General features: G+C 59.0%; 92 protein-coding genes and 2 tRNA genes (1 of these 94 cut by a window edge). 69 read left to right on the top strand and 25 right to left on the bottom strand.

What is annotated here, in order from left to right:
* Nucleotides 1–111 precede the first annotated feature (111 nt).
* Nucleotides 112–1,230 (top strand): tyrosine-type recombinase/integrase, encoded by a 1,119-nt coding sequence (locus HNQ65_RS18340; RefSeq protein WP_184341642.1) that lies wholly within the window; start codon nt 112–114, stop codon nt 1,228–1,230.
* Here the strand turns inward: HNQ65_RS18340 and HNQ65_RS18335 are convergent.
* Nucleotides 1,220–1,516 (bottom strand): helix-turn-helix domain-containing protein, encoded by a 297-nt coding sequence (locus HNQ65_RS18335; RefSeq protein WP_184341640.1) that lies wholly within the window; start codon nt 1,514–1,516, stop codon nt 1,220–1,222. The two genes, HNQ65_RS18340 and HNQ65_RS18335, sit on opposite strands and share 11 nt — an antisense overlap.
* A 93-nt stretch (nt 1,517–1,609) precedes the next feature.
* Here HNQ65_RS18335 and HNQ65_RS18330 point away from each other — a divergent pair, with 93 nt between their 5' ends.
* From HNQ65_RS18330 to HNQ65_RS18320, 3 genes are all read left to right on the top strand, one after another.
* The gene (locus HNQ65_RS18330) at nt 1,610–2,167 is read left to right on the top strand and encodes an RNA polymerase sigma factor (protein ID WP_184341638.1); all 558 of its coding nucleotides are present in this window, start codon (nt 1,610–1,612) and stop codon (nt 2,165–2,167) included.
* A 2-nt stretch (nt 2,168–2,169) separates the two neighbouring features.
* A complete protein-coding gene (locus tag HNQ65_RS18325; RefSeq protein WP_184341636.1) occupies nt 2,170–2,394 on the top strand; it encodes a hypothetical protein in 225 nt (74 codons plus the stop codon).
* Nucleotides 2,395–2,497: 103 nt separating this feature from the next.
* Nucleotides 2,498–3,547 carry a Fic family protein gene (locus HNQ65_RS18320; RefSeq protein WP_184341634.1) on the top strand — a complete coding sequence of 350 codons (1,050 nt, stop codon included), beginning with the start codon at nt 2,498–2,500 and terminating at the stop codon, nt 3,545–3,547.
* Between the two features lie 359 nt (nt 3,548–3,906).
* Here HNQ65_RS18320 and HNQ65_RS18315 read toward each other — a convergent pair whose 3' ends face one another.
* The 5 genes from HNQ65_RS18315 to mobQ all read right to left on the bottom strand — a co-directional run bounded on the left by HNQ65_RS18315 (nt 3,907) and on the right by mobQ (nt 7,439).
* Nucleotides 3,907–5,109 carry a tyrosine-type recombinase/integrase gene (locus tag HNQ65_RS18315; protein ID WP_184341632.1) on the bottom strand — a complete coding sequence of 401 codons (1,203 nt, stop codon included), beginning with the start codon at nt 5,107–5,109 and terminating at the stop codon, nt 3,907–3,909.
* 373 nt (nt 5,110–5,482) lie between these two features.
* Nucleotides 5,483–5,689, bottom strand: coding sequence for an AlpA family phage regulatory protein (locus HNQ65_RS27015; protein WP_184341800.1), 207 nt, complete (start codon nt 5,687–5,689; stop codon nt 5,483–5,485).
* A gap of 55 nt (nt 5,690–5,744) precedes the next feature.
* Complete coding sequence (locus HNQ65_RS18305; protein WP_184341630.1) at nt 5,745–6,182, bottom strand: hypothetical protein; 438 nt, start codon at nt 6,180–6,182, stop codon at nt 5,745–5,747.
* A 1-nt stretch (nt 6,183) separates the two neighbouring features.
* Nucleotides 6,184–6,531, bottom strand: coding sequence for a hypothetical protein (locus tag HNQ65_RS18300; RefSeq protein ID WP_184341628.1), 348 nt, complete (start codon nt 6,529–6,531; stop codon nt 6,184–6,186).
* Nucleotides 6,532–6,533: 2 nt separating this feature from the next.
* Complete coding sequence (mobQ, locus tag HNQ65_RS18295) at nt 6,534–7,439, bottom strand: MobQ family relaxase (protein ID WP_184341626.1); 906 nt, start codon at nt 7,437–7,439, stop codon at nt 6,534–6,536.
* Nucleotides 7,440–8,005: 566 nt separating this feature from the next.
* Here mobQ and HNQ65_RS18290 point away from each other — a divergent pair.
* From HNQ65_RS18290 to HNQ65_RS27005, 18 genes are all read left to right on the top strand, one after another.
* Nucleotides 8,006–9,481: a type IV secretory system conjugative DNA transfer family protein gene (locus HNQ65_RS18290; RefSeq protein WP_184341624.1), complete on the top strand. Its 1,476-nt coding sequence runs from the start codon at nt 8,006–8,008 to the stop codon at nt 9,479–9,481.
* A 55-nt stretch (nt 9,482–9,536) separates the two neighbouring features.
* The gene (locus HNQ65_RS18285) at nt 9,537–10,160 is read left to right on the top strand and encodes a hypothetical protein (RefSeq protein ID WP_184341622.1); all 624 of its coding nucleotides are present in this window, start codon (nt 9,537–9,539) and stop codon (nt 10,158–10,160) included.
* Nucleotides 10,161–10,171: 11 nt separating this feature from the next.
* Complete coding sequence (locus tag HNQ65_RS18280) at nt 10,172–10,696, top strand: hypothetical protein (RefSeq protein ID WP_184341620.1); 525 nt, start codon at nt 10,172–10,174, stop codon at nt 10,694–10,696.
* Nucleotides 10,693–11,406: a hypothetical protein gene (locus HNQ65_RS18275; RefSeq protein WP_184341618.1), complete on the top strand. Its 714-nt coding sequence runs from the start codon at nt 10,693–10,695 to the stop codon at nt 11,404–11,406. The genes HNQ65_RS18280 and HNQ65_RS18275 overlap by 4 nt, the downstream gene beginning before the upstream one ends.
* 132 nt (nt 11,407–11,538) lie before the next feature.
* Complete coding sequence (locus HNQ65_RS18270; RefSeq protein ID WP_184341616.1) at nt 11,539–14,610, top strand: BPTD_3080 family restriction endonuclease; 3,072 nt, start codon at nt 11,539–11,541, stop codon at nt 14,608–14,610.
* 1 nt (nt 14,611) lies between these two features.
* Complete coding sequence (locus HNQ65_RS18265; protein WP_184341614.1) at nt 14,612–17,395, top strand: site-specific DNA-methyltransferase; 2,784 nt, start codon at nt 14,612–14,614, stop codon at nt 17,393–17,395.
* Nucleotides 17,396–17,437: 42 nt separating this feature from the next.
* Nucleotides 17,438–18,403, top strand: a complete 966-nt coding sequence (locus HNQ65_RS18260) for an ABC-three component system protein (protein WP_184341596.1) — start codon at nt 17,438–17,440, stop codon at nt 18,401–18,403.
* Nucleotides 18,387–18,638: an ABC-three component system middle component 8 gene (locus HNQ65_RS27010; RefSeq protein WP_184341594.1), complete on the top strand. Its 252-nt coding sequence runs from the start codon at nt 18,387–18,389 to the stop codon at nt 18,636–18,638. Before HNQ65_RS18260 ends, HNQ65_RS27010 begins: the two co-directional genes overlap by 17 nt.
* Entirely contained in the window at nt 18,625–20,421 is a 1,797-nt protein-coding gene (locus tag HNQ65_RS18250) for a DUF2326 domain-containing protein (protein ID WP_184341592.1), read from the top strand. The genes HNQ65_RS27010 and HNQ65_RS18250 overlap by 14 nt, the downstream gene beginning before the upstream one ends.
* Nucleotides 20,378–22,528, top strand: coding sequence for a 3'-5' exonuclease (locus tag HNQ65_RS18245; protein WP_184341590.1), 2,151 nt, complete (start codon nt 20,378–20,380; stop codon nt 22,526–22,528). Before HNQ65_RS18250 ends, HNQ65_RS18245 begins: the two co-directional genes overlap by 44 nt.
* Before the next feature lie 50 nt (nt 22,529–22,578).
* Nucleotides 22,579–23,607 carry a PIN domain-containing protein gene (locus HNQ65_RS18240; RefSeq protein ID WP_184341588.1) on the top strand — a complete coding sequence of 343 codons (1,029 nt, stop codon included), beginning with the start codon at nt 22,579–22,581 and terminating at the stop codon, nt 23,605–23,607.
* A gap of 315 nt (nt 23,608–23,922) precedes the next feature.
* Entirely contained in the window at nt 23,923–24,285 is a 363-nt protein-coding gene (locus tag HNQ65_RS18235; protein ID WP_184341586.1) for a DUF6876 family protein, read from the top strand.
* A gap of 518 nt (nt 24,286–24,803) precedes the next feature.
* On the top strand, nt 24,804–24,938 hold the full coding sequence (locus tag HNQ65_RS26850) for a hypothetical protein (protein WP_281382121.1): 135 nt from the start codon (nt 24,804–24,806) through the stop codon (nt 24,936–24,938).
* A gap of 4 nt (nt 24,939–24,942) precedes the next feature.
* The gene (locus HNQ65_RS18230; RefSeq protein WP_184341584.1) at nt 24,943–25,206 is read left to right on the top strand and encodes a hypothetical protein; all 264 of its coding nucleotides are present in this window, start codon (nt 24,943–24,945) and stop codon (nt 25,204–25,206) included.
* A 662-nt stretch (nt 25,207–25,868) separates the two neighbouring features.
* Nucleotides 25,869–26,768, top strand: a complete 900-nt coding sequence (locus HNQ65_RS18225) for an ArdC family protein (RefSeq protein WP_184341582.1) — start codon at nt 25,869–25,871, stop codon at nt 26,766–26,768.
* A gap of 171 nt (nt 26,769–26,939) precedes the next feature.
* Entirely contained in the window at nt 26,940–27,869 is a 930-nt protein-coding gene (locus HNQ65_RS18220) for a hypothetical protein (protein WP_184341581.1), read from the top strand.
* A 98-nt stretch (nt 27,870–27,967) separates the two neighbouring features.
* Nucleotides 27,968–28,039 (top strand) — tRNA-Val (locus HNQ65_RS18215).
* Between the two features lie 232 nt (nt 28,040–28,271).
* Nucleotides 28,272–30,158 carry an MbnP family protein gene (locus tag HNQ65_RS27005; RefSeq protein WP_343076570.1) on the top strand — a complete coding sequence of 629 codons (1,887 nt, stop codon included), beginning with the start codon at nt 28,272–28,274 and terminating at the stop codon, nt 30,156–30,158.
* 52 nt (nt 30,159–30,210) lie between these two features.
* On the opposite strand, the gene HNQ65_RS18205 is transcribed toward HNQ65_RS27005, so the two are convergent.
* Both HNQ65_RS18205 and HNQ65_RS18200 read right to left on the bottom strand, forming a co-directional pair.
* On the bottom strand, nt 30,211–31,260 hold the full coding sequence (locus tag HNQ65_RS18205) for a sugar phosphate isomerase/epimerase family protein (RefSeq protein WP_184341577.1): 1,050 nt from the start codon (nt 31,258–31,260) through the stop codon (nt 30,211–30,213).
* A 58-nt stretch (nt 31,261–31,318) separates the two neighbouring features.
* Nucleotides 31,319–31,942 carry a hypothetical protein gene (locus tag HNQ65_RS18200; RefSeq protein ID WP_184341575.1) on the bottom strand — a complete coding sequence of 208 codons (624 nt, stop codon included), beginning with the start codon at nt 31,940–31,942 and terminating at the stop codon, nt 31,319–31,321.
* A gap of 606 nt (nt 31,943–32,548) precedes the next feature.
* On the opposite strand from HNQ65_RS18200, the gene rsmH reads away from it, so the two are divergent.
* The 13 genes from rsmH (at nt 32,549) to HNQ65_RS18135 (ending at nt 48,779) form a co-directional block, all read left to right on the top strand.
* On the top strand, nt 32,549–33,544 hold the full coding sequence (gene rsmH, locus HNQ65_RS18195; RefSeq protein ID WP_408004806.1) for a 16S rRNA (cytosine(1402)-N(4))-methyltransferase RsmH: 996 nt from the start codon (nt 32,549–32,551) through the stop codon (nt 33,542–33,544).
* Nucleotides 33,541–33,930 (top strand): hypothetical protein, encoded by a 390-nt coding sequence (locus tag HNQ65_RS18190; RefSeq protein ID WP_184341573.1) that lies wholly within the window; start codon nt 33,541–33,543, stop codon nt 33,928–33,930. Before rsmH ends, HNQ65_RS18190 begins: the two co-directional genes overlap by 4 nt.
* 59 nt (nt 33,931–33,989) lie before the next feature.
* Nucleotides 33,990–35,792 carry a peptidoglycan D,D-transpeptidase FtsI family protein gene (locus HNQ65_RS18185; protein WP_184341571.1) on the top strand — a complete coding sequence of 601 codons (1,803 nt, stop codon included), beginning with the start codon at nt 33,990–33,992 and terminating at the stop codon, nt 35,790–35,792.
* Nucleotides 35,789–37,366 (top strand): UDP-N-acetylmuramoyl-L-alanyl-D-glutamate--2,6-diaminopimelate ligase, encoded by a 1,578-nt coding sequence (locus HNQ65_RS18180; RefSeq protein WP_184341569.1) that lies wholly within the window; start codon nt 35,789–35,791, stop codon nt 37,364–37,366. The genes HNQ65_RS18185 and HNQ65_RS18180 overlap by 4 nt, the downstream gene beginning before the upstream one ends.
* The gene (locus HNQ65_RS18175) at nt 37,363–38,721 is read left to right on the top strand and encodes a UDP-N-acetylmuramoyl-tripeptide--D-alanyl-D-alanine ligase (protein WP_184341567.1); all 1,359 of its coding nucleotides are present in this window, start codon (nt 37,363–37,365) and stop codon (nt 38,719–38,721) included. Before HNQ65_RS18180 ends, HNQ65_RS18175 begins: the two co-directional genes overlap by 4 nt.
* On the top strand, nt 38,718–39,863 hold the full coding sequence (gene mraY, locus HNQ65_RS18170; RefSeq protein WP_184341565.1) for a phospho-N-acetylmuramoyl-pentapeptide-transferase: 1,146 nt from the start codon (nt 38,718–38,720) through the stop codon (nt 39,861–39,863). The genes HNQ65_RS18175 and mraY overlap by 4 nt, the downstream gene beginning before the upstream one ends.
* Nucleotides 39,864–39,868: 5 nt before the next feature.
* Nucleotides 39,869–41,173, top strand: coding sequence for a UDP-N-acetylmuramoyl-L-alanine--D-glutamate ligase (murD, locus tag HNQ65_RS18165; protein ID WP_184341563.1), 1,305 nt, complete (start codon nt 39,869–39,871; stop codon nt 41,171–41,173).
* Nucleotides 41,174–41,223: 50 nt separating this feature from the next.
* Entirely contained in the window at nt 41,224–42,390 is a 1,167-nt protein-coding gene (locus HNQ65_RS18160; RefSeq protein WP_184341561.1) for a LysM peptidoglycan-binding domain-containing protein, read from the top strand.
* A 24-nt stretch (nt 42,391–42,414) separates the two neighbouring features.
* Complete coding sequence (locus HNQ65_RS18155; protein WP_184341559.1) at nt 42,415–43,575, top strand: FtsW/RodA/SpoVE family cell cycle protein; 1,161 nt, start codon at nt 42,415–42,417, stop codon at nt 43,573–43,575.
* Between the two features lie 14 nt (nt 43,576–43,589).
* The gene (gene murG, locus HNQ65_RS18150; protein ID WP_184341557.1) at nt 43,590–44,705 is read left to right on the top strand and encodes an undecaprenyldiphospho-muramoylpentapeptide beta-N-acetylglucosaminyltransferase; all 1,116 of its coding nucleotides are present in this window, start codon (nt 43,590–43,592) and stop codon (nt 44,703–44,705) included.
* Between the two features lie 116 nt (nt 44,706–44,821).
* Entirely contained in the window at nt 44,822–45,940 is a 1,119-nt protein-coding gene (locus tag HNQ65_RS18145; protein ID WP_184341555.1) for an aldo/keto reductase, read from the top strand.
* 48 nt (nt 45,941–45,988) lie between these two features.
* Entirely contained in the window at nt 45,989–47,593 is a 1,605-nt protein-coding gene (gene nadB / locus HNQ65_RS18140) for an L-aspartate oxidase (protein ID WP_184341553.1), read from the top strand.
* A 214-nt stretch (nt 47,594–47,807) separates the two neighbouring features.
* Entirely contained in the window at nt 47,808–48,779 is a 972-nt protein-coding gene (locus HNQ65_RS18135; protein ID WP_184341551.1) for a hypothetical protein, read from the top strand.
* 5 nt (nt 48,780–48,784) lie between these two features.
* Here the strand turns inward: HNQ65_RS18135 and HNQ65_RS18130 are convergent, their stop codons facing one another.
* Together HNQ65_RS18130 and HNQ65_RS18125 are read right to left on the bottom strand one after the other, a co-directional pair.
* Nucleotides 48,785–50,518, bottom strand: a complete 1,734-nt coding sequence (locus HNQ65_RS18130; protein WP_221306213.1) for an Hsp70 family protein — start codon at nt 50,516–50,518, stop codon at nt 48,785–48,787.
* The gene (locus HNQ65_RS18125; RefSeq protein WP_184341548.1) at nt 50,490–51,398 is read right to left on the bottom strand and encodes a hypothetical protein; all 909 of its coding nucleotides are present in this window, start codon (nt 51,396–51,398) and stop codon (nt 50,490–50,492) included. The genes HNQ65_RS18130 and HNQ65_RS18125 overlap by 29 nt, the downstream gene beginning before the upstream one ends.
* A gap of 9 nt (nt 51,399–51,407) precedes the next feature.
* Here HNQ65_RS18125 and trpD point away from each other — a divergent pair, with 9 nt between their 5' ends.
* The 5 genes from trpD (at nt 51,408) to HNQ65_RS18100 (ending at nt 56,220) form a co-directional block, all read left to right on the top strand.
* Nucleotides 51,408–52,445, top strand: coding sequence for an anthranilate phosphoribosyltransferase (gene trpD, locus HNQ65_RS18120; RefSeq protein ID WP_184341546.1), 1,038 nt, complete (start codon nt 51,408–51,410; stop codon nt 52,443–52,445).
* 67 nt (nt 52,446–52,512) lie between these two features.
* Nucleotides 52,513–53,403 (top strand): hypothetical protein, encoded by an 891-nt coding sequence (locus tag HNQ65_RS18115; RefSeq protein ID WP_184341544.1) that lies wholly within the window; start codon nt 52,513–52,515, stop codon nt 53,401–53,403.
* 100 nt (nt 53,404–53,503) lie between these two features.
* Entirely contained in the window at nt 53,504–54,973 is a 1,470-nt protein-coding gene (gatB, locus tag HNQ65_RS18110) for an Asp-tRNA(Asn)/Glu-tRNA(Gln) amidotransferase subunit GatB (protein WP_184341542.1), read from the top strand.
* 88 nt (nt 54,974–55,061) lie between these two features.
* Entirely contained in the window at nt 55,062–55,214 is a 153-nt protein-coding gene (locus HNQ65_RS18105) for a small basic protein (RefSeq protein ID WP_184341540.1), read from the top strand.
* 10 nt (nt 55,215–55,224) lie between these two features.
* Nucleotides 55,225–56,220, top strand: coding sequence for a pseudouridine synthase (locus HNQ65_RS18100; RefSeq protein ID WP_184341538.1), 996 nt, complete (start codon nt 55,225–55,227; stop codon nt 56,218–56,220).
* Here the strand turns inward: HNQ65_RS18100 and HNQ65_RS18095 are convergent.
* A complete protein-coding gene (locus tag HNQ65_RS18095; protein WP_184341536.1) occupies nt 56,102–57,004 on the bottom strand; it encodes a diacylglycerol/lipid kinase family protein in 903 nt (300 codons plus the stop codon). The genes HNQ65_RS18100 and HNQ65_RS18095 overlap by 119 nt on opposite strands.
* A gap of 121 nt (nt 57,005–57,125) precedes the next feature.
* Between HNQ65_RS18095 and HNQ65_RS18090 the strand changes: the two genes are divergently transcribed.
* Complete coding sequence (locus HNQ65_RS18090) at nt 57,126–58,862, top strand: molybdopterin-dependent oxidoreductase (protein WP_184341534.1); 1,737 nt, start codon at nt 57,126–57,128, stop codon at nt 58,860–58,862.
* Nucleotides 58,863–59,000: 138 nt separating this feature from the next.
* Nucleotides 59,001–61,337 carry a U32 family peptidase gene (locus tag HNQ65_RS18085; protein ID WP_246438372.1) on the top strand — a complete coding sequence of 779 codons (2,337 nt, stop codon included), beginning with the start codon at nt 59,001–59,003 and terminating at the stop codon, nt 61,335–61,337.
* 26 nt (nt 61,338–61,363) lie between these two features.
* Here HNQ65_RS18085 and HNQ65_RS18080 read toward each other — a convergent pair whose 3' ends face one another.
* The 3 genes from HNQ65_RS18080 to HNQ65_RS18070 all read right to left on the bottom strand — a co-directional run bounded on the left by HNQ65_RS18080 (nt 61,364) and on the right by HNQ65_RS18070 (nt 62,503).
* Nucleotides 61,364–61,654 (bottom strand): hypothetical protein, encoded by a 291-nt coding sequence (locus tag HNQ65_RS18080; protein ID WP_184341531.1) that lies wholly within the window; start codon nt 61,652–61,654, stop codon nt 61,364–61,366.
* 73 nt (nt 61,655–61,727) lie between these two features.
* Nucleotides 61,728–62,315, bottom strand: coding sequence for a Maf family protein (locus HNQ65_RS18075; protein ID WP_184341529.1), 588 nt, complete (start codon nt 62,313–62,315; stop codon nt 61,728–61,730).
* A 2-nt stretch (nt 62,316–62,317) separates the two neighbouring features.
* Nucleotides 62,318–62,503, bottom strand: a complete 186-nt coding sequence (locus HNQ65_RS18070; protein WP_184341527.1) for a DUF903 domain-containing protein — start codon at nt 62,501–62,503, stop codon at nt 62,318–62,320.
* Nucleotides 62,504–62,697: 194 nt separating this feature from the next.
* On the opposite strand from HNQ65_RS18070, the gene mtnP reads away from it, so the two are divergent.
* Nucleotides 62,698–63,570 carry an S-methyl-5'-thioadenosine phosphorylase gene (gene mtnP, locus HNQ65_RS18065; RefSeq protein ID WP_184341525.1) on the top strand — a complete coding sequence of 291 codons (873 nt, stop codon included), beginning with the start codon at nt 62,698–62,700 and terminating at the stop codon, nt 63,568–63,570.
* Nucleotides 63,571–63,579: 9 nt separating this feature from the next.
* On the opposite strand, the gene HNQ65_RS18060 is transcribed toward mtnP, so the two are convergent.
* The 5 genes from HNQ65_RS18060 to HNQ65_RS18040 all read right to left on the bottom strand — a co-directional run bounded on the left by HNQ65_RS18060 (nt 63,580) and on the right by HNQ65_RS18040 (nt 74,452).
* Nucleotides 63,580–64,422: a transglutaminase-like domain-containing protein gene (locus HNQ65_RS18060; RefSeq protein WP_184341523.1), complete on the bottom strand. Its 843-nt coding sequence runs from the start codon at nt 64,420–64,422 to the stop codon at nt 63,580–63,582.
* Nucleotides 64,423–64,531: 109 nt separating this feature from the next.
* The gene (locus HNQ65_RS18055; protein WP_184341521.1) at nt 64,532–65,092 is read right to left on the bottom strand and encodes a hypothetical protein; all 561 of its coding nucleotides are present in this window, start codon (nt 65,090–65,092) and stop codon (nt 64,532–64,534) included.
* 29 nt (nt 65,093–65,121) lie between these two features.
* Nucleotides 65,122–66,303 carry a formate-dependent phosphoribosylglycinamide formyltransferase gene (gene purT / locus HNQ65_RS18050; RefSeq protein ID WP_184341519.1) on the bottom strand — a complete coding sequence of 394 codons (1,182 nt, stop codon included), beginning with the start codon at nt 66,301–66,303 and terminating at the stop codon, nt 65,122–65,124.
* Nucleotides 66,304–68,722: 2,419 nt separating this feature from the next.
* Nucleotides 68,723–69,385 (bottom strand): hypothetical protein, encoded by a 663-nt coding sequence (locus tag HNQ65_RS18045; protein ID WP_184341517.1) that lies wholly within the window; start codon nt 69,383–69,385, stop codon nt 68,723–68,725.
* Between the two features lie 33 nt (nt 69,386–69,418).
* A complete protein-coding gene (locus HNQ65_RS18040; RefSeq protein WP_184341515.1) occupies nt 69,419–74,452 on the bottom strand; it encodes a DEAD/DEAH box helicase in 5,034 nt (1,677 codons plus the stop codon).
* Nucleotides 74,453–75,332: 880 nt separating this feature from the next.
* Here HNQ65_RS18040 and HNQ65_RS26840 point away from each other — a divergent pair.
* The 13 genes from HNQ65_RS26840 to HNQ65_RS17975 all read left to right on the top strand — a co-directional run bounded on the left by HNQ65_RS26840 (nt 75,333) and on the right by HNQ65_RS17975 (nt 91,729).
* On the top strand, nt 75,333–76,082 hold the full coding sequence (locus HNQ65_RS26840) for a double zinc ribbon domain-containing protein (RefSeq protein WP_184341513.1): 750 nt from the start codon (nt 75,333–75,335) through the stop codon (nt 76,080–76,082).
* 158 nt (nt 76,083–76,240) lie between these two features.
* Nucleotides 76,241–77,077, top strand: coding sequence for an acetyl-CoA carboxylase, carboxyltransferase subunit beta (gene accD / locus HNQ65_RS18030; protein WP_184341511.1), 837 nt, complete (start codon nt 76,241–76,243; stop codon nt 77,075–77,077).
* 736 nt (nt 77,078–77,813) lie between these two features.
* On the top strand, nt 77,814–78,443 hold the full coding sequence (locus HNQ65_RS18025) for a hypothetical protein (RefSeq protein ID WP_184341509.1): 630 nt from the start codon (nt 77,814–77,816) through the stop codon (nt 78,441–78,443).
* A gap of 222 nt (nt 78,444–78,665) precedes the next feature.
* Nucleotides 78,666–81,434, top strand: coding sequence for a 2-oxoglutarate dehydrogenase E1 component (locus tag HNQ65_RS18020; RefSeq protein WP_184341507.1), 2,769 nt, complete (start codon nt 78,666–78,668; stop codon nt 81,432–81,434).
* A 39-nt stretch (nt 81,435–81,473) separates the two neighbouring features.
* Nucleotides 81,474–82,577 (top strand): dihydrolipoyllysine-residue succinyltransferase, encoded by a 1,104-nt coding sequence (gene sucB, locus HNQ65_RS18015; protein ID WP_184341506.1) that lies wholly within the window; start codon nt 81,474–81,476, stop codon nt 82,575–82,577.
* A 1,201-nt stretch (nt 82,578–83,778) separates the two neighbouring features.
* On the top strand, nt 83,779–84,675 hold the full coding sequence (locus HNQ65_RS18010; RefSeq protein WP_184341504.1) for a DUF502 domain-containing protein: 897 nt from the start codon (nt 83,779–83,781) through the stop codon (nt 84,673–84,675).
* Nucleotides 84,676–84,730: 55 nt separating this feature from the next.
* Nucleotides 84,731–85,168: an 8-oxo-dGTP diphosphatase gene (locus HNQ65_RS18005; protein WP_246438370.1), complete on the top strand. Its 438-nt coding sequence runs from the start codon at nt 84,731–84,733 to the stop codon at nt 85,166–85,168.
* A 45-nt stretch (nt 85,169–85,213) separates the two neighbouring features.
* Nucleotides 85,214–86,650, top strand: a complete 1,437-nt coding sequence (locus HNQ65_RS18000; protein WP_184341500.1) for a sulfatase family protein — start codon at nt 85,214–85,216, stop codon at nt 86,648–86,650.
* A gap of 234 nt (nt 86,651–86,884) precedes the next feature.
* Nucleotides 86,885–86,955, top strand: a tRNA-Gly gene (locus HNQ65_RS17995).
* A gap of 43 nt (nt 86,956–86,998) precedes the next feature.
* A complete protein-coding gene (locus HNQ65_RS17990) occupies nt 86,999–87,571 on the top strand; it encodes a hypothetical protein (protein ID WP_184341498.1) in 573 nt (190 codons plus the stop codon).
* A 59-nt stretch (nt 87,572–87,630) separates the two neighbouring features.
* Nucleotides 87,631–88,833, top strand: a complete 1,203-nt coding sequence (locus tag HNQ65_RS17985; protein ID WP_184341496.1) for an outer membrane beta-barrel protein — start codon at nt 87,631–87,633, stop codon at nt 88,831–88,833.
* Nucleotides 88,834–88,947: 114 nt separating this feature from the next.
* Nucleotides 88,948–91,143, top strand: coding sequence for a GumC family protein (locus HNQ65_RS17980; protein WP_184341494.1), 2,196 nt, complete (start codon nt 88,948–88,950; stop codon nt 91,141–91,143).
* Between the two features lie 19 nt (nt 91,144–91,162).
* Entirely contained in the window at nt 91,163–91,729 is a 567-nt protein-coding gene (locus tag HNQ65_RS17975; protein ID WP_184341492.1) for a polysaccharide biosynthesis/export family protein, read from the top strand.
* A gap of 159 nt (nt 91,730–91,888) precedes the next feature.
* Here HNQ65_RS17975 and HNQ65_RS17970 read toward each other — a convergent pair whose 3' ends face one another.
* Both HNQ65_RS17970 and ilvD (HNQ65_RS17965) read right to left on the bottom strand, forming a co-directional pair.
* Nucleotides 91,889–92,671 carry a hypothetical protein gene (locus HNQ65_RS17970; protein ID WP_184341490.1) on the bottom strand — a complete coding sequence of 261 codons (783 nt, stop codon included), beginning with the start codon at nt 92,669–92,671 and terminating at the stop codon, nt 91,889–91,891.
* Between the two features lie 18 nt (nt 92,672–92,689).
* Entirely contained in the window at nt 92,690–94,408 is a 1,719-nt protein-coding gene (gene ilvD / locus HNQ65_RS17965) for a dihydroxy-acid dehydratase (RefSeq protein ID WP_184341488.1), read from the bottom strand.
* Between the two features lie 140 nt (nt 94,409–94,548).
* Between ilvD (HNQ65_RS17965) and HNQ65_RS17960 the strand changes: the two genes are divergently transcribed.
* The 3 genes from HNQ65_RS17960 to HNQ65_RS17950 all read left to right on the top strand — a co-directional run bounded on the left by HNQ65_RS17960 (nt 94,549) and on the right by HNQ65_RS17950 (nt 97,791).
* Nucleotides 94,549–95,310, top strand: a complete 762-nt coding sequence (locus tag HNQ65_RS17960) for a c-type cytochrome (protein ID WP_184341486.1) — start codon at nt 94,549–94,551, stop codon at nt 95,308–95,310.
* A gap of 117 nt (nt 95,311–95,427) precedes the next feature.
* Nucleotides 95,428–96,867 (top strand): UTP--glucose-1-phosphate uridylyltransferase, encoded by a 1,440-nt coding sequence (locus tag HNQ65_RS17955; protein WP_184341484.1) that lies wholly within the window; start codon nt 95,428–95,430, stop codon nt 96,865–96,867.
* A gap of 48 nt (nt 96,868–96,915) precedes the next feature.
* Nucleotides 96,916–97,791 (top strand): leucine-rich repeat domain-containing protein, encoded by an 876-nt coding sequence (locus HNQ65_RS17950; RefSeq protein ID WP_184341482.1) that lies wholly within the window; start codon nt 96,916–96,918, stop codon nt 97,789–97,791.
* A gap of 578 nt (nt 97,792–98,369) precedes the next feature.
* Here HNQ65_RS17950 and HNQ65_RS17945 read toward each other — a convergent pair.
* The gene (locus HNQ65_RS17945; protein ID WP_184341480.1) at nt 98,370–99,236 is read right to left on the bottom strand and encodes a right-handed parallel beta-helix repeat-containing protein; all 867 of its coding nucleotides are present in this window, start codon (nt 99,234–99,236) and stop codon (nt 98,370–98,372) included.
* A gap of 14 nt (nt 99,237–99,250) precedes the next feature.
* A complete protein-coding gene (locus HNQ65_RS17940) occupies nt 99,251–100,615 on the bottom strand; it encodes a Gfo/Idh/MocA family protein (protein WP_184341478.1) in 1,365 nt (454 codons plus the stop codon).
* A 95-nt stretch (nt 100,616–100,710) separates the two neighbouring features.
* Between HNQ65_RS17940 and HNQ65_RS17935 the strand changes: the two genes are divergently transcribed.
* From HNQ65_RS17935 to HNQ65_RS17920, 4 genes are all read left to right on the top strand, one after another.
* Entirely contained in the window at nt 100,711–101,844 is a 1,134-nt protein-coding gene (locus HNQ65_RS17935; RefSeq protein WP_184341475.1) for an AAA family ATPase, read from the top strand.
* A gap of 121 nt (nt 101,845–101,965) precedes the next feature.
* Nucleotides 101,966–102,571: a peroxiredoxin gene (locus HNQ65_RS17930; RefSeq protein WP_184341473.1), complete on the top strand. Its 606-nt coding sequence runs from the start codon at nt 101,966–101,968 to the stop codon at nt 102,569–102,571.
* Nucleotides 102,572–102,680: 109 nt separating this feature from the next.
* Nucleotides 102,681–104,114, top strand: coding sequence for a PhoPQ-activated protein PqaA family protein (locus HNQ65_RS17925; protein ID WP_184341471.1), 1,434 nt, complete (start codon nt 102,681–102,683; stop codon nt 104,112–104,114).
* 12 nt (nt 104,115–104,126) lie between these two features.
* Nucleotides 104,127–105,038 (top strand): sugar phosphate isomerase/epimerase family protein, encoded by a 912-nt coding sequence (locus HNQ65_RS17920; protein ID WP_184341469.1) that lies wholly within the window; start codon nt 104,127–104,129, stop codon nt 105,036–105,038.
* A 79-nt stretch (nt 105,039–105,117) separates the two neighbouring features.
* Here HNQ65_RS17920 and HNQ65_RS17915 read toward each other — a convergent pair whose 3' ends face one another.
* Nucleotides 105,118–105,876 carry a UTRA domain-containing protein gene (locus HNQ65_RS17915; protein ID WP_184341467.1) on the bottom strand — a complete coding sequence of 253 codons (759 nt, stop codon included), beginning with the start codon at nt 105,874–105,876 and terminating at the stop codon, nt 105,118–105,120.
* A 79-nt stretch (nt 105,877–105,955) separates the two neighbouring features.
* Between HNQ65_RS17915 and deoC the strand changes: the two genes are divergently transcribed.
* The 6 genes from deoC to pdxA all read left to right on the top strand — a co-directional run bounded on the left by deoC (nt 105,956) and on the right by pdxA (nt 113,829).
* Nucleotides 105,956–106,738 (top strand): deoxyribose-phosphate aldolase, encoded by a 783-nt coding sequence (gene deoC / locus HNQ65_RS17910; protein ID WP_184341465.1) that lies wholly within the window; start codon nt 105,956–105,958, stop codon nt 106,736–106,738.
* An 89-nt stretch (nt 106,739–106,827) separates the two neighbouring features.
* The gene (locus HNQ65_RS17905; protein WP_184341463.1) at nt 106,828–109,791 is read left to right on the top strand and encodes a PSD1 and planctomycete cytochrome C domain-containing protein; all 2,964 of its coding nucleotides are present in this window, start codon (nt 106,828–106,830) and stop codon (nt 109,789–109,791) included.
* Entirely contained in the window at nt 109,788–111,200 is a 1,413-nt protein-coding gene (locus HNQ65_RS17900; protein WP_184341461.1) for a DUF1501 domain-containing protein, read from the top strand. Before HNQ65_RS17905 ends, HNQ65_RS17900 begins: the two co-directional genes overlap by 4 nt.
* A complete protein-coding gene (locus HNQ65_RS17895) occupies nt 111,200–111,643 on the top strand; it encodes a hypothetical protein (protein ID WP_184341459.1) in 444 nt (147 codons plus the stop codon). The genes HNQ65_RS17900 and HNQ65_RS17895 overlap by 1 nt, the downstream gene beginning before the upstream one ends.
* Nucleotides 111,644–111,975: 332 nt before the next feature.
* Nucleotides 111,976–112,815, top strand: coding sequence for an alpha/beta hydrolase (locus tag HNQ65_RS17890; protein WP_184341457.1), 840 nt, complete (start codon nt 111,976–111,978; stop codon nt 112,813–112,815).
* Between the two features lie 18 nt (nt 112,816–112,833).
* Nucleotides 112,834–113,829 (top strand): 4-hydroxythreonine-4-phosphate dehydrogenase PdxA, encoded by a 996-nt coding sequence (pdxA, locus tag HNQ65_RS17885; RefSeq protein WP_184341455.1) that lies wholly within the window; start codon nt 112,834–112,836, stop codon nt 113,827–113,829.
* A gap of 120 nt (nt 113,830–113,949) precedes the next feature.
* Here the strand turns inward: pdxA and ilvD (HNQ65_RS17880) are convergent, their stop codons facing one another.
* A protein-coding gene (gene ilvD / locus HNQ65_RS17880) for a dihydroxy-acid dehydratase (protein WP_184341453.1) crosses the window boundary here: on the bottom strand, nt 113,950–115,343 show its 3' portion. The gene runs 283 nt beyond the window's last position; only the last 1,394 of its 1,677 coding nucleotides appear in the window; its start codon lies off the right edge, out of view; the stop codon is at nt 113,950–113,952.

Here is a 115,343-nt window from a genome sequence, read left to right as displayed (position 1 = left end):
ACATAGCGGAATGAGGCGCTAAAATCCTCAAATTACCAAGGGAAACGCAAGAATCAGGGTTAAGCGGAAAATAAATGTTGCCCCCGTTTGTTACCCCGATTAACTTCCGGCATGAAATCGAAGGATTCTGTTGCCCCCAAGACCACCCTCCAAAGCCTCTCGAAAATCCCCGGCTTTCCCGGTCTTTACCGCCACGAAAACGGCAGCTACTACGGCAAGAAGAAGATACGGGGCGTCAAGAAAGTGGTCGCACTGACCACGCCGGAAGGGCAGAACATCTCAGATCGCAAGTGGGCGGAAAAGGCATTCAAGGCATGGGTTGAAAAGCTGGAGAACCCGCCACCCGCCAACGCGCAAATGCCGTTCGGCGATTTGCTCCAGAAGCTCAAAGACTCGCTCAAGGGAAAGAGCGAGGCAACGCAGGACAAAATGGATTGGGTCCGGCGTGGCTTCGAGATGGACTACCCGGAGTTTCTGAAAAAGCCGATTGAATCAATCAAGCCGTCCGACATTTCGGACTTCTTGGGAAGGCGTTCCAAAAAGCTCGGAGCACTCGCTTACAACGACATGAGCCGCATCGTGAAGAACGCCTTCGAGCTGGCTTTGCACGACGGCGATATTTCGGAAACCCCGTATGACAAGGTTCCCAAATCCATCCGCCGCAAGAAGGCGAACCGCGCTCCTGCGCAGGTTCCCACCGTCGAGCAGTGCCAGGAGATTTGTGACCATGTTCGCAGCCGCCCGTTTTCCGACACGGCGGAACGCTCGGCGGACATGCTGGAATTCATGCACAAGGCCGCTCTTGGAACAGCAGAGTGCATTTATGCAGACTGGCAGAAAGTGAACTGGCAGGGCGGCTACATCGAGGTGAAGCGCCAGAAGACCGGCGCTTATTTCCGTGTCCCGATCTACGACCACTTGAAGCCCTTTCTCCTCGATTTGCACGAGCGGCAGGGCAAGCCAGCCTCAGGGCCGCTCTTCTCGATCCTGTCGCCCAAGCAAGCGCTTTACAACGCCTGCACGCGCCTTGGATTCCCCGCCTACTCGCCGATTGATTTCCGCAAGGCTCGCATCACATGGTTTCTCCGCAAAGGGGTAGCAGCGGAGGCAATCGCCAAATGGCAGGGGCACCGCGATAATGGCGTTCTGATTCGCCGCACCTATTCATGGGTCATCTCAGACTCAGACAATGCCTATGAGCAGGAACAGCTCTCAAAACTCAAAGCGTAGCCTTTGCCAAGGCTTCAACGTCTTCCCTTGGAATCCGCACCAGCGCCGTCAGTGGACTGCGGCGCAAAAGTTTGCGCTCAATGAACCTGCTCACCGTCTTTTGAGACACGCCAAGAATCTCGGCGCTTTCTTTGAGCGAAAGGCATTTTCTGACAGACGGCCTCGCGGCTTTTCTGAGGGTCGCTATTTCGGCTTCCAGCGTGCTCACGCGCTGGACCAAACCGGGCAGCGCAGCAATGGCTTGAGCCAGAATCAGAGGGTCTTGAGTGGAGGCGAGCATTTCCATTTGCCGTTCAGTCCGGTCCCAGCCCCGAATCCGAACAGACGTTTTCAAAAACATTTGCGCGGTGAAATCGCGGCTTCTAGCCTGCAATGAACAATGGATGACCTGCTAAAACTTGTCCGCACCTACCGGCTGACAACTGGACTGGCCGAGCGGCTCCGACTCGCGGAAGACATCTTCCGCCAGATCGAGCCGGACTTGCGGTTTTTCGTCTTCAAAGCGCTTTACTCATCTTCTGCTGATGACGTGCTTCAGGAAGTTTTGAAGGCCGTTGCCATGTCGCTTGGCAAGTTCAACGGCGACAGCAAAAGCGAGTTTTGGGCGTGGTGCTATCGTATTGCCCGCAACAAGATTGCCGATCAACAGCGACGCGAAGCGAACGACCGGATGCAGCCGATGTCACACCATGAACTCGCAGAGCTGATTGAAGCGTCTGCGCAGGATGCGCCCCTGTCGCATCAAGACAGGCATGATCTTGATTATGCAATGAAGCTGCTCACCCGCTCCAAACCCGAATGCTACGAATACCTTTGGAAGCACTTCGTTTTCGGACTGGCTTACGCCGAAATTGCCGAACAGCAGAACCTCAGCTACGATAACGTCAGAATGCGAATTGGACGCTGCTTGGAAGAAGCTAAATCACTTGTTGCCTGACCATGCCACAGCCACCCACAGAAGCAGAACTCGCGCTCGAAAAGCTGGGCCAGCGGCTCCGCGCCGGATTTGCAAAGCAACATCCCGCACAGAGCCTTGATACCGTGCGCGAGGCAGTCAGGGAGCAATACGAGCAGGAGCAGGACGCCGCACGCCAGAGCAAGCCAAAGGCCGACGTGGCAAAAGGCCAGGAGCGCCAGCCGCCCGAACCGGAAGCAGACCGCTAAACGGAAAATCAATCGCTTACGGGCGGATATGGGTGTTTGTGGGTGCTCTTTTGGATGGACTTTTGGGTGTTTATGGGTGTATATTCGGGTGTAGGAGGTTCCCATGCTGAAAACCGATGCCATTCAGATCACGCCCGAATTGCTGGCGCTGATTGCCGAAATTGACGAGTTCAAAGGCGCTTGGCGTGCCCTTGGCACGCTTGCCCCTGAACGCTTGAAGGCACTGCGCCACGTTGCGACCATTGAGAGCATCGGTTCTTCCACTCGCATTGAGGGCAGCAAACTCACCGACCGTGAGGTCGAGCGGCTGCTTGCCAATCTGGAAATCAAGAAGTTCGACACTCGCGACGAGCAGGAAGTCGCTGGCTATGCCGAGGTCATGGAAACCATCTTCCATGCTTGGCAAGACATCCCCATCACCGAGAACCACATCAAGCAGCTTCACCGCGACCTTCTGCGCTACAGCGAGAAGGACGAGCGGCATCGCGGCGAATACAAAACGCTTTCCAACAGCGTCGCCGCCTTCGATGAGAACGGCAAGCAGATCGGCATTGTGTTCGAGACAGCCACGCCGTTCGATACACCGCGCCTCATGGCCGAGCTTGTCGCTTGGCTGAACGAGGCTCGCGAGTTGAAGCGCACGCACCCGCTGCTGGTTGTTGCTGTCTTTGTCGTGGTGTTCTTGGAAATCCATCCCTTCCAAGATGGCAATGGCCGCTTGAGCCGCATTCTGACCACCCTGCTACTGTTACAGGCTGGCTACGCCTATGTGCCTTACAGTTCGCTGGAGAGCGTCATTGAGAACAGCAAAGAGGGCTACTATCTCGGTCTTCGCCAGACACAGGGAACCATCCGCACCGACGCGCCCAACTGGCAGCCTTGGCTGCTGTTCTTTCTGCGTGCTTTGCAGCAGCAGAAACGCCGCTTGGCAACGAAGGTTGAGCGCGAAAAGATTGTCATGGCCGCCCTGCCAGAACTGGCCGTGCAGATCATCGACCATGCAAGGCAGCATGGCCGCGTGACAATGGGCGACATCATCAAGGTGACTGGAGCAAGCCGGAACACGCTCAAGGAGCATTTCCGGCACTTGCTGGAGCAAGGCCATTTGGTCAAGCACGGGGCAGGCAAGGGCACATGGTATGCCCTACCGTGACAAGAGCGCCCAGCACGCAGCCGAGTGCCCGCAACACTAGCGTTTGCGGCGCTTGGTGCTGACTACTGCAACGCATGAAGCAATCAGTTGAGCTATTGAACTGATGAGAAGTGCGAGTTCGCCGATGGTCATGTTGTCCTCCTTGCTGCTGCCCGCCTTGATTGGCGTGACGCGAGCGAGGCCAAAAGCCAGGTTAAGCGAGGGAGCGGGAAAGGCCGCGCAGCGCCAACGGGGCGAAACTGCACAAGCACAGCGCGGAAGTGAACAGCCTTGAACGCACTCGTGTCTGGCTAATCATTCTCGCAGTCACCACCACAAAAGGCGGGGCGAGGGGGGCATCATCCAAGCGACGAAACCGCTCACTTTTTCGGTTTCTTGGGCGATTTATTCTTGGCTGCTTCGTCCAAGTAGTCAGCCCACCATTGCATCATTTTCCGGCGCTCCGGCAAGTATTGGGCGTGATTGTAAGCAGCGCGAACCTTGTTCCGCTCGCAGTGGGCGAGCTGGCGTTCGATCAAGTCGGGCTGAAAGCCGTTTTCATTGAGAATCGTGCTGGCCGTCGCTCTGAAGCCGTGACCTGTGGTCCGGCTGTGATAGCCCATCCGGTAGAGGGCATAGAGCATCGTGTTCTCAGACATGAAGGTCTTGGGGTTGTTCTGATTGGGGAAGACGTGCTCCCGGTGTCCCGTTAGCTTTTGTAGTTCCTTCAGGACCGCGATTGCCTGCCGCGAGAGCGGCACAATATGCGGGTCTTTCATTTTCATGCGCTCCGCTGGAATACGCCAATCAGCATTTTCAAAGCTGATTTCCTTCCAAAGAGCACCGCGCAGCTCAGTGGTGCGAACGAAGGTAAGTAGTAGAAAACGGAGGGCCAGCGTGGTTTGCGGCTCGCCTTGGTAGGCGGCCAGCTTTTCCAAATACTCCGGCAGTTGGTTGGCATCCAAGTAGGCATGATGCTTCCTGACCGGTGCCTTGAGCGCTCCGCGCAAGTCTGTCACCGGGTTGCGCTCTGCCCGCCCCGTGGTCACGGCGTAGCGGAAGACTTGTGCGCATGTCTGCATCATGCGTTGAGCCATATCCAAAGCCCCGGCCTTCTCGATGACTCGAAGGGCGTCCAAAACATCAAGCGAGGTGATGTCGGCGATAGGCTTCTTGCCAAACTTCGGGAAGAGATGTGTTTCGAGGCGATTGATTACATCGCGGGCATAGCGGGGGTTCCACTCATGAAGATGCTGTTCGTGATACTCACGGGCCACAGACTCGAAATCGCTCTCCACTTTGGAGCGGAGGCGCTGCTTGGCTTCCTTCTTCTTTTCGCCGGGATCTATGCCAGCAGACAAGGCTTTCCGCGCCTTGTAGTGCAGTTCCCTGACCTCGGCGAGGCTCACTTCAGGGTAAGAACCGAGCGCGAGGAGCTTTTCCTTACCCCCAAACCGATACTTGTATCGCCACCATTTGCTGCCGTTCGGCTGGACGAGCAGGAACAACCCGCCGCCATCTGACAGTTTGAAAGGCTTGCTCTGCGGCTTAGCACTGCGAATCGCAGTGTTTGTGAGAGGCATGGGGGTAACTCCTGCACAAGTGGGGGTAACTGCATAAAATGTTACCCCCATTCGCACGCGAATGTCAACGATTCGGTGCGAACGCCAGCGAACCATGCGCTGCGTCTGAGTGGCTGTTTTGCTCGATTTTTCGGACGTTAACGGCCCCTGCCGTTTGAAGAGATGGTCGGGGAGATAGGATTCACATCATCGCGCCAACCACTTGTTAAACTTGTTCAATTAACGATGTGGAAAACTCGTTTACCCCTATATTTACCCCCGTTTGATTGAAGCTGTGTCGCAGGATTCTTATCAATCCTGCGCGGGGAAAAACGAGCTGAAAAAATTTGTAACAGAATTCACAAAAAAGGGCAATCGAAACACCAGCCACTCATCAATGCCGTGTAGCGGATTGTTCCGAGAGTGCCTTTATCAGCTCGTGAATGTCTTCCGCTCTCCATGCGGTGCAGCGTTCCGTCAACTTGATTGGCTTGGGGAAACGCCCCGACTTCACGCCCTCCCACCAGCACGTCTTGCCGATGGGAATCACGTTTAACACCTGAGAGAGCCGGACAAAGCCGGTTTCAGGAATGCCGTTCATCATAACCTACCTCTTTCTTTACCTCATAAGCCTCATTTCAAAACACGCTTCAAGCCTAGTGAACCGTCTTCTTGCCTCTCTCGCTGTCGGCAATGGACGGCCCGCTCTCCTGAACGATCACCTCGATTGACTCAATAAACGGAGCCTTGTCGTCTTTGGGCATTTGCCACCTGTCAGGGTCGAACTCCTGAATGAAATCGGCAGTGCCCATTTCCAAAGCCATCACCACGCTCTGGAGATTCTTTCCCCTGACAAGCACCATCAGGAAGGTGAACACCAAGACAAAGTTGGTCCCATAGGGGCCGTCGTAAACAATGTCGAGCAGGTAGGCATAGCCCGGCGAGCGCGTCGGGTCGTTTGCCCGCCTGATCTTGAGGCGGTCCACTTTGTCTTTGGCGTCGAAAGCCACGTACTCGTCGGAACCTTTTGGGGGCGGCGTGTCCGCCGTCGTTCCGGGTGGCTTTTTGCGAAACTGTGCAAGAGGGTCGTTCATTTCATTCCCTTTCGTGTTCTCGGCTCTGCTTCTCTTGAGCCTTTACATATTTGCGCAGCGCGTCGTCTCTTTGCGCGTCGCGGTCCATTTCTCGAATCCTTGCCGAATAAACGGCCACCCCGCCGGTGAGCTTTACCCAGCCAACCTGGGCGACGGTTTCCACGTTGGAAACAGCGTCCATCGCCAGTCGCTTCACGCCTTTTGCAAAGCTCTGAGGTGAGGAGGGGGCGGCAGCCGGAGCCTTGACCCTTGTTGCGGAGGTGCCGCAGAACAGGCGCATGTGCGCCTGTGTCTCTGAATGCGTGATTGCATCCATTGAGCGCCGTTTCAGAGGATTGAGTGTTGCCATAATTAAAAATCAAGTTCTGGCCCTTTCGTGTCATCGCGGCCCTTCCGGGCGTCAACAAACTTCCTCCAGGTGTTCTTGGCAACTTCGGCGGCCTGCGCTTTGACCCGCCCCAGGAACATCACCGAACGCTCCCACCACGAATGACCAGCGCCATTTTGGGCCACTTCACCGTGCCCCTTGAGGGCCTTCATCATCGGGAGAACCTCATTGAGGACTTTAACGCGGCGAACCTCCTGAAAGCGTTTCGGGTCGTCTTCGACTCCCCGGCGCTTTAAGGCGGTGGCGGACACGCCAATTTTTGGCTGGGGCAGCCGGTCGATTCCCCGGTCTTTTAGTGACCGATGATCCACCCGCTCTTCACGTCCGGCTTGTTCAAGCGCGGCGTTCACCGCCTCCGCCCAGGAGGCCCGCTGTTTGACCAGAAGGCCAACGTCATTCCATTCCGTCGCCTTCTTCCGGCTGAACTCCTCGCCCTCCAATTTGCGCATGGTGCATAGAATATGGACGTGCGGATTTTTGCCGGACTTGGGATGATGAAGTGACAATTCGGCAATCATCCCGGAGTTCACCAAATGAGTTTTGGCCCAATCCACTGCCGTCTGAAATTGGGCCTGAGTGGGCAGTTCCGGCGGAACTGACAGGATAAATTCGCGGGCAAGCTGGGCGTCTTTGCGCTTCTCTCCAGCTTCTACCGCGTTCCACAACTTACCGGAATCTTGCGCCCAGGCGGGAGCATCTTCGGGCGCGAGAATCGCGTGAGAGACCACCCCCTTGCTCCGCCGAGCATAGTCAAAAATCTTCTCTTTAATCTCGTCGCGGAGCTTCGTTCCTGCGCGGTAAGCGGCGGCAGCTACGACTGACCGGCCACGCTTTTCGCGGCTAAAAATCTTCGCTTCGAGTCGGAACATTGCCATACGCCTCTCCAGTCGTCCGACCGACTCTCTTCCGAACATTATACCATAGTGCGTTGCCTTTTGTCTCGGAGAATGAGGCTGGCTGCGGGGTTGCGCGATTTGAGGCAGCCCAGCCCTCTTTCGTCACTGCGACCGCCACCCTTGGCCGGTGCGCAGTCATCATAATAATGGCCGCGAGCGGTCAGCGAGCACCACAGCCCGTTACGGAGCGAGCCGACAGGCGAGCGGAGGAATGGCGAGGTTATATGTTGCAAGCAACATTCCTCGCCAAGGGGGCTTCAAAGCCGCCCCCTGGACCCCGCTTGGGTGAGCGGTTTTACCGCTCGGCAAGGGCGCTCTGCCCTTGCAACCCGACCAAAGGAGCGTCTCCCTTGGAACCCTTTTTGGCGGGCGTTCGTTGCGCCCGCTGAGGGCGTTCCGCCCTTCAAATCCCTGACCCAAAGGGTGCCCCCTTGGAACCCGCTTCATGGGGACTGACCACCCCCTGAAACCCCCGCTCGCCGCCTATGTCCGCGATTTACCTTGCCGCCAAAAAATGCCGCTGCTAAATCCATCCCCGCATGTGGCCCGGCGGAAAGAAGTTGCCCGAATTTCACCCTCAAACACTCCTTCGCGATTGGGGTGACGGAGATGGCTTCCGCATCTCCGACGCGCTGACTGGCGTCTGCGTTTTCGGTGCAACCGGCAGTGGCAAGACCAGCGGCCCTGCAAAGCATCTGGCCTATGGCTACCTCGCCGCCGGCTTCGGCGGACTCGTGCTCTGCGCGAAGAAGGAAGAACGTCGCCAATGGGAGCAGTGGGCGACTGAGACAAAGCGTCACAAGGATCTCGTCATCGTGGACGGCGCGGGAACCAGCCGCTTCAACTTCCTCGAATGGGAAGCCAGCCGTCCAGAAGAGGGGGGAGGGCTGACCATCAACATCGTCTCCATCCTCGACGAGATTGCTGGTGCCATCGCCTCATCAGGTGCCACCGAGGGCGGCCAGGGGGACAACAAGTTTTGGGACGATGCCCTGCACCACCTGAACACCAATCTGGTCGATTTGCCGCTGTTCGCGAACCTGCAAGTTTCGCTCCCGCTGATGCGGTCGATTGTGACGACCGCACCCCAAAATTTGGCACAGCTAGACGACCCAGAATGGCAGCAAAGCAGCACTTGCGCGGCCATCATTAAAGAGGCTGACCGCGAGACGAGCAAAGCCCGTCCCGAAGTCCGGGCGGACTTCGAGGAGTGCCGGAACTACTGGATGAAGGAATACCCCCAGCTTTCCGAGAAGACCCGCAGCGTCATCAACCTGTCGTTCTCGATGCTCGCCCGTCCGCTTGTGACGCGCCCCCTCCGGCAGCTCTTCTCCTCCGACACCAACATCAAGCCGGAGGACACGTTCGGCGGGAAGATCATCATCGTGGACTTGCCGGTTCAGGAATACCGGCTCGCTGGACGCATCGCCAACCTCGCTTGGAAATACTGCTTCCAAGTCGCCGTGCTTCGGCGCACACCGCCGCCGAAACGGGACAGCTTCTTGCGCCCCGTCTTCCTTTGGGCCGACGAGGCGCAGAACTTCGTCACGAAGTTCGATGCCGAATATCAGGCAGTCGCCAGATCGGCAGGGGGCTGCACGGTTTTCCTGACGCAAAACCGTGAAAGCTACCGGCGTGTTCTTGGGAACACTGATGCCGTCGATTCCCTGCTGGGGAATCTTCAGGCCAAGTTTTTCTGCCAAAATAGCGGGGAGACAAACGAGTGGGCTTCCAAGCTGTTTGGTGAACGCTGGATGACTATCACCTCCACCAACGCGGGCCAATCAAGAAACGAAGGGGGCAGGCAGATCATGGACGGCGGCAGCCACAGTGCCGGAGTCAGCCGCTCCGAGCAGCGGCGCTCCTACGTTGAGCCGTCGTTCTTCACGATGCTCAAGCGGGGCGGCTCCCTCCACGACAACCAGGTCGAGGCCATCGTTTACAACGGGGGCCGTCTTTTCAAGCAGGGTAAGGAATCACTGCCCTACCGAATGCTAACCTTCAACCAGAGCTGAAATGCACCGCCGCCGATTCTCAGACTGGTTGAGGGGTGAAAACTCCAAATGGCTCATGCGCTACCCCGCCATGACCGTGATGGTGTTCCTGCGGCGGGACATCGGCTACCGCCTCTTGACGCCGTTGCCCATGATAATCATGACCGGAATCTTGACGCTCGTTGCCGCCATCATTCCGCCCGACAAACCCGGCGCTCATCCCGAATGGCTTTTCTGGTTCGCCATGCTTTCGCTTTTCCTCTCCAGTTGTCAGCGCACCAAACGCTGGCGGGAATTCAAGAAGGGTGTCTTGCAGCACACCTATTACATCGGGACTTCGCCCTTTGACTACCGGTGGCTGCCGCAGTTCTGCCGCCGCTTCCGCCGAATGGCTCGCTTTGCCGATCCATTCTTTTGCATCTTCGCGGGACTTGTGCTCCTGCCAGAATCCACCGCGCTTGGATTTTGGCTAATGATCGCAGGGGCGGCCCTGCGCATTTTTGAAGACCTGGTGTTCCAGAAGGAACTCAATCGGGACTTCGACATCCTGGATAGCGTCATCACATCTGAGGTCCACAGCAATACGGTCGAAACCTTCGACGATTCTGCGCCGCATACTCCACAGCCATCTTCAAACGCCATCCCTACCGGGCTGGCACCGGACATCGAGGCCAACATCAAGAAACGTCGTTCCAACTGAATCCGCCCTATATGAATCACCAACAGATCCAAATGCTCATGTCGGCTCTGCAAACAGCCGCCTCCGTCGCAAACCGGAAGGTGGACGTGGAGCAGGGGCGCGTCCGATTGGCCGCGCTGGAGCTTCAACTCCAACACCGCGAGCAGACGCTTGGCGCTGTGCTCTCTCACGAAAGGCATGTTCTGAGCCTCAAGGCGGATTTGATAAGAGACATGATGCGGGCCTTGATCGACAAGCGGATCGACGCGGTTCAGCAAGGCTTTCTCGAAACGTTGTCCATTTTTGCGGAGCAGTGCCGCCACTACATGGCACAGCAAGACAAGTATATCGACGCTGAAATCAAAGCCACTGACCCGCTGGAGCGTGCGAACATCCGTTCGCGCCTGTCCGACATCGACCTTCATCTCACGCAGATTCGCGCTGACTGCGCGGAACTCTACCGTGAGATGACCAAAGTCCTGCTGCTGATCGGCGGCAACATGCCGCCGGTTGTGCAGGCAGATCACAAAGCCTTAGCCCTCCCTAAACCAACATGAGCGCCGACGAACTGTTCGATTGTGAAGAAGGAGCCAAACGACCAAGAATCTTTTGGTTCCTTGTTTTTGCCGTATTGTGGGCTTCATGGATCATTCCTGAAGCCAATGCTGCCTATGAGAAGGCTTCCGCCGAGTTGCAGGCGAGTAATGCCATCATGCGTTGGTGGAACAGCAATGAACCCGGCAAGGCGAGAATATGGGTCTATATTTGGGGCTTTGCAGGGCTTGGCATTGTGTTCGTCGTGGCGCACTTCGTTGCATTGCTGCACGCCTCAGTGGTCAAGAGCATGGCGGAGAAAGTCAGCGACTTCAAAAGTCAGCGGGACCAAAAGCATTTTGAAGCCAAGATGCAGCACTTGGAGAACGAGAACCAGAAGCAGACGAAGCTCTCCAAGTCTGCTCAATCCAAAAAGGAGCTGGTGATGCGCCTCGGCAACATCGACCAGTTCATTCGTGTGCTGGCGCATGAATCTGATTCCAGCAAGCGGACGGTTGCTTTACAGGCGGCACAGGCAGAATTGACCACAATAAACGCCAAGCTCGCTTCCGAGGAAATCGTCGCCGAGGCGGTGCTTGCCCCAGAGGTGCAGGAGCACGCTAAAGAAACCTCAGCGGACTTGAGCAAATTGGGCTTTGCCGAAGACCGCTTGAATCGCGATCTTCAGCGGACTTTTAAGCTCAAGGACAATCAGCCAACCCAAGCGGCTTGACTCGGATTTCCAAAAAATCCTATATTAAACGGGCGATGACAATTAAGAGAGGAAAACTGATGCGCCGAGGTGAGGATGCATTGACGTTTTTCACCAACCCGACGAATACAGCCCGACGCCCAGGAACCGCCCATGTCCAACCCCTTTTTCGAGCATCCGATTCTCAATTCGCCCTACGAGAGGCCCCAGCAGCACTGGGAACTCGATGAATCTGGACAGCCGACGCAAAAAATTGTCCCGCAGAGACGACGGGCGGATTTCATCACTCCGATTCCCAAGCCCAAGAAGCGGAAGCGCGTCGCCTCCCAGCAGGACTTTGTTTTCGATGAAGGGAAGGGGTTGTCCACAAAGCAGCAGCAATACGACGCCACATCCATCATCAATCAGGTCCGCCAGCATGTTGACGCATGGCGGGCGCTTCCAGAACCCAGCCTTTGGCAGGTGACGCCAGAGACGGCGCGGCTGCTTCAACACTGGCGGCACCACAATTTCAGCGGTGTTCGCCCCTTTTTCTGCCAGGTCGAGGCCGTTGAGGTCGCAATCTGGCTTACGGAGGTTGCTCCGAACTCAAAAAGCGGCAAGGCCATTCTCGAACACCTCGCGGCAGCAAACAAGGATGCCAACCCCGAACTGATGCGCCTTGCGCTCAAACTCGCCACAGGTGCAGGCAAAACAACAGTGATGGCAATGCTCATTGCTTGGCAGACCATCAATGCAGCACGGCGACCGACCAGCAAGACCTTCAGCCGCGGCTTCCTGATTTGTGCTCCCGGACTCACCATCAAAGACCGCTTGCGCGTCCTTCAGCCCAACGACCCGGACAGCTATTACGCCAGCCGAGAACTGGTGCCCGGTGATATGCTCGAAGACGTGAACCGCGCCAAGATCGTCATCACGAACTATCACGCCTTCAAGCTGCGCGAGCGCATCGAGATTTCAGCCGGAGGCCGCTCCTTGCTCAAGGGCAAGAACGGTGAAGACCTGAACACTTTGGAAACAGAAGGGCAGATGCTCCAGCGCGTCATGCCTGACTTGATGGGATTGAAGAATATCGTCGTCCTGAATGATGAAGCCCATCACTGCTACCGTGAGAAGCCCAAGGAGGAAGATGACGAGGAGTTGAAGGGCGACGAGAAAAAGGAAGCTGAGAAAAACAGCGAAGCAGCCCGCCTCTGGATTTCCGGCCTTGAGGCCGTAAACCGTAAACTCGGCATCTCTCGCGTGTTCGATTTGTCCGCTACGCCATTCTTCCTGAGTGGTTCCGGTTACGCAGAGGGCACCTTGTTTCCTTGGACGATGAGCGACTTCTCGCTCATGGATGCCATTGAGTGCGGCATTGTGAAGCTGCCCCGCGTGCCAGTGGCCGAGAACATCCCAGGCGATGAAATGCCCATGTTCAGAAATCTCTGGGAGAACATTCGGAAGGACATGCCAAAGAAGGGCCGTGGCACCTCTGAGGAGCTTGATCCTCTCAAACTGCCCACACGTCTGCAAACAGCCCTTCAAGCTCTCTACGGCCACTATGAGAAGACTTTCCACCTTTGGGAAGAAAAGGGCATCAAAGTCCCGCCCTGCTTCATCATTGTTTGCCAGAACACCGCCATTTCAAAACTCGTTTACGATTTTGTCAGCGGCTTCCACCGCACCAACGAAGACGGGACAACGACGCTCGAAAACGGGCGGCTCGCGCTCTTCCGCAATTTTGACGAGACAACAGGAAATGCGCTGCCACGTCCCAACACGTTGCTCATCGACAGCGAACAGCTAGAGGCAGGCGATGCGCTCGATACCAATTTCCGCAGCATGGCTGCGGATGAAATTGACCGCTTCCGCCGGGAAATCACAGAGCGCACAGGCGACCAGCGCAAAGCCGAGAGCATCACCGACCAGGAATTGCTTCGCGAAGTGATGAACACCGTAGGCAAGCACGGCCAGCTTGGCGGCTCGGTTCGCTGTGTTGTTTCCGTGTCCATGCTCACGGAAGGCTGGGACGCGAACACCGTCACTCACGTTCTCGGCATTCGAGCGTTTGGAACGCAGCTTCTTTGCGAGCAGGTTATCGGACGAGCCTTGCGCCGTCAGTCTTATGATCTGAACGAGGAGGGGCTTTTCAACGTCGAGTATGCAGATGTCTTCGGCATTCCCTTCGACTTCACAGCGAAGCCTGTCATTTCAACGCCGCAGCCGCCGCGCCAGACCATTCAGGTCAAGGCCGTTCGCCCTGAGCGTGACGCCCTCGAAATTCGTTTCCCTCGTGTGGAAGGCTATCGCGTAGAACTTCCAGAGGAGCGGCTCACGGCTGAATTCACAGAAGACTCAATTCTTGAACTCAGCCCCGATATTGTCGGCCCATCCATCACCAAGAATGCGGGCATCATCGGCGAATCCGCCGACATGAGCCTCAAGCACCTTGGCGACATGCGCCCGTCCACGCTGCTTTTCCACGTCACGCAACGCCTGCTCTACACCAAATGGCGTGACCCAGGGGAGGAACCGAAACTCCACCTGTTCGGCCAGCTCAAGCGCATCTCAAAGCAGTGGCTGGACACCTGCCTTGTCTGCAAGGGCGAAACCTACCCCGGACTCCTCATGTATCAGGAGTTGGCAGACATGGCGTGCAACCGTATCACTGCCGGAATCACGAGGGCCTTCGTCGGCGAGCGACCCATTAAGGCTTTGCTCGATCCCTACAACCCCGAAGGCTCCACCAAGCACGTTCGTTTCAATACATCGAAAACAGACCTTTGGGAGACCAGTTCATCTCACTGTCACATCAACTGGATTGTCCTCGACAGCGATTGGGAAGCCGAGTTCTGCCGCGTGGCAGAGGCACACCCAAAGGTGCGTGCCTATGTGAAGAACCACAACCTCGGTCTCGAAGTGCCGTATCGCTTTGGTTCCACGATGAGGAAATACCTGCCCGACTTCATCGTGCTCATTGATGACGGGCACGGCCCCGACGACCTGCTTCGCCTCGTTGTCGAAATCAAAGGCTACCGTCGCGAAGACGCCAAGGAGAAGAAAAGCACGATGGAAACCTATTGGGTTCCCGGCGTGAATCACCTCCAGACCTTCGGAAGATGGACGTTTGCCGAGTTCACCGAGGTTTTCCAGATCGAGTCCGACTTTGCAGCCAAGGTTGCAGATAACTTTAACAAGATGGTCGATTCCGCCACCGGCGCGGCTACGACCGAAGGAAATTAACATGGCGAAGAAACCGACCACAGCAAAGACCGTCGAAACGCTAACGCACGAAGAGGCGAAGCGGAAGAACATTCCGACTGCCGAGTTCCAATCCGTGCTCCATGCCGAGCAGCAGAACCCCAAGCAGATTCGCTATCCGCGCAACACCGACCTCGACCCTCAGCTTGTCTGGCGTGGGAAGGACGAGCAGGATTGGAGTGACCTCGTGGTTCATGCGCCACCGCTCTACATTCAGGAGAAGGTTCATCCGAAGGCATTAATTGATGACCTGCTTCGTGAAACCAAGGAGCGCCAGCATGATGAAGGGCTGCTAACGCCTGACCTGTTTGCCGACTTCAACGGCATCCCCAAGGGGGCGGACAAGACCGAGTTCTATGCCCACGACCAGAACTGGAGCAATCGCATGATTCTCGGCGATTCCTTGCAGGTCATGGCAAGCCTTGCAGAGCGCGAGGGCCTGCGTGGGCGTGTGCAGTGCATCTACTTCGACCCACCCTACGGCATCAAGTTCAACAGCAACTTCCAGTGGTCCACGACCAGCCGCGATGTGAAAGACGGCAAAGCCGACCACATCACCCGCGAGCCAGAACAGGTCAAAGCCTTCCGCGACACCTGGCGTGACGGTATCCACAGCTACCTCACCTACCTGCGTGACCGGCTTACTGTCGCTCGCGACCTACTCACTGACTCCGGCTCTATTTTTGTGCAGATTGGCGATGAAAATGTCCATCGCGTGCGCGCAGTAATGGATGAAGTTTTTGGAGATACTAATTTCATTAGTCTAATCACGACCAAGAAAAGCGGTGGAATGGGACAAGCCCACATCGACAACATATCGGACTATATCGTTTGGTATGCAAAAGATGCAGCAGTCGCAAAATATCGGCCCGCATACTTTGAAAAGGATCTCCGTGAGGGAGCTGGTGCTAGGTATCGTTCGGTGCAGGCAATGGACGGAACAATTCGTCCGCTCAAAGCAAGCGAGGCAAGCGGCGAACAGGCTTTGGCGGAAGGAGAAAGAGTTTTTCTGGCTGGTCCTTTAACTTCTGAAACTGCGAGCGAATCCACTCTCTTTGAGTTCAGCCTCAACGGGCACAAGCTGAGGCCACGAAAAGGCGGCTGGAAAACAGGTGCCGCCGGTATGGAGAGGCTCTTGAAGTCAAACCGACTCCTGAAAACCAAGGAGTTCGTGAATTATAAAATCTTCTTCAACGACTTCGCCGCAGTGGCCATTCCGAATCTGTGGGAAGACACGATGGGCACCGCAGAACAGAATAAGGTTTACGTCGTTCAGACAACCTCGAAGGTCATTCAACGCTGTCTCTTGATGACTACGGACCCAGGCGACCTCGTGCTCGACCCGACCTGCGGTTCGGGCACTACCGCTGCTGTCGCTGAGCAATGGGGCCGCCGCTGGATCACAATTGACACCTCTCGCGTTGCACTCGCTTTGGCTCGTGCCCGCATCATGGGCGCACGTTACCCGTATTATTTGCTGGCTGACTCCCGTGAAGGCCAACTCAAGGAAGCGGAAATCACCCGCTCCGCGCCAAGTTCACAGCCCGTGCATGGAAATATCCGCCAAGGCTTTGTCTATGAGCGTGTCCCTCACATCACCCTCAAGTCTATTGCCAACAATGCAGAGATAGATGTGATATGGGAGAAGTGGCAAGCGAAGCTGGAACCATTGCGCGAATCGTTGAATGACTCGCTCAAGAAGACCTGGCAGGAGTGGGAAATCCCACGCGAGGCCGACGCTAAGTGGTCGGATGCTGCAAAAAAAATGCACTCTGACTGGTGGCAGGGACGGATTGCACGGCAGAAAGAAATCGACGCCTCTATTTCGGCAAAAGGCGACTATGAGTATCTTTACGACAAGCCTTTCGACGACAAGAAGAAGGTTCGCGTGGCCGGTCCCTTCACAGTGGAAAGTCTCTCGCCGCATCGAGTCCTGGGCGTTGATGAAGACGATGAGTTGATTGACACGCTCAAAGAGGGTGAGGCCGAGTATGGAGCCAAGCAGACCTTCCCGCAGATGGTTCTAGAAAACCTCAAGGCCGCAGGCGTGCAGCAGGCACACAAGGAAGACAAGATTGTCTTCACCGCTCTTACACCTTGGCCCGGTGAACTGGTTTGCGGCGAAGGACGCTACATGGAGGGCGACACGGAGAAACGCGCCGCCATTTTCATCGGCCCGGAATTCGGAACCGTGCAGCGCCAAGACCTCGTGCTTGCAGCTCGTGAAGCAGGGGACGCTGACTTTGATGTCCTGATCGCCTGCGCCTTCAACTTCGAGGCACACACGACCGAGTTCAATAAGCTGGGAAGAATCCCCGTGCTGAAGGCCCGCATGAACGCAGACCTTCACATGTCCGACGACCTCAAGAACACCGGCAAGGGCAACCTGTTCGTCATCTTCGGTGAACCTGACATCACCATCCTGCCAGAGAAAGACGGCAGAATCCGCGTGAAAGTGAACGGCGTTGACGTGTTCCACCCCAACACCGGCGAGGTTCGCAGCGATGGCGCGGACGGCATCGCCTGCTGGTTTATTGATACCGACTACAACGAAGAGAGCTTCTTCGTGCGCCATGCCTATTTCCTCGGTGCCAACGACCCCTACAATTCACTCAAGACCACGCTGAAAGCGGAGATTGATGCTGATGCGTGGGCCACGCTGAACAGCGACACCTCGCGCCCCTTCGACAAGCCGAAGAAGGGCCGCATCGCAGTCAAAGTCATCAATCACCTTGGCGACGAAGTGATGAAAGTTTTTCGTGTTTAACGTTTACAATCCGCTGTCAAACGACCCAGAGACGAACACCTGATGAAATACGCATACGAAGATTTGAGCGATAAGCAATTTGAGGACCTCGTGGTTTTCTTATGCCAAAAGTTGCTCGGAATTTCGGTGCAAGGATTCGCAGAGGGGCCAGACGGTGGACGAGACGCCAAATTTGTGGGAACCGCTGAACTGCATCCGAGCAAGGCTGCACCTTGGGTCGGCACCACCATCATTCAGGCAAAGCATACGAATGGCTACAATCGCCGTTTTTCGGAATCAGATTTCTTCAATGCGGAAAGCAACCAGAACGTGATTGGTGAAGAGATCGGTCGGATTAAGACGCTTCGAGACGGCAAGCAACTGGACCACTACATGCTTTTTGCAAACCGTCGTCTTGGCGGCAACACAGAGAGCGTCATTCGTGCTCACATTTCAAAAGAGTGCGGCATTCCAGAGGCATCCATCTATTTGTGCGATATTGAGCAACTGGAGAAATGGCTGAAACTTTTTCCAGAAGCAGCAAAACTGGCGAGCCTCGACCCAATCGACTCCCCCCTCATAGTGAGTCCAGATGATTTGGCCGAAGTTGTTCAGGCTATTGCTCTTCAGAGAGAGGAATTGAGCAAGATTTTGGACGATCCACCAGCGCCGCGAATTTCATACGACAAGAAGAACGCGCTGAACAACATGACCCCAGAATATGCGGAGGCGCAGCGCAAAAGGTATCTCAAGGAGACGGCACAGATCAGAACATTCTTGGCGGCCCCTGAGAACGACAAGCTACTTCAAATGTATGAATCTGTGGTCGATGAGTTCCAGTTGAAAATCATCGCAAAACGCAAGGATTATCAAACTTTTGACGAAGTGATGGAATATCTTGTGGACTTACTCTTTGGCAGAGATGCGGTCTTGAGACAGCATGGGCACAAGCGATTGACGCGGGTGGTGCTGTTCTATATGTATTGGAACTGTGACATTGGGGAGGTCGGCGATGCTGAGACCAAGTAAACATTCCCATCCAGATCGCACGGTGATTAACGTCGCACTTCTGATGCTCGTTCATCTCAAGGCTCGTCGGGTCGAGGAGTATGAAAAACTGCGCTCATTCGCAAAGAAAAGCGTAGCTGGAGGGGATGTCTTGTTTCTCCCTGCGCTGAATTTTCTCTTTTTAATGGGACGCATTAACTACCTTCCAAAAACTGACGCAATAGAATTTACGGGACCTTCAAATGAAGCTGTCTAAACTTTACACAAACAAGCCCGATAGCTTCACGCCCGTGAATTTCGTTTCAGGCTTGAACGTGGTTATGGCTGAGATTCGTTTGCCAGAAAATCGAAACAAAGATACGCACAATCTTGGCAAAACCACCTTGGGGCGTCTGCTTGATTTCTGCTTTTTATCAGGACGTGATCCGAAGTTTTTTTTGTTCAAACACGAAGAGATTTTCAAGGATTTTGTCTTCTATCTGGAGATTGAATTGGAGGCGGGATCGTTTGTCACGGTTCGGAGAGGGGTCGAAGCGGCGTCGCAGATTAGCTTCAAGCGACACTCGGCAAGCGACCAAGACTTCTCTGAGTTACCTGATTCAAGTTGGGATCACTGCAATGTTCCCTTTGATCGCTCCAAGGAACTACTCGACGGGCTTCTCGATTGGCGAACGCTTAAACCTTGGGCATTTCGCAAAATCCTTGGATACCTTCTCCGTTCCCAGGATGATTTCCGTGAAGTATTTCATCTGCGAAAATTCGCCTCCCGACATTCTCAATGGAAACCTTTCCTTGCTCACATTTTGGGCTTTGACGGAGAACTGTTAGAGCAGCACTACCAGAAAGAGGAGGAGCTTTCAAAAAAGGAGAGTGACGCCGACGTAATTAAAAAAGAATTGGGGGGGTCTGCTGAGGACATCAGCAAGATTGAAGGGATACTGCTTCTGAAAAAGCAGGAGGCCGAAAAGAAGACTGCGCTTTTGACTGCTTTTGACTTTCGCTCACAAGACAAAGAAAAGACCAAACAATTGGTTAACGATTTCGATGCCACTATCGCTGATTTGAATTCGCAGCGATATTCATTGAATCAGAATAAGAAGAAGATTGTCGCATCTCTGGAGGAGGAGCAAGTCTTGTTCAGTCCTGAAGAAGCCAAGCGCTTGTTTGAAGAAGCAGGCATATTGTTTCAAGGACAGATAAAAAAAGACTTTCAGCAGCTTATTGAATTCAACAAGGCTATAACCGAAGAGCGTGGCGTTTACTTGCGTGAAGAACTCACCGAAATTGAGGGTGCCCTAAAGCAAATAAACGCCGAATTAACATCCCTCGGCAAGAAGCGATCCGATGCACTTTCGTTTCTGAGCACCACCGATGTATTCGATAAATACAAGCGCGTGTCTGACGAGCTGGTGACGCTGAGAGCTGACATTACTTCGCTGGAACGTCAGAAGGATTCACTTCATAGGTTGCAGGAACTCCGCACAGAGATTCGCGCTCTCAAAGAAGCGAAAACTCAACTCCAAGCAAAGATCGAAGAGGATACCAACAAGCAGAATGCAGATGAAAAGAGCCTCTTCTCACTCATTCGCTTATACTTCAGTGAGATTGTCGAGGATGTAATAAACAGAAAGGCTTTGCTTAGCGTTGCATTGAACCAGGCTGGGCATTTGGAATTCCAAGCCGAAATTCTTGATGAATCTGGCAATTCGACTAGCGCTGACTTGGGGCACACTTACCGTAAACTGCTTTGCGTGGCTTTCGATTTGGCAATCTTGCGTGCCCATGTTGCTGAAAAGTTCCCCGGCTTTGTTTACCACGATGGCGTGTTTGAATCGCTGGATGATCGCAAGAAGGAAAACTTGCTCACAGTGCTCCGCAAATATGCCGACCTAAACGTCCAGCCAGTTATTACGTTGATCGACTCTGACTTGCCTGCGCGTGCCGCTGAAGATGGCGCTGTTTTCAGCCAGAACGAAATCATCCTAACATTACACGATGAGAGCGATCAAGGTCGCCTCTTCAAAATACCATCCTGGTGAAGAGGACACTCTCTTGAAAAGCACTGGCACAGAATTCCGCATTGCAGACACATTTACCGACAGCCTTGCTCGTCTCACCGGCGACGAGCAGAAGGCCGTGAAGACGACGGCGTTCGACTTGCAGATCAACCCGGCTAATCCCGGCATGAGCTTCCACAAGCTCGACAAGGCGAGGGACAAGAATTTCTGGTCGGTGCGCGTTAATCGCGACATCCGCCTGATTGTCCACAAGAGCGACGCCAACTTGCTCTTGTGTTACGTTGACCACCACGACAAAGCGTATGATTGGGCGGAACGGCGCAAGCTGGAGACGCACCCCAAGACCGGTGCTGCTCAGTTGGTGGAAATCCGCGAGACGGTTCACGAGATTTTCGTCCCTACCTACGTCCAGCAAGAACTGCCAGAGCCTAAGCCCCGCAAAAGGCAGCTCTTCGCGCAATGCTCGGATGATGAACTGCTGTCCTACGGCGTGCCCAGCGAATGGCTCGCAGATGTTCGCCAAGCGGACGAGGACACATTGCTGCTCTTGTCCGACCGTTTGCCCACGGAGGCAGCAGAGGCATTGCTGGAACTCGCCACAGGTGGGAAACCTCGCATTCCGCAGACCGCTCCTGTCACGGCAAATCCGTTCGAGCATCCAGACGCACAGCGCCGTTTCCGCGTGATGTCCAACGTCGAAGAGTTGGAAAGGGCGCTCGAATTCCCTTGGGACAAGTGGTCTGTCTTCCTTCACCCCGACCAGCGGCATTCAGTCGAGCGCAATTACAGCGGCCCAGCCCGTGTGTCTGGTTCTGCCGGAACAGGCAAAACCATCGTTGCCGTTCATCGCGCCGTGTTTCTGGCTCGCAACAATCCCAACGCCAGGGTGCTGCTCACGACGTTCTCGCACATCTTGGCGAACTCGCTTCGCTCAAAGCTGCGCAGGCTTATCAGCAACGAGCCTCGCCTTGCGGAGCGGCTAGAAGTCCACTCCATCGAGGCGATTGGCAGCCGCCTTTACAAAGCGCACTTCGGAACGGCAAACATTGCCTCGCGCTCGGATATTCTGAAAATCATCGCCGAAGCGTCCAAAGCCGTTGCCGGCCACAAGTTCAGCAGCCAGTTCCTTTTATCCGAATGGGAGCAGATCGTTGACGCATGGCAGCTCAACACATGGGAGTCTTATCGGGATGTTGTCCGGCTTGGCCGCAAGACACGTTTGCCGGAAGCGCAACGGGCGCTTCTCTGGCAAATCTTCGAGAATGTCCGTTCCCAGCTTGCTGCCCGCAAGCTGGTCACTGTCTCAGAGATGTTTACGAAACTGGCAGCAGCCATTCACAAAGACAAGAACCCACCCTTTGACTTTGCCGTAGTGGACGAGGCCCAGGACATCGGCATCGCACATCTGCGGTTTCTTGCAGCCATCGGAGCTAAACGCCCCGATGCTCTTTTCTTCGCTGGCGATCTTGGGCAGCGGATTTTCCAGCAGCCTTTTTCGTGGCTCGCTCTTGGCGTGGATATTCGAGGACGCTCTCGCAACCTGCGAATCAACTACAGAACCTCGCATCAAATCCGCACCCAGGCCGACCGCTTGCTTGGTCCTGAGATTAGCGACGTGGACGGGAACAAGGAGCAAAGGGATGAAACGGTGTCAGTTTTCAACGGTCCACCGCCTGACATCCGCATCCTGAAGACCGAAGAAGAGGAAATAGTGGCTGTTGCCGATTGGCTCACCGCTCGCAAGGACGAGGGGATTGCCCCTCACGAATTCGGCATTTTCGTTCGCTCCGAGGCCCAATTGGAACGTGCCCGCGAGGCGGTTCAAAAAGCAGGAATTCCCTTCAAGACGCTTGATGAACAAGTGGAGACAACCAGCGGCTTTGCGTCCATTTGCACCATGCACCTTGCCAAAGGGCTTGAGTTCCGGGCAGTGGCCGTCATGGCCTGCGACGATGAGGTTCTGCCGTTGCAGGAACGCATCGAGTCCATTTCCGATGACGCCGACCTTGAAGAGGTTTACAACACAGAGCGGCACCTTCTTTACGTCGCCTGCACCCGCGCTCGCGACCAGCTTTTAATTACGGGCATATCGCCTGCGTCAGAGTTTATTGAAGATCTCCGCACCTGACATTCGGACGCTCTCGCAACTGGTGTCCACTCCACATTAAGGAAGTTCATATGTTCAAACTGCTAATTGATACCTGTGTCTGGCTTGACATGGCAAAGGACCACCAGCAGCAGGCTACTATTGGCGTTTTGGAGGAGCTGGTCCGGCAAAAGCAGGTTACACTGATTGTGCCGACCATCGTTCGTGATGAATTCACCCGTAATAAGGCTCGCATTGTGGAGGACAGCCAGCGTAGCCTGTCAAGCACCCTCAAGAGAGCTAAGCAAGCAGTTGAGCTACTTGGTGGCGGCAAAACGAAGCGAATCGTTTTAGAACAGCTCAGCGACCTCGATTTCAGGCTGCCCAGCATGGGGGAAAGCGCCATTGAGTCGATTGGACGCTTAGAGAAGCTATTTGATGCTGCCGAGATGGTGGGAGTGTCAGACGCCGTGAAGCTGCGAGCTGCCGAACGGGCGCTTGCCAAAAAGGCTCCATTTCACACACAACGCAACAGCATGGCGGATGCGATGCTGATGGAGATATACGGGGACATGCTTTCCGCTGCCAATAGGGGCTTGCGTTTTGCCTTCGTGACACACAACACCAAAGACTTCAGCCATCCCAACGCTGACCATCGATTGCCACACCCCGACTTCTCCAACTACTTCAGCAAAATTAAATCCTTATACTTCATCAAGCTCACCGAGGCGTTGAAACGTGTGCAACCTGTGATGGTGTCAGATTTGATGATGGAGCACGAGTGGACCGAAGAGCCAAGGCAATTGAGCGAAATCCTTGATTCTATTGAAGAGCTAATCGACAAGGTTTGGTATAATCGTCACCAAATTCGCAGAGAGAAGATTGAATGTGGCTTGATTAAAATTGTCGCCAAAGAAGCCTACCCGGCTAGAGACCCACGGGAGACAACTATTCAGCGAGACATATGGGAGGGCGCGAAGAAATCTGCGCGGAAAGTTGAGAAGAAATATGGCTTGGAAAATCTCGGGCCTTGGGATGACTTTGAGTGGGGAATGATTAACGGAAAGCTCTCTGCACTTCGATGGGCGCTAGGTGACGAATGGGACATGCTCGATACATAACTCATTCGGGAAAAGCCTTTCCCTCGCGCCTACTGCGTGGGGCGCTACCCATTACGGGAGGTGTCCCGTAACGCCCTCAGTGGCTCTCTGCGTCGGTCCGTTGACGCTCTGGTTCGGCTCCGTGCTTTCTGTGCGGCTCCTTGTTTTTGCCCTTGCGGCCTGGGGCGCGGTTTTGGCTGGGGCCGTCTGGCCGTCAACCCCGTGCCCGCTCCATTCGCTGCGCTCCCGTGTTCGGGGCATGACCGCCAGCCTCATGACCCCAGCTCCTTGAACCGCTGTCCCGCAATGGGGCAATCAATAAACAAGGAGCCAAACATGACACAGAAAACACTCAGCAAAGCCGATCTTCGCCAATTCACCGGAACCGACCAGTGGTATCGCCACGGCCTCGCACGCAACGTGCTTTACACCGATGGTGTTCAGCATGTCGCAGAGGCAGGCGGTGCCTACTGGCTGGTTGATGAGATCGCTTTCGCTCAATCCATCCCAGCCGTCACCGCCGAAGAGTTCCAGACGTGGCGTCTGAAGGTCAATGCTGACCACGCCGCCACACTGGCCTGCGACGATGGCAATGGCCGAATCGTCTTCTCCAAGGAAATCGAATTCACCGATTTCCCACTGGATGAAATCTCTCTCTACTTCACGAACAACGTGATGATGTTGCCGAGCGAGTATTAGCTCGGCATACCCCCGCCCGGTATCCACCGGGCGGGGGTTCTTGTTTTCAAATCCCTGCGTTTAGTGGGAAAAGCCTTTCCCTCGCGCCTACTGCGTGCGGCGCTACCCATTCCAACGGGAAGTGTCCCGTAACGCCCTCGGCTCCGCGCCACCCGCCGCGAGCAAGCCCACCGCTGGACGGGCCTGCGGCTTTACCGTTCCAACGGCCAGCTTGCTTCCCATGCCTCCCGAAGTGGTTGCCCGGCAGCTTCTCTCTCCGCTGCGCTTCAAGCTCACTGCCCAGCACGTTCAAATGCAACAGCATGTGCGTCTCCTCTGCCGACGCCTGCGCAATCGTGCCTGTTTATGGCATCGCTAAAGTCCCCGTCAGTCCGTTCAAGCGGACAATAGGTTCCCCCTGAAGGTCTCCCCCAATTCTCCGCTGTGATCGGTTCACTCCGTCCCGCCTCATGGGGCCTTTCTGGCTAGGCCATCAGGCCGCGATAGGCGCAGCCTCAACACTGAAAAGGAGACGAATCATGCAATTGACTCAACTAGAACTGGAACTGCTGCATGTGCTCGAATGGGCATTGAACGACCCAGACGTAGAGATACTTGGGCAAGAGTGGCTGGAGGCTGCCGAAGCTCTCAAAACTAAAGCGAAGGGAGAGTAGGCCCATGACGTTCATTCAGCTCGATTACGGCGTATGGTTCGACCAGTTCAAGCCCATCACCAAACCCGGCACTGACCACATTGCCTTCGATACGCATGACGATTGGGAATTCCTCAAGACGCAGGCCCCCAATAAAATCTGGACGCTGGTTGACTGCCCTGATTCTGGCGATGCAGTTATCGTTAACGGCTGCCGATTTGTGAATCGTCTCGAATACTACGTTACGGAGGTGGCGCACATTCCTGATGATGAATACAACGTGGAGTGAGAGAGGGCGGGAAAAGCCTTTCCCTCGCGCCTACTGCGTGCGGCGCTACCCATTCTAACGGGAGGTGTCCCGTAACGCCCTCAGCTCCGCACCACCCGCCGCGAGCAAGCCCACCTTTTGGCCGAAGCCTTGCGGCGTGACTGCGCCCGCTTTCCCTCCTTCGTCACTCGCGGCGCATCCGTCCCCAAGGCCAGCTTGCTCCCCGTCCACCGATCAGGCAGCAAGGCGGGTATTGGCCGCTGCGCTTTCCCAATCCCGCCATGCTGCGCAGGTGGTTTTATCCTGCCGCCTGGCACCATTCACGAAACGCCGCTTTTCGTCGGCATGGGCCGACCCGCGTCTTCTTCATGAACCCTGCCAGTTCCACCCTTTAAGCGCACCAAGGCGTCCTCAGCTTCGCTCCGTTTCACTGCGACTGCGCTGAAACCGCCTCCGTGCCAGCAAAGTCCACGCTAGGCCGCGTGAAGTAACGCCGCCCTCATAATCAGGCGGCTCTGATGCCTCCAGACGTTCGGTCCGTCAAGGGCATCCAAAGGCTGTCCCTAAAGGGCACCCTCCTTTGGAGCCTCCCTGTGACTGCCCGCCCGTTCCTCCGGCTTTTGGCACTCATGTTTTGCGCGCGCGTGAGTGCTTTTCGCAAAACCGAAACAGGAGAAATCATCATGAAATCAGACATCTACACACAGGTTACAGACCGCATCATCGACCAACTACAAGCCGGGGTCATCCCGTGGAAATCGCCATACTTTTCAAAGGTTGGGTTTCCTCGCAACTTTGCCACCGGCAGAGCTTATCAGGGGATTAACGTCTTTCTTTTGGGCAGCCTTCGTTGCACGTCCCCGTTTTTCCTGACCTTCATTCAGGCAAAGGAGCTTGGCGGACACGTCCGCAAGGGAGAGAAAGGTTCGCTTGTGGTGAAGTATGGCACCTACAACAAGCAGGACGAGGGCAGCCATGCCGAGGAAGGCGAGGGCGAGACACGCCGCTTTTTGAGGGCTTACACCGTGTTTCATGCTTCGCAGATTGAGGGCATCGAGTTCCCCACGCCTGAGAACCTGCCGGAGCTTTCCCTTTCCGATAAGACCGACCGCGCCCGCGCCATCGTGGCAGCCATGCCGAGCGCCCCAGCCATCCGCGAGGGGGCAGCGGTTCCTTGCTACCGTCCCGCAACCGATAGCGTCCACATGCCAGAGGGGCGATTTTTTGAAGGCGAGGAGGCGTATTATTCCACGCTTTTTCATGAGCTGGCCCACAGCACCGGCCATGCTTCACGCCTTGCCCGCAAGACCTTGCTGGAGAATCGCGGCATCAGCGCCGACGGCGACACCGCTCGCAAGACCTACGCCGAGGAAGAGCTTGTAGCAGAAATGGCCGCTTCGTTCCTGAATGCCCATGCTGGCATCATTGAGGACGAACTCACCAACTCCGCCGCCTACCTGCAAGGCTGGATTAACGCCCTGCAAAGCAAGGACGCTAAAGGCTGGATCATCCGCGCCGCATCGCAGGCGCAGAAAGCCGCCAACTACATCTTGAACCTTGCGCAGGAGGACGCCCGCCCATGAATGCGTTCGTCAAAATGACCGGCCCCCACAAGGGGGCCGCAACCGTGAACGGAAGGCAGCGCCCCGCGTGGCGTGTCGCCGTCATCTCGACACAAGACCGCCAGCCGCGCACAACGGTTTATCATTGCCTCAGCTACCGCCGCGCCGTTTCGCTCTCGTGCCGGATGGCCAATGACCGAAAGCTGCACCTGCACATGGAAGCACTGCCCCGATAGGGGCAGCGGATTTTCCCGGCAGACGCGCCGCTCGCTTGCTCGCTCTGCGGAATACTTTTTGGATTTGCCCGCCCACACCACCCCGACGGGCCGCAAGAGCGGCCCAGGGGATGCAAAATGCATCCCAATCAATGGCTTGCGCCAGTGTAATGCAAAATTAACGCGGGTGCGCTATGCTGGATGTTCTGCCAGTGGGCTAAATGATGAAGAGGGGGGTAAAATGGGTGACGGGAAATTCGACCTCACTGCATACGACAAACATGCGGTGGTAAGCGCAGTCAATCAGGCAGGCGCTCTGAGTGCAGAGTATCAGTCGGCTTCTGGGGCACGAAGCGTGCTTGCCGACGCGTTAGACTCTGTGGTGGGGATGCTCCAGAGACACCTTTTGAGAGAGGAGTCCGCTCCCACTGCTCTGAAAGCGGGAGCCATTCACCTAGCCGGTCTTGATACCCCAGAAGGGCGAAAGAAGTTTTTGACGGAGCGCGTGGGAGTAAACGCTGAAACTGGAGACGATTTCCGCATCGTCAGCCTGACCAACGAGCACGGCCAGACAATGCTTTTCAAAGGGCGCATGGATGGCAATGGCAAATTGACGCTCACCGAGAGCGTTCCCGTTCCTGACAACATGCAAACCCCGGAAGGGATCGGGCAGTTCCTTGAGTCTTCATTCAAACCACTGCCCAAACCGATTGAAGTGAAGGTGCAAAGCACCACTCAAAGGCCAGATGGCGAAACCAAACTTGAGCTAAACGACGATGAAAAAAAGAAGCTGCAAACCCAAGCAGCTTTCGCGGCGCTGGTTGAACAAGCCAAAGGCGTTGAGATCGTGTCGAACACACGTCTTCCGAGCAAAGCAGAAGGGGCGGGGTTGAGTTTGCCAAGCTAGGCTGGCAAATTCCACCACGTCACGCCACTTCGCGATCTTCCGAATTATGCTCTTGCCATGACTGCGAACGTGCCGCAGTTTTGCGCGGCTCAAAACAAGCGGCGTTAGCTCAGTGGTAGAGCGGCTGCTTTACACGCAGTTGGTCGGGAGTTCGAATCTCTCACGCCGCACTCCGCTGGAAAAAGTGCGGAGTTCTGTTACCCCCAATGTTGCCCCCGACGACAGAAAACCTGTCTTTTTGAGCCTTCCGCCAAAAGACACTTTCCCTAGTGAAATGGGCATTTGTCCAATCCTGTCCACCCCAGGGAAACGGCCTCGCAAGAAGTGTAAACGAGCCGCTCTACCACTGAGCTATCCACGCGTGGTCCTGATGCCGGTTTTTATAAGCGTGGCCCTGCTGGCATGCAAGCAGGAGGAGAAAAGACTTTGGGCGCTGCGGGTCGGCGAAGCGGCCGTGGGTTCCAGGAAGGAGACAAAATCATGCGCGCGCGTTTGCCACGCATCTCTCCGCCGGTATTTTGCCGCATGAGGCTACGCCTGCCCGTGCATGTCCTAGTGTTTCTGCTTCTTGTCTTTGGCTTGAGGCAGCCGGCTTTAGCGGCGTCGCAGCTCACGGTACGCATTGAGCCGCGCTGGGAAGGGAAGCCGCTCGTGCTTGATGCAGCCGGTTTAAAAAATGCGACTGGAGAAGTAATCTCTGTGTCTCGCATCGCAATGCTGCTTTCGCATGCAGAGCTGCAGCGGGAGGATGGCGGATGGATCGGCGCGAAGAACTGGGTGGCAACGGTGGATGTAGGAAGGCAGAAGCTGTCTTTCGTGCTCGATGGCATCCCCCCTGCGGTGTACCGCGCACTGAGGTTTGACTTGGGGCTGGATGACGCGGCCGACCACCAAGATGCCGCCTCGTGGCCTGCGGGTCACCCGTTGAACCCGGAGGTCAATCAACTGCACTGGAGCTGGCGTGGGCAGTACATCTTTCTCGCCATTGAGGGGCGCTATCGCCAGCCAGATGAAAAGCTCGGTGGCTACTCCTATCATCTGGCCGGGCAGAAATGCCGCGCCACGGTGGAGGTGCCGCTGGCAATGGACCTGCGCAATGACCAGCTGCTCACGCTCAGCCTGCATGCGGACCGCTTCTTCTCCGGAGCGCATGCCATCGAGATCAGCAAGGCCGACTCCACGCACTCCGGCGAAGATGGCGGTCTGGCGGAACGCATCGCGGACAATGCCGTACGCGCCTTCGGCATCGTGCGTCTGGAGCCTGATCTCTCGCCGAAACAAAGACCTGCAGCGGATGCCAGTTGGAAGCCCCCGTTGATCGCCGCCAAGATACCGCCTCATTTCCCGGCGGTGAATTTTCCGGCGGACAATCCGCTCACCGTGGCAGGTGTCAGCCTCGGCGACCGCTTGTTTCACGATGTGCGGCTTTCCATCAACAACACCCAGTCCTGCGCCAGCTGCCACGATACCAAGGCTGCATTCAGCGATCCACGCCGCTTCAGTCTCGGTGCGGAGGGCCAGTTAGGGAAGCGCAATGCCATGCCGCTTTTCAATCTCGCGTGGAAATCCTCCTTCTTCTGGGATGGTCGCGCCCCAACTCTGAGAGATCAGACCCTCCGTCCTATTCAGGACCCCGCAGAAATGCACGAGACACTCGACCACGTGCTGACAAAGATCGATGATCTCAAGCCAATGTTCCAGCGGGCATTTGGCAGCGATGAAATCACGCCAGACCGCATGGCACGCGCCATGGAGCAGTACTTGCTCACCCTTATCTCCGCAGACTCAAAAATGGATCGCATGGTCTCCGGCAAAGCTACACTCACAGAGCAGGAAAAGCACGGTTTCACCCTCTTCTTTACCGAGAGCGATCCAGGTCATGGAATCAAGGGCGGCGACTGCTTTCACTGCCACGGCGGTGCTCAGTTCAGCAACAGCCAGTTTCTCAACAACGGCCTCGATGACGATGCGGGCATACAGGACGAAGGCCTGGCTCAAGTGAGTGGCAAGCCAACGGACCGCGGCCGCTTCATGGTGCCCAGTTTGCGTAATGTGGCGCGCACCGCACCCTACATGCATGATGGCCGCTTCTCCACACTGGAGGAGGTCATTGAGCATTACGATCACGGTGTGAGAGCAAGCTCAACGCTGGACCCCAATCTGGCCAAACACCTGCGCAACCAAGGCCTCGGCCTCACGGTCGAGGACAAGGCCGCTCTCGTGGCGTTTCTCAAAACGCTCACGGATGAATCCTTCGGTGTAGAATGGAATGAGCCCGCCTCGAAATAGGAGCCACTGTGCTCGCTAGATCAGGCGGATATTCTTCCTCAGAAGAAACGATCTACGCATTAGCACGCAGCCAGGCAAAGCTGCGCTCGGCTTCGCCCTTCTGGTAGGCGATCTCAGCATCCTTTTTACTGGGACCTTCGGGAGCTTTGAAGCTGTCGATCTTGTGGCCGCGCTTGGCCATGTCCAGCCAGGCTTTAAACATCGGCGTGTCGCGGTGGTTGGGGAAGATCTTCCAGAACTCGTCTTTCTTCCACGCGAAGGGCCGGGCAAATCCCGAGATCGTTTCCACCTGCAGCGGCACGCCTGGAGCCAGTTCTGCAAAGCGTTTGGCATAGGCTTTGAAATCCACGATGCCATCACCCACGGCGGTCCACTGCACCACCGCTCCATTTTCATCTTCCCACAGCATGCTGTCACGCACGCTGCTGCAGATCGTGAGAGGCCCGAGCACTTCGAGATGCATCAGTGGTTCCTCCAAAGCCCAGACCGCGTTGCCGGGGTCGATGTTGGCTCCCACATAGCCTTTTCCTGCTGCCTCGATCAGCGCCTTCAGTTCATGAGACTGCATATCTCCCGCGTGGTTTTCCACGGCGATCTTGATGCCCTCTCCTTCAGCCTTGGACTGGCAGGCTTTGATGGTTTTGACCAGTGATTCAATGTGTCTCTGGATGCCACCATCACCCGAACGGTCTTTTTGATCGCCAAGATAGCAGCGCGCCACCGGAGAGCCCAGCGTCTTGGCGATGCGGATGGTCAGGCTCAGGTGCTCCTCCGCCGTGCCGTAGGTGTCCTTCCAGCGGTTGGAGGTGTTGCAGACGCAGCCGGTGCCCACGTAGAGTTTGATCCCGGCGCGGTCTGCCTGTTCTTTGAGACCTTTAAGATACCCTTCTTCAAAGTTCTCAAAGATAGGCAGCTCCGAGATGAACATCGTGTCCAGCTTCAGAGACGCAGCATAGTCGATAAACTGGCCCGCCTTCCATCCCGTGGCGCGTACGGCAAAGTGGTCGAGGCCGATGGCTAGTTTGGATCCCGTGGCAGCGCGGGAGAGCGATGCTGCGGCGGTGGCGGCGAGAGACTGCGCGAGGAAGGTGCGGCGATTCATGCCGCGCATGCTAGCGGAGCCGCATGAGCTGTCGATAAAGAAAGAGCAGTCTGAATAATCAGCGGATGATCAGCTTCACCGCTCCCTGTCCCTGACGGTCATCCGCAGAGGAGATGAGGATCTGGGCCAGGTGGTGGCCGCTGCGCCAGGGAGCGCCATTGATCGGCTTCACCTGCAGCAGGTAGGCACCCGTGCCCGCATTGCGGAAAGAGGTGATGTTGTTGCTGAAAGGGGCCTGCTGGCCTGGCACTTCAAAGTACTCCATCAGCGTAAAGTGGTCCTTCGTCAGATCCGTCACCGGCCATCCACCGCTGCTGACCAGCACGAGGATGTTGGCCGGATGCGTGTTGCCATTGGCTGCGGCACCCGCAGAGGCCTGAGCGGCGATGGTGAGCGCCGTGGCTCCGGGTGCAGGTGCTTTGACCGCAGCAGGCTTGGCTGCTGCTACAGGAACTACCGCTGGCTTGGGCGCCGGTGCTTCAAAGACGGGTTTTAGCACAGGGGCAGGAGTTGGCGCAGGTTTCACGGGGGCGGCTTTTTTTGCCGGTGCCGCTTTGGGCGCTGGCTTGGCAGGCTTCTTTGCTGGAGGAGCAGCTTTCGGTTTCTTAGTCGCTATGGCTGATTTGGAGGAAGCAGCAGGCTTTTTAGCCGGTGCCTTCTTGGGAGCAGGTTTCTTAGCCATAGTGATTTACGGGTCGGAATTGTTTCAATTTCCGTGAGGCTAGCAATACTTCCGGCCCTCTGTCGAGATTCCTCTTGGGTGAGGAATCGCAAATATTAAGGAGGCTGAGTGGGAGTGTGGCCGTTTTAAGAGGGATCAGGATTCTAGGGCTGGGTAGGCTTGCGGCTGAAATTGGTTTTCAGGTTTGGCTTTCTGAGTCGCGCAAGACGCTTGTCTTTGAAGGTATCTCTAGAACCTATGCCTGATCGAATGAACAGCATTCGAGTAATTCTATAAGAGGCGAAAATTCTGAAATAGGCGATTGCCAACAGACGGACCTCTAGATTATAAAGATTAGTTAGAATTTTAGGTTTGCGGCTTTTCTGTCACACTTCGCCTGTCTGGCAGCTCAGTAGACCCGTATAAATCATGAACGCGCTCTCCCACATCGGTTTTCCGCTGCTGCGTCCTCTTCCTGAACCCACTGGGTATGCGGATAGGTCGTTGGTACAAAGCATGCTGGCTGAGATTTCCAGAATCATTGGATTTTCTCAGGTCGGAGCATGGGCGTGGTTTGGAGCCAAAGACGCCATGGATGACCTCATGCCTTGGGGACGTGGCACATTGGTGACACGTCAGGGGGCTGGGGGAGGGGGGGAGATCCCCGAACCAACTCCGCCTGAATCGACCGTGCGGAATCTTCCTTTCTACCATGCCCCTGTGCTTCTGTCCGAGGTCCTGGAACTCCTTCAGCCTGCTCCAGGCAAGCTTTTTTTCGACGGCACACTGGGTGGTGGTGGGCATTCAGAAGCCTTGCTCCAGCATGGGGCACGCGTTGTGGCCATGGATCAGGACCTCAATGCGCTCAGGCATGCCACAGAGCGCCTGAAACCCTTTGCCGCTCAGTTCTGTGCCCTTCGTGGCAACTTCCGCAATTTCCCTCAGATCGTTGAGGAGACTGGAGTGTCAGGTTTTGATGGCATGCTGGTGGACATCGGTGTGTCCAGCCATCAGCTGGACGATGCCGCACGCGGCTTCTCTTTTATGAGGGACGGCCCGTTGGACCTGCGCATGGACACCGAGTCACCGCGCACCGCCGCCGACATCGTAAACACATACGAGGAAGCCGAGCTCGTGCGCATTTTCTTTGAATACGGGGAGGAAAACAACGCACGGCGCATCGTGCGCGCCATCCTCAAGGCCCGCAGCCTGGCGCCCATCCGCACCACGCTCCAGCTCGCAGACATCGTTGCCTCCGCCTCTCCCAAGCGCGGCAAACGCCATCCTGCCACGCTGGTCTTTCAGGCACTGCGCATCGCGGTGAATGACGAGCTAGCCGCACTGCATGATTTTCTGGCCGCAGCCCCGCGCTGGCTCAAGCCCGGCGGCAGGCTGGCGGTGATCTCCTTCCACTCGCTGGAGGACCGGATCGTCAAACAAACGCTGCAGCATCTTTCCGCCCCTTACATTGACCGCCCGGAATGGCCGGAGGCACGCAAAAACCCCGACTGCGTGCTCAAGCTCATCACCCGCAAGCCCGTGCAGGCCACGCCGCAGGAGATCGAACTCAACCCACGTGCGCGCAGCGCGGTGCTGCGTGTCGCCGAACGTCTGCCCGAATGAACCCACGTCAGCGCAACCGCTATCGCAACAGCCTGGGCCTCTCCACGCTCACGGCCATCCTGATCGTCGTCGCCTCCCTGGCGCTCGTCGGTCTGGGTATCGTCGTTAGCAAGAACCGCGTGCGGGCCATTGGCGAAGAGCAGCGCAAGGTCGAGTCCGAGATGCGTCTCCTCAATGCCGAAATCCTCGCGTTGAATAACCGCATCGAAACCATGCTCACGCGCGATCGCGTGCAGCCGCGCCTCACCAGCGTGGGCACCCTCCTTCGTCCGCTGACCAAGCAGAGCATTCTTTTCCTCAAACCTCTGCCCGCAGAGCCCCCCAAGGCCGAAGCGCCGGCACCGGCCCCTGATCCCTCCGTCGCCCAAATCATTCCCAAGCACTAGTGAGCCAGCCGCTGCCAAGTCAAATCCAGCTCCGCCGGGATCGCCCGGTCTGTCGCCGCATGCTGCTGCTGCTGTTTGTGCTGCTGGCGGGCTTTTCTCTCGTTACCTGGCGTCTGGCGGTCATTCAGATCAAGGAGTCTCCGCGCCTGGCCGCTCTGGCGGCTCAAAAGTATCAGCGCCACATCGTTCTGCCCGCGCATCGTGGCGCTATCAAGGATCTCAGCGGTGAATACCTTGCCCACGACGAAGACGTGCGCGAGCTCTACACGGACCGCACCCACCTGCGGGAGATCGTCACCGTTCGCCACCATCTGGCTGCCATCCAGGGAGTGAAAGCTCTCGAATTGCGCGAGAAGTTGACCGACGCAGAAACCATCAACGCCTACCATGACCACGTCGCCAAGGTGCTGGATGGCATCCTGCCACAGACGGAGAAGGAGATCCGCGCCCAGCTGGCCACCGACAAACCTGAAATCGTGCTGGCCAAACAGGTGGACGTGGAGACCGCCAAGGAGTGGTCTGATCTCTTCAAGACCCAGCACATCTTCGGCATTCACATGCGCCCCACCGTGGCACGCCGCTTTCCCGCCCAGGATCGCCTCTCCTTGGTGCTGGGAGACACCGACCCCAGCAACAAAGGCCGCTGGGGCGTCGAAAAGCTCATGGATGCCAGGCTCACCGGCGTGCCAGGAGAGCAGTTGATCGAGCGCGACAAATCCGGCCATGAGCTGCCCTCTTACCGTGGTCAGGCCACCGATCCCCAGCACGGCAGCGATGTGCACCTCACCATTGACATGCAGTTGCAGGACAACGTCGAGGCCATCTGCGAGCGCGCCTGGAAGACCTACGATGCCCGCCGTGCGGTTATTGTCGTCACCGAGCCTGCCACCGGCACCGTACTGGCCATGGCGGCGCGCCCGCACCGGGACGTCAACAACCCCGAGGCCAGCACCTGGACCAACCATGTGATTGCCGAGCCCTACGAACCCGGCTCCATCTTCAAAGTCGTTACCCTGGCGGCCGGGCTGGACAACCGCAAGATCACCGCAGGAGAGATGATCGACTGCGGCAACATGCACTACGAAGACCCGGTGCGGAAGGTGAAGCTCAGCGACGACGAGCCCCTCGGCATGCAGACCGTCAAGGGAGTGCTCGTGCACTCCAGCAACATTGGCATGTACAAAATCAGCAAACGTGTTGGACAGGACATGATGCTGGACTATGCCAGCAGGTTCGGATTCGGTGCTCCCACCGGGATCGGCCTCGTCGGCGAGAAAGCCGGCTACCTCAATACCGGCAAGTGGAGCAACACCACCTACTCACGCATGCCTATTGGATACGAAGTCTCAGTCACCCCCCTGCAAATGTGCATGGCCTACGGCGCCATTGCCAACGGGGGCGTGCTTATGAAGCCGCGGCTTATTGACCGCATTGTCAAACCCAACGGAGAAGCCGAAGTTCTCGAGCCCAGTCCGGTCTGGCAGGTCTGCACCGCCAAGACCGCCGCTACCCTGCGCGACTTCCTCGAAGGAGTCGTGCTCGAAGGCACCGGCAAGCGAGCCGCTCTGCCCGATGTCCGCGTCGGTGGCAAGACCGGCACCACCCGCCGCTATGATCCTGAAAAGAGGCGCTATATTGACGGTTCCTACCTGACCTCCTTTGTGGGCATGGCCCCCATCGACAACCCCAAGCTCGTCTGCCTCGTCATGCTGGACGATCCCAAGGCCGAAAGCGCCGCCATGATCCGTGGCGGTCGCGTGGCGGCTCCGATTTTCGCTGAGGTTGTGCGCGAGACTCTCGACCATCTGGCCATCCGCAACGAACGCCCTGTGAAGGTGGCGGTGAAAGGAGGCGCACAATGAAGCTGCGCGACTTCATCCCCCATCTCGACAAGCCCGCCGTCTCCGGCAGCTTGGACACGGAAATTACAGGGCTTGCCTACGACTCTCGTAATGTTGGTCCCGGCATCGCCTTCGTGGCCATCCGTGGCACGCATGCCGATGGCCACGCCTACATTGGCAAGGCCATCGAGCTCGGTGCCGCCGCTATCATCTCGGAGCAGGCACCGGCCGAAGACTGCACCGTCCCCTGGGTGCACGTGCGCCATTCCCGCATCGCCCTGGCTCAGGCCGCCGCCGCGCTCAATGGCCACCCTGCCAAGGCGCTGACCATTGCTGGCGTCACGGGCACAAATGGCAAGACCACCACGGCCTTCCTGCTTCATCACCTCTTCAATGCCGCACAGATGCGCAGCGGTCTGCTGGGCACCGTGTTTTATGATCTGGGTGGGGGAGAGCACGTGCCTGCCACCCACACCACGCCCGAGTCTCTCGAAATCCAGGGCCTGCTGGGCAGCATGCGTGACAATGGCTGTCGCGCCTGCGCCATGGAGGTGTCCTCCCACGCGCTGGACCAGGACCGCGTATTCGGTCTTCCGTTTGCCGCCGCCATCTTCACCAATCTGACCCAGGACCACCTGGACTACCATGGAACGATGGAGAAGTACTTCGAGGCCAAGGTGCGTCTCTTCCAGATCACGGCAGAATCCTCCTCTCGTTCCACGCTGGTGATCAATGCGGACGACGCCTGGGGGCGCAAGCTCATCCAGCGCTTTGAGCACACCGGGCGTGTGGTCCGCTTCGGCTTCGGCGTGGGTTGTGACTACCGTGCCGTCAATGTGCGTTACGATCTCACCGGCACCACCTTTGAGCTGGAGGCCAAAGGCCGCAGCTTCCTGGTGCGCTTGCCATTGATCGGCGACTTCAATGTGTATAACGCGCTCGGCGCACTTGCCGCCGCTCAGGGCGTGGGATTGAACCTCCGCGAGGCTATCAAGCACCTGCAAAACGCACCGCAGGTGCCTGGGCGCATGGAGCGCGTGTCTGAAAACACCCGCTTCCAGGTCTTTGTAGACTACGCACATACCCCGGACGGCATCGAAAACGCCGTGCGCACCGCACGTGCGCTGCGCCCTAGCCGCCTCATCACTGTGTTTGGTTGCGGTGGAGACCGCGATCGTGGCAAGCGCCCCAAAATGGCCGCCGCCGCCGAGGCTGGCAGCGACATCTGCGTACTCACCTCCGACAATCCACGCACCGAAGATCCGGTGCAGATTTTGAACGACACCAAGGCCGGCTTTGCCCGTCCGCAGAAGCACGCAGTCATCGTGGACCGTCGTGAGGCCATCCAGACCGCTCTGCAGCATGCCCGGGAAGGGGACATCGTCCTCATTGCCGGCAAGGGGCACGAGGACTATCAGGACATTCAGGGCAAGAAGCATCCCTTTGATGACCGCAAGGTTGCCCGTCAATATCTCCACCAGCTCAAGGCCGAACGTGCAGCCGAGCGCGAGGAGAAAGCCGCCGAACGTGAAGCCATGCGCGGAGGCTTCAACCGTCCTGATCGCCCAGACCGCCCCGATCGATTTGACCGATGATCCCGGTTCCACTCCAGACACTTGCCGGTTTCGCAGCAGGCACGCTGCGAGGGGATGGTGCGTGTCTGGTCACCAGCGTAAACACCGACTCCCGCAAGATCACCGCTGGCGAGGTCTTTGTGGCGCTGGTGGGAGACAGGTTCGATGCGCATGATTTCATCCCGCAGGTGGCTGCTTCAGGAGCGGCTGCAGTGGTCGTCAGCAAAATCAATCCTGCCTGGGGGGCGCTGCCTTGTGCCGTCATCGAGGTGGGAGACACCCTCCTGGCTTTGCAGAAGATGGCCGCAGGTTATCGTCAGCACCACGGTGCTCTGATCATCGGCCTGACTGGCAGCAACGGCAAGACCTCCACCAAGGATCTCACAGCCGCCGTTATGGCGCGCAAATGCCAGACCCGCGCCACGCTGGGAAATCTAAACAACCACATCGGTCTGCCGCTCACCCTGCTTTCGCTGCGTGAAGGAGACCAGTGCTGCGTGGCCGAGATGGGTATGAACCATGCTGGAGAGATCAAGGTGCTCACCGACATCGCGCGCCCGGATGCCGGCATCATCACCAATGTTGGCATGGCTCACATCGAGCATCTCGGCACACAGGACGCCATCGCCTGGGAGAAAGGCACTCTCGCAGCCAGCGTTCGCGCGGGTGGTGTGGTGGTTCTGAACGCCAACGACAAGTACAGCGAGGTCATCTCCCGCCACTGCCAGGCCAGCGTGTCGATGGCCGGTGTCGGTCGCGGAGATGTCAGCGCCTCCAATCTGCGCGCCGATGCCACAGGCACCACCTTCACCCTCGATTTCAGCGGTGAGAAGCTCGAAACACGCCTCCCTATTCTCGGAGAGCACATGGTGGGAAATGCCGCTTTGGCAGCTTGCATGGGCTGGCGTCAGGGCATCGCGCCTGCGGAAGTCGCCGAGGCATTGAATCAAGTCAAACTGACCGGCGGGCGCGTCGAGCCCAAGGTGGTCCATGGCATCCAGTTCATCGATGACTCTTACAACGCCAATCCCGACAGCATGATCGCTGGTCTGCGCACTCTAAGCACGCTCGGAGAGGGCCGCCGCGTGGCCGTGCTAGGCCGCATGGGAGAGCTGGGCCCCATCGCTGAAGCCGAGCACCGCCGGGTGGGCGAGTTCGCAGCATCTCTCAAACTGGACGCCGTTTTCAGTGTCGGCGGCAGCGAGGCCGCCTGGATCACCGAGGCTTCGAAAAACGTCCCGTCCGAACACTTCCCCGATCACGCCACCTGTGCTGCTCATCTGCGCCAGTGGCTGCGCACCGGGGATGTGGTGCTGCTCAAAGGCAGCCGCTCCGCCCGCATGGAACAAGTCCTCACGCATTTTTCCGCCTCATGATGTACTGGCTTTACGAATTCAGGGAATGGCTCATCGCTCATCAATGGATCAGCGATGACGCTGCTCTGTACAAGATTCTCAACCTCTTCAAGTATCACACCTTCCGTGCTGGCGGCGCTGCGCTCACAGCCTTTGCGCTCTCCCTCATGTATGGCGATCGCCTGATCCGCAAACTCATCTCCCTCAAGATCGGCCAGCCCATCCGTACGGCGGAGGAGGTGCACAAGCTGCACGAACTCCATGGTAAAAAAGCTGGCACCCCCACCATGGGCGGCATCCTCATCCTCTCTGCCATCGTCCTTTCCACGCTGCTCTGGGCCAAATGGGACAATATCATGGTGTGGACCGTCCTCTTCACCACCATCGGTCTCGGTGCCTTGGGCTTTCGAGATGACTATCTCAAGATCAGCAAGAAGAACTCCAAAGGCGTCAGTGCCCGCACCAAGCTCGTCTGGCAGACCTCGGTGGCCATCGTGGCCGGTCTTCTTTTCGCTTATGCTGTTCCTGGAGAAAACGGCATCACCCTCCGCGCTCTGTACATCCCGTTTGTGAAAGATGCGGTGATCACGGACATGCACCTCTTTGCTGTGGGTCTGTTTGCCCTCATCATTGTGGGTTCTTCCAATGCAGTGAACCTAACCGATGGTCTCGACGGCCTGGCCACCGGCTGCTCCATCACCACCTCACTGGCCTATGCTGCGTTTGGTTATGTCTGCGGCAATGCCAAATACTCCGACTACCTCGGCGTGGCACACAACAGCCTGGCTAATGAACTGCCCATCGTGGCCATGGCCATGGCCGGCGCCTGCCTCGGCTTCCTTTGGTTCAATGCGCATCCTGCCAAGATGTTCATGGGAGACACTGGCTCCCTCGCGCTTGGCGGCTGCATTGCCTCGCTGGCCATCGGCTGTAAACAGGAGATCGTTCTCGCTCTCGTTGGCGGCGTCTTCGTCATGGAGGCCATGAGCGTCATCCTGCAGGTCTGGAGCTTCAAGAAGCGCGGCAAGCGCATCTTCCGCATGGCTCCGATCCATCATCACTTTGAGCTCGGTGGCTGGCATGAGAACCAGGTCATCGTCCGCTTCTGGGTGCTCTCCCTGTTCTTCGCCATGCTCGGCCTTGCCACGCTCAAGCTTCGTTAATTCTCATGCGTTTCGCCTCACAACATTTCGCCATTCTCGGCGCTGGTCGCAGCGGCCTCGGTGCCGCGCGTCTTGCACGCCTGCATGGCGCTGAGGTGACGATCTTTGATGAAGGAGACAAGGCAAAGCAGGTCGAGGACTTCCGTTGCGTGCTCGGCCAGCCTGCGCGCGATCTGGTCGTCAAGCTCGGCGACTTTGACAAGGTCATCATCAGCCCCGGTCTCGATGAGCACTGGCCGTTGCCAAAGAAGTTCACCGATGCCGGTGTGCCGCTGGTAGGAGAGACGGAGTTTGCCTTCCAGCTTACCGACATGGCGCTGGCCGCCATCACCGGCACCAATGGCAAGAGCACTTGCACCGAGCTCATCGCTACGCTCTTCAACGGCTGCGGCATGAAGTCTGTGCCCTGTGGCAATCACGGCATGTCCCTCAGCGAAGTCGTCGCCAGCGGGGTTCACTACGACGTGCTCGCCCTAGAGATCAGCAGCTTCCAGTTGGAAACCATCCGCGACTTCCGTGCTCGCGCCAGCCTGTGGCTGAACTTCGCCCCGGATCATCTGGACCGCTATCCGGACATGGAGTCCTACTACAAGGCCAAGGCCCGCATCTTTGAAAACGTCACGGCAGACGATATCGCCATCGTCCGTGCCGGGGAAAGCGTATCGTCAGGTGCAGCCCAGCGCTGGACTTTCTCCGCCTATGGTGCGGAGGCGGATTACACCTACCGCGATGGCGCTTTTTATCACCATGGCGAAAAGATCGGCAGCGCCAGAGGGCTGAAGCTTCGTGGAAAGCACAACATGGAAAACGTGCTTGCCGCCCTCATGACCGGCCGCGTTTACGGCCTGCAGTTTGCTGACATGCTCAAGGCGATGGAGAGCTACGAGCCGCCGCGCCACCGCTGCGAACTGGTTCGCACTCTCCATGACCGCGAGTACATCAATGACTCCAAGGCCACCAATCTCCACGCACTGGAGGCCTGTCTGCGCTCCCAGGAGCGTCCGATTGTGCTCATCGCCGGCGGCAAGGACAAGGAACTCGATTATTCCCCCCTGCGTTCCGAACTCAACGGGCAGGTGCGCGCCATGGTGCTCATTGGCGAGATTGCTCAGCAGTTGAAACAGACATTTGGTGACCTTCTGCCCTGCCAGTGCGCCACAGACATGGCTGATGCCGTGCAGCAGGCCACCGCGCTCTCTCAGCCTGGAGATGCCATCATCCTTAGTCCGGGTACTTCGTCCTTCGACATGTACACCGGCTACGCCCAGCGCGGCGAGGTCTTCCGTGAAGCCGTTGCCGCTTTGAATTGAATTTTAATACACGCAATCCCGACAATCCCTGACCCATAGGTGTTATGAAGATGAAACCCAAGCCTAAAGAAGCCAAGCTGCTCCTGAACCTGATGGACGGTGAGCGGCACCGCCACCGCGTGGCGCTCGTGACCGAAGAAGGCGAATGGAACCAGCACGAGCCCAACTCCGGCATGGCACGCATGTTTGTCGTCATGCTGCTCATCCATGTGGTCCTCATTGGCGGCATCATCATCTATGATTTCCTGGGCAGCGATGACAAGCCCCAGCAGACAGTCACTCAGGCTGCACGTGCGCTGAACTCCAGCAGCGGACTGCCGGTGACTGCGCCTGAAGTCGTCAGCGCCCAGGCCCGCGCCGTGGCGGATACGGAGCAGTATGACAACTACGAGATGCACTCGGGCGATTCGATCAAATCCATCGCGGCCAAGTTCGGCACCACTGAGGCGGAGATCACCCGCTTGAACATGATCGACAAAGGCCTGCAGATTGGTCCCGGCACGACCTTGCGCGTGCCCAAGCAGGCTGTGCCCAGCGCCATTCCCGTGGATCCCAAAACGCTCAGGCCTGTGGCGGCCAAGGACGATGCTCCCAAGGCCATCCCAGTCACGCGTGACCAGCCGCCGGCCACCGCCAAGGTGCCCAGCGAGGCAGTCAAGCCCGCCGATGCCCCTGCCAGCCTGTCCGCCGCCACCATGGCACCCATCTCCCCGCTGACTCCGCTTGAAGCCCCGCCCGTCACCACCTCGCTGGTGGCCGCAGCAGATGCTCCTGCCACAGCTCCGGTCCCGGCTGCTCAGGTCGCTGCCCTTCCGCGTCCTTCCAATCCACGCGCTGTCTCCCTTTTGGAAGAAAATGCACCCAAGGCCGACACCACCAAGCCACGCGAGGAGACTAAGCAGACGGCTAAAGCCGAGGTCAAGCCGCTGGCAAAGCCCACCCCGGTGCCGCCGCCGACACAGATGCTGAAGAAAATCGCCGAGGCCCCCCCAGCCACCAAAAAAGCGGAGACCTCTAAAAAGACCTCCTCTGATGCTCCTCCAAAGACGGCTGCCAAGTCCTCGTCTTCCCGCACCCACACGTTGAAATCCGGAGAAACGCTCTACCGCCTCGCCTCCAAGTATGGTGTCTCCGTGGCCGCCATTCAGAAGGCCAACAACATCAAAAATCCCAACTCCATGCGCGATGGCATGAAGCTGGTCATCCCTGCAAAATAATCAGTCTTCACCGCCGTAGGCTGCATGGCCAAGTACTCCATCCTCCTCTTCATGCTCGCAGTGCTGTCGCTGATCGCGCTCGGCATCACCATGCTGGCGAGCACGACTTTCGAAGTCGCTCAGGAGGGCAGTGAGGACTACGTGACTCTCTGGCGCCAGCTTGGCTGGCTGGCTGTGGCCAGTCTGGCATGTGTGATCATGGCCGTGGTGGACTACAATGTCTTGCTGCGCTGGCGCTGGCACATCCTCATCGTGGCTTCCGTGCTGTTGGCGCTGTGCTACGTGCCTATGATTGGAGTAAAGATCAACGGTTCCCGCCGCTGGATCGGCCTGCAGGCGTTGGGCGTGGGTGGGTTCCGTGTTCAGCCTTCAGAGTTTGCCAAGATCGCACTGATCATCGCGCTGGCAGGCTGGTATGGCACACACCAGACGCTCACGCGCACCTTCTTGCGTGGGTTTCTGCTGCCCGGCTTCATGCTGCTCGGCGTCGTGGCCCTGATTGGCTGCGAGTTCGACCTCGGCAGCGCCTTGCTCGCCTCCGCTGTAGGGCTGGGGGTCATGTTTGTGGCAGGTTCCAAAATGCGCTACCTGGCCATCATCGTGCTGCTCTGCGGCGGCGGTCTCGTGGCTGGGATCAAGTTTCTGCCCAACCGCTTTGAGCGCATCATGGTCACATTCGACCTCGAAAAACACCGGGAGGACCTCGGCCTCCAGCAGTGGGTGTCCAAGCTGGCCTTCGGCTCCGGCGGTCTGGAAGGCCGCGGCCTGGGGGAGGGGCGCATGAAGCTCTCCTACCTTCCTGAAGCTCACACCGACTTCATTTTTCCCATGGTTGGAGAGGAGTTGGGCCTGCGTGGCACGGCGGCGGTGGTTCTGGCTTTTGCCGTGCTGGTCATGGCCGGGATGGTCGTTTCTGCGTACGCGCCGAACCGTTTTGGCAAGCTTTTAGGTGCCGGACTTACTTTTTTATTAGGCATGGAAGCGCTCTTGAACATGGGCGTGACCACTGCTTTGCTGCCAAACAAGGGATTGCCACTGCCCTTCGTAAGTTACGGAGGGTCCAGCCTGGTCGCCGCGATGGTCGCGGTTGGCATCCTGATCAACATCCATCGCCAGGGCGTGCATCTGACCTGGGATCAGCTTCCCGTGATCCGCAGAAAGCGCCGCTGGACTCCACAGCTTTAGCCTTTTGAATCTGAGTGAAACAGAAAAATTCGAAGTCCATCCACGCCCTTATCGCGTGCGGTGGCACCGGAGGGCATTTGTTCCCCGGGATTGCCGTCGGTGAGGTTCTCGCCTCACGTGGTCACGATGTGACCCTCCTTATCAGTGAGAAGAAGATCGACACCCTGGCTGCTTCGGGGCACCCGGAGCTTCGGTTTGAGAAGATGCCCTTTCTGGCCATGCCCAAGCCGTGGTCGCCCAAAATGTTCGGCTTCCTCAAAGGACTCTGGCAGGGCACCAAGGCCTGCCGCAAGATCATTCGCGACCATCAGGTGGACGTGGTGCTCGGCATGGGCGGCTTCACCTCCTTTGCTCCGTTGTATGCTGGTCGCAAAGAAGGCTGCAGCACCCTCATCCACGAAAGCAACGCCATCCCCGGAAAAGCCAACCGCCTCAATGCCCGCTTCAGCGACATCGTTCTCTGTGGCCTTGATGCCTGCAAAAACCACTTCCCCAAGCACGGGGACGTGCGCGTCGTCGGCACCCCGATCCGCAGCAGCATGCGCAAGCAGAACAGCGACGATCCGCATGCCTTCTTCAAGCTCGACAAGGATAAGCGCACTCTCCTCATCATGGGCGGCAGTCAGGGCGCACGTGGCGTGAACCGGGCTGTCGGCATGGCGCTCGAGGAGTTTGAAAAAATGGGCATCCAGGTCCTGCACATCGCCGGCCCCACCGACTACGAGGAGGTGCGGGACGTCTATGCCAAACACCCCCTGCTCAAGCAGCACGTGGCTGCCTTCTGCCATCGCATGGATCTGGCTTACCGCGTGGCGGACCTCGCCATCGCACGTTCCGGCGCATCCTCCATGTCAGAGCTGGCCTACTTCGGTGTTCCCAGCCTCTTGGTTCCCTATCCCTACGCGGCCGAAGATCACCAGACCCGCAATGCGGAGATCTTTGACAAGGCAGGCGCCGCCATGCTCATGGGCGAAAGCGACCTCAACGCCGACACCCTGGCCGATGCAGTTCGCAGCGTCTTCAATGACACACGCAAAGCTGGCGAAATGAAAAAGGCGGCGCAGAAGCTCGCGGTCAAAAACTCCGCCGAAAAAATCGCCGACCTGCTGGTCAAAACGGTCCAGGGCTGATTCTTTGCCGATTTTGCCAAATCCTGCGCCATCCCGCTGCCGGGCGTGATCCCTGTTTGAAACACGGGCCTCGCTCGTTATGTATCTTCCCCTCAAAATCCCAACCTGACCCCTTTATGAACCTCACACGAACAGCCTACGGCACCTGGAGCGGCGGACGTTTCATGCACTATGGAGAGCAGCTCTCCGAGGAGCATTACATGCAGCTCATGCGCGATTCTTTCGCCAAGGGTGTGCGCACCTTCGTCACTGCAGATGTGTACGGTGTGGGGCGCGCAGATGCTCTTCTCGGCGAGGCTCTCAAAGGCATCCCCCGCGAGGAATACTGCCTCGTGGGCATCGTGGGGCATGACATCTATGAAGGCATCCGCCAGGGCTCCCGCGGCTACCCCCGCTTCACCGATCCCTCCCTGCGCGGCCCGGACAAGTACTACGACTACCTCAAGATGGCTACGGAGAAGAGCCTGGAGCGCTGCCAGACCTCCAAGTTTGACCTCCTCATGCTGCACAACCCGGACAGCATCAGCTACACCAGCGACAAAGTATGGGACGCCTTCACCGCTCTCAAAACCGACGGTCTCACCGATCGCCTCGGCATCGCCCCTGGACCTGCCAACGGCTTCACCCTCGACATGATCGAGTGCTTTGAGCGCTTCGGTGATCGGATGGACTGGGCCATGATCATCCTTAACCCCTTCGAGCCTTGGCCGGGCCAGCACGTCCTCGGCGCTGCGGCCAAGAACAACGTCGACATCCTGGCCCGCGTGGTCGATTACGGCGGCCTGTTCCATGATGATGTGAAGCCTGGGCATAAGTTCCGCGATGGCGACCACCGCACGCATCGTCCGGGTGACTGGATCGAGCACGGCGTCGAAAAACTCGAAAAAGTGCGCCCGATCGCCCTGAAACACGGCCTCACCATGCTTCAGCTGGCCTGCCTTTGGACTCTCGGCAACACGGCCGTGAAAAGCGTGGTGCCCACCCTTATCCAGGAGCACGGCGAAGGAGCCCGCTCTATCGAGAGCAAGCTCGACGAACTCGCCGCTCTGCCTGCGCAGTGTCTTTCCACGGAAGAGATCGAAACCATCCGCCAGATCGGGGACAATACCGGCTGCATGGCCCTCAAGGGGGCCAGCCAACGTCACGAAGGCCAGGAACCCCGTGCCGATGAGTGGCCCATGCGCCCAGATCTCCTCACCCTCGCCACGCGCTGGAGTTTGGGTACAAGCTGGTAGGCCATTTGCATGTTGGCGGTTCCGCGACGAAAGAGTCACCAATCATTCATGATCGAGGCAGACTTTATCATCGTAGGAACCGGCGCAGGCGGTCTGGTCGCAGCGCTGCATGCCTCCGAGCATGGCCGGGTGGTCATGATCACCAAGCGCGGCGTGCTGGACTCCAATTCCAACTGGGCCCAGGGCGGCATCGCCTGTGTGACCTCGGAGAACGACTCCGTCGAAAAACACGTCAGCGACACCCTCATCGCAGGCGCTGGCCTGTGCAAAGAGGACGCCGTGCGCACGATTGTGAGCGAGGGCCCGGCACGCATTGCCGATCTCGTCAAATGGGGCGTGCACTTCGATCAGCGGGAAGCGGTCAATGGCCATCTGGAGTTTGACCTGACTCGGGAGGGAGGCCACACGGCCCGTCGTGTATTGCATGCTGCGGATGCCACCGGTCGGGAGATCACGGAAAAGCTGCTCGCCACCGTGCGCACGCACCCGAACATCACCATCTACGAGAACCACTACGCCATCGATCTTCTGACCACGGCCAAGCTTGGCCTGGTGTCCGAAGACCGCGTGCTGGGACTTTATGTGTTGGATGAGACCACCGGGGAGGTGCACACCTTCCGTTCAGATCGGGTCATTCTCGCCACCGGTGGCTGCGGCCGCGTGTATTTGTACACCACCAATCCCCGCGTTGCCACGGGGGACGGCGTTGCCATGGCCTGGCGGGCTGGCGCCACCATCTCGGACATGGAATTCATCCAGTTCCATCCCACCTGCCTTTACCACCCCCAGAAGCGCTCCTTCCTTATCAGCGAGGCGCTGCGCGGTGAAGGCGCGCGCCTCATTGGCAAAGACGGGCAGGAGTTCATGCACCGCTATGACCCGCGTGGCTCCCTGGCTCCGCGAGATATCGTCGCCCGTGCCATCGACCACGAGATCAAGCGCACCGGCGGTCCCTGCGTCTATCTCGACATCAGCCACAAGCCCGCTGACTTCATTGCCAGCCATTTCCCCAATATCCAAAAGGCCTGCCTGGATGTCGGCATCGACATCACCAAAGAGCCCATCCCTGTCGTGCCTGCCGCGCATTATCAGTGCGGGGGTGTGCTCACAGATGTGAATGGAGCCACCAGCATCCGTGGCCTCTGCGCAGTCGGCGAGGTTGGCTGCACGGGTCTTCATGGAGCTAATCGCCTGGCCAGCAATTCGCTGCTCGAGTGCTGCGTCACCGCACAGCGTGCCGTGGCTCACCTCATGAAAAAGATTCCGCTCGGCAAGGTGGCCGAGCAGAGCTACGAGCTCCGCCCTTGGGAAACCAGCGGCGTGGTGGAAAATGACGAGCTGGTGGTCATCTACCACAACTGGGATGAAATCCGCCGCCTCATGTGGGACTACGTCTCGATTGTTCGCACCAACAAGCGCCTTCAGCGCGCTGCAGCCCGCCTTCGCAATCTCAAGCGCGAGGTGCAGGAGTTCTACTGGAACAACCGCGTCACCAGCGAAATCCTGGAATTGCGCAATCTCGTCGAGACAGCCTCCCTCATCGTGGAATGCGCCATCCGCCGCCACGAGAGCCGTGGGCTGCACTACACGCTGGACTATCCTCAGACGGATGACAGTCGGACGCCTCAGGATACCACGATTCGTCGTTATTGATCTGAACGTCAATGATATGAGTTTGGTGGGGCTCACCTCTTTTCAGGGGCTTTGAACAGCCGCACCCATCGCTTGTCGGATCATAGAGGGCAGTGTTTCTCGCGGCAAAAAGACCCCTTTGCCGAGTGTGACAGCCCGCCCCTTGCATGGCGAATTGCAGATTGCAGTTGGTCATGCTAAGCTGCTACAATTCTTAAAATCGGTTCCCACCCCAATGCCAGCTGAACGAAAAATCAGTTCCTTCGTCGTCGTCGCGTCTTTCGCGGCGGCACTGTCGGCTTATGGGCAGGGTGCCTCGACCGTTTCTGCAACGGGTGCCGCCGCGGCATTGAAAAAGGATGGACCTGCCGCCGCGGCTGCTAAGCCGAAGCCAGTGGCGCCTGCTGCGCCAAAAGCCACCGTGCAGTCCACCCCGCCCCGCACTCCCAGCGTTGCGGTGCCCAGCTTCAATTCCTCCGCCATGCCACATCTGGGCTACGCCCGTTACCCGTGGAAGGTGGACATCGTAGCCACAGTATTTTGGATCGGGGAAGAGCCCACGGAAAATAACCCTACTCCCAACGACAAAAGCTCCTGGGATACTCAATGGACGCAGAACTACGGCGGCTATGACGATCCCGATCCCGCCAAGCGCACGGAAAACTTCACCCCGGTTGGTTTCACGCCCAAGCAGAACCCGTTCTATGTGGCGCTGCCTTACAATGACGTGATCGATTTTGATTCCCACAAGCCGGAGGCCTCCCGGGTCATCCCTTGGTTCAAGCAGCGCTTCGTCCGCTCTGGCAAAACGGTGCTCAAAGGCCAGTGGATCGCCATCCGTTATGGCAACCGCGTTTGCTACGCCCAGTGGGAGGACTGCGGCCCCTTCGTCACCGACGACCACGAATACGTTTTCGGCAACTCTCGTCCCAAGAACACCAGCAATCGGGGAGCTGGGATCGACATCTCCCCTGCCGTGCGCGACTACCTCGGCATGTCCAGCAGCGGCCGTTGCGACTGGCGCTTCGTGGACGTGAGCGAAGTCCCGGCAGGCCCCTGGCGCAGCCTGGGCAGCAACAACCACTTTGTGACCCAGCAAAAGGCTGAAAAAGCCCGGGAGCATTCGGAAATCTCGTCACGTCTGGAGGAGCTTCGTCGCATGCGAGACGCCTACTTCCAGCAGAATGGCAGCGGAGCCGTCCGCTAACAGGGTTAAACCAGCCCGCGACGGGCCAGCGATTCCTCCATCGCACGGTCGATCAGCATCACCGCCAGGGACTGCGTGGCATCATCCAGCGCTTGTGTGGCGGTTTTAAGGGCCTTCGCATCATGCTCTGCCGCATTCAGCAGAGCACGCACTGCGGCTGCTTGGCTGACCACGGCGGCTTTGTCTTCGTCGCTGATCGCATCTCCCAGTTGCTCCAGCGCGGCATCCACGGCGGGCAGCAGTTCCTCAGCCTTGAGCTTCGCCTCGGTCCAGATGCGTTCGTTCATGTCCTCAAAGGCAAAGTCCACACTCTCGGCGATCATCTGCTCCACCCGCTCGTCCGCCACATCCACCGCCGTGCCGCGGATCTCCAGTGTCGTGTCCTGGTTCGTGGCGGTGTCACGCGCCAGCACATGCAGAATGCCGTCCGCGTCGATGCTGAACTGCACCCCCACACGCGCGCTGCCCTTGGGGCCGGCAGGGAAGGGAACCTCGATGCGCCCTAGCTCCCAGTTGTCCTTCGCCAGTTCACGCTCGCCTTGCAGGATGCGGATCAGCATGCTGTCCTGGTTGGCCACCGCATTGGTAAACATCTCGCCCGCCTTGGCCGGAATCGTCGTATTTCGTGGAATGATGATGTTCATCAGCCCGCCAAACGTTTCGATACCGAGGGAAAGCGGCGTCACATCCAGCAGCAGCACCTGCCGCAGGCTGCCGCCCAAAATGCCCGCCTGAATCGTCGCCCCCAGCGCGATGGCCTCGTCCGGATTCTGCGAGGTGTTCGGTTCACGCCCAAAAATCTCGCGCACATAGGTGCGCACCAGCGGCATGCGTGTGCTGCCACCCACCAGGATCACCTCATCCAGCTCCTCCGGTTTCACCCCGGCATCGCTCAGTGCGCGCAGGCAGTGAATGCGTGTGCGCTCGATCCACGGTCGCGCGATCTTGTCCAGCTCGCCACGTGTGATCTCCAGCCCGTTGTAGGCCGCCGTGTCTTCAGCCGACAGCCGCTTCTTCACAGCCTCCGCTGCTTCGACGACTCGGATGTCATCGGGGGAGAGTCCCAGCTTCTGTGCGATGTATCCTGCCAGCAGTCGGTCCAGGTCATCACCGCCTAGCTGCGTGTCTCCGGCAGTGGAGAGCACCTGAAAGGTACCCTCGCGCATCTCCAGCACCGAGATGTCAAACGTGCCGCCGCCCAGGTCATACACGGCGATCTTTTGATGCTCCGCCAGCTTGTCCAGCCCGTAGGCCAGCGCAGCGGCAGTCGGCTCGCTCAGGATTCGCAGCACCTCCAGTCCCGCCAGTTCCCCGGCGCGCTTCGTGGCGTTGCGCTGCGCGTCATTGAAATAAGCCGGCACGGTGATCACTGCCTGTGAAACACTCTGCTCCAGCGCCCTCTCGGCCACCTCCTTGAGGTGTTTCAAAATCTCCGCAGACACCTCCACCGGAGAGGTCTGCAGTTCGCTCAGAGAATAAGGCGGCGCCCATCCAGCCTCACCGGGCCGTCTGCCAATCAGACGCTTCACCGAGGTGATCGTTCGGGTGGGGTGCAGCGCCCGCTGCCGTAGCGCCACCGCGCCCACCGAGACGCTGCCGTCCGCTGCCACACACACGGCGCTGGGAGTGCTGCGACTACCGTGTTCATCAGCCAGCAGAATGGGAAAGCCGCTGTCCACCACACCCACGAGGGAGTTGGTGGTGCCGAGATCAATGCCGAGGATGGGTGGGGTGCTCAAGAGTGGCTTCAGGGTGGGATTGAGAGTCGAGCCGGTCCACTGCGGCATGCAAAGAGTCCAGCAACGGGCCTTTCGCGAGGATGGTGATGACGTCAAAGGGAACGAGTTCGTTTCCGATGTCCATCACGTTGTCCATGTACGCATCGAAGACCGCTAGTCCATCCACCGGGCGAAACCAAGCCCAGGAGCGGATGAAACGGAAGCCGCGGTTGATGAACCAGGAAGCCATCACAGATGGCGTGGCCGGGGAGCCATCAAAGATCGGCTGAGAGGTGACAGCTTGAAGTCGGCCGTGACTGTAAACAAAACCGTCAAGTCGGTTTAGGGCCGGATAGTCATTCCGGTTTAACTCGTGCATCAGGTGGGTGTTTGAAAGAAGCAGCCGCTCAAAGTATTCCAAGGGGGTGGCGGGGCGGTCTTCAAACCAGTATCGCACAGGCTTGTGACGGGTGCTGGCGAGCGAAGCGGGGAAGATGCCCCAGCCGGAACCTTTGGTGATTTTGTAAATGCGGGAAGGGTCGGACGGATGAAAGAAGATGTGATGCTCGCGTGTGCGCGAATCATCCACTTCATCAGGAACGAGGGAGTCAACGAAAAGTCCTTTTTGCGAGGCCCACTTTTCCAATGCGGCTATCTCTCGACGCCGCTGGGAATCCGGATCAGCTTGCGCCCCAGATTCCGCTCGATCATCGCTCGCAACTCCTCGACAGACTTCGATTGCTTCTGCGATGAGGAGGTTTTCTGCGTGGAGGCTTGCTGCGGCGGGGGATTGAGGCATGTCTTCAAGGCTGGATCGCGACTGCTCATGAGGGGAGTTTAGGCTAAATCGTTGCAGATCGCAATCACTCAAGTGATTGCCAAAAACCACTGCCTCGGCCAAACTTCGCGGATGGAGACCTTGATTGCCTTACTCACCGCCGGAACCCATCTCAGCAGCGCCCAGATCGCCGAGGCGGCATCCCTGCTGGTGGATCCCGAGATCACCGCCGCGGCCAAGGCCGGTTTCCTGCGCTCATTGGCAAAAAAAGGCGAGACCCCGGCTGAGATCGCCCTGTTCGTGCAGCAGTTCCTCAAGCTCGCTGTCGATCCCGGCATCGATCGCTCCAAGCTCCCCGGCCCCATGCTCGATGTCGTCGGCACAGGCGGCGATCAGCTCCATCTCTTCAACGTGTCCACCACCGCCATGTTCATCCTGGCTGCCGGGGGTGTCTGTGTGACCAAACATGGCAACCGCGGCATCACCTCCAAAGCTGGCGGTGCCGACGTGCTCGAGGCACTGGGCATCAAGATCGATCTCCCCAGGGAAAAAGTGGTCGCTGGCTTGGAGAAAACCGGGCTCGGCTTCTTCTTCGCACCGCTCTACCATCCCACCTTCAAGGCCGTGGCCGAGGCCCGCAAGATGCTCGCGGCAGAGGGTCAGCGCTCCATCTTCAATGTGCTCGGGCCGTTGCTTAACCCTGGCCGCCCGGACTACCAGCTCATCGGCGTGTTTGATCCCAAGCTCACCCGTGCCTTCGGCGAGATCCTGGTGCAGCTCGGCCGCAAGGGGGCCTGGGTCGTGCATGGCACTGCCGCAGACGGCCAGGGCATGGACGAGCTCTCCACCCTCGGGCTGAACGATGTCTGCCAGCTCGCAGGCGGCGCGCTCAGCGAAACCCAGATCGACCCCAAGGCGCTCGGCTTCGGCAAGGCCACGCTGCAGGACCTCGTAGGGGGAGATGCCATGGAAAACGCCCGCATCCTCGAAGGCGTTCTCGCAGGAACCATCAAGGGCCCCAAGCGCGACATCGCCGTGCTCAATGCGGCCGCAGGTTTTGTCATCACCGGCAAGGCCCCTGATCTCGCCGCTGGCCGTGATCTGGCCGAGGAGCTCCTCACTCGCGGCGCAGCCCATGCCCGCCTCCGGGCCATGCAGGACCTGATCTGAGGTCATTTCACGCGAGACAGGCGGGGGAAAGATGTTAAGATGTCTTTAATACCTGTCTCTCTCGCGCATGCCTCATCCCAGCGAAGTGCTCCAATACGCCCAGAAGGTGCCTCACAGCATGTGGGCCACCATCGCCATCGTGGGGTTCATCGCATTCGCGGCGGGCATGGCCTTTGCCAAGGGCGTGGTGGCGCAGATCATCAACGTGCTGACGCTCGCTGCGTGTGCCTGGGCGGCGTGGTATGTTTTCATGCATCGCGTCCAGATTTTCGGTGCCGCTGGCATGCACATGACCACCAACCGGCTGATCGTCATGTCCGGCGTGGCGGCCATCCTGATGTTCGGGGTCTGCAAAGTGGGTAAGTACTTCCTGGCGGCCTTTGGCATCATGCGCATGCTCGGCGGGCTCACCGGCTGGAAGGGGCTCATCGTCAGCTTCATTCCCTCCGGCGGTCTGCTGTGGCTCGGCAGCATGGTGCTGCGTGTGGTGGGCAGCCTCTACGGAATGGAGAACGCCTCCGAGATCGTCAAAAAAGGCGGCGCCATCGAAAGCCAGGCCAAGTCTATTTTCTACACCCTCAGCCAGAAGATCGACAACAGCGTCATCGGCGGTCTGGCCAAAAAGCTCGACCCCTACAACATCAAGCCCACGGCCAATCTGGCCCGTCTCCTCATCCTCTGGCCTGAAGGCACCATGTGGCAGCGCCTGGCCGCACAGAATGCCAAAGTCGCCAATGCCCTGAATCACCCTCTCATCGTCAATCTGGGCTACGACCAGGACGTGCGCAAAGCCATCGAGAACAAAGACTTCGCCGGACTCATGCAGATGCGCAAGATCTCAGACGTCGCCAATCACCCCGACCTCCAGCCCATCCTCAGCGACATGTCCCTGGAAACCGCCATGGACTCCGTGGTTTATCAGCAGCCCCCGCCTCCTCAGCCGGTGCGCATGTATTGAAGGCATTGCGGCATGCCCGAAAAAACCACCAACGCCGCGTTGCCCCGGCCTTGGCTCTCGCTTTCATCCCCGGTCATTCATTTTCCCATCTCGTTCCCGCATGCCCAAGTACATCGTCACCATCGGCCTTGAAGTTCACGCGCAGCTCACCACGCGCAGCAAGATGTTCTGCGCTTGTCCGGTGGAGTATGGGGCGGAGCCAAACACCCACACCTGCCCCACTTGCCTGGGCCTGCCGGGTGCCCTGCCGGTGCTGAACCAGGACGCCATCGAGAAGACCATCCTCACCGGTCTCATGCTCGGCTGCACCACGCCGCCCGTGGTGAACTGGGACCGCAAAAACTACTTCTACCCGGACATGCCCAAGAACTACCAGATCACGCAGATGCCCTTCCCGCTCTGCCTCGGCGGTGGTGTGCCGCTGTATGATCTGGCCTACCCCAAGGACGCACAAAAGAGCATCGCCAATCCTGGCAAGGTCGTGAAGCTCACCCGCATCCACTTGGAGGAAGACGTCGGCAAGTCCACCCACTACGACAAATTCTCCGCCCTCGACTTCAATCGTGCTGGCACCCCGCTGATGGAGATCGTCAGCGAGCCCGACATCGACAGCGCCGAGGAGGCCTTTGCCTACATCACCAGCCTGCGCCAGATCCTCATCTACGGCGGCGTCAGCGACGCCGACATGGAAAAGGGCAACCTCCGCTGCGACGTGAACATCTCCGTGCGCCCCGAGGGCCAGAAGGAGCTCGGCGTGAAGATCGAGCTCAAAAACATCAATTCCATGTCCGCCGTCCGTCGCGCCATCAAGGCCGAGACCGAGCGCCAGATCGATGTTCTCGAAGGCCGTAATCCCGAGAAACTCGTCCAGAGCACCCGCCGCTGGGACGATGATCGCGGCGAGACCACCCTCATGCGCAGCAAGGAAGACGCGCACGACTACCGCTATTTCCCCGACCCCGACCTCCTCCCTGTGCGCACCGCAGACCTCGTCGCCAAGGTCAAATCCCAGGTCCCTGAGCTGCCGCATGAAAAGCGCGCGCGCTTCGAGAAAGACTACGGCTGCAGCGCCTACGATGCCGGCGTGCTCTCCAGCGAAAAAGAGCTCGCCTCCTGGTATGAGGCCGCCGTGGCCGCAGACACCAAGGTGCCCGCCAAGAAGATCGCCAACTGGGTCATCAATGATCTCCTCGGCGTGCTCAATGAGCGCTCCCTCACCATCACCGAATGCCCGGTCAAGCCGGACGCGCTCAGCGCCCTCGTTGCCACGGTGGAGGCCGGCAGCATCTCCAACAACCAGGCCAAGGAGGTCTTTGCCGAAATGTTCGAGTCCGGCAAACCCGCCGCCGAGATCATCAAGGCCAAGGGCTTCGAGCAGGTCAGCGACACCGGCGCTCTGGAGGCCATCGTCGAGCAGATCCTAGCCGCCAACCCCGACAAAGTCGCCGAAGTCAAAGGCGGCAACGAAAAGGCCATGAACTGGTTCACCGGCCAGGCCATGAAAGCCAGCCAGGGCAAGGCCAATCCCAAAATGGTCACCGAGATCGTCCGCAAGAAGGTGCTCGGCTGAGTCCCTGGAGCGTAAAACCCCTTGCACCCTCCCCGGCGGGTGCTACTCTCTCCGCCCCTTTTCAGAACACCCAGCCCCTTTTAGAATCATGTCCCAGCATAGCAGCCTCAAGTCCTCCGGCTCCGTCGGCACCAAGCGCAGTGTCCTGAAGCGTGGTGAGCGCATCAAGCTCCTCAAGTCCCGTGGTCAGTGGAAAGACGGCCGTCTGCCGCTTAACCTGCCGAAGACCAAGCCGGAATAAGGCTTAGCTCGTGCGTCTTAACCGATATCTGAGCCAGTGTGGCGTCGCCTCACGACGTGGGGCGGAGGAAATCATCCTCGGCGGTCGTGTGTCCATCAACGGGCACATTGTGACCGAGCTCGCCACCCAGGTGCAGCCCGAAGACAAAGTCGTCGTCGATGGCTCACCCGTGCGGACGGAAACTCCCGTCGTGCTCGTTTTGAACAAGCCAAAAGGCTACCTCTGCTCTCGTGGAGACAAACACGAGCGCATGACCATTTACGACCTGCTGCCGCTGAAGTATCAGAACCTCCACCACGTTGGGCGTCTGGACAAAGAAAGCGAAGGTCTCATTCTCCTCACCAATCGCGGAGATCTCTCTCATCGGATCATCCACCCCAGCCAGGGTGCCGAAAAGGAATACGAGGTGGTCGTGGACCAGCCGCTGAACGTGGATGTCATGGCCAAGCTGGTCAAAGGCATGATGACCGAAGAGGGCTTTGCCCGTGCCGAGCGCGCCTGGATGGACACCGAATACCGCGCGCACATCGTCCTCAAGATGGGCCTCAAGCGCCAGATTCGCATGATGCTCTATTACCTCGGTTACGAGGTCGAGCGCCTCGTCCGCGTCCGCATCGGCTGGCTCAAACTGCACGGTCTCGCCAAAGGCTCCTACAAAGAGCTCACGCCCACGGAAGTGGAGCGCTTTTTCAAACAAGAGGCCGCCAAGCCCCGCTTGGAGCGAAAACCCGCTGGTGATGAAGGGGACGATGAAGCCCCCCGCCGTCCTGCCAGCCGTGGTCGTGAATCAGCACCTCGCGAACAGCGTGCCAAAAAGAAAAGCGGCCCTCCCGGACGCTTCTCTGCCGAGGAAAAACCCTCCCGTTTCAAGCCCAAGTCCAAAACTTTCAGCCCACGCTCACGCTCAGGTGAAACGGGGCAGGGCGAAAGACCACGGGGGCGTTCAGGTCCGCCAGCTCGCCGTCCAGCTCCACGGGGGCCTCGGCGTGGTCCGTCGTCACGGTAAACTCGCGCGTCTGGATGTAGTCCAGATACTCGCACTCCCGGTAGCCATCCAGCAGCATGCCGCGCAGCAGTTGGATGAATTCCATCCCTCCCAGCCCGCGAAAGATCAGCAGGTCCATCAGCCCGTCGGTGTTTGACGCGTCGCGGAAGAGCGGGAAGGGGCCGCCATAGTGCCTGCCATTGCCCACCAGCACCACCGTGCCCAGCAGCGGGGCCTTGCCGTCGATGTGAACGCTCAGCGTCGGCGGCGTCCGCATCAGCACGTTCACCGCGCTCATCACATAGCTCAGCGGGCCAAATTTCTTTTTTGCCTCCCAGGACGTCTCCTGCACGATCTGCGCATCCAGCCCCACACCCGCCAGCTGGGCAAAGTACATGTCATTCGCCATCCACAGGTCCACTTCGCGGCGCTGGCCGCTCGTGATCTCCCGCCAGCAGCCCTCGATGTCCCGGCCCGGCAGCTTCAGCTCCACGGAAAAGACATTCATCGTCCCTAGCGGCAGTACTCCCAGCGCCGTGTGCTTTTCGCCGGGTTTGCGGCGGGCATTGGCCCGGCAGATGCCCTGCAGCACCTCGTTCATCGTGCCATCGCCTCCGGCAGCCACCACCAGCTCATGATTTTCCGCCAGGGATTCAGCGATCGCCGTCGCATCCGCCGGACCTTTCGTCAGGTGCAGCTCAGGTTCGGGGGAAAGCCTGCGCAGGGCATGTTCGACGGCGGCGGCCTTCGTGCTGCGGGCGGCGGGGTTCAGAATGACCGGTATGGGCATGAAGGGCGCATTCATGCCACGTTACGCCGACTTCGCAAAGCCTCATGCCCGTCCGCTTGTGAAACTTTTCACAAATTAGGGTTGCCCCTCTGCATGCGGCTCCGATAATCGGCTTCAGACCCTTTCCCCTTCGCTCATGCCTGCCCCCGCCGAAGCCCCCGCCCCTGCAGCCGCTCCTCCTCCGGTCGATCTCGTGAATGTCCAGATCGACGGCGTTTGGCACAAGTTCCCCAAAGGCACTCGCATGATCGAGGCCTGCAAGCAGGCCAAGAAGGAAGTCCCCCACTACTGCTACCACCCCAAGCTCTCCTCCCCCGGCAACTGCCGCATGTGCCTCGTGGAGATGGGCATGCCCCCGCGCCCCGCTCCCGGCACTGAGCCCGAGAAGGACGAGCATGGCATGCCCAAGATCGGCTGGATGCCCCGTCCCGTCATCGCTTGCGCAAACACCGTCGCTGAAGGCATGGGCATCCGCACCGAGTCCCTCCTCACCCAGGAGTGCCGCAAGGGCGTGATGGAGTTCCTTCTCATCAATCACCCCCTCGACTGTCCCATCTGCGATCAGGCTGGCGAGTGCCGTCTGCAGGAGTTCAGCGTCGAGCACGGCAAGGGCGAAAGCCGCTTCCGCGAAGACAAGGTCAAAAAGCCGAAGAATGTGGACATCGGCCCCCGCGTGCGCCTCGATGACGAGCGCTGCATCATGTGCAGCCGCTGCATCCGCTTCACCGCCGAGATCGCTGACGAGCCCGTGCTCGGCTTCACCGAGCGCGGCAGCTTCACCACTCTCGCCGTCCACCCCGGCAAGCGCCTGGAGCACAACTACTCCCTCAACACCGTGGACATCTGCCCCGTGGGTGCCCTCACCTCCAACGACTTCCGCTTCCAGCAGCGTGTCTGGTTCCTCACGGAAACCAACAGCGTCTGCACCGGCTGCGCTCGTGGCTGCAATATGGAGATCGGCGCACGCGGAGACACCATCTACCGCCAGACCCCGCGCGAGAACAACGCCGTCAACTCCACCTGGATGTGCGACAGCGGCCGTCTCGACTTCCACTTTGTGAACAGCGAGTTTCGCCTCACCGATCCGATGGTGAAATCCGGCGGCAAGCACCAGATCGCTAACTGGAAGACCGCGCTTTCCAACATCGCCACCGCCCTCGCAGGCAAGAAGGGCGATGAGATCGCCATCATCGCCAGCGCCCGCATGACGAACGAAGAACTCTTCTTCGTGAAGCACCTCGCCGCACTGCTCGGCACCACCAACGTGGACGTCATCCCCCGCACCGGCGGTGCAGACAACTACCTCCGCGCCGACGACCTCAATCCGAACACCAACGGTGCCAAGCTCATCCTCGGCATCGAGCCCGGAGCCAAGCTGGCCGAGATCACCGAACTCATGGGCCGCGGCCGCCTGCGTGCGGTGCTCGCTCTTGGCGAAAACTTGCTGAAGGTGGGCTTCGCCCAGCGCGACCTCGAAAAGGTCCCCTTCATCGCCTCACTGCACATCCTGGCCAACGCCAGCGCTGAACTCAGCGATGTCGTCCTCCCCGGTACCGCCTACGCTGAAAAGCGCGGCAGCATGATCAACGCCACCGGCCGCCTCCAGCGCCTGAACAAGGCCGTCAAGGCTCCCGGCAACGCCCACGACACTTGGGAAATCCTTCGCGACCTCATCGTCGCCTGCGGCGGCTCCAACGGCATCCACACCATTGAGGATGTCTTCAAGCGCCTCAGCGCCGAAGTCCCCGCCCTCAACGGCCTCACCTTCTCCAAGATCGGCGACCTCGGCGTCCCTGTCCTCGAAACCTCCGAGAAGATCCCTCTGCTGGACCGCGAGAAAGAGCGCAAGGCCAAGGGGATCATCGTTGGTTGAGTATGAGGCTCAGCGCCTGTATGCATTAGGTGCATGCCACCCAATTCAATTTCGCGTCCTGAACTTCTATCCCCTGCCGGGAACTGGGACTGTGCCCGTGCGGCTGTCGCTAACGGGGCGGATGCCATCTTTTTCGGCATGCCGCGGTTCAATGCGCGTTTGCGCGCCGACAACTTCACTGAGGAAGATCTGCCGGAATTGATGAAGTTCCTGCATGAGCATGGAGTGAAGGGCTACGTCGCCTTCAACACGCTCATCTTCACCCGTGAGCTGCCAGACGCTGAAAAGCAGCTCCGTTATCTCGAAGAATGCAGTGTGGATGCCGTCATTGTTCAGGACCTTGGCCTCGCACGCATGGTGAAGGAGCTTGCATCTGGACTGCGGCTGCATGCCAGCACACAGATGACCATCACCTCCCCGGAGGGGCTGGATTTCGCCAAGAAGCTGAACATCGATCAGGCAGTTCTGGCACGTGAGCTTTCCCTGCGGGAACTGGAGCGTTTCAAGACCGCGCAGGTGCCGCTGGAAGTCTTTGTACATGGCGCCCTTTGCGTGGCCTATTCGGGCCAGTGCCTCACCAGCGAATCCCTGGGACGCCGCAGCGCCAACCGTGGCGAGTGCGCGCAGGCCTGCCGCATGCCATATGAGATGATCGTGGATGGCGAGCCGCGCGACCTTGAGGACAAGCGCTACCTGCTCTCGCCGCAGGATCTAGCAGCGGTGGATGAGATTCCGCGCCTCATCGCGCTGGGCATCAAAAGCTTCAAGATCGAAGGTCGCCTCAAGACGCCGGAATATGTGGCGGCAGTGACGCAGGTGTATCGCAAGGCCATTGACCGCGCCCTGGCGAACCAGCCTGCACCTGCGAGCGCCGAGGACCGATATGCGCTGGAGATGACCTTTTCCCGCGGCCTCTACACCGGATGGATGCATGGTGTGAACCATCAGGAGCTGGTAGGAGCCTATTACGGCAAGAAACGCGGCCCGTATGTCGGGCAGATCACGCGCATCCTGGGGCCGGACACGCTGGAGCTGGATGAACTCAACATCGGAATCAAGCCAGGCGATGGCGTGGTGTTTGAAAACCTCGCCGACACCAATCAGGAACAGGGCGGCAGTGTGTATGAGATTCGTGGTCGGGTGCTCAGCTTCCGCCACGGCCACCTGCGCATGGAGAATTTGCCGCCGGGCACCCGCGTCTTCAAAACGAGCGATCCTGCACTCAATCGCGCCCTGCGTCAGTCCTTTGAAGGAGACATCCCCATCCGCAAGCAGCGCAGGCTGGATCTTCACGTTACCGGCAAAGTCGGAGAACCTCTGCGTGTGCAATCCGGCAGCGCTGAGGTCGCCTCCAGCATGCCGCTACAGGCTGCGATGAAGCGTCCGCTGACACCGGCGGCCTTCATCGAGCAGTTCAGCCGCCTGGGCGGCACCGAGTTTGAGCTGGGCGAAGTGCAGTTCGATGTCGCAGGCGAGGTCATGCTGCCGATCAGCGAATTGAATCGCATGCGGCGTGACTTGATTGCCGCATGGAGTGGCGACGATTCGTCGCCAAAAAACATCGCCAAGAGCACGGTGACCCTGGAGTCATTGATGCCTTCACGCGGTAAGGGCGACGAATCGTCGCCGCTTCATTTGCATGCACTGTGCCGCACGCAGGCGCATGTGGATGCCGCGCTGGTGCTCGGCGTGCCACGACTCTACCTCGACTTTGAAGATATCCGTCTGTATGCGGATATGGTTCGGCAGATCAAGGAACGCAGCGACACCGCCCAAGTCTGGCTGGCCACGCCACGCATCCAGAAGTCCGGCGAGGCTGGCTTCTTCAAGCTCATTCAGCGTGCGGAGCCACATGGCGTGCTCATTCGCAATCTGGGTGCAATGTCCTTCTTCCAGGATGCAGGCATTCCGATGACAGGGGATTTTTCTCTCAACGTCGCCAATCCGCTCACCGCCGAGATTCTGAAAAATGCCGGCCTGGAACGCCTCACCATCAGCTACGATCTCAATATCGAGCAGGTGGTGGACCTCCTCGCCTCAGCGCCGCCTTCATGGTTTGAGCTGACGCTGCACCAGCACATGCCCATGTTTCACATGGAGCACTGCGCCTTCGCCGCCTTCCTCAGCAATGGCACCGATTTCACCAACTGCGGGCGCCCCTGCGACAGGCACCGTGTGCACCTGCGCGACCGCGTGGGCATGATGCACCCGCTCAAGGCCGACGTGGGCTGCCGCAACACGCTTTTCAACGCCGTGGCGCAAACTGGCGCGCAGTTCTTCGATGAACTCCGTGAGCACGGCCTGCGCTGCTTCCGTGTGGAACTGCTCGAAGAAAACGCCGACGAGGCCATGATCGTCCTGCGCACCTACCAGGAGCTCCTGGCCGGCCAGCGCGATGGCGAGGAAATCTGGCGCGACCTCAAAGCCCACAGCCAGCTCGGCGTCACCCGCGGCACCTGGGCGGAGCTGGTATGAGGTGAGTTTTGATGCCAGGCAGCTGCTCAGCAGAATCTTGCATGAACCGCCTCTTGGATCTCAGGTGAGGCTGGAAGCTGATTCTTGTAGAAGGTGTATGAATTGATAGCCGTGAGATAGCCATCATTCTTCGTGGCCGATCCTACCCATGCACCTGCTGGCAACCTGCCGACAGATCGCTTGACGAAGTCAGCGTGAGATAGAGCCACATTCGGCGTGAAGTGCGTCACCCTGCCATTCTGCACGATGATCAGAAAGTAATAGCTGTCGCGGATTTCGATCTTCTCCTGAGTTCCAGCAGGTGCGGCAAATTTCATGGCGATGAAGGATGAGGTGGCGCTAATCTCCATCTCCGCCGCTGTGCGGCTATTACAAAACAAGCAGCGGCTTCTAGCCCGCCTGTGTTCCCGGTGGACGGCTTAGCAGTTTGAGCAACGCCGTGCTGACTTCGTCCACGGGCAGGCCGATGACGTTGGTGAAGGAGCCGACCATGCGTTCGAGGAGCATGTCGGTTTGCTCCTGGATGCCGTAGGCTCCGGCTTTGTCCAGCGGGTTCACCAAGGCGTGGTAGGCGCGGATGAGGTCATTGGTCAGCGGCTTGAAGGTCACGTGGGTGATGACGTGCAGTTCCTGCGCTATAGCGCCACCACTGGCGAAAGCGACGCCGGTGCAGACCTCGTGCGTGCGTCCGGAAAGGCGGCGCACCATGCGCAGGGCTTCGTCCATGTCGGCGGGTTTGCCCAGAGGCAGGCCGTCCACATAAACCAGGGTGTCGGCGCCGATGACGAGTGCGTCGGGACGCAGGCGGCTGACGTCCAGGGCTTTGCGGCGGGCGTTTTCCAGCGTCAGCTGCTCAGGGGTGAGGGAGGCGTCGTGGGCTTCCTCCACCTGGGGGAGGACGATCTCAAATTGGAACCCCGCATGGCGGAGGAGGTCCACCCGGCGCGGAGAGGCGGACGCGAGCACCAGTGGACGCATGTTCAGGCGCGCTTTTCCACGATCTTCACCACATCGTCGGCACGGATCACGGCATCCCTCTTGTCAGGGGTGCGGTAGCGGTAGTAGCCGGTCTTTTCCTGGTACTGGGGCGCGCCCTCGCAAGGCACTTCGCGGCCGTCCTTGAGCTTGATCCTGTGCGGCGTGTTGGACGCAAACATGTCAGGCATGGAGCAGGAAACAGTAAAAATGGCGGGCAAAATCAGCAGAAGTCGGCACATGGCATTCATGGCGGAGATTGAGGGATAACGGGATGATTTAGACACGACTTTCGGTGAATTTGTTCATCCAGCAGGCATGTGACAATTTCAAGCAACAGAGTGATGCAGGTTGAAGCAGGCTGCGTGCCTTTTACCCTGCGTGCATGAGTGAAAATCTCCCCCCAGCCATCGGTATCATCGGCGGTTCCGGCCTGTACGACCTCGAAGGGTTTGAAAACCGGGAGGAGATCAGCGTGGAGACGCCGTTTGGGCCGCCTTCGGACGTGCTGGTGACGGGGAAGCTGGCGGGGCGGAGGGTGTATTTCCTGCCACGTCATGCCAGGGGGCACCGGATTTTGCCGACGGAGCTTAACCATCGCGCGAATATCTGGGCGCTGCGCAGCCTGAATGTGCGTTGGATCATCGCCGTGACGGCGGTGGGCAGTCTGCAGGAAAAATATCATCCGCGCGACATCGTGCTGCCGGACCAGTTTTTTGACCGCACGAGCCGGCGGGATCAGCACACTTTCTTCGGAAAGGGAATCGTGGCGCATGTGGCGTTCGGAGACCCCATTTCGGATGGTCTGAGAGGGCTGCTGCATGAAGCCTGTGTGGCACAGGGACGCAAAGTGCATAACGGAGGCACCTACGTCTGCATGGACGGCCCGGCTTTTTCGACGCGGGCGGAATCTAATGCGCACCGGCAGCTGGGTTTTGACATTATCGGCATGACGAATCTGCCGGAGGCTAAACTGGCACGGGAGGCCGAAATCGCTCTGGCGACGCTGGCGATGGTGACGGACTACGATTGCTGGAAGGTGGAGGAAGAGGCGGTGACGGCAGAATCTGTCATCGGGCACCTGCATGCGAATGTGGCGGCATCCAAGGCCATTCTGGCGCAGGTGATTCCGAGCATCCCCACGGAGCCGAACTGGCCTGAGCACCGCTCTCTGGACACGGCGCTGATGACGGCGCGTGACCTGTGGCCGGAGCAGACGGTGGAGAATTTGAGGCCGATTTTGCAGCGGTTTTTGTGACCTGCTGCGTCAGTCTTCCATGAGCTTCACGGCGAGGCGGCGCATGAACTGGCGCTCCTGCAGGAGGCCGATGCGTTCGTAGGCTTCGTCGAGATTCCGCAGGATGCGGAGGAGGGTGGCCTCGGCGGTGGCGGGTTCGTGAATGAGGTCTTCCATGCCGGGATTTGCGGCAGGGTGGTGCTTGGCGACGTCTGCTGCGAGCATGAAACGGCCGCGATTGAAGCAGTCGACGAGCCAGGTGTTGTCACGGTAGCGGACGCGGGAGAGGAAGTGGCCGGGGAAGTTGCAGCCTTCGATTTCGAGGCCAAAGCGTTGACCCAGAAGGCGGTAGAGGCAGCAGAGGCTGATGGGATTGCCGAGGCCGGTGTCGAGGACCCAGAAGAGGTTGCTGTTGGAGGGGGAGTAGTAGTCTTTGCTGTTGCCGCGGAAGCGGGTGACGCCGTTGTGGGAGGCGAAGAGCCACTGTGCAAGTTCGTGCGCGTCCATGCGACCTTTTTCAGCGAAGGCGGTCTCGGCGAGGGTGTCGAGGCGCTTGGCAAGGTCGGAGGACTGGGTGCGCCAGCCGTTGATGAAGGCGGAGAGCTGGCTGAGGCCTTCTTCGAGCTGGGCGTCGGGGCCGTCCATCCAGCGCCAGCGCATCCAGGTTTCTTCGAGTTCGGTACGTCGTGCAGGTTCGAGCAGCTGGGCGACGAGCCGTTCTTCTTCGTGCGAGAGGGGTGTTTCAAGCCGCTCGATGCATTCTGGGAGCTCGCGGCGCATGCCGTTGAGCTCCTGACGCACTGCGTGCCGCACGACTTCGGAATCGTCGTCCAGCAGCTTGATAAGGTGGCTCAGGTGATCAACGGCGGGCATTTGCAACGAATGGTGATAACACGGCGGGAACGTGCGGTGCAATGCTGTTTTTGCCGGGTTTTGGCCTTATTTTACAGGCGGATTTCCATGGTCTGGGCGGCGCGGTGGGTCACGCTTGGCATATTCTGGCAGCGAGCCTGTCTTCAAAAGTGCGAATCCAGGTTAGAACACTTCCTGGAAAGCTGGTGTCCCCGACCGATAGAAATGCATAAGACGCATCTCGGACATTTGCAGGCAGCACGACGTCATAATCTGCCTCCATGATGGCATTTTCTGCATCTGCGTAATCTCCCCGCTTGGCATCGCTATACTTTAACGGGATTTTGAGCTCCTGATCTGCTATTTGAGCCATCATGTGGTTCCAAAACACCATGGCATGATCGTATAGTGCTTTTTCGCCAATCAGTTGCAATCCTTCGAGAGCAGATGCCATTGTTGCGACTGAGGCCATTTCATTGATCGCCCACATGTCGTCCAGTCCGTTTGCGCCCGCATGATGAAGGATGCAGCACAATCCGAAAAGGATGCGTTCTTCTACGGGTGCTGCCCAGGTCGAATCTTCGTCAACAATCGTGGTTGTGACCAAGGCATCCCCGATTTCTGACATCTTTTCAGCATCGTGCAGTTCTGCGCAGTTGTAGAGCAGGTCGTGCAATCTTTCAGGAGTCATTTTGGTGCGCGGGTATGGTATGATGTCTTTTAGAGGCGGATTTCCATGGCCTGGGCGGCGCGGTGGGCTTTGGCGCGGGCTTCGTTGATGGTTTCGGCGCGGGCGAGGGTGACGGCCATGCGGCGCTGGCCGCTGACGGTGGGCTTGCCGAAAAGGCGCAATTGTGTGTCGGATTCGGCAAGTACGTGGTCGAGGGCGCCGAACTGGACGTTGGAGGACTCGCCTTCGACCAAAACGGCGCAGCTGGCGCTGGGGCCGTGCTGGCGGATGTTGGGGATGGGGAGGCCGAGAATGGCGCGGACGTGGAGGGCGAATTCGGAGAGGTCCTGGGAGATGAGGGTGACGAGGCCGGTGTCGTGGGGGCGGGGGGAGACTTCGCTGAAGATGACGTCGTCTCCTTTGACGAACATTTCGACGCCGAAGAGGCCGCGGCCGCCGAGGGCTTCGGTGATGGCGCCGGCCATGTGCTCGGCGGCGGCGAGGGCTTTGTGGGACATGGGGTGGGGCTGCCAGGATTCGCGGTAGTCGCCTTTGATCTGGGTGTGGCCGACGGGGGCGCAGAAGGAGGTGCCGCCGACATGGCGGACGGTGAGCATGGTGATCTCGTAGTCGAAGTCGACGAAGCCTTCGACGATGACTTTGCCTTTGCCGGCGCGGCCGCCTTCCTGGGCGTACTGCCAGGAGTGGGGGATGTCGGCTTCGGTTTTGACGACGCTCTGGCCTTTGCCGGAGCTGCTCATGATGGGCTTGATGACGCAGGGCATGCCGATTTTGGCGATGGCGGCGCGGAATTCTTCTTCGGTGGAGGCGAAGATGTAGGGGGAGGTTTTGAGGTGGAGCTCTTCGGCGGCGAGGCGGCGGATGCCTTCGCGGTTCATGGTGAGCTTGGTGGCTCGGGCGGTGGGGACGATGCGGAAGCCTTCGGCTTCGAGCTCGAGGAGGGTGTCTGTGGCGATGGCTTCGATCTCGGGGACGATGCAGTCGGGCTTTTCGAGTTCGACGAGGCGGCGGAGGGCCTGGCCATCGAGCATGGAGATGATGTGGCTGCGGTGGGCGACCTGCATGGCGGGGGCGTTGGCGTAGCGATCGACGGCGATGACTTCGCAGCCGAGGCGCTGGAGCTCGATGACGACTTCCTTGCCGAGCTCGCCGGAGCCGAGGAGCATGACTTTGGTGGCGGAGGAGGAGAGGGGGGTGCCGATGCGGGACATGGAGGGGAGTTTGGCGCGGGGAAGCGGGGGTTCAAGTTTGCGGTTGCCGGGGAGACTGGTGGACAATCAGACAATGAGATGGGGAGACAATCAGATGGGGAGACAATCAGATGTGGGAGACAATCAGATGGGGAGACAATCAGATGTGGGAGACAATCAGATGGGGAGATGGGAGATGGGAGATGGGAGATGGGAGATGGGAGATGGGAGATGGGAAGTCTGAGGGGAGATTTATGATTTACGATTTACGATTTATGATTTCGGAGAGGGGAAGCATGGGGGCGGTGGTGGGGAAGTTGGGGAGACTGAGGGACAATCAGACAATGAGATGGGAGATGGGGGGACGCTGGGATGTTTGGGTTTGCCGCAGAGGAGCGGAGGAGCAGAGGGGGCGGAGGAGCGGAGGAGCAGAGGCTGGTCAAAGATGGATGGTTAAAGATGGATGGTTAAAGATGGGGATCCGGAGGGAGCACCGCAGAGTTTGGAGAAACGCAGAGATGATCTGAGGGGATTGGGTGGGGGGGCAGCAGATGATCGGAGATGGGCTGGTAGAAGATGGATGGTCAAAGATGGGGATCCGGAGGGAGCACCGCAGAGTTTGGAGAAACGCAGAGATGATCTGTGGGGATTGGGTGGGGCAGCAGATGATCGGAGATGGGTTGGTCAAAGATGGGAGCTGGGGGGGCGTTGTGGTGAGGAGCGGAGGTTGACCACGGAATACACGGAATCTGAATGAACGGAGGATGTGGTGGAGTGGCATGGGGACGATGCGGGGATGGCTGCTGAGGTATCGAGCAGGGCTGGTGGAGGGGATTGGCACCGCAGAGATTGGAGAAACGCAGAGATGATCGGAGAGAGGCTGGTAAAAGATGGCTGGTAAAAGATGGGGATCCGGAGCGGCGCCGCAGTTGCGAAGCCGCGAAGCGAAATTGGAGAGACGGAGAGATGATTTGGGGCGAGCAGATGATCGGAGATGGGTTGGTAAAAGATGGATGGTAAAAGATGGGAGATGGAGATGGGTGGGGGCGCCGTCCATCCTTCGCTGAAGCTTCGGAGGACTGGCAGAGATTGGGACGACGCGGAGAGGCCGGAGGTGCAGGAGGGTTTATACCACTGACTTTCACTGACTGGCACTGATGGGACCCGGAGGGGATGGCCGAAATCCGTTCTTCGCCCTTTGGGCTTCGAAGGACGTGGAATGGGAAAGAGGATGAAAAAATGGGGATTTCAGAGCCGGATATTTGAACCACTCATCGAACACTCATGATCCAGAAAATGGGGGCTGAGTGGGATGCTGATGGGGCGGAGGATTTTCACCGCAGAGTTTGGAGAAACGCAGAGATGATCTGAGGGAACTTTGGGGGAGGAGCAGATGATCGGAGATGGGCTGGTAAAAGATGGATGGTCAAAGATGGGGAGTCCGGAGGGGCACCGCAGTTGCGAAGCCGCGAAGCGAAATTGGAGAGACGGAGAGATGATTTGGGGCGAGCAGATGATCGGAGAGAGGCTGGTAAAAGATGGATGGTAAAAGATGTGAGATTGAGATGGGTGGGGGCGCCGTCCATCCTTCGCTGAAGCTTCGGAGGACAGGCAGAGATTGGGACGACGCGGAGAGGCCGGAGGTGCAGGAAGGGTTTATACCACTGACTTTCACTGACTGGCACTGATGGGACCCGGAGTGGATGGCCGAAATCCGTTCTTCGCCCTTTGGGCTTCGAAGGACGTGGAATGGGAAAGAGGATGAAAAAATGGGGATTTCAGAGCCGGATATTTGAACCACTCATCGAACACTCATGATCCAGAAAATGGGGGCTGAGTGGGATGCTGATGGGGCGGAGGATTTTCACCGCAGAGTTTGGAGAAACGCAGAGATGATCGGCGATGAAGATTTAGGGAGGAGCAGATGATCGGAGAGGGGCTGGTAAAAGATGGATGGTCAAAGATGGGGATCCCGGAGGGGCGCCGCAGTTGCGAAGCCGCGAAGCGAAATTGGAGAAACGCAGAGATGGCCGGAGGTGGGGCTGCGGTGCCGAGGGGGGCGAGGCAGAGGACTGTGGGGAGCCCGGAGGGTGAGGGGGACGAAGCTGCGTGCGGATGGGACGCCCATTCTTCGCTGAAGCTTTCTTCTTCGCTCTGCCCGTTCTTCGCTCTGCCCGTTCTTCGCTCTGCCCGTTCTTCGCTCTGCCCGTTCTTCGCTCTGCGAGCTACGAAGGGCAAGCTGAGCTACGAAGGGCAAGCTGAGCTACGAAGGACGTGTCGGAGGGCAGGCCGAGATTGGGACGATGCAGAGGAGCCGGAGGTTTACCCCGTATCTATTGGCCGTTTGTTTGCCACGGGCACTGCATGATTGCATAGTACCATTTTCCATTAAAGAGCAGTCGAAATCGTGATCAAGTATGACTGAAGCACAGCTGACTAGTCAATCAGGCTGGGTAGCTTTATGACTTGCAGGTGCTGTAGGTTCGCCATGCTGCAGAATGGCCGAAGGAGGCAAGGCTGGTTTTGCAGTTAGCTCTTGGGAGTTTTGCTCCGATCTCAATTCAGCATTGGTTGTAGTGCCTGCTTGGGAGGAAGGCTTATCTTGGGGCAGGAACCATAATTCGAGTGCGACAATTCCGCCCAAGAGACACAAAAAAGAACAGAAAATCCATTTTTGAGCGGGTCTTAGACGGGATTGCTTGAGGCTTTGGTCGTTGATCTGATACCCCACACAAATATCCATGGCATGACAGATGTCGGCCCTGAACTTTGCCAAGATGGAATCATGTAGTATGCGGTTGCAGGCGGCTACCAAAACGCAAAATACAGAGATCCCGATTCCCAGTCGAATCGATGTTTGTTGGAGCGGTGGGACATTTGTCAAAAGGTTGGGAATAGCAACTATCAAGCCCGCCAACAAAGCGGATGACCATTTTAGCATTTCAAGTTGCCGATCACGCCGCAATTTCAACTCAGCCGCTTCACGATCTCGCACCTTAAAATAGTGGTCATAATTGATGTTTGGTGAGTGAGCGTTCAGAAACATCGTTTCAGCACGCTGAACTTCTTGATCAACAGTGGGTGGAGGAGTGGTCTGAGGCATGTGTAGTTGAAATGTACTTTAGTTCTGAAAATGTCACTTGTTCTCCAGCTTTGGCAGGCTGTTCACGATCTTCATCGTCTCTAGGCTTACGGTGATCACGCGCAGAAAAAGCTCTAGCGGATACTTGGCATTCCCCATCGTTTCTGTGGCCCAGAGATTGGCGTCATTCATGATGCCGCTACCGCCTTTTCCATCATCTACAGAGACGGCTTGGCGTTCCATGACCCATTCGAGGGCGGTCTTGCCGTTGACGACGTAGTCGTAGGCTTCCAGGGGAATGTCCCGGATGGTGATGCGGTCGTTGTAAAAGACGGTGGTCTTGTCGTTGATGCTCTTGTTGGTTTCGGGGTCGCGGGTCTTGGCGAACTTCATTTTCACTACGCGGTAGTCCTCGGGTTTCAGGGACTTGAACGGGACTTTGCCGGTGTCGAGCGTGGCACCGGCGTAGGGGGCCACGGTTTCGTAGTTGAGATGCCAGTGGGCGAGGTCGCGGCCTGCCTTGGAGAAGGCGCGGAAGTCGGCGAAGGTCTTCACGGCGGGGATGCGCGGGAGTTCCTTGCCGAGGTTGTCGGCGTAGCGGCTGCGGTAGTCGGGGGAGTGCAGCAGGCCGTAGATGTAGTAGAAGAGGTCTTCTTTGGTGATCGTGCCGCCCTCGCCCTTCGCGGGATAGGCCGCCTGGAAATGCGCCAGGCCCGCGTCGCTGATGCCGTCGCGCCGGGTGTAGCTGTCGGTGTCCTTCCCACCGGTCTTGGCAAACAAGCTGCCATCGTCCCCGTCGTCATTTGTCTTCTCGTAGAAGTAGAGAGGAAAGCACTGCGCACCAGCTTCTAGCGAATTGAGATCAACTATGCGATCTGAAATGAGCGAGGTGAATCCGTTACGACTCCCTTTTCCATTGATGCCAATAACAAGGTTTTGCGTCGCGTCGTTCGGAAAGATGCGCGGCATCTGGTAAACCATCTCGTTGAAGCGACGGTTGAAATACAACCACTGCTTCGTGAAAGGTCTATAAAGGCCACGAGTAAGGCAGCTTTTCTCGAAACCGAACTGATGGTCTTTAACGAGTTCAGCTTTCAGTGAGCGCGTCCAACTTATTTTAGTTCTATCGGTGTTTACGAAACCATCCACTGCCTCGGCACGAGCTTTGCCGGTCGCGCCAGGATAAGCTCTGTTGAATCGGTCAACCTCACCGTTATAGAAGTCGATAATACGATTGACGTTGGCTTCCAATTGGCTTTTTGAGGCATTGTAGCACCACGAATCACGATTCGTTACGACTCCGAGGGAGAAGTTGTTGAAGATCTTTATCCCTTCCCCCTTCTTGTCACCGAGCACTACAAAACGGCTGAAACTTTCGTCGCGCTGTTTAAGCCAGTCACCATGCGCATCAGGGGTGATTGGCCTCCATTCATTTGAATTGGTGATTCCAGTTACACTGGCGAATTCCGCTATCTTTTGCAGCTTCTCTTCGGTGCCCAGGTAATCGCCGATGTCGTGAAAATAAATCTTTCCATGCTGATAGGCTGCGGGGTTTTTCACCAGAAGCGATATGGCAATTGGCGCTCGGCTTGCTTGCCCAAATACATTATCTTTCTCTTTTCGGCGTTGCTCGCCTGTGGTTCGGGCGTTGCCACGGAGATGAAATACATAAATTCGTGAGAACTCCTCAGCTAAACATCTTCTCAATCCGTCATTCGTCGCCACTTCAAGGAAATTGCCATTTGTTACAAAGCCAATTATGCCACTGCGCCCCACACGGTCACTGGCCCAACGAATAGCGCGGATATAAGAGTCATAGAGGCCTTTTTGAAGAGTTGCAGATGACTTGTCGGCATAAGTGCTGCGAATTCGCTCGTCTAATGCGGGATATTCAATGTTCGCGGCGTTGTCGTTTTCGCTCGTCTGTCCGACCGAATACGGAGGGTTGCCCATGATGACTCGCACTTCGAGTTTCTGCTGACGCTTGCGACGCTCAGAGTTCCCAGCCATCAATTCACTAACGAGGTCTTCCTCACCCATGCGGAAGGTGTCGGTGAGACAGATGCCTTCAAAGGGCTGATACTTCGTGCCATTGTCCTTGAGCAGGCTGTGATAGACCGCCTCGATGTTGATGGCGGCGATGTAATAGGCAAGCAGGACGATCTCGTTGGCGTGGATCTCGTGCTTGTATTTCCATGGGAGTTCCTCGGGCTTGATGAGGCCGCTCTGGAGCAGGCGGGTGATGAAGGTGCCTGTGCCGGTGAATGGATCAATGATGTGGACACCCTTGCTGCCGAGGGTCTGGCCGAACTCGGACTGAAGGAGATCGTTGATGCTGTGGATGATGAAGTCCACGACTTCCACGGGAGTATAGACGATGCCGAGGCGCTCGGTCATCTTGGGGAAGGCGTTGCGGAAGAACTTGTCGTAAAGTTCGACGACGATCTTCTGCTTTCCCTCGGCGTTATCAATGCCCTCGGCGCGGTTCGCGACGCTGGCGTAGAATTTCTCTAGGGTGTCTGCCTCTTTTTCCAGGCGGTGCTCCTGCAGCACGTCCAGCACGCCCTGCATGGCTTGGGAGACGGGGTTGTTTTTGGCAAAGGAGTAGTCTTTAAACAGGGCATCAAAGACGGGCTTGGTGATGAGATGCTGGGCGAGCATCTCGATGACTTCGGTGTCGGTGATGCTGTCGTTGAGGTCGTCCCGCAGTTCGTGGGCGAAGGCTTGGAAGGCCTTGCCTTCTTTGCTATCCACATTCACAATCTTTGGAGCCTCGGTTTTCGGGTCTTTGTGATTGGGATCATTCTTCAAGACAATTCCGCTGATCCGGGAGATGTGGGTTTGGGCAATTTTGGCGATGTCATTGGCCCAGTCTTCCCAGTGGTTGCGGTTGCCGCATTTTTTGACAAGCTTAGCATTCAGGGCGCGTTCGAGTTCGCCGACTTCGAACTTGAGGGTGCCTTGCACCATGCCATCGCCGCCGCCTGTGCCGGGCTGGCCGATGGTGCTGCCGCCTTTGGCATCCTTGCCGGGATCGGAAGGAGCCTTCTTGCTCTTCTTGTTGATCTTGTCGGTGATGGCGATGACTTCCATCTTGCGCGGATCCTTGCCGATGAGGTCGAGCTTGTTGACGAAGGCATCGAAGCGGTCGTCGTGGGAGCGGAGCGCCTGCAAGACATCCCAGACGACTTTATAGACCTTGTTGTCATTCAGGGCCTCGTGCGGCTCCATGCCGGAGGGGATGACGACGGGGAGGATGACGTAACCGAGCTGCTTACCGGGGGCGGTGCGCATGACGCGGCCGACGGACTGGACGACATCGACCTGGGAATTGCGCGGGGTGAGGAAGAGCACAGCATCCAGCGCGGGCACGTCCACGCCTTCGCTGAGGCAGCGGACGTTGCTGAGGATGCGGCAGGTGTTTGGCGGTGGCTCGGCCTTGAGCCAGGAAAGCTTTTCCTCCTTTTCGGCGGCGTTCATGGTGCCGTCCACGTGCTCGGCCTCGCAGAGGAGATCGTTGTCGCTGTCTTCTTTTTCCTGATAGGCATCCACGACGGCCTTGAACATGGAGGCGATCTGCTTGGAGCTGACCTTGTGAGTCTTGGCGCCCTTTTGCCGCTCAATGACCTGGCAGAAGGCAACGGCGCGCTTCATGGGGCTGGGGTCGAAGTTGAGGTCTTGAGAAAGGCCTTGTTTGCTGAGGGCCTTCCAGCAGCCGATGATGCGGGCGGCGTCGTCCACCTTGAGCTGGTTATTTTCGTCCTTGAGGAGGTTTTGCAGGCGGGAGCTGACGTGGTCCTCGCTGATGGTGAGGACGAGGACTTTGTAGTCGGTGAGGAGTTTGAGCTCCACTGCCTCGGAGAAGGTGATGACGTGGAACTGCTTCCCGTAGAGGGCTTCGTCATCCATGGAGCAGATGGCGATGTTTTCCTTCTCGGCCTGGGCCTTGGCGCTGTCCGCGTAGATGCGCGGGGTGGCGGTCATGTAGAGGCGCCTGGCGGCTTTCAGGAAGTCGTTGTCATGGACGCGGACGAAATTGCTCTCCTTGTCGTCGGTGTCGAAGGTGGCTCCGGTGGTGCGGTGGGCCTCGTCGCAGATGACGAGATCGATCTGCGGCAGGCCGAACTTATTCTGCGCACGGCTGAGGACATCCAGCGAGTGGTAGGTGGAAAAGATGACGCTCATGTGCTGGGCGTCGTGCCGCTTCAAGACTTCAAAGGCGAGGCGCTTGGCATCTGTGGTGGCGGGATAGCGCAGCTCGTGGGCGAAGGTTTCGACGATGTCTTCGTCTATCTGCTCGCGCTTTTTGCCCACTTCGGCATCCGAGCAGACGGCGAAACTGTGGAGCGGAATGGCGCTTTCCTGTGTCCATTCGGTGAGGGACTGGGAAAGCAGATTGAGCGAGGGAACGAGGAAGAGGACGACTTTGTTTTTTCCGGCGATCTCCTCGGCGATCTTGAGCGAGGTGAAGGTCTTGCCGGTGCCGCAGGCCATGATGAGCTTGCCACGATCGGAAGACTTGAAGCCAAGGCCCACTTTTGTCGTGGCGGTGATCTGGTGGGGGCGGAGCTGCTTTTTGGGCTTGAGCGCGGGAGGCTTGCTGGGCTGGTATTTGGCCCAGTCGATCTGGCTGACTTCCAAATCGTGAAGATCGATCTTGTAAACGGGGGGCTGCTGGCTGCTGAGGGCGTTTTCCGCGTTGTCGCTCCAGTCGTTGGTGGTGGCGACGATGATGCGCTGGGCAAAGCACTTCTTGCCAGATGCGGTGAAGAAGCTGTCGATGTCGCCTTTCATCACCCGGTAGTCGGGGGCGTAGCATTTGCACTGAATGGCGTGGTATTCCTCCGTGCCACGAGTGCGGGCTACGAGGTCGATGCCAGTGTCTTTGGCACTGATGCCGAACTCTGGAGTGCCGATTTCTTTTGCCCAGTCGGCGAAGAGCCAGACATCTGAATAGAGGTCGGCGTAGCTGGCCTCGAAGCGGAAGTAGGTGCGGATGAGCTCCTCGAAGTAGGTGCCTTTTTCCCGCTCGGTCTGGGATGTGGCGCGGTATTTGGCAAGGATTTTTTGCAGGGGGCTGCTGGGCATGTGCTTTTGCTAGCAGGTGGGGGCACACCGGCAAAGACAAAGTTTGGGGCGGAGCTGGCGAGGGAAGGAAAGTAGAGGGGTTGAGTTAGGCCGCCCTTTCAGGGCTTCACGGTTTTCGCGTGGCGATTTCCCTGGGCGTTGCCCAGGGCTGCGATAGGTCGCACCTTTGGTGCTTGGGGCTGGGGACTGGCGTGTGGAGGAGTTTGGGGTGGTGCGGTGAGTGTGGGTGTGGCGGAAGGGCTGGCCGGAGCCGATGTGGACATCGGCGCTCCCAATACGGAGGGGCGGCGCATTTATGATTTTGGGGAGTGGGGGCGCGCGGAAGACCATCGGACAATGAGACAATCAGATGGGGGATGGGGAGGAGTTTACGGTGGTTTACCGTTGTTGACAGTGGCTGAACGGTTGTTGAGGGGAGCTTTTTGAACGCGAATGGGAGCGAATAGCCGCGAATGTTCTGGAATGAGGGGTGGGGGATGTTGAGTGGTGGGGGGCTTTTTTGGGGACGCGAATTGGCAGGAACTGGCCGCGAATTTTTATGAATGAGGGGAGTCGGAGGGGCTTTTTTCAACGCGAATGGGGCGCGAATAGCCGCGAATTTTCGCGAATGAGGGGAGGGTGATGTTGAGTGGTGGGGAGCTTTTTTGGCGACGCGAATTGACAGGAATTGGCCGCGAATTTTCTCGAATGAGGGGTGGGGGATGTTGAGCGGTGGGGAGGAGAGGTGGGAACGAGGACCCATTCTTCGCTGAAGCTTCGAAGGGCAGGCAGAGTTCGAGTAGGAGGACGATTCCTGGGATGGGAGTTTGCGGTGGACGTGGGAGCTGGGGCTTGGCTAGACTATGGGATGGCTTTTCCTGGTCCTCCAGAACCTACGCGTGTGCAGCGGTTGCTGAGGCCGGGGTGGGAGGCGGTGGTGGATTTGGTGTTTCCGAGGCTGTGCTGTGTGTGCCAGGGGCCGGTGGGGGAGGGGTGGTTTTGTGAGGGGTGTGAGGATGCTCTGCCGTGGGTGGAGGAGCCGTATTGTGGGGTGTGCGGGGAGGTGTATGAGGGGGCGGTGGAGGGGGAGTTTCGCTGCATGAACTGCAGCGGGCGGAGGCTGGAATTTGACTTTGCGGTGGCGGCGTGCCGGGCGGAGGGGGCGGTGCGGGAGATGGTGCACCGGTTTAAGTATGAGCGGCGGCTGCATCTGCGGGGTGCGCTGGCGTGTCTGCTGATGCGGACGCTGGAGGAGCGGAGGCTGGCGGGGGAGGACCTGGGGGAGTGGCTGCTGGTGCCGGTGCCGCTGCATGCGAGCCGGGAGGCGGACCGGGAGTATAACCAGAGCTGGGAGCTGTGTGTGCGGCTGTCTGAGATGACGGGGATCCGGGCGGTGAGGGCGCTGGTGCGGACGCGGGAGACGGTGCAGCAGGCGGGGCTGGACCGGGAGGAGCGGCTGCGAAATCTGCGAGGGGCGTTTGAGCTGAGGCGGGGACGTGGCGGGTGCGGGGACGGGGGGCTGAGGGGGAGGCGGGTGCTGCTGGTGGATGATGTTTTTACGACGGGGGCGACGGCGAGTGAGTGTGCGCGGGTGCTGCGGCGGGAGGGGGAGGCTGAAAAAGTGGTGGTCATTACGGTAACCCGGGGCTAGGATCGGCCCCGCGTCCGGCTGAGGCCGGGCCTGTGAATGCGTGTGCGGGGTGGGTTTTCCTGCCCTGGCGACTCCTGCGACATGCCAATCGGGGAGGTGCTGGATCGGGCCTGCCGAGGGCTAGGAGGCGCCTGTTTTACTGACCGAACACTACTACCATGGGATTTTTCAAGAAACGCAATGTCAATGATCTGGGTGAGAAGAAGCGCGATATGCCGGAGGGGCTGTGGACGAAGTGTCCGTCGTGCGGGGAGAGCCTGTTTGAGCAGGCGCTGGCGAAGAATCTGAGGGTGTGCACGAGCTGCGGCTACCATTTTACGATTGGGTCTGACGAGAGGATCGCGAGCCTGGTGGATGAGGGGAGCTTTGTGGAGATGGACAAGGGCCTGGACTCTGTGAATGCGCTGGGCTTTAAGGGCTACCTGGACAAGGTGAAGGCGTATCAGAATAAGACGGGTCTGACGGAGGCGGTGGTGACGGGCAGGGCGATGATCGAGGCGCAGCCGGTGCTGCTGGCGATCATGGATTTCCGGTTTCTGGGTGCGAGCATGGGGAGCGTGGTGGGGGAGAAGATCACGCGTGCGATCGAGGCGGCGACGGCGGAGCGGAAGCCGGTGATCGTGTTTTCGGCGTCGGGTGGTGCGCGCATGCATGAGGGGATTTTGAGCCTGATGCAGATGGCGAAGACGAGCGGTGCGCTGGCGCGGCATGCGGAGGCGAAGCTGCCGTATATCTCGGTGCTGACGCATCCGACGACGGGCGGGGTGACGGCGAGCTTTGCGACGCTGGGGGATCTGATTTTGGCGGAACCGAAGTGCATGATCGGTTTTGCGGGTCCGCGTGTGGTGAAGGAGACGACGCATGCGGATCTGCCGCCGGGGTTTCAGACGGCGGAGTTTATGATGCAGCACGGTCTGGTGGATATGATCGTGGAGCGGAAGGAGATGCGGGGGACGCTGGGGAAGGTGCTGCGGTATATGGGGGGCGGGAAGTAGAGTTTGCGATTGTTGGCGGTGGTTTGCGGTTGTTGAGAGACGACGAGACCATCAGACTATGAGACAATCAGATGGGGAGATGAGGAGTGGCATGCACGCGATGGGGCGTGTGTGCGGGGTGGGGGAGGTGGGGTGATTTATGATTTATGATTTATGATTTCGGAGAGGGGAAGCTGGGAGGAGTGGTGGTTTGGGCGGAGTTTTGGAGGGTGCTAAGGAGACTGTGGGTGTGGGGGATGCGGATGGGGGTAGGTTTGGTTTTGGTGCAGAGGCGCTGGTAAAAGATGGATGGTAAAAGATTCTGAGGTGTGGGTGGTGTGGAGGGGGATGGGAGATTGGGGGGGGAATTTTTTACACCGCAGAGATTGGAGAAACGCAGAGGTTTGTGTGTGTGGGTGGAGGAGGGGGTAGAGAGAAGGAGGGGAGGAGTGGGGGTGGTTTGGTGCAGAGGGGTTGGTAAAAGATGGATGGTAAAAGATTCTGAGGTGTGGGAGATGAGGAGGTGGATGGGAGATTGAGGGGGCAATTTTTTACACCGCAGAGATTGGAAAAACGCAGAGGTTTGTGTGTGGGTGGAGGAGGGGGCAGTGAGAAGGAGGGAAGGAGTGGGGATGGTTTTTTATTTGAGATTGGGGGTTGATTTTGGATTTGGGGGCCCAAGGGGTTTGGGGGTGGCTGTGGCGCGGGTGCTGGGGCCGATGGGGTGGGTTTTCTAACTTTCTATGGAGGTGGTTTTATGACTGTGGGTGCTGAGGGTGAGGTGGTGTGTGCGAGGGCTGCGGCGGCGGCTGGGGGTGGGGCGAGGCGTCGTGGCGGGGTGCGGAAGGGGAGGCCTACACGGGGTGCGGCGGGGTGGGGTGCGTGGGTGGCGCGGGCGCGTGAGATGGGGGTGGGGGAGGGGGAGATGGTGTTTGAGCTGCATGTGCGGCTGGGGCTGCCGCTGATGCAGGTGGCGGATGTGCTGGGACTGGAGCTGGCGACGGTGCAGGGGCTGTGGGAGCAGGGCTGCGCGGTGCGAAGGGTGCCTGAGCCGAGGTGTGAGGCGGATTTTGTGGGGCTGCGGGAGCAGGTGGGGACGGCGCTGTGGCAGACGGTGGAGGCGACGTTTTCAGGACTGTGGCTGGGGGCGTGCGGATCGGCGGGTGGCGCGGAGGGGCCTGGGGATGGCGGGGCGGCGACGTCGCCGATGCTGGGGATCCGGCTGAAGGCGCTGAAGCAGTTTGTGGAGCTCTATGACCTGGATGGAGGTGGGCAGTCGGAGGTGTGCCGTGCGGAGCCGTATTCAACGCCGGAGGAGGTGGCGGAGCTGGTGAGGGCGCGGCTGCTGGAGCTGCATGGGAGGGGGAGGGATGGGAGTTTGCTGTAGATGGGGGGTGGGTTGGGGGGAGAGTTTAAAGTTTCAGGTTTAAAGTTGCAGGAAGGGCGAGTGCTGGATGCTGGATGGGGTGTGTTAGGCGGGGACGAAGGGGATGGGGGTGGATTGGGGGTAGCCTGAGGAGGGGAGGTGGAATAACCCGCAAAAATGGGCGGAAATGTGGCTTTCCGCATTTGCACTCAAAACAAATGGGCGCATGCTGCGGTCCCCCTCATGAGTGCTACACTGCCGTACCGCGCTAACGCGGATTTCCTCGAGTCCAAGTATGTGGACTGGAAAAAAGACCCTGCTTCCGTCGAACCGCTTTGGTCTTCCTTTTTCGAAGGTTTTGAACTGGGCATGGCCCGTCTGCCATCGAAAGGCGCTGAAGCTGCGGGTGGTGGAGACGCCGCCCCGCTTTCTGAGAAGACGCTGAGCTTCCGGATGCGGGTGACGAATGCGCTGCAGAATTTCCGTGCGCTGGGCCATACGGCTGCGCACCTGGATCCGCTGAGCGATGCGGGGCCTGAGGTGCCTGCGCTGACGCTGGCGGGGCTGGGCTTTACGGCGGAGGAGCTGGAGGAGGATGTGCAGACGCATCTCTTCCGCAACGGGCAGACGATGAAGCTGAAGCATATGCTGGCGGAGCTGCAGCAGATCTACTGCCGGAAGACGGGGTATGAGTTTATGCACATCCACCACCCTGAGGTGCGTGCGTGGCTGCTGGACCGGATCGAGGGCCGTGACCTGAATGCGAAGCCGGATGCGCAGGATCAGCTGAAGGCGCTGCGCTGGCTGCTGGAGGCGGAGTCTTTTGAGCGATTCCTGCACCGCCGGTTTGTGGGACAGAAGCGTTTCTCGGTGGAGGGCGGTGAGAGCATGCTGGTGGCGCTGGAGACGCTGCTGGAGGCGCTGCCTGCGGCAGGGGGCAAGGAGATCATCCTGGGGATGGCGCACCGCGGCCGTCTGAGCGTGCTGGCGAACTTCCTGCGGAAGCCGCTGGAGTATCTCTTCTATGAGTTTAGCGAGAACTATGTGCCGAACATGGTGTCTGGCGATGGTGATGTGAAGTATCACCTGGGCTTTGAGACGATGAGGCAGACGACTGGCGGGAACACGGTGGGTGTGATGCTGGCTCCGAACCCGAGCCATCTGGAGGCTGTGGATCCGGTGGTGGAAGGGATGGCGCGTGCGCGCCAGCGTGCGCTGGGCGACACGAAGGAGCGCAAGAAGGTGGTGCCGGTGCTGGTGCACGGGGACGCTGCGTTTGCGGGCCAGGGGCTGGTGGCGGAGGTGCTGAACCTTTCGCAGCTGCCGGGCTACCGCACGGGCGGCACGGTGCACATCATCATCAACAACCAGATCGGCTTCACGACGATGCCGGAGGATGCGCGCAGCTCCGACTATTGTACGGACGTGGCGAAGATGATCGAGGCGCCGGTTTTCCATGTGAATGGCGACTGCCCGCTGGAGGTGATGAACGCGACGCGCCTGGCGTTTGAGTTCCGCCAGACGTTTGGCCGCGACGTGATCGTGGACATCGTGTGCTATCGCCGCCACGGCCACAATGAGACGGACGAGCCTGGATTTACGCAGCCGAACATGGCGCGCGCGATCGCTGAGCATCCGTCCACAGCGACGCTGTTCCGTCTGGATCTGGCGGCGACGGGCGTGCTGGACGAGGCTGGTGCGGCTGCGCTGCAGCGCGAGCTGGACGACCAGCTGGAGCAGGGGATCAAGACGCTGGCGGACCGCGACAAGGGTGCGGACGGCGGCAATCCGTTTGAGGGCAGCATGGCGATGCCGCAGCCTGCGTATGACTACACGCCGGTGAAGACGGGCGTGGCGCTGACGAACCTGAAGACGATCGGGCAGCGTCTGCTGGAGACGCCGGAGGAGTTCAACCTGCATCCGACGATCGCGAAACGTTTCCTGGCAGCGCGCAAGAAGGCGATCGAGGCCGGCGAAGGAATCGACTGGGCGTATGCGGAGTCGCTGGCGTTTGGCAGCCTGCTGACGGAGGGGCACGGAGTGCGCCTGAGTGGTCAGGATGTGCGACGCGGTACGTTCAGCCAGCGGCACAGTGTGTTTTATGACAGCCAGACGCGCGAGCGGTACATCCCGCTGAACAATCTGGCTGCCGAACAGGGGCGCTACTGCGTGTACAACAGCCTGCTTTCCGAAGCTGCGGTGCTGGGCTTTGACTACGGGTACTCGCTGCTGGCGAGCAACCTGCTGGTTTGCTGGGAGGCGCAGTTTGGCGACTTTGTGAACGGCGCGCAGGTGATCATCGACCAGTTCATCTCGAGTGCCGAGAGCAAGTGGCAGCGGCCGAGCCATGTGACGCTGCTGCTGCCGCACGGGTATGAAGGCCAGGGGCCGGAGCACTCGAGCGCACGACTGGAGCGATTCCTGCAGCTGTGTGCCGGAGGCAACATGCAGGTGTGCAACTTCACAACGCCTGCGCAGTATTTCCATGCGCTGCGCCGCCAGATCAAGCGCAGCACGCGCAAGCCGCTGGTGGTGATGACGCCGAAGAGCCTGCTGCGGCACCCGAAGTGTGTGTCGAAGCTGACCGAAATGGCGGAGGACACGACCTTCAAGGAAGTGCTGGACGACGACAAGCTGCTGGCGCCGCCGGAGCGGATCACCCGACTGATCCTGTGCAGCGGCAAGGTGTACTACGACCTGCTGGAATTCCGCGAGGAGAACGAGATCAAGAACGCAGCGATCATCCGAATCGAGCAGCTGTATCCGCTGAACTACGAGATGCTGAAGGAGATCGTGGCGAAGTATCCGCGTGCGCAGAAGAAGTGGATCTGGTGCCAGGAAGAGCCGCGGAACATGGGTGCGTTTTACTACATCCGCCCGCGTCTGGAAGAGCTCTCGAACCACAAGCTGCGGTACGCAGGCCGCGAACGCAGCTCCAGCCCGGCCGCCGGCTCCAAGGCGATCCACTCCCTCGAGCAGGACAAGCTCGTGGAGTCCGCGTTCAGCGTTTGATTCAACCAGCAGCCTTAGAATTACTCCCCCTACTCCGTCATGCCCTCAGACATCAAAATACCCGCACTCGGCGAATCCGTCGCCGGTGGACAGATTGCGAAATGGCACTTCAAAGAAGGTGACTACGTCAAAACTGGCGACATCCTGCTGACGCTGGAAACCGACAAGGTGGCCGCGGAAGTGACTGCGGAAGCCAGCGGTGCGCTGCACATCGGCAAGCAGGCCGGTGAAGATGTGGAAGTGGGCGGTGTGGTCGGTTCGATCGATGAAAGCGCTGCACCTGCGGCGAAGGCTGAAGCACCGAAGCCGGCCCCGGCTGCTGCTCCTGCACCCGCGCCTGCGGCGAAGGAGGCTGAGAAGCCTGCGAACGTGACGGAATTCAAGGTGGTGCCGAAGCCCGAGCCGACCCCGGCTCCTGCGCCGAAGGCCGCCCCGGCCCCGGAAGGCCGCGTGACGCGCAAGAAGATGACGCCGCTGCGCAAGAAGATCGCCGACCAGCTGGTGAGCGCGCAGCGCACGGCTGCGATCCTGACGACCTTCAACGAGTGCGACATGAGCAACATCATGGCGCTGCGCTCGCAGCTGCAGGACAACTTTGTGAAGAAGAACGGTGTGAAGCTGGGCTTCATGAGCTTCTTCATCAAGGCGGTGGTGGAAGCGCTGAAGGCGGTGCCGCAGATCAATGTGCGCGTGGAAGGCGACGAGATCGTGCAGCAGCACTACTATGACATCGGCGTGGCGGTGGGCACGGAGCGCGGGCTGATCGTGCCGGTGCTGCGTGACGCGGACCAGAAGAGCTTTGCGGACCTGGAGAAAGACATCCTGGGCTACGCGGCGAAATCCAAGGAAGGCAAGATTCAGGTGAGCGACCTGACCGGCGGTGTCTTCACGATCTCCAACGGTGGTGTGTACGGATCCCTGCTGAGCACGCCGATCATCAACCCGCCGCAGAGCGCGATCCTGGGGATGCACAGCATCCAGCAGCGTGCGGTGGTGGTGGACGGCCAAGTGGTCGTGCGCCCGATGATGTATCTGGCGCTGAGCTATGACCACCGTGTGGTCGATGGCAAAGAGGCGGTGACCTTCCTCATCCGGGTGAAGGACTGCATTGAAAATCCGGCACGCATGCTGGTGGGCGCGTGAGGAGACGCTGAGTCTGAAACTCAAGATTCGAAGACCGCAGAGTTCCTGGAAGCAGGGTTCTGCGGTCTTTTTGTGTGCATGACCCAGGACAACGTCAAATGATGAAGGGTGGAATGATGGTCTGCATGCCCGGATTTTGGACGGGTTTTCGTAGAGCCTGTCACATTGATTGGATGGCGGAGCGGCCCATGGGCGGTGTGATACCACGAGTCCTTGAAAACGGGTCTGCAATTCTGTCGCCGCAGGCATGGCGTGCATCTGGATTTGGAGTGCGGTCGCGCAGATGCAAGGCGCAGGCCTGCATCGGAGCCACCGCTTTCGCGGGGTCGTGAAGGTTCTTCGGCCTCAGCCAGCTGTCCGGCCTGCGGAAAGCGGTAGCTTCGTTCGTTCCTCACTGCGCGACCGCACTCCAAATGGGACGCTGCGCTTTCAGGCCCCAGAACCTGCGGCACGCTCATGCACTTACGGGCTATCGCCACACCCATCCCACGATCCAAGATAGCGGACCAGCCATTCCACTTGTCATCCGAGGAAGACTCTGAGTCTGTGATCCTGTGCAGACTCGTTTTCAACTGCCAGCGGTATTATACCACAATCAGCTGAAAACGGTTCTGTCTCAGAGGGAGAGTTCGTTGCCGGAGACCTGGAGGTGGACTTGTATTGGAGCACTTTGTGACAGCGGGGCCCATGTGCGGCGGAGTTCCAGGCAGGCGCTTCTGGCGAGCGAGGTGGGCGAAGAAGGTCTTGGGTTTGCTTCCCGGATTGGATGGCGGGTAACCCAGGGTCGCCTCGCTGAGGCTCGGCTGACCCTGGGCTCAATTACGCAACCCCTTTGGGGTTGGTTCGATGCGGGCGGAGTGAGGAAAAAACAGCCCTGTTTTCAATCGAGCATGGTATTAGACCGGTTCTCAAAAAGCCTGTCACCTTGCCCGGGCGGCGGAGCGGCCCCATTGGCTGCGTTGGTCGCTTGCCTGTTATTTTCAAATAGCAGGCGGCGCTCCCGCCATGCCACTGGGGCCGCTGCGCTCGCCGGTTCAATCGGACATTCTTTGCGAGAACCGGTCATGGTCCTATGAGGGATGAATAAAGGAGAACCTCAGGACAATCTTTTTGAGAAGCGGGTGAAATCTGCGATAGAGTCAATTTATTGCTGAACAATGAGAGCGTCAGGCGTTCTCATCCTAAGCCTGAAGTATTTTAGATGGCATTTGATCCCCCCAGCACGAATCTGACGAGTGAGGCGCCCGCGCCGAAGGGGTGGGGTGTGTGGCTGCGGAACAAGTTTCTGGCGGGGCTGGCGCTGGCGCTGCCGCTGATCATCACGTTCTGGATCCTGTTTTCGATCTACGACCTGCTGCACGCGTGGAGCAAGCCAGTGCTGGCGCAGACGGTGAACCTCATCAATGAGTTTTCCGAACAGCCGCTGCTGAACATCGAGGACCCGAATCTGGAGAGCCTGACAAATTTCATCGGGTTCCTGTTTTCGGTGCTGGCCATTCTGGGGCTGGGCTTCATGGCGACGAATGTGATCGGCGTGCACATCGTGACGGCGGTGGACAAGCTGCTGCTGAGGATTCCGCTGGTGGCGGTGATCTACCGGCCGCTGAAGCAGGTGATCGACGCGTTTCGGAGCCTGGGTGGGACGAAGCAGAATTTCAAACGGGTGGTGTATGTGGAGTATCCGGTGCCTGGGATGCGGATGATCGGATTTGCGACGGGGCAGTACTGCGATGCGCAGACGGGCAAGGCGCAGACCTGCGTGCTGCTGCCGACGGCACCGAGCCCGATGACGGGGATCCTGCTGGTGGTGGACTCTGACAAGATCTCGGATGCGCCGATCACGATCGAAGAGGCGATGAAGATGATCATCTCAGGCGGGCTGGTGTCTCCGCTGAATGCGGCGCCGCTGAATCAGAAGCCTGCCACGGGATCGCTGGCAGAGCCGCCGGTGCCTGCGCCCGAACCTGAGCTGGAACTGCCGGCAGGGCTGCCGAGGGCGGAAGACTTTGATGCCGGGGACACGGAGATCCTGGCGCAGTCCCTGGACATCAAGAGCGGGAAGCGCTGGCTGCGTGCGCTGCCGTGGAAGAAACGTTGAATACAAGGTGATCATCGACTGGCAAACCTGGCAGCCCGGAACGCGAGCGACGCTGATGTTCATCCTTGATGAGGTGAAGCGGGAGGTGCTGCTCATTCGGAAGAAGCGCGGACTGGGCGCGGGTAAGATCAACGGCCCGGGTGGCAAGATCGACCCGGGTGAGACCTCGCTGCAATGCGCGATCCGTGAGACGCAGGAGGAGCTGGGCGTGACGGCGCTGGACCCGGTGCACCACGGGGAGCTGTGGTTTCAGTTTGTGGACGGGCTGCGGATGCATGTGGATGTGTATGTGGCCACGGCACACGAGGGGGAGCCGGTGGAGACGGACGAGGCGGTGCCGCTGTGGACGCCGCTGCATGCGCTGCCGTTTGATGAGATGTGGGCGGATGACATCCACTGGCTGGAGCGGATGCTGGTGGAGCGTGAGAAGTTTCTGGGAAGGTTTGTGTTTGATGATGACAAGATGCTCACACACGAAGTGAAGTGGGGGTGAGTTTTTTGATTCCAGGCGAGGGTGGATCGTGGGTATGATCCGTGCATGAAATGTCTCCTGCTGCTGTGTGGTGTTTTCTGGATTCAGGCTGTGTGTGTGGCTGCGGCTGATGATCCGCCGAACATCGTGCTGGTGATGGCGGATGACCAGGGGTGGGGCGACATGGGCTACAACGGGAACGCGGAGCTGAAGACGCCGAATTTTGATGCGCTGGCCAAGGAGGGGGTGAGGTTTGATCAATTCCATGCGGCTGCGCCGGTGTGCTCTCCTACACGCGGGAGCGTGCTGACGGGACGCACACCGAACCGGTATGGGTGCTTTTCGTGGGGGCACCCGATCCGGCCGCAGGAGATCACGATCGCGAAGGCGCTGAAAACGGCGGGGTATGCGACGGGGCATTTTGGGAAGTGGCATCTGGGATCGGTGCAGAAGGACAGCCCGGTGAGCCCGGGGGCGTGCGGGTTTGATGAATGGGTGTCGTCGCCGAACTTCTTTGATCTGGACCCGGTGCTGAGCGTGCAGGGGAAGGCGACGGCGTTTCAGGGGGACAGCTCGGACATCACGGTGGATGAGGCGCTGAAATTCATCCGGCGGTGTGCGGAGAAGAAGCAGCGGTTTCTAGCGGTGGTGTGGTTTGGGTCTCCGCATGACCCGCATCAGGCGCTGGAGGCGGACCGGGCGCTGTATGAGGGGCTGCCGGTGAAGAAGCAGCATTTTTATGGGGAGATCACCGCGATGGACCGTGCGTTTGGGAAGCTGAGGGGGGAACTCAAGAATCTGGATTTGAGAGAGAACACGCTGCTGTGGTACTGCAGCGACAATGGGGCGCTGCCGAAGGTGGGCTCGACGGGCGGGCGACGGGGATTCAAGGGGCAGATCTTTGAGGGCGGGCTGGCGGTGCCGGGGCTGATGGAGTGGCCGGAGGCATTTCCGGAGCCGAAGGTCATCAAGGCACCGTGTGTGACCTCTGACATCTATCCGACGGTACTAGGACTGGCAGGGGTGAAGATGGAGAAGCAGCCACCGCTGGACGGGATGGACCTGATGCCGCTGCTGACCGGGGAGGTGAAGAAGCGGACGCAGCCAATCGGATTCTGGGACTACGGGCAGAAGGGGATCGCCACGCCCTCGAAGGCGTGGATGGATGAACTGCTGGCGGCACAGGCCAAGGGGGAAGAGCCGAAGGACCCTGCGCGGCTGATGCCAGATGCGGGAGTGATTGGCCAGCCGGTGTCGGTGACGGAGTTTCCGGGGCATGCGGCGTGGCTGGACTGGCCGTGGAAACTGCACCGGGTGGAGGACCGGAAGACCCATGAGGTATCCTGGGAGCTGTATAATCTGGAGACGGACCCGGATGAGAGCAACGTGCTGCTGGCCGAGCAGCCGGAGCGGGTGCCGCAGATGCAGAAGGAGCTGGAAGACTGGCTGGAGAGCGTGGCGCGGAGCCTGAACGGGGAAGATTATGGGAGGAAGGTTGAATGAACGCTTAGTTTTCAGAACGAGTGAGCTGTTCTATAAAAAGAGTCTGTGCGTCGGTTTGAGTACGCACTTGCCAGGTCGTCATTGAGTGCTAAAAGAAAGATGGAATTGAAAAGACAAACCGCTGAAATTTTAGGATTTCGAATTCATTAAGAATTCTAGAATTTCAAAAATTTGCTTTAAATTCTAAAAATATCTTGCGGTAGTAAGATGTTTCGTGTTACTATAACTTCAATTGCGGGTATAGCTTAGTGGTAAAGTTCCAGCCTTCCACGCTGGCCATGTGGGTTCGATTCCCACTACCCGCTCTGAGGACACGTCAACATCTGTAAATCTCTCTTTATGCCGCTCATGAAAACTGTCCCTTGCTCTCGCATTGCGAGCATCGTCGCCTGTTTATTTATGGCTGCGTCTGCTTCGGCTGAAACTGCGGCCAACTGCACTGAGATCTCCAATGACGTGAAGGTGGCGGTGGAAAAAGACCCCTCCAAAGTTCTGATGGTTGTGGAAGATGCACTGGTGATCAATGAAGGCTGTGCGCACGACATCGTGAAGACGGCGATCATCGCCTCCAAGGCTGACTCTGCGATGGCGAACCAGATCGTGCAGACGGCGGTGTCTGTGGCCCCCAAGATGGCGGGCGTGATCAACGATGCTGCGACTTCAGCGATTCCTGGACTGGCGATCAATGCGCCTGCGCCAGCCCCAGCGCCGGTGGCGTCCAACATTGAGTATGAGCGCCCTGTGATGCCTGTGTCTGGGAAAAATCCTGACAAGAATCCCGTGGTGCCGGTTTCGAAGGAGCCAGATTTTTTTGTGCCCTCCACCATCCGTGGAGTGTTTCTGCTGATGCCGCCTGCGTCCGGTCCGATCCCTCCCCGCACGAACACGAATCCTGTTTCTCCTTCGAACTCGATTCCGTAACCGGCATTTTTTAAAGCAAAGCTTTTCCGCCATTGATCCTTCAAATGGTCTCCACCTCCATGCGCTCCAAACTGGCAATCCTCATCCTGGCCCTCGCCGTGCTCTGCCCGGCGGCACTCCGTGCGCAGGGACTCGTGGCGATCCAGAACTACTCTGCAGACTTCCGGACGGAGGAACCCCTGACCTTTTCTGTGATTGCCAACACAGGCTATGACCGGCTGAAGTACAACGTGGGATCGCCTACGCTTAGCAACATCGACTCCTGGTATACACAGGGCGGGGCATCGCTGTCCTACACACGTCCTGACCAGACGACGCCCTTCAGTTTCAGCCTGGAGAGCAGCGTGCTGCAGTATGTGAAGGGAGTGCCCACCTACGGCAACACTTTCTACAACGGCCGTGCGAACTTCAATTTTGAGCACCGCTTTTCCGAACGCCTGAAGGTGAGCGACAACTTTTACCTGACCTACGGTACGAACCCCACGAGCGCGTTTGGCTACGGCGGAACGAGCGCCCTGTGGAACGGGCAGTTTCTGTATGGGTATAACAACCTGAATGTGAGCTATGCGTGGTCTCCGAGACTGTCTACGACCACGTCTTACACGTTTGACGGCATTGCCTACCAGGACTCGACGGTGGCGACCTCCCAGGACCGGTACTCGCACCTGTTTGGCCAGCAGCTGGCGTATAAAGTTTCCAAACGGACGAGCCTGACGGCCGAGTATCGCTACCGCCTGACGGACTACACGAAGAGCGCCTTTCAGAACTACCGCTCCCACTTTGCCCTGGCGGGTGTGGATCATGCGTGGAGCGAGAATCTTTCCACGTCTGTGCGTGCCGGTGCGGAGTTTTACCAAAATGCCACCGTGGACAAAACGAAGCCGTATGCGGAAGCTGCGGTCAATTACTCCGTGGCCAGGCAGACGCAGCTGCGGTGGTTTTCGATGCTGGGCTTCAACGGTGTGCTGCTGGGCAACTACACGAGCAGCTACGGCGTGAACACAGGTGTGCAGGTGAACCACCAGGTGACCAAGCGGCTCAGTGTGAACGGTGGTGCGAGCTATGCGCACTCTGAGCTTTCCGGCGGGACCGCACCTGACCAGAGGCAGGACTCGGTGTTTCTCAATGCAGGCATCGGCTATCAGCTGATGGACAACCTGAACGTGAACGCGAACTACTCCTTCTCAACGCAGCTTTCGAACAACGCTCTGATCGAGTTTAACCGCAATCGTTTCTCTCTCGGAGCCACAGCCACCTTTTAGTCCCAACAGCCCAAACGATCCGCCGGCGGGCAGATTCGACGAGTGCGAATCTCCCGCTGGTGGTATTTCAAGGCGGATTTCTTAACTTTTCTGAATAATCAAGCCTGCCCAGTCATGAACGAGTCCGGCAACGAACTGCAGAAACACGCGATGGACACCTGGCAGGTGATCAAGAATCGCTTTGGGCTGATTTCGCTCTCGTTTCTGCTGATCTTTGCAGCGGCGGCGGTGCTGACGTACATCATGCCGCGCAAGTATCGCGGACATGTGGAGATGACGATCGAGCGAATCACGCAGGACATCAACGTGTTTGACCGGAACCGCGGGGACAGCCTGGCCTTCACGCAGGAGTACATCAAGACGCAGTTTGAGACGATCACGAAGCCGACGACGCTGTATCCGGTGATCGACAAGCTGGAGCTGGCGAAGAAGTGGCAGCTGCCGAGCCGGCAGGCGGCGCTGGCAAAGCTGAGGGCGAACCTGGAGACGCAGTCGATGCTGAGGTCTGACTTTGTGGTGATCGACTACTATGACCAGGATGCGCAGCTGGCGGCGAACGTAGCGAACGAGGTGGCGCACAGCTACATGGCGCAGCGCAACAGCATCGAGACGGAGAAGAAGCACAAGGCGCTGGAAGTGCTGCAACAGCAGATCTCCGAGCAGGAGGGGCTGCGCCGGCAGGCGCAGGTGCGCTCGCAGGAAGCGAGGAGGAAGGCGGGGATCGTGGGTGACTGGATCGTGGGGGGGAACAACTCGCTGACGCCCGGTGGCGAGATGCGAAGTGAAAAGGACTCGATGGTGATCTCCCGTGAGCAGGCGCTGATGCAGGCGGACCAAGACATCCTGGCGCTGCAGTCCGAGATCGACCAGGTGAGCAAGCTTTCGCCAGATGAGCTGATCGAGCAGGCGTCTGGACTGAAGCTGGAGAACCAGAACATCCTGGCGATGACCTCGAAGCTGCAGGAGCTGAAGGTGGCGCGCGAGGGGCTCATGAATGAGGGGCGCGGGCGGATGCATCCGCAGGTGCTGAGCGCAGACAGCCAGATGGCGGAGTACAAGAAGCTGATCCTGGCAGCGGCGCAGGCCCATGTGGCGGGGCTGCAGAACCGGCTGGATGCGGCGAAGAAGAAGCGTGATTCGCTGCAGGTGTACAATGATGATGCCAAGAAGGAGCTGCAGGACATGACGGCGCTGTACACGGAGTACAAGACGGCCAAGGATGAGGTGACTTACCTGGAGGACCTGATTGTCAAAATGAGGTCGCGCTACTTTGAAGAAAAGGCGGGGATCGAGCTGGTGAAGTCTCCGGCGACGATCTACTCGGAGGCGGAGCCTGAGGCGAAGCCGGCGAAGCCGAATGTGCCGCTGCACCTGGCGCTGGGCGGCGTGCTGGGGCTGATGTTTGGGCTGGGGCTGGCCTTCTTCCTGGAGTACATGGACACGACGGTGAAGAACCTGGATGACGTGGAGCGCTATCTGGGGGTGCCGGTGCTGGCGGTGGTGCCGAAGGATGTGGGAGTGCTGCACCGCTCGAGCGGATTTAATCCTGATGCGGAGGCGTACCGTATTCTGCGAACGAACATCGAATTCAACCGCCGCAACCCGGATGCCAACTGCATCAGCGTGGTGAGCGGTGGTGCAGGCGAGGGGAAATCCACGACGATGGTGAACCTGGCGTATGTGTGTGCGCAGGGCGGATACAACGTGCTGCTTATTGATGCCGACCTGCGCAGGCCGAGCCTGCACACGCATTTTGATGTGAGCCATGCGACCGGGCTGACGAATTACCTGACCACTGACGTGCGGCTGGAGGATGTGGTGCTGCGCACGCAGGTGGAGAACCTGTTTTTCCTGCCGAGCGGACTGCTGCCTGCGGACAGCGCGGGGCTGCTGAACTCGCAGCGGATGGCGGACATGATCAACGAGGTGAAGAGCCGGTTTGACCTGGTGCTGATCGACTCTCCGCCGATCCTGGGGGTGAGTGATGCCTCGGTGCTGGCGAACCTGGCGGACATGACGATGATCGTGGTGCAGCACCGCAAGCTGCCACGCCACATGCTGATGCGGGTGAAGCAGAGCGTGGAGAATGTGGGGGGCAAGGTGGTGGGCGTGGTGCTGAACAACGTGGACCTGCGCAGCGACGCCCAGTACCAGTATTACACGAGCTACTACACCTACTACTCGCCGACGAATTCGCCGAATGGCGCTCAGGGCGGGAAGTCGCGACGCCGGAAGATCAAGGCTGAGACGACGGCGACGGTGCTGGGCGGCCAGGGCATGCCGCGAGCGGGCGGCGATGATATTTTTTAAACCAGGACGAAGTTATTTTATGAATACACGCATTCTACTCTGCCTCATCGCTGCATGCGTCTGCGCCTTTGACTCTGCCTCTGCGCAGAACGGTGAGCTGGCGCTGAAGGCCAATGACCGTGTCACGATCTCCATCGGCGGCATTCCTGACAATGAGGTGCCGCAGATCAGCAAGGTGTACACGATCAGCGACAACGGGACGGTGAACCTGCTGCATATCGGCGAGGTGCGCGCGGCGGGGCTGAAGCCTTCGACTCTGCAGCGGGCGATCGAGGAAACGTACAAGGCGCGGGAGATCTACACGCGGCCGACGGTGACGGTGACGACGGATGACAGCGCGACCACGACGCGCATGATCTACGTGATCAGCGGGTGCAACAAGAACGGCCCGATCGCCTACAACACAGGAATGACGGTGCTGAAGGCGATTGGCTCTGCGGGAGGATTTTCGCCGTTTGCGAAGCCAAGCCGGACGAAGCTGATCCGCAACGGGGTGACGAGCGAGATTAATCTGAAGGACATCAGCTCTGATCCTTCGAGGGACATCAAGCTGCAGCCGGAGGATCAGATCATTGTGCCGGAGTGATGGGGGATTGATTGCCTGTGGGACGTGAGTGCTGGCATCGCTACGCGATGCGAGTGCAAAAGAGGTGTGCGGTGCGTGTTTACGAGGGGTGTCGCTTCGCTCAACCCCTCGCTACAGGCTGGGATGGCTACGCCATCCATGGCGGGGTGGATTCTCAGGTCAGGCCTGCACCATTAGCGCTTTAATCTCATCGCGTATCTGAATGAGAATGTTGTTTTCCAATATTGCCACACAGTCAGGTGGAAGGGATCTGGGCTCTGGAACGCGGGGCAGAAGCGTCTGCATACTGCTCAAGATGCTACTAAAGCGGCTCGATCCATTATTCTGGTCATAGTCAGCTGAAAATTCGTGCTGCCAGACTCCAGCTGATCCGTCTGGTCTGGCCAGCATCACATCACCGTTGCCAGGGTAGAAAAATGCAAGGCTTCCATCCCATTCGCCCAATCCTGGGAAAACCTTTTCACGCATGACAAAGGGCCTGTCATTGCAAGACATGCAGCATCCTGAAGGAGGCACTTGGACTGTGAGTCCACCAAACTGCTCGAGGAATTCGAGCATGTAGGAAGCATGTGCGAAATCACCCGCAACCTCCGGTGGCCACTCAAGGCTTTGTGTCAGAGCGGGCACCATGATGACGTTGCCAAACTGGGTCGGTGAATGTTGGTCGTCTGCGCGTTTCATAACGAGCCAGCATTTCATCCCCTGCACCATCACAGAACAGGGTAGCATGCCCTTGAACAAATCAGCAAACTCACGCACCGCGGGTGATTTAAGGGCTGCGAGACGTTTGGTGAATGCTGTTGCTGCTGATGCCTGCTCCTTGCCAATACATGAAATCACAGATGCAGGCACGCCAGTCCCGCCGATTTCAGTCAACGGGAACTGGTGTTCCCATGCATCAGGGAAACTCGGGGAACGGGACTCGTGAACAACTGCGCCCATGATTGGTTATGAACCAGTTCACAGGCCGAGGTCTGTCACGGCGCCCTGGCTGGCGCTGGTGGTGAGCTTGGCGTATTTGGCGAGGACGCCGCGGGTGTAGCGGGGCTTGGGCTGCTTCCACTTGGCGAGGCGGGCCTTCAGCTCCTTGGCGGGGATGCCGAGGGTGATGGCGCGTTTTTCAGCGTCGATGGTGATGGGGTCGCCATTTTTGATGACGGCGATGGGGCCGCCGACGAAGGCCTCCGGGGTGACGTGGCCGACGACGAAGCCGTGGCTGCCACCACTGAAGCGGCCGTCTGTGATGAATGCGACGTCTTTGCCGAGGCCCTTGCCCATGATGGCGGAGGTGGGGGAGAGCATCTCGCGCATGCCGGGGCCGCCTTTGGGGCCTTCCATGCGGACGACGATGACGTGGCCTTTCTTGACCTTGTCATTGAGGATGGCCTGAAGCGCGGTCTCTTCGGATTCGAAGACGATGGCTTTGCCTTCAAACTTGAGGCCTTCCTTGCCGGAGATCTTGCCGACGGCGCCTTCGGGGCAGAGGTTGCCTTTGAAGATGACGAGGTGGCTGTCTTTCTTGAGGGGATTGTTGAGCGGGCGGACGATCTGCTGGTCCTTGGGCCAGACGATCTTGGAGTTTTTCATGTTCTCCTTCATGGTCTTGCCGGTGACGGTGAGGCAGTCGCCGTGCATGAGGCCTTCAGCGACGAGCATGCGCATGAGGGGGACGGTGCCGCCGATCTTGACGAGGTCGTTCATGAAGTACTTGCCGCTGGGCTTGAGGTCGGCAAGGACGGGGGTCTTTTTGCCGATGCGGACGAAGTCTTCGATGCCGAGCTTCACACCGGCGCTGTGGGCCATGGCGATGAGGTGGAGGACGGCATTGGTGGAGCCACCGAGGGTGATGATGAGGGTGATGGCGTTTTCGAAGGCCTCCTTGGTCATGATGTCGCGAGGAGTGATGCCCTTTTTGATCATGTTCATGACGGCGGCGCCTGCGTCGAAGCAGTCGATGAGCTTGTCGGTGCCGACGGCGGATTGCGCGCCGGAGTTGGGAAGGCTCATGCCGAGGGCCTCGATGGCGGAGGCCATGGTGTTGGCGGTGTACATGCCACCGCAGGAGCCTTCGCCGGGGATGGCGTGCTCCTCGATGTCGATGAGCTCCTTGTCATTGATCTGGCAGTTGGCGTGCTTGCCGACGGCTTCGAAGACGGTGACGATGTCGGCGTCTTTCTTCTCTGGGCCGACGCAGCCGGGAAGGATGGTGCCGCCATAGACGAAGACGCTGGGGCGATTGAGACGGGCCATGGCCATGAGGCAGCCGGGCATGTTCTTATCGCAGCCGCCGATGGCGACGAAGCCGTCCATGCCTTCGCAGCCGACAACGGTCTCGATGGAGTCAGCGATGACCTCGCGGGAGACGAGGGAGTATTTCATCCCTTCGGTGCCCATGGAGATGCCGTCGGAGATGGTGATGGTGTTGAAGATGACGCTCTTGCCACCGGCGGCATCGGCACCTTTGGCGGCCTCCTTGGCGAGGCGGTCGATGTGCATGTTGCACGGGGTGACCATGCTCCAGAGGGAGGCAATGCCGATCTGGGATTTTTTGAAGTCCTCGCGCTTGAAGCCGACGGCGTGCAGCATGGCGCGGGAGGCGGCGCGGTCCACCCCATCGACGACGATGGCGCTGTGTTTGCGATGGAGGTCGGGTTTGGCGGCGGAGGCTTTCTTGGGCATGGCTGAGTAGGATTAAAAGAGCGCGCAAAATGGCAGACATGCCCGGTGACGCAAGCTGCCTTTAAAGGCAGGACAGGCGCAGGAAATGGCAATCATGGTGTGGTTTCCGGCGTGCAAAGAGCGATATGGAAAGGGTGAACATGTATTTCCGATGCATCTTTGTTTTTCTGGCTCTGGTGCCGACCCTGGCGACAGCGGACCAGCCTGTGCCGCTGGACTTCAACCTGTACATGCAGGGGAAGTTTGTGTATGAGCGGAACTGCGTGGTGTGCCATGGGCAGCGCGGAGATGGCAATGGGGAGATGAGCCCGACGCTGAAGCCGAAGCCGAGGTCGTTCCGGGAGGGGATGTTTAAATTCCGCACGACGCCGTATGGCAAGCTGCCGACGGATGATGACCTGAGGCGGACGATCACGCACGGGCTGAGCGGGACGGCGATGGGGATTTTCAGCCATCTGCAGGCGGACGAGATGGAGGCGGTGATCGTGTATGTGAAGTCGTTTTCCCGCCGGTGGAAGAAGGAGGAGAACTATGCGCCTGCGCTGACGTTTCCGGCCGAGCCGGAGTGGCTTCAAAAGCCGGAGGTGCTGAAGACGCGTGCGGAGGCGGGGAAGAAGCTTTTCATGGCGAACTGCATGGCGTGCCATGGCGAGAAGGCGGATGGCAAGGGGGCTGCGGCCGTGGGGCTGAAGGACATCTGGGGGCTGCCGGCGGCACCTGCGGACCTGAGGCAGCCGCATCCCCGCTGTGGAGATGGGGCGGGGGATCTTTTCCGGGTGCTGGCCACGGGGCTGAACGGGACGCCGATGGTGAGTTTTGAGGGGACGCTCTCGGCGGAGCAGCGGTGGGATATCATCGCGTATCTGCTGAGCATCCGGCTGCCGTCGGTGCCGGTGCTGTGATGGGGAGTATGAGACAATCAGATGGGGTGACAGGGAGGCTGTCAGTTGGGGAGATTGCGAGATGTCTTATGAATGTTTGTTTGCCTCGGCAGATGGTTAACTTTAGCGTTTAGGCGCATGAGTCATTCCAACCTTACTCCAGAGAGCCTTGAAGCAGCGTTTGCCCCATTTCGTGAGAAGATGCAGGCCGAGGGCCTGAGTGAATCCGCGATACGTGCTTTTCGGGGCAGCTATGCGGCGCTGCTGGCGGGGGAGACGGGGATGATCCCTGAGACGACAATCAAACCAGCGCAGGAACTGCCGCGAGCGGATGATCTGAAAGCGCCGAGCGCGGAACGTGCGGCGGAGCTGCTGAAGCAGACAGTGCTGATCAAGCTGAACGGCGGGCTGGGCACGGGCATGGGGCTGGAGAAGGCGAAGTCGCTGCTGCCGGTGCGGGGAGAGGACACGTTTTTGGATTTGATCGCGAGACAGATCCTGCTGCTGCGGTCGAAGACCGGTGGCGAGGTGCCGATGTTTATGCTGATGAACAGCTTCAGCACCTCGGCGGATACAGCGGCGCATCTGGCGAAGCGCTTTCCGCAACTGGGTGGGACTGAGACGTGGGAGCTGATGCAGAACAAGGTGCCGAAGGTGCTGGCGAGCAGCCTGGAGCCTGCGACATGGCCTGCGAGCCCGGATGCAGAGTGGTGCCCGCCGGGGCATGGGGACATCTATGCGTGCCTGGCAGGATCTGGCTGGCTGGAGCGTCTGCTAAGCAGCGGGGTGAGGTATGCGTTTGTGTCGAATTCGGACAATCTGGGGGCGACGCTGGACCCGGCGATTTTGGCGTGGTTTGCGGACAGCGGGATGCCGTTTGCGATGGAGGTGACGCGCAGGACGGAGTCTGACAAAAAGGGCGGGCACCTGGCGGTGCGGCTGAGCGACGGGCGGTATCTGCTGCGTGAGTCGGCGCAATGCCCGAAGTCTGACGAGCATCTCTTTCAGAACATCGACGAGCACCGGTATTTCAACACGAACAACCTGTGGATCGACCTGCAGGCGCTGAAGGCGGCGCTGGAGGCGAATGACGGGCTGATCCCGCTGCCGCCGATCATGAACAAGAAGACGGTGGACCCGCGTGATGGCAGCTCGCCTGCGGTGGTGCAGCTGGAAACGGCGATGGGGGCGGCGATCGAGTGCTTTGAAGGGGCGGGAGCTATTGAGGTTTCACGGGTGCGGTTTGCGCCGGTGAAGACGACGAGCGATCTGCTGGCAGTGCGCTCCGATGCGTATGAGCTGACGGAGGATTTTTGCCTGAGGCTGCATCCGAGCCGCAACGGCCAGCCGCCGCATCTGCATCTGGACCAGAAGCTGTGCAAGCTGGTGGACGGGCTGGAGCAGAACTTCCCGAACACACCGAGTCTGCTGCACTGCCGCAGCCTGCTGGTGCATGGGCCGGTGGAATGCGGAGCCGATGTGGTCTTCAAGGGCGATGTGGTGATCCACAACCACACGCAGGCGGCGGTGAAGCTGCATGCGGGCGTGCATGAGGGGCCGATCAGCGTGGGTGGATGAGGCCAATTTATGATTTACGATTTTTGATTTATGATTTGAGATGGGAGTATGAAACTCTTCCTGGTGATATTCGGTTTGCTTTGCGGTGGTCTTTGCGCGGCTGATGTGGCGGCGCTGCAGAAGCTGGGGGCGAAGGTGACGGAAGCGGGAGGAGTGGTGACGCAGGTGCAGGTGAATTGTGATGCGTTTACAGCGGATGATTTCCGGACGCTGGGGAACTTTGTGACGATCAAGAATCTGAGCCTCAGCGGGAAGACGATCACGGATGAGACGATGGCGCTGCTGACAGGGCTGAAGGAGCTGGAGATGCTGAGTACGGACGGCATCCAGCTGACGGACGCGGGGTACAAGCACTTTGCGGCGTTTCAGAAGCTGAAGTCGCTGGCGTTTTTTCATCCGGCGTTTCGCTCGAAGGATTTTACGGGGAGCGGTTTGGCGGAGCTGAAGGCGCTGCCGAAGCTGGAGAGGCTGACCTTTGCAGGATCGACAGCGGGGGATGTGGCGATGGAGGCGATAGGCCAGCTGACACAGATCAAGGAATTCCGCACGTGGCACACGGCGCAGACTCAGGCGGGGAATGCGGCGCTGGTGAAGCTGACAAACCTGACGTCGCTGCGGCTGGGACAGCGGCTGCCGGAGTGGGGGAAGGATACGCCGGTGAGCTTTGATGAGACGACGATGGAGGTGGTGGGAAAGCTGAAGACGCTGGAGTCTCTGGAACTGACGGAGGCGAGGCTGAGCGCGAAGATCATTCCGCAGCTCAAGGGATTGCCGAAGCTGAAGAGGCTGAAGTTTGAGACGGTGGATATTTCTGCGGCAGATGTGGAGGCGGTGAAGGCGGCGCTGCCGGAGTGCAAGGTGGAGTGGAAGGAGATGAGCGCGGAGGAGAAGGAAGCGCTGCTGGTGAAGAAGCTGAGGCTGTGAGGGGGGATGATGGGTGTGCGCGAAGGCGCATGCGTGTGGCGGAGCGCGTTGAGGACGCTGCTGGTGGGCGGCGTGATGTGAAGAGAGCTGTGGGTTTGCTTTCCGATCAGACTGGCATAACCCAGGGCGGCGCTCGCTTAGGCTCGCTTGCCCTGGGCTCTATTATGCCGCCCCTTTGGGGCTGAGAAGTGCGGGTGCGGCAGTGGGTAGCTCCGTTGTTTAGCCAAGCTCTCGAAAAGCTTGTCATATCAAGCACGTCTTAAAAGGGTGCTCATCTGTGGACTGGCGGCGCTCTGAATGGAGTGGGACCCATACTCTCGGCATCGCCCAGTGTTGCCGCTTCCTCCATAAACGCGTTGCAGGTGTGGGGATCCAGATGCCCCCCTCAGTCGGCTCATGCCTTCGTCATCAGACCCGTTTTCGTCGCATCGTGGTATCAGATGGCTGAAAGGAAGGAAGGTTGGAGTCATGCGGAAATTCATGACCCTGCGAAAGCGGTGTCGTCGATGCAGGCTTGCGCCTTGCATCTCTGCCACCGCAGTCCAAGACGCTGGTGCGTTATTTGATGAACCGCAGGGCTAAGGCTTGCGCCATTCGTTGTCTTTTTGCTCAACCACTGCATCTCCGCGCACGACGATGTCCTGTGACTGGTGGTGGATGAGGCAGTGGGTGATCCGGTGGGATTTGCCTTCGAGGAAGAAGCCTGCTCCGAGATTGTGATGGACCTCGCAATTGGTGTAGGTGGTGATGCAGTCGTTGACGTCGGCGACGCCGCCTGCATTGGAGCCGTTCCAGGCGATCTCGGAATCGAAGACGTCCATCTGCACTGTTTCGTGGGCGCTGATGCCTTCATCGCCATTGGAGAAGGCTTTGACGTTTTCCAGGCGGATGCCGACGCGGGGGCCGTGGATGTTGAAGCCGTCGTTGGCGGCGTGGATTGCGGTGATGTTTTTGATGGTGATGTAGGAGCAGGCGATGTTGACGCCGCTGGCCAGTCCGGGTGGCGGCAGGAAGATTTTGGATGAGCCGGGAGTTTTACCTGCGGGCCAGCGGAAGCAGATGGAGCCGTCGGCTTTGAAGGCCATCTGGCCGGGTTGAAGCGTCTCTGCTGCTGCGAAGATGACTTTGCCTTTTTCGCCGCTCTTCTGCTCGGCGGCACGATCCCGCACAATGCGGATGGGGACCTCCTCGATGAAGAGTGCGGCGCGCTGTACGTCATCGACGGGCGGGTGTTTTTCGAAGGGGCCTCGGGAGGTCCAGAGGTCGCCCTGCTTGTCCCAGTCGTGGGAGGTGACGTCGATGCCGAGGTCGATGATCATGCCATGACCGTCGTAGACGGCGGGCTTTTCAGGCGTGCCGCCTTGCGTGAGGGTGAGAGGGGTACGGCGGATTTCCTGGGCGTGAGCGGTGAAGGCGAGGGCAAGAAAGATAAAGAGGCGGTGCATGAGTGTGTGCTTGTTTAAGCCTTCCAGAGGTCTTCGCCATAGCTCCAGCCTTCGCGGACGGGTTCTTTGATCCAGGCGTCGAATTCGGGGGCGTTTTTGACCTTCATGTTTTCGGAGTCCCATTCGATGGTTTTGCCGGAGCGGATGGCAAGCACGCCAGTGCTGACGAGTTCCGTAAGGGGGCAGGCGTAGTCGAAGTGGGAGCCAGCATGAGGGATGGTGCCGCGAATGGCAGCGAAGAGCTCGCCAATGGGCTCGCCAGCGACGGAGCGGGGGAGGGGCTTGCGACGGAGGATGTCGATGATGGGCGTCATGCGCTCGCGGGGCCAGAGCTGGGGGCTTTGAACGCGCATGCCTTCGGAGAAGAGGGTCTCCTTGCTGCCTTTCATGATCATGCCGTTATCTGGGAGACCTTTGGTCATGCCAGGCAAGGCCTCGGGGAGGAGGCCGCCCTCATACCAGTGGATCTGAACGGGAGGCATGGTGCCGCGTGCGGCGAAGTGGAAGATGATGTGGGACTGGGGTGCGGTATAGCCTTTGAAGTCGGCGGGCTGCTGCTGGACGACCTCGACTTTCTCGGGCATGCCGAGCTGCAGGGTCCAGAAGGGGGCATCGAGGCAATGGCAGCCGATGTCGCCGAGGCCGCCGCAGCCGTAGTTCCACCAGCCGCGCCAAAACTGCGGCATGTACTGTGAATTGTATTCGGCATCGGCAACGGGGCCTTGCCAGAGATTCCAGTCCACGTCTTTGGGGATGGGTTCGCCGGCAGGGATCTGGGTGGGGAACTGCTTCAAAAAGCCGACTTTGCTGATGGGGCGGTCGGTCCAGCAGTGGACCTCGCGCACCTCGCCGAGGACACCGGCTTCAAACCATTCTTTGACGAGGCGGATGCCCTCCCAGCAGTGGCCTTGATTGCCCATGACGGTCTGCACGCCGTATTTTTTGGCGGCTTTTTGCAGGGTGCGCACCTGCCAGATATTGTGGGCGAGAGGCTTCTGCACAAAGACGTGCTTCTTTGCCTGCATGGCGGCCATGGCTGCGGCGAAGTGGGTGTGATCCGGGGTGGAGATGAGGACGGCGTCGATGTCAGAGCCCTTTTTGTCGAGCATCTCTCGGAAGTCGGTGAACTTGGGGACGGTCGGATGCTTTTTGGCCTGCTCGAAGGCGCTGCGGCCGCCGAGATCGCGCCAATCCACATCGCAGAAGGCGACAATTTCTTCGCCCTGGGATGCCTGCACCGCGCCATTGCCCATGTTGCCGATGCCGACGCAGGCGACGCGGATCTTTTGCTTGGTGTCGGCGGCGCGGAGGATGTTGGGGCCTGCGAGAGAAGCGAGGGCGGTTGTCTTGAGGAAGTGGCGGCGGGGGTGGGAGGGCATGAGGAGGTGAACGGACCAAGTGGGGGGAGATTTTACATTGTGCGGAGCAGAGATTTCAAAAGCCTAGCAAGTGTGCATAATCATGGAAGCAATTCATGTCTGTCTCTCCCAATTCTCAAGGCGAACGCGCTAAACGCGGCCCAATCCTGATCGAAAACATCTATGAAAAGGAGACGACGGAATCTTTCATCGAGAGGCATTTTCGAGACCGGACATTGCATCGATGCCGTTTTGGGGCGGAATTTGATGTGGATGCAATCGTCGAGCAATACTCCGCCGACTTGGTGCGAAGCGCGCAAGAGCTGGAACCGAATCCAGATGGAAAGGGCTTGAGAGCAGGCTGGACGATGCTGCTTTTCCGTCGTGCGGAAATGTCATTCTGGCTGTTTATGAAGAAATCAGGCAACGGCTACGGTGCCAAAGACGCTGATAAGGAATTTACGCTGACCGTGACAGCAGATACTCCCAAGCGGGCAGCGGAAGACGCTTTGATGCTGCAAAAACATTTCACGGCTAGCGATGAAGCCCCAGGCTTTTTCATGGTGAGAGACATCAACAGGCCAAAGCGCATCCCACTGAAGCCAGAGTATGCTTTGTCAGATGAAATGCTGAATCTGCACTACGGGATTGATTGTGCGGATTGGGCAGCGCGTTTCACGCATGGTCTGAGACAGAGCGGTCTTTCGATTTTGCGTGGCAAGCCAGGGACGGGCAAGACCTCCTTTTTGAGGCATCTGATTTACACCCTGGGGGGAACGTATCGGTTTTACTACCTGCCGGTCGATGCTTTCGGGCTGCTTCAGGTGCAGATGTCCGAGTTCCTCGCCAAAGAGCGGAAACGATTTAAAGAAGCCGTTTTGGTCCTGGTGCTGGAGGATGCCGAGCAACTGCTATTAGACAGGCGGGGGTATCGTGACGGTCTTGCCTCCAGTCTTCTGAATTTCACCGACGGTTTTGTAGGCGACATTGTTCAAGCGCATCTCGTCTGCACCATCAACAGCGAGGTCAAGGATCTGGATGAAGCCGTGTTGAGACCTGGCAGGCAGAGGTTTTTCCGTGAGTTTGATCTCCTGGAGTGGGGGCAGGCCTCGGAGCTTGCCAAGAGGCTTGGGGTCGAGCTGTCTGAAAAACGCAGTTACTCACTGGCGGAGCTTTACCATTTCAAAGATGTGCAAAACACCGAACGAGTGGCCAAGCATGATCGGTCGATCGGCTTCACCGTGGAATGAATCGAGGGCGGGGAGGAGCAAGGAGGCCGCCTTTGCGTTTGACCCGGGACTTTTTGGGCGGCAAAGGTCGCGGTCCCGGCGTAATCAAACGCGCCTGCAACCCCACAACACACGCATATTCATGGAAACAACCCTCGTCTCAGTCGGCTCTATCGTCCCCGATTTCGAAATGGAAACTTATGAGCCTTCGCACGGTGATTTCGGCAAGGTCTCACTGGCCGACATCAAGAAGGCTGGCAAGTGGGCCGTCCTGGTGTTTTACCCGGCGGACTTCACCTTTGTGTGCCCCACCGAACTGGCTGACCTGGCCGACCAGCAGGAGAAGCTGGCTGCACTGGGTGCGCATGTGGTGGCGGTGTCCACGGACACGAAGTTTGCCCACATGGTGTGGCGCAACACGGAAGGCCTGATGAAGAATGTGAAGTACACGCTGGCTGCCGACACGACGGGCGCGGTGAGCCGCCTCTTTGGCGTGTATGACAGCGGCACAGGCCTGGCGCTGCGCGGCACCTTCATCATCAACCCGGAAGGCAAGCTCGTCTCCTCCGAGGTGAACTTTTACAACGTGGGCCGCGACGCCGGTGAACTGGTGCGCAAGATGGAAGCCAACGTGCACCTGATGGCGAACCCGAGCGAGGCCTGCCCCGCGAAGTGGACCCCCGGTGCCAAAACGCTGAAGCCGGGCAAGGACATCGTGGGCAATGTGGCCTCGGTGGTCAACGGCTGAGGTGACTGACCGCTGATTTTTGCAGCCTTGCGGATGATCTCCGCAAGGCTGTTTTCATTTTAGGCTGCAAGGATGGCAGAACGTGGCTGCGGTGGTCGTACTGTGAGGCATGCAGCGCGCCATTCTTTTTGCCTCATTTCTTTTCACCCTGGCTCCGGCTTCCGGGGAGATCACCATCGGGAAGTATGACATGGCCTCGATCAGGGACACGGGGAACCTGGAGACGAAGGTGATCATGGACTGGCATGCGAATCCGAAGGATGCGGCGATACGGCAGAAGCTGGTGGAGATCACGGTGTGTGAGTGGTGGCCGGGGCTAAAGGTGAGGCTGCCGGTGACGTTTCTTGCGCCTGCGACAGGCGTGTGCACGAATGTGATCATCGAGAACACGGGCCTGCAAATGAAGCCTGCGGCGGTGGCTGGGGCCAAGCTGCGGCTGCTGAAGGAGAATGGGGTGGGCATCGTGCTCATCGGGATGGTGCCGATCAATGACATGGAGCCGGTGGGTAAGCTGCACCTGATGATGGAGGAGCATTTCATCCAGACGAAGGACACGCGCTACACGCCTGCGTGGATCTGGGGTATCAGCGACATGCGTGCGCTGACAGCGGCGGTGGCGGAGAAGGAGGTGTTTCAACCGAAGAAGGTGCTGGCGACGGGAGGCTCGAAGCGCGGAGTGGCGACGGCGGCGGCTGGGATCGCGGATGAGCGGGTGACTGCCATCATGCCGGTGGTGGCGCCGGTGATCGAGAGTCCCGGCGGCCCCTATGTGGAGGGCATGCTGGCGGAGGAGATCACGAAGATGAATGAGGAATTCATCGCGAAGATGTCTGACCCAGTTGGGCGTGAGAAAATGCTGATCCGGCAGAAGGCGAGATCGGATGAGCGGATCACGGTGAAGATGGCGCGTGATGCGGGGTGGAGCGATGCGGAGATGAAGACGGCGTGCAATGCGGCGTGGGAGGCATGTCGGACGACGAATTACCTGGACGTGCTGAAGAAGCGTGGCACGGAGATCTTTTACAACCAGGGATCGAATGACAATGTGAGCCCGGGGCTTGTGGAGCTAGGCAGGCAGTTTCCGCAGCTGCCGGTTTTGATTGTTCCGGGAGGGCAGCATGGCGGTGCGAAGGAGGCGGGTTTTGTGAAATCGGTGGGAGGCATGCCGGAGGTGGATGAGAATCTGCGTGCTTTTGCGCTGCATCACTTCTTTGGCACAAGGCACATGGTGGCTCCGCCGAAGGTGAGCACGCAGTGGGACAAGGCCGCGCACAAGCTGATGGTGAAGGTGGTGTTTCCGGATGGGAGCGAGCCGCAGCAGAACAGCGTGTGGTGGTCGGTGAACCGGCATCCGGATTACTCGATTGCGATGGAGTTTGATGCGTGGACCTCAGCGCCGCTGAAAGAAGATGGTGCTGATACCTACAGCGCTGAGGTCACGATCGAGGGAGAGGTGAAGACGCTGGATGTGATCACGGTGCACGCGCAGGAGGAAAGCGGGAGCACGCTGACGGTTTCGAGTCCTGAGATCCGTCTCCCATAAGTTTGTACTGCCATGAACCGCCGCCATTTCCTACACGCTGCTGCCGCCCTGTCCATGACTGCCCGTGCATCGGCGGCAGCAAAGCTGCACATCGCCACCAACACCTATCCATGGGGCACGTTTGCGAAGCGCGACGGCCGGGCATTCCCACTGCACACCGATGAATCCCTGGCCGCCATCGCCTCGAGCGGCATCACGGGGTACGAGCCTGCCATCGGCAGGGTGGAGGAGTTTGAGGGGCTTGGAGCACGTCTGAAAGCCCACGGACTGGAAATGCGCTCCCTCTATGTGGGCAGCACTTTGCACGATGAGGCGCAAAACGCGCAGAACATCGAAAGTGTGCTCAGAATCGCCCGTGGTGCTGCGGAGATCGGCTGCAAGGTGATCGTGACCAATCCATCCCCGCTCAAGCAGGGCGTGCAGGACGGAAAGAGTGATGCGCAGCTCATCACCCAGGCGCAGGCGCTGGACCGGCTGGGCGAGGAGCTTCGCAGGCTTGGTCTGACGCTGGCGTACCATAATCATGATGTGGAACTGCGACATGGCGCCCGCGAGTACCACCACATGCTGACGGCGACGAATCCTGAGCATGTGAAATTCTGCCTGGACGCACACTGGGTCTTTCGTGGCTGCGGCAACTCCGAGGTCGCGCTCTTTGATGCCTTGGAGCACTATGGCAGCCGTATTGTCGAGCTGCATCTCCGGCAGTCCAGCGGCGGCGTCTGGACAGAGGTCTTCACAGGCAAAGGCGACATCGACTATGACCGGCTCGCCTCGTGGCTGCAGAAGCACAACCTCAAGCCACACCTTGTGCTCGAGCAAGCCGTCGAAAAAGGAACTCCGCATACCCTGGATGCAGTCAATGCGCACAAGCAGAGCCTGGAGGGCGTGGAGAAGACCTTTGCGGGGATGCGTGGAGATTAGAGCCTGTTCTCGTAAAGCCTGTCACATTGCTCGTGCGGAGGAGCGGCCCCACTAGGTGCGTTGGTCGCTTGCCCGCTACTTAGCGAATGCGGCCCTGAGCGGGCTTGGGGGCGGAGAGGCCGCCGAGCTGGTTGCGGAATTCATAGACGTCGCTGCGGTAGAAGGTTTCCTCGTGCCAGAGTGGGGAGGTGTCTGCGAGGAAGCCGGTGGCGATGACGAGGAGGCAGGCGGTGTGTGTGGGGATGCCGAGTGCGGCTGCCTGCGGGGTGGTGGCGTTTACGGCGCGGATGGACTCATCGGCACCGGAGATGGAGAGGCGGCACTTCTTTGTCCAGAAGGCGTATAGTGAGCCTGCGGCGGTGGTCTTGGTCATGCCGGTGCAGAGGCGGGCGATGACGTGCCGACGCTCGTAGATGACGGGCTGGCCGTCGGCGAGGCGGATGCGCTCGATGTAGAAGAGCGGATCGGAGGGCTGCAGCTTCAATGCCTGCACGACGGAGGCGGGTGCGTCAGCGGCGGTGATTTTGCGAAATGAGATGACCTGGGTGCCGGGCTTTTTTCCTGCTGCTGCGGCTTTCTCCGTGAAGCTGACGAGGCGCTGGAGATCGTAGTCCAGCACGCTCTCGCGGACGAAGGTGCCCGCGCCCTGGCGGAACTCCAGCAGGCCGGTGGAGACGAGGCTGCTGAGGGCTTTGTTGGCGGTGGGGCGGCTGGTGCCGAAGCGCTCGGCGATCTCGCGCTCGGTGAGGAATTTGGCCCCGGGCACGAACTGGCGGCTGCGGAGGAGCTTCCGCAGCTTTTCGATGAGCTGCTCATGAAATGACGCCGGTCTGGCCACGGAGGGCAATCTGGGGTGAAAACGTCCTTTGACAAGTGGCTAAGCCAATTTAGGGATTGGCTTAGCCAATTACCACACCATGAAATATAGCTACTCCGAACTCGCCAAAATGATCGACCACAGCCTGCTGCATCCGACGATGACGGATGCGGAGCTGGAAGCCGGGTGCAAACAGGCTGTGCAGTACCAGGTGGCCTCGGTGTGCATCAAGCCGTATGCGGTGAAGCAGGCGGTGGAGTGGCTGAGGGGCTCCGACGTGATCGTGGGATGCGTGATCGGATTTCCCCACGGAAACAGCACCACGGAGTCGAAGCGCTATGAGACGGAGCTGGCCTGCAAGGACGGGGCAAAGGAGATCGACATGGTGGTGAACCTGGGCAAGGCGATGGGCGGTGACTGGGGCTATGTGGAGGCTGATGTGAAGGCCGTGTGTGACGAGGCACACAAGCATGGCGCGAAGGTGAAGGTGATTTTGGAAAATGATTACCTGACCAAGGGCGGCGCGGGCCTGAGCAGCGATGATTTCAAGAGGAAGCTGTGCGAGATCTGCGAGAAGGCGGGTGCGGACTGGGTGAAGACGAGCACGGGCTACGGCTTTGTGAAGCAGGCGGATGGAAGCTACAACTACAAGGGAGCGACCGAGCATGATCTGGCGCTGATGCGTGCCGCGTGCAGCCCGAAGGTACAGGTGAAGGCGGCGGGCGGTGTGCGCGATCTGGCGGGACTCATCAAAGTACGTGACCTAGGTGGATCGCGCTGCGGGGCCTCGGCCACGGTGGCGATGATGGAGGAGTATCGCAAGCGGGAGGCAGACGGCACGCTGCAGGGGCTGCAAGGGAAGATCGGCGCGGGAGGATATTGATCCGGGCTTGGCTTTTGCTTGGCTGATCCTGCTTGTGCGTATCTTGTGGTCAGAAACCCTCTTTTGATGGCGTTCTCCAACCACTCGCAATGACCAGCCGCGCCCTTATTCTTTGCCTAGGACTGCCAGCCACCGGCTTCGCGGTGGATTTCAACCGTGACGTGCGCCCGGTGCTGGCGCAGCATTGTTTCAAATGCCACGGGATGGACGATCAGGGGCGGAAGGGGAAGCTGCGGCTGGATTTGCGTGAGGCGGCAACGGGCAAAGGGAAATCGGGCGAACTGGCGATCGTGCCGGGGAAGCCGGATGCGAGCGAGGTGATCAAGCGTGTCTTTTCCAAGGATGAGGATGAAGTGATGCCACCGCCGCATACGAAGACGGTGCTGCCAGAGAGTGCTAAGAATATTCTCAAAGCGTGGATTTCCGAAGGGGCAAACTATGAAGCGCACTGGGCGTATGTGCCGCCGAAGCAGGCGACGCTGCCTATGCCGGGGATGCATCCGATTGATTCATTTATCCAAGCGAGGCTGAAGCAAGAAGGGCTGAAGCCTTCGGCGCAAGCGGACAAGTACACGCTGGTAAGGCGTGTGTATCTTGATCTCATCGGACTGCCGCCCACGCCGAAGGAGGCGGATGCGTTTGTGAATGACCAGTCTGCCGATGCGTATGACAAGCTGGTGGATTCGCTGCTGGCGTCCAAGCAGTATGGCGAGCGCTGGGCAAGGCGCTGGCTGGACCTGGCGCGCTATGCGGATACGAACGGATTTGAGAAGGACCGGCCGCGGCCGATCTGGCCGTACCGGGACTGGGTGGTGCGGGCTCTGAATGAGGACATGCCGTTTGACCAGTTCAGCATCAAGCAGCTGGCGGGCGACATGCTGCCGAAGGCGACGCCGGATGATCTGATCGCGACGGGATTTCACCGGAACACGATGCTGAACGAGGAAGGGGGGATTGATCCGAATGAGTATCGTTTTTATGCGATGGTGGATCGTGTGAGCGTGACCGGCACGGCGTGGATGGGGCTGACGATGAACTGCTGCCAGTGCCACACGCACAAGTACGACCCGATTCTGCACACGGATTTTTATCGGACGATGGCGCTGCTGAACAACGCCGACGAGCCGACTTACTTTATCCCGACGCCGGAAGTGGAAGCGCAGCAAAAGGCGCAGCAGGCGAGAATGGCGAAGCTGGAGTCTGAGCTGGCGGGCAAGTTTCCTGGGGGGAAGACTGTGATGGAGAGCCGGTTTGCCGGATGGCTGGAAGGGGAGTCGCGCCGAGCCTCGAAGTGGGAGGTGATCAAGCCGACCAAGATGGAGACGACGATGCCGCACCTGGAGCAGCAGGCGGATGGCTTCATCTTGGGCAGCGGTGACATCTCAAAGAGTGATGTGTATGACCTGAGCTTCAAGGCACCGATCAAGGGAGTGCGTGCGCTGCGCATTGAAGTGACGTCGCATCCGAGCCTGCCGAACAACGGGCCGGGGCTGACGAATTATGAGGGGCCGATCGGGGGCTTTTTCATGAGCGAGCTCCAGGCTTCGCAAAACGGGCAGCGTGTGAAGATCGCTCGGGCGGAGGACACGAATGAGGATGAAGACGACAAGATCAATGATGCGGCAGCGGCGAATCCTAAAGCGAAAGCCAAGGCGGCCGCGAAAGCCAAGAAAAAGAACAATGCGCAGGCCACGCTGGATGGTGAGATGTCGAGCGGCTGGCAGGTGCTGGGCGGCTATGGTGTGCAGCATGCGGCGGTGTTTCATTTTGAGCAGCCGGTGGATCTGACGAACGGCCTGGATTTAAAGCTGCTGTTTGAGAAGCACTTTGCCTGTCCGCTGGGGCACTTTCGCATCTCTGTGACCACGAGCGATCACGCTGAGGCCATGGGGTATCCGGCAGAGGTGGAGGAGGCGCTGGCTTCTGGAGACAAGAGCAAGCATGAACTGCTGCTGCGTGCCTTCTTGGAGAATGCCGATGAGATGAAGCAGGCGGTGGCACCGCTGCTGGCTGCGCGCAAGAATCCGGCGCGTGGTCAGGCCACCCTGGTGATGCAGGAACGGCCTGCGAGCAATCCGCGCAGCACGCACCGCTACCACCGTGGGGAATACCTGCAGCCGAAGGAGGAGGTGACACCGGCGGTGCCAGCTTTTCTTCCTTCGCTGCCCAAGGGAGAGGCGGCCAACAGGCTGACTTTTGCGAAGTGGCTTTTTGCGCCTGAGAATCCGCTGACGGCGCGTGTGACGGTGAACCGGCAGTGGCAGGCGTTCTTTGGACGGGGGATCGTGAAGTCACTGGAGGATTTTGGGTATCAGAGCGATCCGCCCTCGCATCCGGAGCTGCTGGACTGGCTGGCGGTGGAGCTGGTGAAGCAGGGCTGGTCGATGAAGAAGCTGCACCGGCTGATCGTAACGAGCGCGACGTACAAGCAGGGAAGCCGGATCACGCCGGAGCTGGCGCAGAAAGATGCTGAGAATGTGCTGCTGGCGCGCGGGCCGCGTTTCCGGCTGGAGGCTGAGATCATTCGTGACTCCGCGCTGAAGGCTGCGGGTGTGCTCTCTCTGAAGATGGGCGGGCCGGGAGTGTACCCACCGCAGCCAGCGAGCGTGACCTCTGAGGGCACCTACGGCAAGGTGGAGTGGAAGGTCAGCGAAGGAGAAGACCACTTCCGCCGCAGCCTGTACACCTTCACCAAGCGTACCGCGCCGTTTGCGATGGCCACGACGTTTGATGCGCCCACAGGGGAATCCTGCCTGGCGAAGCGCGAGGTTTCCAACAGTCCGCTGCAGGCGCTGACGCTGCTGAATGACCAGATGTTTATGGAGGCGGCGCAGGCGATGGCGAAGCAGGTGATCGTGGAGTCCAAGACGGACGATGAGCGGCTGCAGAACATCATCCGCCGTGCGGTGACGCGGCCTGCGACTACGGAGGAGCTAGCGATGTTCAAAGCCTTCCTGCAAAAGCAGCGTGAGAGAAAAGTGAGCGATGAAGCCCTGTGGGCCGATGTGAGCCGTGCCGCCCTGAACCTTGACGAAGCCATTACGCATCCATGAACACCTCGAATATTACTCGTCGTCATTTCTTTCAGGACTGTGCCGTCGGCACGGGGAAGATTGCGTTGGCATCGCTGCTGGCGGAGTCGGCCTACGGAGCGGCGCAAAGTCCGAACGTTGCTGCGCCGACGCATTTTCAGCCGAAGGCCAAGGCGGTGATTCACATGTTCATGGCGGGTGCGCCTTCGCAGTTGGAGTTGTTCGATAACAAGCCGATGCTGACGAAGTATGAAGGAAAACCGCTGCCTCCTTCGATCATCGGCGGGCAGCGTTATGCCTTCATCCGGCCTGATGCTGCGGTGCTGGGGCCGCGCTACAAGTTTGCCAAACATGGGCAGTGCGGAGCGGAGCTTTCAGAGATGCTGCCGCATCTGGCGACGGTGGTGGACGACATCGCGATTGTGAAGTCATGCCGCACGACGCAGTTCAATCATGCGCCGGCGCAGATCTACATGAACACCGGTTTCTCGCAGCCGGGGCGGCCGAGCATGGGATCGTGGATCACGTATGGCCTGGGGGCGGAGACGCGGGATCTGCCGAGCTTTGTGGTGATGAGCACGGGCAGTGGGATCAGCGGTGGGGCGGCGTGCTGGAGCAGCGGGTTTCTGCCGAGTGTTTATTCGGGGACACGCTTTCGCAATTCGGGTGATCCGATTCTGAATGTGAGCACGCCGCAGGGCATTGAAGCGGGGACGCAGCGGGACACGATCGAGCTGATCAATGCGATGAACCAGCGGCGTCTGAAACTGGATGGCGATGGCGAGACGGCCACGCGTATTGCGAATTATGAGATGGCGTACCGCCTGCAGAGTTCTGCGCCGGAGCTGATGGATCTTTCGAAAGAGGATGAGGCGACGCTGAAGATGTATGGCTGTGATCCGAAGGTGCCGTCGTTTGCCCGTGCGTGTCTGCTGGCGCGGCGGATGGTGGAGCGCGGGGTGCGCTTCATCAACATCTACAATGAAGGCTGGGATGCGCACAGCGATGTGGCGGGGAATGTGAAGAAGAACTGCGGCATCACCGACCAGGCGAGCGCGGCGCTGATCAAGGACCTGAAGCAGCGCGGGCTGCTGGACAGCACCCTGGTGGTGTGGGGCGGGGAGTTTGGGCGCACGCCGATGGTGGAGGCCAGTGTGTCGCTGGGGCGCAGCCTGGGGCGCGATCATCATCCGCAGGCATTCACCATGTGGATGGCCGGTGGCGGCATCAAGGGAGGGGTGACGATTGGGGCCACGGATGAGATGGGCTTCAATATTGTCGAGGACGAGACGCATGTGGCGGACCTGCAGGCGACGATTTTGCACTGCCTCGGGATTGACCATGAGCGGCTGACTTTCAGCAAGGCGGGGCTGGATTTCAAACTGACGGGCGTGGAGCCTTGTCATGTGATCAAGCAGATCCTCGCGTGATGATTCCAGCCACCATCGTGCAGGGGCATCGCGTGGCCTCGGGCCTGAACGGGAACCCGAAGTTTCCAGGTGGAACACTGCGGATGCAGCAGCCGTATTTTGCGGCGCTGGGGCTGGATCTGAGCGCGTTTTATCCGGGTACGTTGAATGTGAGCATCGCACCGAAGAGTTACCGTGTGGTGCAGCCGCGGCACACGTTTCGCGCGCTGAAGTGGCATCCGGAAGATGCGGCGGAGGATTTTTCGTTCTTTGATGTGACGGTGCATCGGGAGGGAGCGGGACCGGTGAAGGGGTGGATTTATTTTCCGCACCCGGATACGAAGCCGTTGCACTTTCAGAAGCCGGATGTGCTGGAGCTGCTGCTGCCGTGGACGGAGGGTCTGGGGTATGGGACGAGGATTGAGTTGGAGGTGCCGGAGGAGCAGATGGTGTTTGAGGGGTGAGAGAGAAGGGCTGGCGCGATGGCACAATAGTTCTGTGGCGGCGTGGCGGTGAGACGCTGCTGGAGGGCGCGGTGGGGGAAGATGGCGCTGGGTTTGCTTCCCTATTTGTTTGCTCATACCCAGGGGAGCACTCGCTAAAGCTCGGCACCCCTGGGCTGAATTACGCAGCCCCTTTGGGGCTGGCTGAGGTTATAGGAACAAGCAGTCTCTTTGTGGGCTGGAACACGAGTGAATGCGAGAGTCTTGGAAATGTAGGACGTGGTTTATTGAGAGGAGCTCGTCAGCGCCAAGTATCCTTGTGAGTTTGCTAACAAGACGGACGTTGATGCTGCATGAAGTGGATTTTCTTTTTGATGATATGTGCGGCAGCAGCTTATGCCGACAATCAGGCGGATATTGAGTATGCGAGGGTGGGGGATGTTTCGCTGAAGCTGGATCTGCACCGGCCGCAGGGGGAGAAGCCGCCGCTGATTGTGTATGTGCACGGGGGTGCGTGGCGTGGTGGCAGCAAGGAGGATGTGCCGATTGGCAGCCTGCTGGAGCGGGGATACGCGATCGCGAGCGTGAACTACCGGCTGTCCACGCAGGCGGTGTTTCCTGCGCAGGTGCATGACATCAAGGCGGCGATCCGGTTTCTGCGTGCGAATGCGGGTGTGTATCACATCAACGCGGACAAGATTGTGATCATCGGCTCATCTGCTGGCGGGCATCTGGCGGCGCTGGTGGGTGTGACGAATGGAGTGAAGGAACTGGAGGGGACGGTGGGAGAGAATCTAGAGCAGAGCAGCGACGTGCAGGGGATCGTGAGCTTTTTCGGGGCATCGAATTTGATGACCATCCTCTCCCAAAGCACGCCGAAGGGCCGCGAATTCCGCATCCCCGCGCTGAAGCTGCTGTTGGGGGATACGCCGGACAAGAAGCCTGAACTGGCCAAGCTGGCGAGCCCCGTGGCGCATCTGGACAAGAAGGATCCGTCGCTGATGCTGATCCACGGAGATGCGGATCCGCAGATGCCGCCGCCGCAGTCTGACGAACTGGCCAAGGGCTACCGGGAGCTGGGACTGCCGGTGACGCTGATCGTGATGCCGGGGAGCAGGCATGGGGGCGCGGAATTCTATGATGATGAGCGCACTGCGATCGTGTCCAAGTTTCTCGACAAGGTGCTGCATTGAGCCAAAATGCGGGCTCTCATGCCAAAACCGATCATCGCCGTGACCATGGGCGACCCTGCAGGGGTCGGTCCCGAAATCTGCCTGCAACTGCTAGCCAACGAGGAGGTGTGCCAGCAAGCCACACCTGTGGTGTTTGGAGATGCGAGACTGCTCTCCCGCTGTGCGCGGCAGACGGGGCTGCCTGCTCCTGCGCGAATCATCAGTGAGATCGAGTGGGCGGACAAGTACAGCAGCATCGACGGACCGGCGGTGCTGGATGTGTTTGGCTTTGATGCGGAGGATTTTAATCCTGGCACGGTGAGCGCCAGGACCGGGGCGGCGGGGTATCGCTATGTGGAGAAGAGCATCGAGGCAGCACTGGCTGGACAGGTGGCTGCGGTGGCGACAGCTCCACTGAACAAGGAGGCGCTGCATGCGGCGGGGATCAAGTACCCCGGGCACACGGAGATGTTTGCCGAGAAGATGGAGGCGGAGCGCTCCTGCATGACCTTTTTCTCCGAAGAGATGATCTGCAGCCTGGTGACGGTGCACATCGGCTATCAGGATGTGGTGCCGGCGCTGACATCTCAGCGAATTCAGGACGTGATCGACCTGACGGCGGATGCGGTGAAGCGGGTGCGTGGTAAGAAGCCGAGGATCGCGGTGTGTGGGTTGAATCCGCACGCGGGGGAGCATGGGCTGTTTGGGCGTGGTGAGGAAGAAAAGATCATCGAGCCTGCGATCGAGGCCGCACGGCAGAAGGGGCATGTGGTGGAAGGACCGCTGCCGCCGGACACGGCTTTCATCGCCTCGAAGCGGCGGGTGGTGGATGCGTATGTGTGCCTGTACCACGACCAGGCGCTGATTCCGCTGAAGGCACTGGCTTTTGACACGGCGGTGAACACGACGCTGGGACTGCCGGTGCCGCGCACGAGTGTGGATCACGGGACGGCGTGTGACATCGCCTGGCAGGGCAAGGCCAACGGGCGCAGCCTGGTGGAGGCGGTGCTGCTGGCGGCGAAGATGGCGGGGTAAGAAGCCGGCGGCGGCGGATCAGGGGGCTTTGTTTGTCCCCTCACCCGGCCTCTCCCCATAGGATGTCCTGGAAGATACCAGCCCTCGGTGGGGAGAGGGGAAATGTGCTGGGCTCTGCGTTTATTTCCGATCTGCGACCCAGCGGGGGACGCAGCCCTGGTGGGCCTGGGTGACGGTGGCGGCGAAGTCGGCGAGGTAGCCGAAGGGATGGCTGACGGCGGGGATGGTGCGAGGGCGGGAGTCGAGATCGGCATGCACGTGAATGGTGCCTGCGAGGAGGTCGAATTCGATGTCGTCACCGTCTTGGACGGCTGCAATGGGGCCACCAACTGCGGCTTCCGGACTGCAATGCACGCCCACGGCACCACCAGAGACGCCTGAGACGCGGGTGTCTGAGAGCAGGGCGACCTTACCATAGAGCTCTGGCACGGCGAGGGCGGCACTGGCGACGTGCATTTCAGGCATGCCGAGTGCCACGGGACCGCAGCCACGGATGACGACGATGTGGCCGGGCCGGATGCGGCCCTCTGCAGCGGCATCGGAGACGCCTTTGGAGTCGTGGAAGCAGATGGCTTTGCCGCGGAACTTGGGCTCGTCCAGGGAGGAGACTTTGAAGACGACGCCGTCGGGGGCGATGTTGCCAAAGCAGACCTGGATATCGGCGAACTCTTTGAAGGGGGCGGCGATGGGCGCGATGAGCTCGTTGGGGAAGGGGACTTCCGGAGCGTCGGCGAGGTTTTCCGCGAGTGTTTTGCCAGTGACGGTGATGCAGGAGCCATCGAGCAGGCCTGTTTTCATGATGTGCCTGAGCAGCATGGTGGTGCCGCCGAGGCGGTGGAGATCGACCATGGTGCCACGGCCACGGGGGGCGAAGTTGCACAGCACGGGGGTGCGGCGGCCGATGGCCTGGACATCGCGCAGAGTGAAGTCCACACCGGCTTCGCGGGCGACGGCGAGGATGTGGAGGACGCCATTGGTGGAGCCACCGATGGCGCAGATGGCAGTCATGGCGTTGGTGAGGGAGGCCTTGGTGATGATGTCACGAGGGCGGAGATTCATCTCCAGAAGGCGGCGGACGGCCTTGCCGACGCGGAGGCATTCCTCGCGCTTGCCTGTTTCGATGGCAGGCATGGAGGAGGTGTCTGGTAGGCTGAGGCCCATGGCCTCAAGGGCGATGCCCCAGGTATTGAAAGAGGCGGCGATGCCGCAGCCACCGGCGCCCGGGCAGGCGGTGCGGATGATCTGCTCTGACTCCTCGTAGCTCATGGTGCCCTGCTTCTCCTTGGCAGCGGCATCGTAGACATCGAGGATGGAGGTGGAGTGGCCTTTGTGACAGCCGGGCATGATGCTGCCGCCATTGACGATGAGACCGGGGTAATTGGTGCGGGCCAGCGCCATGGCGAAGGCGGGGCCGTTTTTGTCGCAATGATGCAGGCCGATGAGGGCATCGTAGCAGTGGGAGGTGCAGATCATTTCAGCACCATTGGCCATGATGTTGCGAGAGCAGAGTGAAG

The organism is Prosthecobacter vanneervenii (assembly GCF_014203095.1).
Taxonomy (GTDB): Bacteria; Verrucomicrobiota; Verrucomicrobiia; order Verrucomicrobiales; family Verrucomicrobiaceae; genus Prosthecobacter; species Prosthecobacter vanneervenii.
This window is presented reverse-complemented; position numbering and strand designations above follow the sequence as displayed.

Bases quoted from the DNA above. Each gene is read 5' to 3' on its own strand.
- HNQ65_RS18340 (WP_184341642.1), top strand. From the start codon at position 112: ATGAAATCGAAGGATTCTGTTGCCCCCAAGACCACCCTCCAAAGCCTC.
- HNQ65_RS18335 (WP_184341640.1), bottom strand. From the start codon at position 1,516: ATGGAAATGCTCGCCTCCACTCAAGACCCTCTGATTCTGGCTCAAGCC.
- HNQ65_RS18330 (WP_184341638.1), top strand. From the start codon at position 1,610: ATGGATGACCTGCTAAAACTTGTCCGCACCTACCGGCTGACAACTGGA.
- HNQ65_RS18325 (WP_184341636.1), top strand. From the start codon at position 2,170: ATGCCACAGCCACCCACAGAAGCAGAACTCGCGCTCGAAAAGCTGGGC.
- HNQ65_RS18320 (WP_184341634.1), top strand. From the start codon at position 2,498: ATGCTGAAAACCGATGCCATTCAGATCACGCCCGAATTGCTGGCGCTG.
- HNQ65_RS18315 (WP_184341632.1), bottom strand. From the start codon at position 5,109: ATGCCTCTCACAAACACTGCGATTCGCAGTGCTAAGCCGCAGAGCAAG.
- HNQ65_RS27015 (WP_184341800.1), bottom strand. From the start codon at position 5,689: ATGAACGGCATTCCTGAAACCGGCTTTGTCCGGCTCTCTCAGGTGTTA.
- HNQ65_RS18305 (WP_184341630.1), bottom strand. From the start codon at position 6,182: ATGAACGACCCTCTTGCACAGTTTCGCAAAAAGCCACCCGGAACGACG.
- HNQ65_RS18300 (WP_184341628.1), bottom strand. From the start codon at position 6,531: ATGGCAACACTCAATCCTCTGAAACGGCGCTCAATGGATGCAATCACG.
- mobQ (WP_184341626.1), bottom strand. From the start codon at position 7,439: ATGTTCCGACTCGAAGCGAAGATTTTTAGCCGCGAAAAGCGTGGCCGG.
- HNQ65_RS18290 (WP_184341624.1), top strand. From the start codon at position 8,006: ATGTGGCCCGGCGGAAAGAAGTTGCCCGAATTTCACCCTCAAACACTC.
- HNQ65_RS18285 (WP_184341622.1), top strand. From the start codon at position 9,537: ATGCGCTACCCCGCCATGACCGTGATGGTGTTCCTGCGGCGGGACATC.
- HNQ65_RS18280 (WP_184341620.1), top strand. From the start codon at position 10,172: ATGAATCACCAACAGATCCAAATGCTCATGTCGGCTCTGCAAACAGCC.
- HNQ65_RS18275 (WP_184341618.1), top strand. From the start codon at position 10,693: ATGAGCGCCGACGAACTGTTCGATTGTGAAGAAGGAGCCAAACGACCA.
- HNQ65_RS18270 (WP_184341616.1), top strand. From the start codon at position 11,539: ATGTCCAACCCCTTTTTCGAGCATCCGATTCTCAATTCGCCCTACGAG.
- HNQ65_RS18265 (WP_184341614.1), top strand. From the start codon at position 14,612: ATGGCGAAGAAACCGACCACAGCAAAGACCGTCGAAACGCTAACGCAC.
- HNQ65_RS18260 (WP_184341596.1), top strand. From the start codon at position 17,438: ATGAAATACGCATACGAAGATTTGAGCGATAAGCAATTTGAGGACCTC.
- HNQ65_RS27010 (WP_184341594.1), top strand. From the start codon at position 18,387: ATGCTGAGACCAAGTAAACATTCCCATCCAGATCGCACGGTGATTAAC.
- HNQ65_RS18250 (WP_184341592.1), top strand. From the start codon at position 18,625: ATGAAGCTGTCTAAACTTTACACAAACAAGCCCGATAGCTTCACGCCC.
- HNQ65_RS18245 (WP_184341590.1), top strand. From the start codon at position 20,378: ATGAGAGCGATCAAGGTCGCCTCTTCAAAATACCATCCTGGTGAAGAG.
- HNQ65_RS18240 (WP_184341588.1), top strand. From the start codon at position 22,579: ATGTTCAAACTGCTAATTGATACCTGTGTCTGGCTTGACATGGCAAAG.
- HNQ65_RS18235 (WP_184341586.1), top strand. From the start codon at position 23,923: ATGACACAGAAAACACTCAGCAAAGCCGATCTTCGCCAATTCACCGGA.
- HNQ65_RS26850 (WP_281382121.1), top strand. From the start codon at position 24,804: ATGCAATTGACTCAACTAGAACTGGAACTGCTGCATGTGCTCGAATGG.
- HNQ65_RS18230 (WP_184341584.1), top strand. From the start codon at position 24,943: ATGACGTTCATTCAGCTCGATTACGGCGTATGGTTCGACCAGTTCAAG.
- HNQ65_RS18225 (WP_184341582.1), top strand. From the start codon at position 25,869: ATGAAATCAGACATCTACACACAGGTTACAGACCGCATCATCGACCAA.
- HNQ65_RS18220 (WP_184341581.1), top strand. From the start codon at position 26,940: ATGACCGAAAGCTGCACCTGCACATGGAAGCACTGCCCCGATAGGGGC.
- HNQ65_RS27005 (WP_343076570.1), top strand. From the start codon at position 28,272: ATGCAAGCAGGAGGAGAAAAGACTTTGGGCGCTGCGGGTCGGCGAAGC.
- HNQ65_RS18205 (WP_184341577.1), bottom strand. From the start codon at position 31,260: ATGAATCGCCGCACCTTCCTCGCGCAGTCTCTCGCCGCCACCGCCGCA.
- HNQ65_RS18200 (WP_184341575.1), bottom strand. From the start codon at position 31,942: ATGGCTAAGAAACCTGCTCCCAAGAAGGCACCGGCTAAAAAGCCTGCT.
- HNQ65_RS18190 (WP_184341573.1), top strand. From the start codon at position 33,541: ATGAACCCACGTCAGCGCAACCGCTATCGCAACAGCCTGGGCCTCTCC.
- HNQ65_RS18185 (WP_184341571.1), top strand. From the start codon at position 33,990: ATGCTGCTGCTGCTGTTTGTGCTGCTGGCGGGCTTTTCTCTCGTTACC.
- HNQ65_RS18180 (WP_184341569.1), top strand. From the start codon at position 35,789: ATGAAGCTGCGCGACTTCATCCCCCATCTCGACAAGCCCGCCGTCTCC.
- HNQ65_RS18175 (WP_184341567.1), top strand. From the start codon at position 37,363: ATGATCCCGGTTCCACTCCAGACACTTGCCGGTTTCGCAGCAGGCACG.
- mraY (WP_184341565.1), top strand. From the start codon at position 38,718: ATGATGTACTGGCTTTACGAATTCAGGGAATGGCTCATCGCTCATCAA.
- murD (WP_184341563.1), top strand. From the start codon at position 39,869: ATGCGTTTCGCCTCACAACATTTCGCCATTCTCGGCGCTGGTCGCAGC.
- HNQ65_RS18160 (WP_184341561.1), top strand. From the start codon at position 41,224: ATGAAACCCAAGCCTAAAGAAGCCAAGCTGCTCCTGAACCTGATGGAC.
- HNQ65_RS18155 (WP_184341559.1), top strand. From the start codon at position 42,415: ATGGCCAAGTACTCCATCCTCCTCTTCATGCTCGCAGTGCTGTCGCTG.
- HNQ65_RS18145 (WP_184341555.1), top strand. From the start codon at position 44,822: ATGAACCTCACACGAACAGCCTACGGCACCTGGAGCGGCGGACGTTTC.
- nadB (WP_184341553.1), top strand. From the start codon at position 45,989: ATGATCGAGGCAGACTTTATCATCGTAGGAACCGGCGCAGGCGGTCTG.
- HNQ65_RS18135 (WP_184341551.1), top strand. From the start codon at position 47,808: ATGCCAGCTGAACGAAAAATCAGTTCCTTCGTCGTCGTCGCGTCTTTC.
- trpD (WP_184341546.1), top strand. From the start codon at position 51,408: ATGGAGACCTTGATTGCCTTACTCACCGCCGGAACCCATCTCAGCAGC.
- HNQ65_RS18115 (WP_184341544.1), top strand. From the start codon at position 52,513: ATGCCTCATCCCAGCGAAGTGCTCCAATACGCCCAGAAGGTGCCTCAC.
- gatB (WP_184341542.1), top strand. From the start codon at position 53,504: ATGCCCAAGTACATCGTCACCATCGGCCTTGAAGTTCACGCGCAGCTC.
- HNQ65_RS18105 (WP_184341540.1), top strand. From the start codon at position 55,062: ATGTCCCAGCATAGCAGCCTCAAGTCCTCCGGCTCCGTCGGCACCAAG.
- HNQ65_RS18095 (WP_184341536.1), bottom strand. From the start codon at position 57,004: ATGAATGCGCCCTTCATGCCCATACCGGTCATTCTGAACCCCGCCGCC.
- HNQ65_RS18090 (WP_184341534.1), top strand. From the start codon at position 57,126: ATGCCTGCCCCCGCCGAAGCCCCCGCCCCTGCAGCCGCTCCTCCTCCG.
- HNQ65_RS18085 (WP_246438372.1), top strand. From the start codon at position 59,001: ATGCCGCGGTTCAATGCGCGTTTGCGCGCCGACAACTTCACTGAGGAA.
- HNQ65_RS18080 (WP_184341531.1), bottom strand. From the start codon at position 61,654: ATGAAATTTGCCGCACCTGCTGGAACTCAGGAGAAGATCGAAATCCGC.
- HNQ65_RS18075 (WP_184341529.1), bottom strand. From the start codon at position 62,315: ATGCGTCCACTGGTGCTCGCGTCCGCCTCTCCGCGCCGGGTGGACCTC.
- HNQ65_RS18070 (WP_184341527.1), bottom strand. From the start codon at position 62,503: ATGCCTGACATGTTTGCGTCCAACACGCCGCACAGGATCAAGCTCAAG.
- mtnP (WP_184341525.1), top strand. From the start codon at position 62,698: ATGAGTGAAAATCTCCCCCCAGCCATCGGTATCATCGGCGGTTCCGGC.
- HNQ65_RS18060 (WP_184341523.1), bottom strand. From the start codon at position 64,422: ATGCCCGCCGTTGATCACCTGAGCCACCTTATCAAGCTGCTGGACGAC.
- HNQ65_RS18055 (WP_184341521.1), bottom strand. From the start codon at position 65,092: ATGACTCCTGAAAGATTGCACGACCTGCTCTACAACTGCGCAGAACTG.
- purT (WP_184341519.1), bottom strand. From the start codon at position 66,303: ATGTCCCGCATCGGCACCCCCCTCTCCTCCTCCGCCACCAAAGTCATG.
- HNQ65_RS18045 (WP_184341517.1), bottom strand. From the start codon at position 69,385: ATGCCTCAGACCACTCCTCCACCCACTGTTGATCAAGAAGTTCAGCGT.
- HNQ65_RS18040 (WP_184341515.1), bottom strand. From the start codon at position 74,452: ATGCCCAGCAGCCCCCTGCAAAAAATCCTTGCCAAATACCGCGCCACA.
- accD (WP_184341511.1), top strand. From the start codon at position 76,241: ATGGGATTTTTCAAGAAACGCAATGTCAATGATCTGGGTGAGAAGAAG.
- HNQ65_RS18025 (WP_184341509.1), top strand. From the start codon at position 77,814: ATGACTGTGGGTGCTGAGGGTGAGGTGGTGTGTGCGAGGGCTGCGGCG.
- HNQ65_RS18020 (WP_184341507.1), top strand. From the start codon at position 78,666: ATGAGTGCTACACTGCCGTACCGCGCTAACGCGGATTTCCTCGAGTCC.
- sucB (WP_184341506.1), top strand. From the start codon at position 81,474: ATGCCCTCAGACATCAAAATACCCGCACTCGGCGAATCCGTCGCCGGT.
- HNQ65_RS18010 (WP_184341504.1), top strand. From the start codon at position 83,779: ATGGCATTTGATCCCCCCAGCACGAATCTGACGAGTGAGGCGCCCGCG.
- HNQ65_RS18005 (WP_246438370.1), top strand. From the start codon at position 84,731: ATGTTCATCCTTGATGAGGTGAAGCGGGAGGTGCTGCTCATTCGGAAG.
- HNQ65_RS18000 (WP_184341500.1), top strand. From the start codon at position 85,214: ATGAAATGTCTCCTGCTGCTGTGTGGTGTTTTCTGGATTCAGGCTGTG.
- HNQ65_RS17990 (WP_184341498.1), top strand. From the start codon at position 86,999: ATGAAAACTGTCCCTTGCTCTCGCATTGCGAGCATCGTCGCCTGTTTA.
- HNQ65_RS17985 (WP_184341496.1), top strand. From the start codon at position 87,631: ATGCGCTCCAAACTGGCAATCCTCATCCTGGCCCTCGCCGTGCTCTGC.
- HNQ65_RS17980 (WP_184341494.1), top strand. From the start codon at position 88,948: ATGAACGAGTCCGGCAACGAACTGCAGAAACACGCGATGGACACCTGG.
- HNQ65_RS17975 (WP_184341492.1), top strand. From the start codon at position 91,163: ATGAATACACGCATTCTACTCTGCCTCATCGCTGCATGCGTCTGCGCC.
- HNQ65_RS17970 (WP_184341490.1), bottom strand. From the start codon at position 92,671: ATGGGCGCAGTTGTTCACGAGTCCCGTTCCCCGAGTTTCCCTGATGCA.
- ilvD (WP_184341488.1), bottom strand. From the start codon at position 94,408: ATGCCCAAGAAAGCCTCCGCCGCCAAACCCGACCTCCATCGCAAACAC.
- HNQ65_RS17960 (WP_184341486.1), top strand. From the start codon at position 94,549: ATGTATTTCCGATGCATCTTTGTTTTTCTGGCTCTGGTGCCGACCCTG.
- HNQ65_RS17955 (WP_184341484.1), top strand. From the start codon at position 95,428: ATGAGTCATTCCAACCTTACTCCAGAGAGCCTTGAAGCAGCGTTTGCC.
- HNQ65_RS17950 (WP_184341482.1), top strand. From the start codon at position 96,916: ATGAAACTCTTCCTGGTGATATTCGGTTTGCTTTGCGGTGGTCTTTGC.
- HNQ65_RS17945 (WP_184341480.1), bottom strand. From the start codon at position 99,236: ATGCACCGCCTCTTTATCTTTCTTGCCCTCGCCTTCACCGCTCACGCC.
- HNQ65_RS17940 (WP_184341478.1), bottom strand. From the start codon at position 100,615: ATGCCCTCCCACCCCCGCCGCCACTTCCTCAAGACAACCGCCCTCGCT.
- HNQ65_RS17935 (WP_184341475.1), top strand. From the start codon at position 100,711: ATGTCTGTCTCTCCCAATTCTCAAGGCGAACGCGCTAAACGCGGCCCA.
- HNQ65_RS17930 (WP_184341473.1), top strand. From the start codon at position 101,966: ATGGAAACAACCCTCGTCTCAGTCGGCTCTATCGTCCCCGATTTCGAA.
- HNQ65_RS17925 (WP_184341471.1), top strand. From the start codon at position 102,681: ATGCAGCGCGCCATTCTTTTTGCCTCATTTCTTTTCACCCTGGCTCCG.
- HNQ65_RS17920 (WP_184341469.1), top strand. From the start codon at position 104,127: ATGAACCGCCGCCATTTCCTACACGCTGCTGCCGCCCTGTCCATGACT.
- deoC (WP_184341465.1), top strand. From the start codon at position 105,956: ATGAAATATAGCTACTCCGAACTCGCCAAAATGATCGACCACAGCCTG.
- HNQ65_RS17905 (WP_184341463.1), top strand. From the start codon at position 106,828: ATGACCAGCCGCGCCCTTATTCTTTGCCTAGGACTGCCAGCCACCGGC.
- HNQ65_RS17900 (WP_184341461.1), top strand. From the start codon at position 109,788: ATGAACACCTCGAATATTACTCGTCGTCATTTCTTTCAGGACTGTGCC.
- HNQ65_RS17895 (WP_184341459.1), top strand. From the start codon at position 111,200: ATGATTCCAGCCACCATCGTGCAGGGGCATCGCGTGGCCTCGGGCCTG.
- HNQ65_RS17890 (WP_184341457.1), top strand. From the start codon at position 111,976: ATGAAGTGGATTTTCTTTTTGATGATATGTGCGGCAGCAGCTTATGCC.
- pdxA (WP_184341455.1), top strand. From the start codon at position 112,834: ATGCCAAAACCGATCATCGCCGTGACCATGGGCGACCCTGCAGGGGTC.